This window comes from Nocardia sp. Root136 (assembly GCF_001427185.1).
GTDB lineage: Bacteria > Actinomycetota > Actinomycetes > Mycobacteriales > Mycobacteriaceae > Nocardia > Nocardia salmonicida.
The window spans coordinates 452671-565679 of the sequence record NZ_LMFE01000010.1; the positions used below are offsets into that span (position 1 = coordinate 452671).

At 67.4% G+C, this 113009-nt stretch carries 112 protein-coding genes and 1 tRNA gene (1 of these 113 running past the window's edge); 56 read left to right on the forward strand and 57 right to left on the reverse strand.

What is annotated here, in order from left to right:
• Positions 1-160: 160 nt before the first annotated feature.
• Positions 161-793, forward strand: coding sequence for a transglycosylase SLT domain-containing protein (locus tag ASD42_RS27065; RefSeq protein WP_056821602.1), 633 nt, complete (start codon positions 161-163; stop codon positions 791-793).
• A gap of 117 nt (positions 794-910) precedes the next feature.
• Complete coding sequence (locus tag ASD42_RS27070) at positions 911-1249, forward strand: hypothetical protein (RefSeq protein WP_056821605.1); 339 nt, start codon at positions 911-913, stop codon at positions 1247-1249.
• Positions 1250-1259: 10 nt separating this feature from the next.
• Here the strand turns inward: ASD42_RS27070 and ASD42_RS27075 are convergent, their stop codons facing one another.
• Complete coding sequence (locus ASD42_RS27075) at positions 1260-1880, reverse strand: LysE/ArgO family amino acid transporter (RefSeq protein ID WP_235569839.1); 621 nt, start codon at positions 1878-1880, stop codon at positions 1260-1262.
• Positions 1881-1951: 71 nt separating this feature from the next.
• On the opposite strand from ASD42_RS27075, the gene ASD42_RS27080 reads away from it, so the two are divergent.
• Positions 1952-2848: a LysR family transcriptional regulator ArgP gene (locus ASD42_RS27080; RefSeq protein WP_056821607.1), complete on the forward strand. Its 897-nt coding sequence runs from the start codon at positions 1952-1954 to the stop codon at positions 2846-2848.
• A 33-nt stretch (positions 2849-2881) separates the two neighbouring features.
• Here the strand turns inward: ASD42_RS27080 and ASD42_RS27085 are convergent, their stop codons facing one another.
• Complete coding sequence (locus tag ASD42_RS27085; protein WP_056821609.1) at positions 2882-3688, reverse strand: alpha/beta fold hydrolase; 807 nt, start codon at positions 3686-3688, stop codon at positions 2882-2884.
• A 100-nt stretch (positions 3689-3788) separates the two neighbouring features.
• Here ASD42_RS27085 and ASD42_RS27090 point away from each other — a divergent pair, with 100 nt between their 5' ends.
• The 3 genes from ASD42_RS27090 to ASD42_RS27100 all read left to right on the forward strand — a co-directional run bounded on the left by ASD42_RS27090 (position 3789) and on the right by ASD42_RS27100 (position 7639).
• On the forward strand, positions 3789-4085 hold the full coding sequence (locus ASD42_RS27090) for an ArsR/SmtB family transcription factor (protein ID WP_056821611.1): 297 nt from the start codon (positions 3789-3791) through the stop codon (positions 4083-4085).
• An 87-nt stretch (positions 4086-4172) separates the two neighbouring features.
• Positions 4173-5996, forward strand: a complete 1824-nt coding sequence (locus ASD42_RS27095) for a phosphoenolpyruvate carboxykinase (GTP) (protein WP_056821613.1) — start codon at positions 4173-4175, stop codon at positions 5994-5996.
• A gap of 2 nt (positions 5997-5998) precedes the next feature.
• Entirely contained in the window at positions 5999-7639 is a 1641-nt protein-coding gene (locus ASD42_RS27100) for a SulP family inorganic anion transporter (protein WP_056821616.1), read from the forward strand.
• A 38-nt stretch (positions 7640-7677) separates the two neighbouring features.
• On the opposite strand, the gene ASD42_RS27105 is transcribed toward ASD42_RS27100, so the two are convergent.
• Both ASD42_RS27105 and ASD42_RS27110 read right to left on the reverse strand, forming a co-directional pair.
• Positions 7678-8526, reverse strand: coding sequence for a hypothetical protein (locus tag ASD42_RS27105; protein WP_056821618.1), 849 nt, complete (start codon positions 8524-8526; stop codon positions 7678-7680).
• A gap of 64 nt (positions 8527-8590) precedes the next feature.
• Positions 8591-9055: a MarR family winged helix-turn-helix transcriptional regulator gene (locus tag ASD42_RS27110; RefSeq protein ID WP_056821620.1), complete on the reverse strand. Its 465-nt coding sequence runs from the start codon at positions 9053-9055 to the stop codon at positions 8591-8593.
• A 71-nt stretch (positions 9056-9126) separates the two neighbouring features.
• On the opposite strand from ASD42_RS27110, the gene ASD42_RS27115 reads away from it, so the two are divergent.
• Positions 9127-10104, forward strand: a complete 978-nt coding sequence (locus tag ASD42_RS27115; protein WP_056821622.1) for a pirin family protein — start codon at positions 9127-9129, stop codon at positions 10102-10104.
• A gap of 134 nt (positions 10105-10238) precedes the next feature.
• Positions 10239-10535: an excalibur calcium-binding domain-containing protein gene (locus ASD42_RS27120; protein WP_056821625.1), complete on the forward strand. Its 297-nt coding sequence runs from the start codon at positions 10239-10241 to the stop codon at positions 10533-10535.
• A gap of 66 nt (positions 10536-10601) precedes the next feature.
• On the opposite strand, the gene ASD42_RS27125 is transcribed toward ASD42_RS27120, so the two are convergent.
• Complete coding sequence (locus ASD42_RS27125; protein ID WP_082844000.1) at positions 10602-10835, reverse strand: DUF3618 domain-containing protein; 234 nt, start codon at positions 10833-10835, stop codon at positions 10602-10604.
• Positions 10836-10910: 75 nt separating this feature from the next.
• Between ASD42_RS27125 and bcp the strand changes: the two genes are divergently transcribed.
• Entirely contained in the window at positions 10911-11384 is a 474-nt protein-coding gene (bcp, locus tag ASD42_RS27130; protein ID WP_056821877.1) for a thioredoxin-dependent thiol peroxidase, read from the forward strand.
• Here the strand turns inward: bcp and ASD42_RS27135 are convergent, their stop codons facing one another.
• Positions 11385-12110, reverse strand: coding sequence for a TetR/AcrR family transcriptional regulator (locus ASD42_RS27135; RefSeq protein WP_056821628.1), 726 nt, complete (start codon positions 12108-12110; stop codon positions 11385-11387). It lies immediately after the preceding gene.
• Between the two features lie 109 nt (positions 12111-12219).
• Here ASD42_RS27135 and ASD42_RS27140 point away from each other — a divergent pair, with 109 nt between their 5' ends.
• Both ASD42_RS27140 and ASD42_RS27145 read left to right on the forward strand, forming a co-directional pair.
• Positions 12220-13173 carry an ABC transporter ATP-binding protein gene (locus ASD42_RS27140; RefSeq protein WP_056821629.1) on the forward strand — a complete coding sequence of 318 codons (954 nt, stop codon included), beginning with the start codon at positions 12220-12222 and terminating at the stop codon, positions 13171-13173.
• Entirely contained in the window at positions 13170-13937 is a 768-nt protein-coding gene (locus ASD42_RS27145; RefSeq protein WP_056821631.1) for an ABC transporter permease, read from the forward strand. The genes ASD42_RS27140 and ASD42_RS27145 overlap by 4 nt, the downstream gene beginning before the upstream one ends.
• Before the next feature lie 48 nt (positions 13938-13985).
• Here the strand turns inward: ASD42_RS27145 and ASD42_RS27150 are convergent, their stop codons facing one another.
• Positions 13986-15167: a hypothetical protein gene (locus ASD42_RS27150; RefSeq protein WP_131817155.1), complete on the reverse strand. Its 1182-nt coding sequence runs from the start codon at positions 15165-15167 to the stop codon at positions 13986-13988.
• Between the two features lie 319 nt (positions 15168-15486).
• Here ASD42_RS27150 and ASD42_RS27155 point away from each other — a divergent pair, with 319 nt between their 5' ends.
• On the forward strand, positions 15487-16107 hold the full coding sequence (locus ASD42_RS27155; RefSeq protein WP_082844012.1) for a TetR/AcrR family transcriptional regulator: 621 nt from the start codon (positions 15487-15489) through the stop codon (positions 16105-16107).
• Positions 16108-16120: 13 nt separating this feature from the next.
• On the opposite strand, the gene acpS is transcribed toward ASD42_RS27155, so the two are convergent.
• On the reverse strand, positions 16121-16549 hold the full coding sequence (gene acpS / locus ASD42_RS27160; RefSeq protein ID WP_056821637.1) for a holo-ACP synthase AcpS: 429 nt from the start codon (positions 16547-16549) through the stop codon (positions 16121-16123).
• A gap of 11 nt (positions 16550-16560) precedes the next feature.
• A complete protein-coding gene (locus tag ASD42_RS27165; protein WP_056821639.1) occupies positions 16561-25887 on the reverse strand; it encodes a type I polyketide synthase in 9327 nt (3108 codons plus the stop codon).
• A gap of 373 nt (positions 25888-26260) precedes the next feature.
• Here ASD42_RS27165 and ASD42_RS27170 point away from each other — a divergent pair.
• Positions 26261-26342 (forward strand) — tRNA-Leu (locus ASD42_RS27170).
• Between the two features lie 321 nt (positions 26343-26663).
• Here the strand turns inward: ASD42_RS27170 and ASD42_RS27175 are convergent.
• The 4 genes from ASD42_RS27175 to ASD42_RS27185 all read right to left on the reverse strand — a co-directional run bounded on the left by ASD42_RS27175 (position 26664) and on the right by ASD42_RS27185 (position 29815).
• Positions 26664-27860, reverse strand: coding sequence for a PucR family transcriptional regulator (locus ASD42_RS27175; RefSeq protein WP_131817154.1), 1197 nt, complete (start codon positions 27858-27860; stop codon positions 26664-26666).
• A gap of 103 nt (positions 27861-27963) precedes the next feature.
• Positions 27964-28833, reverse strand: coding sequence for an SGNH/GDSL hydrolase family protein (locus tag ASD42_RS27180; RefSeq protein WP_056821642.1), 870 nt, complete (start codon positions 28831-28833; stop codon positions 27964-27966).
• Positions 28834-28926: 93 nt separating this feature from the next.
• Positions 28927-29097, reverse strand: coding sequence for a hypothetical protein (locus ASD42_RS34595; RefSeq protein ID WP_156677600.1), 171 nt, complete (start codon positions 29095-29097; stop codon positions 28927-28929).
• A 208-nt stretch (positions 29098-29305) separates the two neighbouring features.
• On the reverse strand, positions 29306-29815 hold the full coding sequence (locus tag ASD42_RS27185) for a DUF1269 domain-containing protein (RefSeq protein ID WP_056821643.1): 510 nt from the start codon (positions 29813-29815) through the stop codon (positions 29306-29308).
• Positions 29816-30023: 208 nt separating this feature from the next.
• On the opposite strand from ASD42_RS27185, the gene ASD42_RS27190 reads away from it, so the two are divergent.
• Both ASD42_RS27190 and ASD42_RS27195 read left to right on the forward strand, forming a co-directional pair.
• Positions 30024-30434, forward strand: coding sequence for a DUF7144 family membrane protein (locus ASD42_RS27190; protein WP_131817153.1), 411 nt, complete (start codon positions 30024-30026; stop codon positions 30432-30434).
• A 197-nt stretch (positions 30435-30631) separates the two neighbouring features.
• Positions 30632-31078 (forward strand): DUF7144 family membrane protein, encoded by a 447-nt coding sequence (locus ASD42_RS27195; RefSeq protein ID WP_056821646.1) that lies wholly within the window; start codon positions 30632-30634, stop codon positions 31076-31078.
• 21 nt (positions 31079-31099) lie between these two features.
• Here ASD42_RS27195 and ASD42_RS27200 read toward each other — a convergent pair whose 3' ends face one another.
• The 3 genes from ASD42_RS27200 to ASD42_RS27210 form a co-directional block, all read right to left on the reverse strand.
• Positions 31100-32680, reverse strand: a complete 1581-nt coding sequence (locus ASD42_RS27200) for an MFS transporter (protein ID WP_056821647.1) — start codon at positions 32678-32680, stop codon at positions 31100-31102.
• Positions 32681-32810: 130 nt separating this feature from the next.
• Positions 32811-33347 (reverse strand): hypothetical protein, encoded by a 537-nt coding sequence (locus ASD42_RS27205; protein ID WP_235569840.1) that lies wholly within the window; start codon positions 33345-33347, stop codon positions 32811-32813.
• A gap of 415 nt (positions 33348-33762) precedes the next feature.
• On the reverse strand, positions 33763-35208 hold the full coding sequence (locus ASD42_RS27210) for a serine hydrolase domain-containing protein (protein ID WP_084787325.1): 1446 nt from the start codon (positions 35206-35208) through the stop codon (positions 33763-33765).
• 35 nt (positions 35209-35243) lie between these two features.
• On the opposite strand from ASD42_RS27210, the gene ASD42_RS27215 reads away from it, so the two are divergent.
• A complete protein-coding gene (locus ASD42_RS27215) occupies positions 35244-35870 on the forward strand; it encodes a TetR/AcrR family transcriptional regulator (protein ID WP_056821651.1) in 627 nt (208 codons plus the stop codon).
• A 50-nt stretch (positions 35871-35920) separates the two neighbouring features.
• On the opposite strand, the gene ASD42_RS27220 is transcribed toward ASD42_RS27215, so the two are convergent.
• Together ASD42_RS27220 and ASD42_RS27225 are read right to left on the reverse strand one after the other, a co-directional pair.
• A complete protein-coding gene (locus ASD42_RS27220; protein ID WP_084787343.1) occupies positions 35921-37444 on the reverse strand; it encodes a cellulase family glycosylhydrolase in 1524 nt (507 codons plus the stop codon).
• 169 nt (positions 37445-37613) lie between these two features.
• The gene (locus ASD42_RS27225) at positions 37614-38231 is read right to left on the reverse strand and encodes a TetR/AcrR family transcriptional regulator (RefSeq protein ID WP_162256240.1); all 618 of its coding nucleotides are present in this window, start codon (positions 38229-38231) and stop codon (positions 37614-37616) included.
• 203 nt (positions 38232-38434) lie between these two features.
• Between ASD42_RS27225 and ASD42_RS27230 the strand changes: the two genes are divergently transcribed.
• Complete coding sequence (locus ASD42_RS27230) at positions 38435-38920, forward strand: NUDIX hydrolase (protein WP_056821654.1); 486 nt, start codon at positions 38435-38437, stop codon at positions 38918-38920.
• On the opposite strand, the gene ASD42_RS27235 is transcribed toward ASD42_RS27230, so the two are convergent.
• The 3 genes from ASD42_RS27235 to ASD42_RS27245 all read right to left on the reverse strand — a co-directional run bounded on the left by ASD42_RS27235 (position 38917) and on the right by ASD42_RS27245 (position 40262).
• Positions 38917-39438, reverse strand: a complete 522-nt coding sequence (locus ASD42_RS27235) for an OsmC family protein (protein ID WP_056821655.1) — start codon at positions 39436-39438, stop codon at positions 38917-38919. The genes ASD42_RS27230 and ASD42_RS27235 overlap by 4 nt on opposite strands.
• Before the next feature lie 96 nt (positions 39439-39534).
• Positions 39535-39996, reverse strand: coding sequence for a hypothetical protein (locus ASD42_RS27240; RefSeq protein WP_056821657.1), 462 nt, complete (start codon positions 39994-39996; stop codon positions 39535-39537).
• 86 nt (positions 39997-40082) lie between these two features.
• Positions 40083-40262 (reverse strand): hypothetical protein, encoded by a 180-nt coding sequence (locus ASD42_RS27245; protein ID WP_056821658.1) that lies wholly within the window; start codon positions 40260-40262, stop codon positions 40083-40085.
• Between the two features lie 164 nt (positions 40263-40426).
• Here ASD42_RS27245 and ASD42_RS27250 point away from each other — a divergent pair, with 164 nt between their 5' ends.
• From ASD42_RS27250 to ASD42_RS27260, 3 genes are all read left to right on the forward strand, one after another.
• Positions 40427-40921: a GtrA family protein gene (locus ASD42_RS27250; protein WP_084787326.1), complete on the forward strand. Its 495-nt coding sequence runs from the start codon at positions 40427-40429 to the stop codon at positions 40919-40921.
• A 137-nt stretch (positions 40922-41058) separates the two neighbouring features.
• The gene (gene cysC, locus ASD42_RS27255; protein ID WP_056821659.1) at positions 41059-41637 is read left to right on the forward strand and encodes an adenylyl-sulfate kinase; all 579 of its coding nucleotides are present in this window, start codon (positions 41059-41061) and stop codon (positions 41635-41637) included.
• Positions 41634-42398 (forward strand): sulfotransferase family protein, encoded by a 765-nt coding sequence (locus ASD42_RS27260; RefSeq protein ID WP_056821660.1) that lies wholly within the window; start codon positions 41634-41636, stop codon positions 42396-42398. Before cysC ends, ASD42_RS27260 begins: the two co-directional genes overlap by 4 nt.
• A gap of 40 nt (positions 42399-42438) precedes the next feature.
• Here the strand turns inward: ASD42_RS27260 and ASD42_RS27265 are convergent, their stop codons facing one another.
• On the reverse strand, positions 42439-43380 hold the full coding sequence (locus ASD42_RS27265; RefSeq protein ID WP_056821661.1) for an SDR family oxidoreductase: 942 nt from the start codon (positions 43378-43380) through the stop codon (positions 42439-42441).
• 142 nt (positions 43381-43522) lie between these two features.
• Here ASD42_RS27265 and ASD42_RS27270 point away from each other — a divergent pair, with 142 nt between their 5' ends.
• Positions 43523-44362: a helix-turn-helix transcriptional regulator gene (locus ASD42_RS27270; RefSeq protein WP_056821664.1), complete on the forward strand. Its 840-nt coding sequence runs from the start codon at positions 43523-43525 to the stop codon at positions 44360-44362.
• 167 nt (positions 44363-44529) lie between these two features.
• On the opposite strand, the gene ASD42_RS27275 is transcribed toward ASD42_RS27270, so the two are convergent.
• The 5 genes from ASD42_RS27275 to ASD42_RS27295 form a co-directional block, all read right to left on the reverse strand.
• A complete protein-coding gene (locus ASD42_RS27275) occupies positions 44530-45174 on the reverse strand; it encodes an RBBP9/YdeN family alpha/beta hydrolase (RefSeq protein WP_084787327.1) in 645 nt (214 codons plus the stop codon).
• 27 nt (positions 45175-45201) lie between these two features.
• Positions 45202-46497, reverse strand: coding sequence for an MFS transporter (locus ASD42_RS27280; RefSeq protein WP_056821880.1), 1296 nt, complete (start codon positions 46495-46497; stop codon positions 45202-45204).
• Between the two features lie 81 nt (positions 46498-46578).
• Positions 46579-47631: a 3-keto-5-aminohexanoate cleavage protein gene (locus ASD42_RS27285; protein ID WP_056821666.1), complete on the reverse strand. Its 1053-nt coding sequence runs from the start codon at positions 47629-47631 to the stop codon at positions 46579-46581.
• Between the two features lie 45 nt (positions 47632-47676).
• Entirely contained in the window at positions 47677-48543 is an 867-nt protein-coding gene (locus ASD42_RS27290) for a TauD/TfdA dioxygenase family protein (RefSeq protein ID WP_056821668.1), read from the reverse strand.
• Between the two features lie 27 nt (positions 48544-48570).
• Positions 48571-49542, reverse strand: coding sequence for a quinone oxidoreductase family protein (locus tag ASD42_RS27295; protein WP_056821671.1), 972 nt, complete (start codon positions 49540-49542; stop codon positions 48571-48573).
• A gap of 106 nt (positions 49543-49648) precedes the next feature.
• On the opposite strand from ASD42_RS27295, the gene ASD42_RS27300 reads away from it, so the two are divergent.
• Positions 49649-50653 carry an AraC family transcriptional regulator gene (locus ASD42_RS27300; protein WP_056821673.1) on the forward strand — a complete coding sequence of 335 codons (1005 nt, stop codon included), beginning with the start codon at positions 49649-49651 and terminating at the stop codon, positions 50651-50653.
• A gap of 15 nt (positions 50654-50668) precedes the next feature.
• Here ASD42_RS27300 and ASD42_RS27305 read toward each other — a convergent pair whose 3' ends face one another.
• The 4 genes from ASD42_RS27305 to ASD42_RS27320 all read right to left on the reverse strand — a co-directional run bounded on the left by ASD42_RS27305 (position 50669) and on the right by ASD42_RS27320 (position 55458).
• The gene (locus ASD42_RS27305) at positions 50669-52918 is read right to left on the reverse strand and encodes an acyl-CoA dehydrogenase (protein WP_056821674.1); all 2250 of its coding nucleotides are present in this window, start codon (positions 52916-52918) and stop codon (positions 50669-50671) included.
• Between the two features lie 43 nt (positions 52919-52961).
• Positions 52962-53771 carry an enoyl-CoA hydratase/isomerase family protein gene (locus tag ASD42_RS27310; RefSeq protein ID WP_056821676.1) on the reverse strand — a complete coding sequence of 270 codons (810 nt, stop codon included), beginning with the start codon at positions 53769-53771 and terminating at the stop codon, positions 52962-52964.
• Complete coding sequence (locus ASD42_RS27315; RefSeq protein ID WP_056821677.1) at positions 53768-54781, reverse strand: TIGR03617 family F420-dependent LLM class oxidoreductase; 1014 nt, start codon at positions 54779-54781, stop codon at positions 53768-53770. The genes ASD42_RS27310 and ASD42_RS27315 overlap by 4 nt, the downstream gene beginning before the upstream one ends.
• Before the next feature lie 89 nt (positions 54782-54870).
• A complete protein-coding gene (locus ASD42_RS27320) occupies positions 54871-55458 on the reverse strand; it encodes a TetR/AcrR family transcriptional regulator (protein ID WP_056821883.1) in 588 nt (195 codons plus the stop codon).
• Between the two features lie 161 nt (positions 55459-55619).
• Here ASD42_RS27320 and ASD42_RS27325 point away from each other — a divergent pair, with 161 nt between their 5' ends.
• The gene (locus ASD42_RS27325; protein WP_442938676.1) at positions 55620-56678 is read left to right on the forward strand and encodes an oxidoreductase; all 1059 of its coding nucleotides are present in this window, start codon (positions 55620-55622) and stop codon (positions 56676-56678) included.
• Positions 56679-56730: 52 nt separating this feature from the next.
• Here ASD42_RS27325 and ASD42_RS27330 read toward each other — a convergent pair whose 3' ends face one another.
• Together ASD42_RS27330 and ASD42_RS27335 are read right to left on the reverse strand one after the other, a co-directional pair.
• Positions 56731-57759, reverse strand: a complete 1029-nt coding sequence (locus tag ASD42_RS27330; protein ID WP_056821679.1) for a phosphotransferase family protein — start codon at positions 57757-57759, stop codon at positions 56731-56733.
• On the reverse strand, positions 57759-58874 hold the full coding sequence (locus tag ASD42_RS27335) for a hypothetical protein (RefSeq protein WP_056821681.1): 1116 nt from the start codon (positions 58872-58874) through the stop codon (positions 57759-57761). The genes ASD42_RS27330 and ASD42_RS27335 overlap by 1 nt, the downstream gene beginning before the upstream one ends.
• A gap of 126 nt (positions 58875-59000) precedes the next feature.
• On the opposite strand from ASD42_RS27335, the gene ASD42_RS27340 reads away from it, so the two are divergent.
• Genes ASD42_RS27340 through ASD42_RS27350 form a run of 3 tightly spaced genes read left to right on the forward strand, consistent with a single transcriptional unit; the run spans position 59001 to position 61770 of the window.
• Positions 59001-59609 carry a TetR/AcrR family transcriptional regulator gene (locus ASD42_RS27340; RefSeq protein ID WP_056821683.1) on the forward strand — a complete coding sequence of 203 codons (609 nt, stop codon included), beginning with the start codon at positions 59001-59003 and terminating at the stop codon, positions 59607-59609.
• A complete protein-coding gene (locus ASD42_RS27345; protein ID WP_056821685.1) occupies positions 59606-61156 on the forward strand; it encodes an LVIVD repeat-containing protein in 1551 nt (516 codons plus the stop codon). Before ASD42_RS27340 ends, ASD42_RS27345 begins: the two co-directional genes overlap by 4 nt.
• Positions 61153-61770, forward strand: coding sequence for a DUF305 domain-containing protein (locus ASD42_RS27350; RefSeq protein WP_056821687.1), 618 nt, complete (start codon positions 61153-61155; stop codon positions 61768-61770). Before ASD42_RS27345 ends, ASD42_RS27350 begins: the two co-directional genes overlap by 4 nt.
• On the opposite strand, the gene ASD42_RS27355 is transcribed toward ASD42_RS27350, so the two are convergent.
• Positions 61760-63043, reverse strand: coding sequence for a helix-turn-helix domain-containing protein (locus ASD42_RS27355; protein WP_056821690.1), 1284 nt, complete (start codon positions 63041-63043; stop codon positions 61760-61762). The genes ASD42_RS27350 and ASD42_RS27355 overlap by 11 nt on opposite strands.
• Positions 63044-63187: 144 nt before the next feature.
• Here ASD42_RS27355 and ASD42_RS27360 point away from each other — a divergent pair, with 144 nt between their 5' ends.
• From ASD42_RS27360 to ASD42_RS27370, 3 genes are read left to right on the forward strand one after another with little or no spacing between them, the layout of a single operon-like run.
• Positions 63188-64198 carry a poly(ethylene terephthalate) hydrolase family protein gene (locus ASD42_RS27360; protein WP_162256241.1) on the forward strand — a complete coding sequence of 337 codons (1011 nt, stop codon included), beginning with the start codon at positions 63188-63190 and terminating at the stop codon, positions 64196-64198.
• 22 nt (positions 64199-64220) lie between these two features.
• Entirely contained in the window at positions 64221-66605 is a 2385-nt protein-coding gene (locus ASD42_RS27365) for a beta-glucosidase family protein (RefSeq protein WP_056821693.1), read from the forward strand.
• A 51-nt stretch (positions 66606-66656) separates the two neighbouring features.
• Entirely contained in the window at positions 66657-68276 is a 1620-nt protein-coding gene (locus tag ASD42_RS27370) for an MFS transporter (RefSeq protein ID WP_056821694.1), read from the forward strand.
• A gap of 39 nt (positions 68277-68315) precedes the next feature.
• Here the strand turns inward: ASD42_RS27370 and ASD42_RS27375 are convergent, their stop codons facing one another.
• From ASD42_RS27375 to ASD42_RS27385, 3 genes are read right to left on the reverse strand one after another with little or no spacing between them, the layout of a single operon-like run.
• Positions 68316-68939, reverse strand: a complete 624-nt coding sequence (locus ASD42_RS27375; RefSeq protein WP_056821696.1) for a DUF4203 domain-containing protein — start codon at positions 68937-68939, stop codon at positions 68316-68318.
• 28 nt (positions 68940-68967) lie between these two features.
• Positions 68968-70650: a SulP family inorganic anion transporter gene (locus ASD42_RS27380; protein WP_056821698.1), complete on the reverse strand. Its 1683-nt coding sequence runs from the start codon at positions 70648-70650 to the stop codon at positions 68968-68970.
• A 12-nt stretch (positions 70651-70662) separates the two neighbouring features.
• Positions 70663-71319, reverse strand: a complete 657-nt coding sequence (locus tag ASD42_RS27385) for a GAP family protein (RefSeq protein WP_056821700.1) — start codon at positions 71317-71319, stop codon at positions 70663-70665.
• Positions 71320-71440: 121 nt separating this feature from the next.
• Here ASD42_RS27385 and ASD42_RS27390 point away from each other — a divergent pair, with 121 nt between their 5' ends.
• Both ASD42_RS27390 and ASD42_RS27395 read left to right on the forward strand, forming a co-directional pair.
• Positions 71441-71863, forward strand: a complete 423-nt coding sequence (locus ASD42_RS27390) for a DUF6325 family protein (RefSeq protein ID WP_056821702.1) — start codon at positions 71441-71443, stop codon at positions 71861-71863.
• A gap of 12 nt (positions 71864-71875) precedes the next feature.
• Positions 71876-72169 (forward strand): SHOCT domain-containing protein, encoded by a 294-nt coding sequence (locus ASD42_RS27395; RefSeq protein ID WP_056821705.1) that lies wholly within the window; start codon positions 71876-71878, stop codon positions 72167-72169.
• A gap of 56 nt (positions 72170-72225) precedes the next feature.
• On the opposite strand, the gene ASD42_RS27400 is transcribed toward ASD42_RS27395, so the two are convergent.
• Both ASD42_RS27400 and ASD42_RS27405 read right to left on the reverse strand, forming a co-directional pair.
• Positions 72226-73191, reverse strand: coding sequence for a DUF389 domain-containing protein (locus ASD42_RS27400; RefSeq protein WP_056821706.1), 966 nt, complete (start codon positions 73189-73191; stop codon positions 72226-72228).
• 217 nt (positions 73192-73408) lie between these two features.
• A complete protein-coding gene (locus ASD42_RS27405; protein WP_056821708.1) occupies positions 73409-73786 on the reverse strand; it encodes an SHOCT domain-containing protein in 378 nt (125 codons plus the stop codon).
• 186 nt (positions 73787-73972) lie between these two features.
• On the opposite strand from ASD42_RS27405, the gene ASD42_RS27410 reads away from it, so the two are divergent.
• The gene (locus ASD42_RS27410; RefSeq protein WP_056821710.1) at positions 73973-74425 is read left to right on the forward strand and encodes a DUF7144 family membrane protein; all 453 of its coding nucleotides are present in this window, start codon (positions 73973-73975) and stop codon (positions 74423-74425) included.
• On the opposite strand, the gene ASD42_RS27415 is transcribed toward ASD42_RS27410, so the two are convergent.
• From ASD42_RS27415 to ASD42_RS27435, 5 genes are all read right to left on the reverse strand, one after another.
• Complete coding sequence (locus ASD42_RS27415) at positions 74406-74795, reverse strand: nuclear transport factor 2 family protein (RefSeq protein WP_056821712.1); 390 nt, start codon at positions 74793-74795, stop codon at positions 74406-74408. The two genes, ASD42_RS27410 and ASD42_RS27415, sit on opposite strands and share 20 nt — an antisense overlap.
• A gap of 109 nt (positions 74796-74904) precedes the next feature.
• Positions 74905-76710, reverse strand: coding sequence for an alkyl/aryl-sulfatase (locus ASD42_RS27420; protein ID WP_056821886.1), 1806 nt, complete (start codon positions 76708-76710; stop codon positions 74905-74907).
• A 223-nt stretch (positions 76711-76933) separates the two neighbouring features.
• Entirely contained in the window at positions 76934-77509 is a 576-nt protein-coding gene (locus tag ASD42_RS27425; RefSeq protein ID WP_056821714.1) for a TerD family protein, read from the reverse strand.
• Between the two features lie 82 nt (positions 77510-77591).
• Positions 77592-79547: a hypothetical protein gene (locus ASD42_RS27430; RefSeq protein WP_200950525.1), complete on the reverse strand. Its 1956-nt coding sequence runs from the start codon at positions 79545-79547 to the stop codon at positions 77592-77594.
• A gap of 90 nt (positions 79548-79637) precedes the next feature.
• Positions 79638-80678 (reverse strand): ATP-grasp domain-containing protein, encoded by a 1041-nt coding sequence (locus ASD42_RS27435; protein WP_235569841.1) that lies wholly within the window; start codon positions 80676-80678, stop codon positions 79638-79640.
• 346 nt (positions 80679-81024) lie between these two features.
• Here ASD42_RS27435 and ASD42_RS27440 point away from each other — a divergent pair, with 346 nt between their 5' ends.
• The 4 genes from ASD42_RS27440 (at position 81025) to ASD42_RS27455 (ending at position 82959) form a co-directional block, all read left to right on the forward strand.
• Positions 81025-81303, forward strand: a complete 279-nt coding sequence (locus ASD42_RS27440) for a hypothetical protein (RefSeq protein ID WP_056821891.1) — start codon at positions 81025-81027, stop codon at positions 81301-81303.
• 50 nt (positions 81304-81353) lie between these two features.
• The gene (locus ASD42_RS27445) at positions 81354-81935 is read left to right on the forward strand and encodes a TerD family protein (protein WP_056821894.1); all 582 of its coding nucleotides are present in this window, start codon (positions 81354-81356) and stop codon (positions 81933-81935) included.
• A gap of 154 nt (positions 81936-82089) precedes the next feature.
• The gene (locus ASD42_RS27450) at positions 82090-82419 is read left to right on the forward strand and encodes a hypothetical protein (RefSeq protein ID WP_056821718.1); all 330 of its coding nucleotides are present in this window, start codon (positions 82090-82092) and stop codon (positions 82417-82419) included.
• 27 nt (positions 82420-82446) lie between these two features.
• On the forward strand, positions 82447-82959 hold the full coding sequence (locus ASD42_RS27455) for a DUF1990 family protein (RefSeq protein WP_056821720.1): 513 nt from the start codon (positions 82447-82449) through the stop codon (positions 82957-82959).
• On the opposite strand, the gene ASD42_RS27460 is transcribed toward ASD42_RS27455, so the two are convergent.
• On the reverse strand, positions 82956-83993 hold the full coding sequence (locus tag ASD42_RS27460; RefSeq protein WP_056821722.1) for a beta-ketoacyl-ACP synthase 3: 1038 nt from the start codon (positions 83991-83993) through the stop codon (positions 82956-82958). The genes ASD42_RS27455 and ASD42_RS27460 overlap by 4 nt on opposite strands.
• An 89-nt stretch (positions 83994-84082) precedes the next feature.
• Between ASD42_RS27460 and ASD42_RS27465 the strand changes: the two genes are divergently transcribed.
• Positions 84083-84664 carry a TetR/AcrR family transcriptional regulator gene (locus ASD42_RS27465; protein ID WP_056821725.1) on the forward strand — a complete coding sequence of 194 codons (582 nt, stop codon included), beginning with the start codon at positions 84083-84085 and terminating at the stop codon, positions 84662-84664.
• 4 nt (positions 84665-84668) lie between these two features.
• On the opposite strand, the gene ASD42_RS27470 is transcribed toward ASD42_RS27465, so the two are convergent.
• Both ASD42_RS27470 and ASD42_RS27475 read right to left on the reverse strand, forming a co-directional pair.
• Positions 84669-85571, reverse strand: a complete 903-nt coding sequence (locus tag ASD42_RS27470; RefSeq protein ID WP_056821897.1) for an alpha/beta hydrolase fold domain-containing protein — start codon at positions 85569-85571, stop codon at positions 84669-84671.
• A 100-nt stretch (positions 85572-85671) separates the two neighbouring features.
• The gene (locus ASD42_RS27475) at positions 85672-86214 is read right to left on the reverse strand and encodes a YaeQ family protein (RefSeq protein WP_056821726.1); all 543 of its coding nucleotides are present in this window, start codon (positions 86212-86214) and stop codon (positions 85672-85674) included.
• Between the two features lie 86 nt (positions 86215-86300).
• On the opposite strand from ASD42_RS27475, the gene ASD42_RS27480 reads away from it, so the two are divergent.
• Complete coding sequence (locus ASD42_RS27480; RefSeq protein WP_056821727.1) at positions 86301-86732, forward strand: hypothetical protein; 432 nt, start codon at positions 86301-86303, stop codon at positions 86730-86732.
• A gap of 32 nt (positions 86733-86764) precedes the next feature.
• Here ASD42_RS27480 and ASD42_RS27485 read toward each other — a convergent pair whose 3' ends face one another.
• The 5 genes from ASD42_RS27485 to ASD42_RS27505 all read right to left on the reverse strand — a co-directional run bounded on the left by ASD42_RS27485 (position 86765) and on the right by ASD42_RS27505 (position 90147).
• On the reverse strand, positions 86765-87103 hold the full coding sequence (locus tag ASD42_RS27485) for an MmcQ/YjbR family DNA-binding protein (RefSeq protein ID WP_056821729.1): 339 nt from the start codon (positions 87101-87103) through the stop codon (positions 86765-86767).
• 51 nt (positions 87104-87154) lie between these two features.
• Positions 87155-88039 (reverse strand): metal ABC transporter permease, encoded by an 885-nt coding sequence (locus tag ASD42_RS27490; RefSeq protein ID WP_056821730.1) that lies wholly within the window; start codon positions 88037-88039, stop codon positions 87155-87157.
• Positions 88036-88770 (reverse strand): metal ABC transporter ATP-binding protein, encoded by a 735-nt coding sequence (locus tag ASD42_RS27495; protein WP_056821731.1) that lies wholly within the window; start codon positions 88768-88770, stop codon positions 88036-88038. The genes ASD42_RS27490 and ASD42_RS27495 overlap by 4 nt, the downstream gene beginning before the upstream one ends.
• Positions 88767-89705 carry a metal ABC transporter substrate-binding protein gene (locus ASD42_RS27500; RefSeq protein ID WP_056821732.1) on the reverse strand — a complete coding sequence of 313 codons (939 nt, stop codon included), beginning with the start codon at positions 89703-89705 and terminating at the stop codon, positions 88767-88769. The genes ASD42_RS27495 and ASD42_RS27500 overlap by 4 nt, the downstream gene beginning before the upstream one ends.
• A 67-nt stretch (positions 89706-89772) precedes the next feature.
• On the reverse strand, positions 89773-90147 hold the full coding sequence (locus ASD42_RS27505) for a cupin domain-containing protein (RefSeq protein ID WP_056821900.1): 375 nt from the start codon (positions 90145-90147) through the stop codon (positions 89773-89775).
• A gap of 79 nt (positions 90148-90226) precedes the next feature.
• On the opposite strand from ASD42_RS27505, the gene ASD42_RS27510 reads away from it, so the two are divergent.
• Both ASD42_RS27510 and ASD42_RS27515 read left to right on the forward strand, forming a co-directional pair.
• Positions 90227-90667: a MarR family winged helix-turn-helix transcriptional regulator gene (locus ASD42_RS27510; protein WP_235569842.1), complete on the forward strand. Its 441-nt coding sequence runs from the start codon at positions 90227-90229 to the stop codon at positions 90665-90667.
• Between the two features lie 212 nt (positions 90668-90879).
• Positions 90880-91113 (forward strand): hypothetical protein, encoded by a 234-nt coding sequence (locus ASD42_RS27515; protein ID WP_056821736.1) that lies wholly within the window; start codon positions 90880-90882, stop codon positions 91111-91113.
• Here ASD42_RS27515 and ASD42_RS27520 read toward each other — a convergent pair whose 3' ends face one another.
• Positions 91114-92538 carry an amidase gene (locus tag ASD42_RS27520; RefSeq protein ID WP_056821738.1) on the reverse strand — a complete coding sequence of 475 codons (1425 nt, stop codon included), beginning with the start codon at positions 92536-92538 and terminating at the stop codon, positions 91114-91116. It abuts the gene before it with no gap.
• A gap of 107 nt (positions 92539-92645) precedes the next feature.
• On the opposite strand from ASD42_RS27520, the gene ASD42_RS27525 reads away from it, so the two are divergent.
• From ASD42_RS27525 to ASD42_RS27565, 9 genes are all read left to right on the forward strand, one after another.
• Entirely contained in the window at positions 92646-93923 is a 1278-nt protein-coding gene (locus ASD42_RS27525; RefSeq protein ID WP_235569843.1) for an ATP-grasp domain-containing protein, read from the forward strand.
• The gene (locus tag ASD42_RS27530; protein ID WP_056821741.1) at positions 93920-94747 is read left to right on the forward strand and encodes a hypothetical protein; all 828 of its coding nucleotides are present in this window, start codon (positions 93920-93922) and stop codon (positions 94745-94747) included. Before ASD42_RS27525 ends, ASD42_RS27530 begins: the two co-directional genes overlap by 4 nt.
• Positions 94744-95784 carry a PLP-dependent cysteine synthase family protein gene (locus ASD42_RS27535; RefSeq protein ID WP_056821743.1) on the forward strand — a complete coding sequence of 347 codons (1041 nt, stop codon included), beginning with the start codon at positions 94744-94746 and terminating at the stop codon, positions 95782-95784. Before ASD42_RS27530 ends, ASD42_RS27535 begins: the two co-directional genes overlap by 4 nt.
• Entirely contained in the window at positions 95781-97082 is a 1302-nt protein-coding gene (locus ASD42_RS27540; protein WP_056821745.1) for an MFS transporter, read from the forward strand. Before ASD42_RS27535 ends, ASD42_RS27540 begins: the two co-directional genes overlap by 4 nt.
• Positions 97072-98019 (forward strand): GHMP family kinase ATP-binding protein, encoded by a 948-nt coding sequence (locus tag ASD42_RS27545; protein ID WP_063893745.1) that lies wholly within the window; start codon positions 97072-97074, stop codon positions 98017-98019. Before ASD42_RS27540 ends, ASD42_RS27545 begins: the two co-directional genes overlap by 11 nt.
• Positions 98016-98870, forward strand: coding sequence for an ABC transporter ATP-binding protein (locus tag ASD42_RS27550; RefSeq protein ID WP_084787328.1), 855 nt, complete (start codon positions 98016-98018; stop codon positions 98868-98870). Before ASD42_RS27545 ends, ASD42_RS27550 begins: the two co-directional genes overlap by 4 nt.
• On the forward strand, positions 98867-99958 hold the full coding sequence (locus tag ASD42_RS27555) for a FecCD family ABC transporter permease (RefSeq protein WP_056821749.1): 1092 nt from the start codon (positions 98867-98869) through the stop codon (positions 99956-99958). The genes ASD42_RS27550 and ASD42_RS27555 overlap by 4 nt, the downstream gene beginning before the upstream one ends.
• An 80-nt stretch (positions 99959-100038) precedes the next feature.
• On the forward strand, positions 100039-101016 hold the full coding sequence (locus ASD42_RS27560; protein WP_056821751.1) for an ABC transporter substrate-binding protein: 978 nt from the start codon (positions 100039-100041) through the stop codon (positions 101014-101016).
• A 141-nt stretch (positions 101017-101157) separates the two neighbouring features.
• Complete coding sequence (locus tag ASD42_RS27565) at positions 101158-102612, forward strand: AIM24 family protein (protein WP_056821752.1); 1455 nt, start codon at positions 101158-101160, stop codon at positions 102610-102612.
• Positions 102613-102673: 61 nt separating this feature from the next.
• On the opposite strand, the gene ASD42_RS27570 is transcribed toward ASD42_RS27565, so the two are convergent.
• The gene (locus ASD42_RS27570; protein ID WP_056821755.1) at positions 102674-103966 is read right to left on the reverse strand and encodes a hypothetical protein; all 1293 of its coding nucleotides are present in this window, start codon (positions 103964-103966) and stop codon (positions 102674-102676) included.
• Positions 103967-104396: 430 nt separating this feature from the next.
• Between ASD42_RS27570 and ASD42_RS27575 the strand changes: the two genes are divergently transcribed.
• The 3 genes from ASD42_RS27575 (at position 104397) to ASD42_RS27585 (ending at position 106899) form a co-directional block, all read left to right on the forward strand.
• On the forward strand, positions 104397-104957 hold the full coding sequence (locus ASD42_RS27575; protein WP_056821757.1) for a hypothetical protein: 561 nt from the start codon (positions 104397-104399) through the stop codon (positions 104955-104957).
• 112 nt (positions 104958-105069) lie between these two features.
• A complete protein-coding gene (locus ASD42_RS27580) occupies positions 105070-106215 on the forward strand; it encodes an acyl-CoA dehydrogenase family protein (protein WP_056821759.1) in 1146 nt (381 codons plus the stop codon).
• 228 nt (positions 106216-106443) lie between these two features.
• Positions 106444-106899, forward strand: a complete 456-nt coding sequence (locus tag ASD42_RS27585) for a DUF4254 domain-containing protein (protein ID WP_162256242.1) — start codon at positions 106444-106446, stop codon at positions 106897-106899.
• A gap of 5 nt (positions 106900-106904) precedes the next feature.
• On the opposite strand, the gene ASD42_RS27590 is transcribed toward ASD42_RS27585, so the two are convergent.
• Both ASD42_RS27590 and ASD42_RS27595 read right to left on the reverse strand, forming a co-directional pair.
• Positions 106905-107270, reverse strand: a complete 366-nt coding sequence (locus tag ASD42_RS27590; RefSeq protein WP_056821762.1) for an Rv3235 family protein — start codon at positions 107268-107270, stop codon at positions 106905-106907.
• 288 nt (positions 107271-107558) lie between these two features.
• On the reverse strand, positions 107559-108401 hold the full coding sequence (locus ASD42_RS27595) for a DUF72 domain-containing protein (RefSeq protein WP_235569844.1): 843 nt from the start codon (positions 108399-108401) through the stop codon (positions 107559-107561).
• A gap of 98 nt (positions 108402-108499) precedes the next feature.
• On the opposite strand from ASD42_RS27595, the gene ASD42_RS27600 reads away from it, so the two are divergent.
• From ASD42_RS27600 to ASD42_RS27615, 4 genes are all read left to right on the forward strand, one after another.
• The gene (locus ASD42_RS27600; protein WP_056821904.1) at positions 108500-109720 is read left to right on the forward strand and encodes an MFS transporter; all 1221 of its coding nucleotides are present in this window, start codon (positions 108500-108502) and stop codon (positions 109718-109720) included.
• 42 nt (positions 109721-109762) lie between these two features.
• On the forward strand, positions 109763-109957 hold the full coding sequence (locus tag ASD42_RS27605; RefSeq protein ID WP_200950522.1) for a hypothetical protein: 195 nt from the start codon (positions 109763-109765) through the stop codon (positions 109955-109957).
• 141 nt (positions 109958-110098) lie between these two features.
• Positions 110099-111307, forward strand: a complete 1209-nt coding sequence (locus tag ASD42_RS27610; RefSeq protein ID WP_056821765.1) for a L,D-transpeptidase — start codon at positions 110099-110101, stop codon at positions 111305-111307.
• Positions 111308-111381: 74 nt separating this feature from the next.
• Entirely contained in the window at positions 111382-112893 is a 1512-nt protein-coding gene (locus ASD42_RS27615) for an LCP family protein (RefSeq protein ID WP_056821906.1), read from the forward strand.
• A 51-nt stretch (positions 112894-112944) separates the two neighbouring features.
• On the opposite strand, the gene fadD32 is transcribed toward ASD42_RS27615, so the two are convergent.
• Positions 112945-113009, reverse strand: partial view of a long-chain-fatty-acid--AMP ligase FadD32 gene (fadD32, locus tag ASD42_RS27620; RefSeq protein WP_156677608.1) — the 3' end only. The gene runs 1816 nt beyond the window's last position; 65 of the gene's 1881 nt are visible here — the last part of the coding sequence; the start codon falls outside the window, past its right edge; its stop codon occupies positions 112945-112947.

Sequence of the window (113009 nt, forward strand, 5' to 3'; positions counted from 1 at the left end):
CTGCCATCGAGCGTTCGTCCCCCGACAGTGTCGCACCTTCCCATACAGACAGAAACAACGCATCGCCTGACCGGCGTGTACTCCCGTGCGCGCTGCGCGATCCATCGCGCCCTACATCAGGGCCTGCGTCGCCAGACAGAGATGAAGGAACAGAGAAGCAATGCTCAACAAAGACAAGCTCAGCACCGTTATCGGCCGTCGCTCGCGCCGTGAGGCGTTCACCGTGGCAGTCGCCGCGGTCGGTCTGGTCGCCGTAGCCGCGTCCTCCGCCGTCTCGTTCGCCGACGACAGCGTTCCCGAGCGTGCCGCCATGGTCGTCGAGCAGGCGGAGAACATCCCCGCTGCCGCCGCACCCGCCATCCAGGCCATCCCTGCCCCGGCGCCCGCGCCGCAAGCCGCCCCCGTACCGGCACCGGCCCCCGAGGCCGCTCCGGCCCCGATGCCCGAGCCCGCACCGGCCCCCCGCGCCTACGAGAACAACCTCGACGGCTGGATCCGTGAGGCGCTCGACATCATGGCGGCGAAGGGCATCCCCGGCACCTACGAGGGCATCCACCGCAACATCATGCGTGAGTCGACCGGTAACCCCCAGGCGATCAACCTGTGGGACATCAACGCGATCAACGGCATCCCCTCCAAGGGCCTGCTCCAGGTGATCGACCCCACCTTCGCCTCCTTCCACGTCGAGGGCACCCCCTTCGACGTCTGGAACCCGGTGTCCAACATCGTCGCGGCCTGCAACTACGCGGCCAACCGCTACGGCTCGATGGACAACGTCAACAGCGCGTACTGATCCACCGTCACCAGGCAGTCGACGTCGACAGCGCCTACTGAACTACCTGACGGGTGAACGCCCGCGCCCCGGTCATCGCCGACCGGAGCGCGGGCGTTTCGTCGTAGAATCACCGTCGTGCCAGACAGCGCCGATCAGGCACCCGATCACGCGCATTCCGACGCGGCTACCGCCAGCCGCGTCGCCAAGGCCCGCCGCATGGCGGCCTACGCCTGGTCACGCGATATCCGCAGCGCCGAACTGCTCGCCCTGCCCACGGCCACCCTGCGCAAGCTGGCCCGTGCCGCCGACACCAACCCGCCGAGTACCGGCGAGACCTGGCAGGTGGTCGCCGACCTGCTCGACCAGAAGGACGCCTGGGCGGCTCGCAACCCCGAGCACGCCGCCGCGGTGCGCACCCACGCCGACGAGAAACTGCTGTGGGTCAAGCCCCCGGTGAAGCCGTGGGAGTCCTAGCTCTCGCCCCTCAGGCGAGCAGCAGCCCGATGGCCAGCGCGAGCATGACCAGGGCGATCAGCGAATCCAGGACCCGCCACGCGATCGGGCGCGCGAAGAGCGGACCGAGCCGGCGAGCACCGTAGCCGAGGGCGGCGAACCAGACGACGCTGGCGAGCATGGCGCCCGCGGCCAGGAACCAGCGGTCGGGCGTCGCGTAGGTGCTGGCGAAGGAGCCGAGCAGGACCAGTGTGTCCAGGTACACGTGCGGATTGAGCCAGGTGAGCGCCAGGCAGGTGAGCACGGAGGCGCCGACGGCCACCGAGGCGCCCGCCGCTTCGGCGATCAGGGTCGACGAACCGAGGGCGCGCCGAGCCGCCAGCAGCGCGTAGCCGACCAGAAAGGCCGCCCCCGCGTACTTGGCAACGGTCACAACCGCTGGAAACGACTCGACGACCGTGCCGAACCCGGCCACTCCCGCGCCGATCAACACGATGTCGGACACCGCGCACACCGCGATCACCGGCAGCACGTGCTGCCCACGCACCCCTTGGCGCAGCACGAACGCGTTCTGCGCGCCGATCGCCACGATGAGCGAGAGCCCGAAGCCCAATCCGGAGAGGGCGGCCAGCGCCGCCGATGATGCCGTCACCCCATCGACGCTAAGAGGCTGTCGATATTCAGTCCAGCTAATGATTCTTAACAACCATTAGAGTTGCTTAGGTGGATCTCCAGTTGGACCAGTTGCGCGCGCTCAACGCCGTCCTCACCGAGGGCACCTTCGACGCGGCCGCGCGCCGACTCGACCTCACCCCGTCGGCGATCAGTCAGCGGATCAAGGCACTGGAGGAATCAGCGGGGCGCGTCCTCGTGCAACGCTCGAAACCGGTGCGTCCCACCGAATCCGGGCTCGCGGTGCTGCGTCTGGCCAGGCAGGTGGAGTTGCTCGCCGGCGACACCGCACGCGAACTCGGCGATGCCGACCGCCCCGCCGACCGGCCGATCCGCATCCCGATCGCCGTCAACGCCGACTCCCTCGAATCGTGGGTGATGCCCGCGCTCGCGCGCGTGCCCGCCGGGATCACCTTCGACCTGCACCGCGAAGACGAGGAACACACCACCCGATTGCTGCGCGACGGCACGGTGACGGCCGCGATCACCGCGACCGCGACGCCGGTGCAGGGCTGCACCGTCACCCCGCTGGGCGCGATGCGCTACCGCCCGACCGCGACACCGCAGTTCGTTCGCACCTGGTTCCCCGACGGCCCGACCCCAGCCGCCTACACCCACGCGCCGGTCGTGCACTTCGACCGCAAGGACGACCTCCAGCTGCGCCAACTGCGCCGCCGCACCCGTCGCCGGGTCGACCCGCCCGGTCATTACGTGCCGTCGTCGAGCGCGTTCGTCGATGCGGTGCGGCTCGGACTCGGTTGGGGCATGCTGCCTGATCTGCAAACCGAGCAAGACCGCACCGCAGGCACTTTGGTGAACATCGACGGCGACTCCCACATCGATGTCCCGCTGTATTGGCAGCAGTGGAAACTGCACTCCCCCGCGCTCACCGCGGTCGCGGCCGCGATCGGCGCGGCCGCGGCATCAGCACTGACGATGCCGGGCTAGATACCCGTCACGTCGCCAGCTGGGCGTCGTGAGTTATCGAGCGGCGGAGAGGAATTCGATGAGGACCCGATTGACCTCATCGGGCCGCTCCAGATACCCGTAGTGCCCGCACCGCTCGATCTCGGTATAGGCGGCCGTCGGGATCGCCTCGGCGACCTCCCGGCAGAACCGCGGCGGCACCATCTGGTCATCGGCGAACCCGACAACCAAGCTGGGCACCGAGATCCCCCGATAGGCCGCCCGCCGATCCTGCGACCGATCCATCCCCGCTTGCGCCCGAGTGCCGGGAGTTCCCTTCCCCGAGGTGAATTCGAAGATGTCGAGCCACTCCTGCGCCTTGGCCGGATCGGCCAGGGTGTGCGGCGACAGATTCACCATCGCCTTGACCGCCGCCGCGTACTCCGGCGGCAACTGAATTCCCTTGTCGAACAACGCCTGCTCGCCCTTGCTGAGCGTGCTCGTCACCGGATGCGGACGCGCGGTAGCGGCGAACATCACTGCCGTGCGCAGCAGCTCGGGTCGAACCAGCGCGAGTTCGGCGACGATCCGCGATCCCATCGAGGTCCCGACCACATGCGCCGGGGCACCGAGGTGCTCGATCAGCGCGGCGGTATCGCCGACCAGTTGCGCCATGGTGATCCCGGAAGCCGACTCCGACGACGGCGCGATCCCCCGGTTGTCGACAGTGGCGACGGTGAACCCCGCCTTGACGAGCGCGGGCACCTGATAGGTACGCCAGACCCGACCGGGGCTGCCACTACCCATCACGAGCAGGACCAACGGCCCCGATCCGGTGACGTCGTAGTTGAGCTGGATGCCGTTGAGCGAGGCGAGGGGCATATTTCTCCTGTTAGCCTGTTTGCTAAAGTAAGCAACACGATACCGCCACAGCAGGACGGGGTTCGCGACGGTGCCAGGATTGAGCAGACCGCTGTACCAGATGAAGGCCGACTTCTTCAAAACGCTCGGCCACCCGATTCGTATCCGGGTTCTGGAGCTGCTCAGCGAACGCGAATACGCGGTATCGGAGATGCTCCCCGAAGTCGGCGTCGAGGCGGCGAACCTGTCTCAGCAGTTGGCTATCCTGCGTCGAGCGGGGCTGGTGACGGCCCGGCGAGAGGGCCTCTCGGTGACCTACGAACTCACCTCGCCACGAGTGAAAGAGCTGCTGATCGTGGCTCGCGCGATCCTGACCGGCGTCGTCGCCGGACAAGCCGAGCTACTAGACCCCGCCTGATCCAACCGAACAGCATCACGCTTCCCACGCCGTTTGATTGCATAATTTCTAAATTGGATACCTAGCAAGTCAAGAAGGAGAACACCCGTGACCGCGAACTCCGCGCCGACGACGCTTTCCACCGACCACCCGGCCATCCTGGCCTGGGTCGACGAGATCGCGGAACTCACCGCCCCCGACCGCGTCGTCTGGTGCGACGGGTCACCCGCGGAATGGGATCGCCTCACCGACGAGCTCGTCGAGAAGGGCACTTTCGTCCGGCTCACCGGCAAACCGAACTCCTTCTGGTGTGTCTCCGACCCCGACGACGTCGCCAGGGTCGAAGACCGCACGTTCATCTGCTCCGAGGACCCCACGGACGCGGGCCCGACCAACAACTGGGTCGACCCGGTCGATATGCGCACCGTGCTCACCGAGCACTACCGCGGCGCGATGGCGGGCCGCACGATGTACGTGATCGCCTTCTGCATGGGCCCGCTCGATTCCGCTGAGCCCAGCTTCGGTGTACAGATCACCGATTCGCCGTATGTGGCGGTGTCGATGCAGATCATGACCCGTTCCGGTGCACCCGTATGGGAAAAACTCACCGGCGACACCGAATTCGTGCGCTGCCTGCATTCGGTCGGCGCACCGCTGAGCGTCGGCCAGACCGACGTTGCGTGGCCGTGCGACCACACCAAGTACATCGCGCACTTCCCCGAGTCACGCACGATCTGGAGCTACGGCTCGGGCTACGGCGGCAATGCCTTGCTCGGCAAGAAGTGCTTCGCGCTGCGGATCGCCTCGGTCGTCGGGCGCGACGAGGGCTGGCTGGCCGAGCACATGCTCATCCTCAAACTCACCTCGCCGAAGGGCAAGACGCACTACGTGGCGGCCGCGTTCCCGTCCTCGTGCGGCAAGACCAACCTGGCGATGCTCGAGCCCGCACTACCCGGCTGGCAGGCCGAGACCATCGGTGACGACATCGCCTGGATGCGTTTCGGCGCCGACGGCAGGCTCTACGCGGTGAACCCGGAGGCCGGGTTCTTCGGTGTCGCGCCCGGAACCGGCGAGCGCACCAACCCCAACGCGATCGCCACCATCGACCGAGGCAACTCGATCTTCACCAACACCGCTTTCACCGACAACGGTGATGTGTGGTGGGAGGGCCTCACGCAAGAGCCACCCGCCCACCTCACCGACTGGCGCGGCAACGACTGGACGCCGACGTCAGGAACCCCTGCCGCACACCCGAATTCGCGGTACTGCACACCGATCGAGCAGTGCCCCTCGGTCGCGCCGGAGTGGAACGATCCAACCGGCGTACCGATCTCGGCGATCTTCTTCGGTGGCCGACGGGCGAGCACGGTGCCACTGGTGACCGAGACTTTCGACTGGGCGCACGGCGTGTTCACCGCCTCGGTGCTGTCCTCGGAGACCACCGCCGCGGCCGCGGGTGCGGTCGGCGTGGTGCGTCGCGATCCGATGGCGATGCTGCCGTTCCTCGGCTACCACGTCGGCGACTACTTCGCGCACTGGTTGAAGCTGGGCGAACAGGCCGATGCCACGAAGCTGCCGAAGATCTTCCAGGTCAACTGGTTCCGCCGCGGTGCCGATGGCACGTTCCTGTGGCCCGGCTTCGGCGATAACGTACGCGTGCTGAAGTGGGCGCTGCAACGCCTCGATGGCACCGCCGACGCCGAGTGGACGCCGGTCGGCTACGTCCCTACTGCCGACGCCATCGACCTGACCGGCCTCGACGATGCCGACCGCGCACTGGTCGAACAGGCGCTGGCCGTCGACACCGCGGAGTGGGTCACCGAAATCCGGTCCATCGACGAATGGTTCGCCCGCATCGGCGGCAACCGGCTACCGGAGGAGCTGCGCGAGCAGCTCGCCGCGCTGAAGTTGCGCCTGCTCGGTAACCGCTGACCATGCGGTCGCTGCTGCCGGCGTGGTCGGAGTGGACGCCCGCTTTCCGGGCGCCGGGCACGGATCTGATGTCGGGGCTGGTCGTGGCGCTGGTGGCGTTGCCCTTGGCGCTGGGATTCGGCATCAGTTCCGGGCTCGGTGCCGCCGCAGGCCTGGCGACGGCGATCGTGGCGGGCGCGCTGGCCGCGGTGTTCGGTGGCTCGCGTTTCCAGGTGTCGGGACCGACCGGCGCAATGACGGTGGTGCTCGTGCCGATCGTGGCCGAACACGGCGCGTCCGGGGTGCTGACCGTCGGGTTGATGGCCGGAATCATGCTGGTCGGGCTGGCGTTTGCCGGCGTCGGCCGAGCGGTGCGGTTCATGCCCGCCCCGGTGATCGAAGGGTTCACCGCAGGGATCGCGGTAGTGATTGCCCTGCAACAATTTCCGGGCGCGCTGGGGGTGTCCGGAGCCGAAGGCGAGAAGGTCTGGCAGTCGGCGTTCGACGCGGTGTGCCGATTCGTCGACGAGCCGCACTGGACCGCGCTCGTGACAGCGCTCGTGGTGGCCGCGGTGATCCTGGTCGGCGGACGTTTCCTGCCGAAGCTGCCGTTCGCGCTCGTCACCGTGGTGCTGGCGACGGTAGTCGCGAGCGTTGCCGGGCTCGATCTGGCGCGAGTCGGCGCGATTCCGGCCGGGCTACCCGCGCCGTCGCTGTCGTTTCTCCACCTCGACGAAGTGACTACTCTGCTGTTGCCCGCCCTCGCCGTCGCCGCGCTGGCTGCCCTCGAATCCCTGCTGTCGGCCACCGCCGCGGACGCGATGGCGGTCGGTACCCGCAACGACCCCGACCGCGAATTGTTGGGGCAGGGATTGGCCAATATCGCGGCGCCGATGTTCGGTGGTGTGCCGGCGACCGGCGCGATCGCCAGAACCGCGGTGAACGTCCGCTCGGGCGCGCGCACTCGACTCGCCGCCCTCACCCACGCCGTGGTCCTGGCCGGCATCGTCTATTTCGCGTCCGGGCTGGTCTCCGATATTCCGATCGCGGCACTGGCCGGTGTACTCCTCGCGACCACGGTGCGCATGGTCGAGGCCGCGTCATTGGCCGCGATCGCACGTGCCTCGCGCGGCGACGCCGTCGTCATGGCACTGACCTTTGTCGTCACCATCGCCTTCGACCTGGTGACCGCCGTGGTGATCGGCATCGGCTTCGCCCTCGTCCTCGCGGTCCGCGCCATCGCCCGCGAAGCCACTCTCGACCAGGTCCCCCTCGACGAGAGCGACCACCTAGGCGAAGAACACGATCTGCTGCGCGACCACATAGTCGCCTACCGCATCGACGGCCCACTGTTCTTCGCCGCCGCCCACCGCTTTCTCCTCGAACTGACCGACGTCGCCGACGTCAAGGTCGTGATCCTGCGCATGTCCCGCATCACCGCCCTCGACACCACCGGCGCGCTGGTGCTCAAAGACGCCATTCGCAAACTGGAACACCGCCACATCACCGTTCTGCTGTCCGGTCTACGCGCCGACCATCTCCATCACCTGTCCACCATCGGCGCCCTCCCGGCCGGCGGCAAGGACACCATATTCACCGACACCGGCGCCGCTATCGCGTACTCCCGCCAGTTCATCCCGACCACCCGACGACCGATCAGCTAGGCGATGGGCGCCCATCTGCAACTGACCCGGTCGGCAACTCAGCCCGCTGCAGCGAAGTAAGCGATGCGAACAGCGACAGTCGCGGGGGCCGGGAAGTCGGGTGCGCCGGAGCCCAGCGGACCGACCTCGACCAACCAGGTACTGGTCGAGGTGTCGATGGCCGTGCGGGCGGTGGACGGCTGCAGGACCACGTCGTTCCCGCCGTCGCAGGAGTAGGCACCGACCAGACCGTCGGAGCGGCCACCCCAGGCGCCGCCGACGCGGATGCGGCAGTGGCGGCCGTCGGCGAGTTCGAGCGCCCACGGCTCGGGCGACGCGGTTTTGCCGATGTCGGCGACCGGCGGATTGACGGTATACAGGCGCAGCCCGCGCTGCCACGGGTCATTCGCGCACAGCAGCGAGGCCCTGTCGGGAGCCGCCCAGCACACATTGGCCGAGTCGGCGGAAGCACCGCATTCGTAGATCCCCGCGGTGGTCGCCGAACGACTCGGCGACTTGTAGGAGCAGTCGAGAGTGCCGACCGGGGTCGGACTGGTCAGGGCGAAGCCGTTGGCCGGTTGACCTGCGGCATCGACGGCGACCAGCGAGACGACATCGGTCGCGACCGGCGGTCGGGGCACGGTGGAGGCAGGCGCGCTGCTCGGTGCGCCCGAACCGGTCGGGCGAGGGCCCGGCGTCGTCGGGGCGACGATGACCGGTGGCGGCTGATCCGGCGCGATCGTCGGACCGCCGGCGCCGGGCAGTTCGGTGACGGGTGTGCCGGAACCCCACGAGCCACCGCGAGCGGTGGTCGTCGCCGGTTGCGCGGTGCCGCTGTCCGTCGAGCATCCCGCGACCGACACTGCGCACAGCATGCCCACTGAAACGATGAACCCGGCTGCCTTCATGCCACCCACCCCTGTGCGAAGTTCGAGCCCTGTCTACAACGCATCGGGGTGTGGGCACGAATCGTTAACCGGCTGAATCGTTTCGGGCCTCGCCGGCCGCTATCACCTTCTCGGCCAGCGAGCGGACCGCCGTGCTTTCCGCGTCGGTCATCCGGTCGATGAACAACTCCCGCACCAGTTCGACGTGCTCGGGCGCGGCCTCGCGCAAGATCTTGTGTCCGGCCTCGGTCAGCGACACCACGATTCCGCGCGCGTCGTCCTCGGCGGGTACTCGATCGACGAGTCCACGGGTGGCCATCCGGGCCAGTTGCTTGGACAACCTGGACTTGTCCCAGCAGACCTCGGCGGCCAGGTCCTTGGCTCGCAGGCATCCGCCGGGCGCCGCCGACAGCGGCACCAACAGCTCGTAGTCGGCCATCGATAGTCCGTGTTCGCCCAGGCCCGCGGCTAGGACGGCGTCGAGACGCTGACGCATGAGGATGTAGGACCGCCAGGTCTTCTGCTCTTCTTCGGACAACCATCGGGGCACGGGAATGATTCTAGGGCCATGTTGGTTGACACGGAAACCAACTGACTCGAGAAGCTCCCAGGAGGCACCCCATGCCAGCTATCACCGTCGACGACATCATGGTGCTGCCCCGGCTGCCCCGCCCCGATGTCACCGAGACCCAGCGTCCGGTTCGCCAGATCGTCACCGCCGCGCGCCAGCAGGAAGGCGCCGGGTTCGAGGTGACCCGGCCGTTCCCCAGCGTTGATCTGCGCTCGGCCGACCCGTTCATCCTGCTCGACCAGATGGGCCCGGTGGCCTATGAGCCGTACGCCGCCAAGGGCGCGCCATGGCATCCGCACCGCGGCTTCGAGACCGTTACGTACATGCTCGACGGCACCATGGTCCACCACGATTCCCAAGGTGGTGGCGGTGTCATCGGCGAAGGCGACACACAGTGGATGACCGCGGGCTCCGGCATGCTGCACGACGAACTGCCCGAGGAGAAGCTCGTGATCTCCGGCGGCACTTTCCACGGAATCCAGCTGTGGGTGAACCTGCCGCGGGCGAACAAGTTCGCCACCCCGCGCTACCAGGATCTGCGCGCGAGCGAACTGACCCTGGTGAGCTCGCACGACGGCGGTGCGCTCGTGCGCGTCATCGCCGGTGAGGTCGCCGGTTTCGCCGGCCCCGGGTCCACCTACACCCCGATCGCCTACGCCCACGCCTCGCTCGTGCCCGGCGCCCAGCTGGAAACGCCGTGGCCCAAGGACTTCACCGCGATGGCCTACGTGCTGTCGGGCAGCGGCACGGTCGGCGTCGATCGCAGGCCGATCAGCGCCGGGCAACTGGTGGTCTTCGGCAAGGGCGACACCCTCACCCTGACCGCCGATCTCACGCAGCACAGCACCACCGGCGATCTCGAGGTCCTGCTACTCGGCGGAACTCCCTTGCGCGAACCGGTGATTCAATACGGGCCGTTCGTGATGAACACTCGCCAGGAAATCATCGAGGCGATGGAGGATTTCAACGCGGGTCGCATGGGCACTATCCCGGCCGAACACCTGACCGGGCGCAGACTGGGTGAATAACCGACCGCTACTCGCGGCGAATCCTCGGGTCGCGTGCGGTTGACAATCGGTCGCCCCGTCACAAAGGTGGACGGGGCTACCGGCCACATCGTGGCCGTCACCACTCCCGAACCGCAGCAGACATAGAGGAATTCATGAACGTTAGTCGGCTCACCGTCAGCCTTGCCGCCGCAGGGCTCGCCCTGATCGCCGCACCGGTCGCCCATGCCAACCCGTTCGCGGGCTCAGCGGGCACCGGTTCGTCCAGCTTCGACTCCATTCTCGGAGCGACCGGCTCGGCCAACCTGGTCCAGTCCGGCTCGGCCGGTGGCGCGTTCCGCAGCTGCGACGATGCGATGGCCGCCGGCCGCGCGCCGTTGTTCCGCGGCGAGGCGGGCTACTCCCCGCACCTCGACCCGGACGGCGACGGCCTGGCCTGCCCCACGCAGTAGAAACACAAAAACACCCGATGTGACTCGTTGGCACATCGGGTGTTTTTTGTTGTCCGGCCAGCTGATTCAGCTGCGGAAGATCTTGATCAGGACCAGGCCGGCCACGAGGGCGCCCGCTCCGATCAGCGTGTATTTGACCTTCGGCTCGTTCAACTTGGCGACCACCATATTCTTGGTGTCGTCCGCGATCCGTTGCGGATCCGCGCGCACCGCCAGTTCGTCGAGCGTGGTCGCCAACCGGGTACGCGCGATCTCGATCTCGCGTTCTATCCGGTCGGTGTCGTCCTTGGCCACCGTCACCTCCAGGTAAATGTCTGCTGCTCGTCACCGAGTCTATCCATGCGCCTCGCCGACCCGGTCGGTTACCGTGCGGTGGTGACCGACAACCATCGCCTCTCCCCCGGAGACACCGCCCCCGAGTTCACGCTGCCCGACGCCGACGGCAACGACGTATCGCTGTCGGACTACCGCGGCCGCAAGGTGATCGTCTATTTCTACCCGGCCGCCAGCACCCCCGGCTGCACCAAGCAGGCGTGCGACTTCCGCGACAACCTGGCCGACCTCGGTGGCGCGGGCCTCGAGGTCATCGGGATCTCGCCCGACAAGCCCGCCAAGCTGGCGAAATTCCGCGACAACGAGGGCCTGACCTTCCCGCTGCTGTCGGATCCCGAGCGCGAGGTGCTCAAAGAATGGGGCGCTTTCGGTGAGAAGATGATGTACGGCAAGACCGTGACGGGCGTGATCCGCTCGACCTTCCTGGTCGACGAGAAGGGCACGATCGAACTCGCCCAGTACAACGTCCGCGCCACCGGCCACGTCGCTAAGTTGCGCCGCGATCTGTCGGTGTAGTCAGTCGCCGAAAGTGGCGATGAACACCTCGTAACCGTCGAGCAACCGGGCCAGGCCGAATTCGAAATCGGCCTGCTCCCACTCGATATCGCCATCATCGAACGCGGCGGCGGACAGGGCGGCCGACACCCAAGGGAAGCGCTGCGGGTCGAGGACCCGGGTCATCACCGAGGGAAAGTCTCCGCCCTCTTCCTCCTCCAGGTCCCGCAGGAACCGCCGTTTTCCCACCACGAACATCGACACGTTCATCACCAGTTGCAGCTTGACCGGATCCGGCACCGCCGCTTCGGCGAGCACCCCCAACGCCGTTTCGAGCCACGCCATATTGTTCGGGCCCATCGGCGGGCGACTCAGTGGAATGTCCATCCACCAGGGATGACGACCCAGCCGCGCGAACTCGGCCCGCGCCCACTGCTCGAGCCCTGACCGCCACGGCGTCTGCGGCGCGATCACGGGCGGCACCCCGACGACCCGGTCCATCAGCAGGTCGACCAGCGTGTTCTTGCTGTCGACATACCGGTACAGCGACATCGCGGTGTAGCCGAGCTGCTTGGCGACCCGGTTCATCGACAACGCCGTGAACCCCTCCGCATCAGCCACTTCGGTGGCGGCGTCGAGGATCTGATCGAGGGTCAGTGCCCGTTTGGGGCCGCGGCCGCCGGGTTGCCCGAGGCCCCACATCAGCTCGACCGATCTCGGGAGCGCCGTGTCGCCGGACGTCGTCATCTGCCTCCTTTGCTCGCCTCGACTCTAGCTCGCCTCCTCTTGCGCTCAAGAACTGTTTAGCCTATAAACTGAGTATACCGCATAAACAGTTTTCGATCGGAGAGAACTCATGGCACCCGAACGACCGCCCGCCCTCTCGATCCGGCACCTACGCAAAGCCTTCGGCGCCCACGTAGTCCTGGACGACCTCGACCTCGACATCAGCGCGGGCACCGTCTTCGCCCTTCTCGGCCCCAACGGCGCGGGCAAGACCACGCTGGTCCGCATCCTGGCGACCCTGAGCCTGCCCGATCGCGGCGATGTCGAGGTCTTCGAGCACGATCTGCGACAAGCCCCCGATACGATCCGGCGACTGATCGGCGTCACCGGCCAGAACGCCTCCGTCGACGGGGTACTCACCGGCACCGAGAACCTGCGGCTCACCGGCCGGTTGCTGCACCTGGGCAAGGCCGAGACGCTGCGTCGCGGTACCGAACTCCTCGAGCGTTTCGACCTGGTCGACGCCGCCGACAAGCCGGTCGCCTCCTACTCCGGCGGCATGCGTCGCAGGCTCGACCTCGCGATGAGCTTGATGGGCAAGCCGCGCATCGTCTTCCTGGACGAGCCGACCACCGGCCTCGACCCACGCAGCCGACGCGACCTGTGGACTGCCATCAAGGAATTGGCCGCCGAGGGGACGACCATCCTGCTCACCACGCAGTACCTGGAGGAAGCCGATCAGCTCGCCGACCGGATCGCCGTGCTCGACGGCGGCCGCATCGTCGCCGACGGCACTCCCGAGGAACTCAAACGCCTGGTGCCGGGCGGACACATCCGATTCCGCTTCGCCGATCGCGCACTACTCGACGCCGCCGCCCGCGCGCTCGACAGCGACTCCGGTGGACATGCCGATCCCGAACAGCTGACCCTGCAGGTGCCCTCGGACGGCAGCGCCACCGAGATCAAACAGCTTCTCGACCGATTCGCCGAACTCGACATCGCGATCGACCAGCTCACCGTGCACACCCCCGACCTCGATGATGTCTTCTTCGCACTGACCGGACGAACCGAGGTAGCCGCATGAGCACCACCCGCACGCTCCAGGATTCGGCCACCATGCTGGATCGCAATATCCGCCACACCCTGCGCAGCCCTGACACGATGATCATGACGATCGCCCTGCCGGTGATGATCCTGCTGATGTTCGTCTACGTGTTCGGCGGCGCGATGGACGTGGGAGCGGGCGACTACATCGACTACGTGGTGCCCGGAATCATCCTGCTGTGCGCGGGTTTCGGCGCGTCGACCACCGCGGTCGCGCTGTCGACGGACGTGGCCGAGGGCATCATCGACCGGTTCCGCACCATGGCCATCGCCCGCTCGGCGGTACTCACCGGGCACGTCGCCGAGAGCGTGATCCGCAACCTGATCACCTCGGCGATCGTCGTCGGGGTGGCGGTGGCGCTCGGCTTCCGGCCGACCACCGATCCGCTGCGCTGGCTCGGCGTCTTCGGAGTGCTCGCGATGTTCGTGTTCGCACTGTCGTGGTTGGCCGCCGCGCTGGGCCTGCTCGCGCGAAACCCGGAGGCGGCCAACGGTTTCACCTTCGTGTTCATGTTCCTGCCGTACGTGAGCTCTGCTTTCGTACCGACCTCGTCGATGCCGGTATGGCTGCACCGGTTCGCGGAGAATCAGCCGGTGACGCCGGTGATCGAGACGACGCGCGGGTTGCTGATGGGCACGCCGATCGGCAACAGCGGGCTGCTCGCGGTGCTGTGGTGCGCGGGAATCGCGCTGGTCGGGTACCTCGCGGCGGGAATCCTGTTCCGGCGTCGTACCAGCGTCTGAAACCACTGAAGGGGCAGCGCGTGCGCTGCCCCTTCAGTGTGGAGACGGTCAGTCGGCGGATGCCGTGCGCGGACCTTCCGGCGTGACAGCCTGCGCAGGCTGCATGCTGAGCGGAATGCCCGTTCCCGGCAGGGTCGGGGCCGCGGCGGGAATCTGCGGCACCACCGGCGCGACAGGCTCGAGTGGCAGCGGATCCTCCTGTGGCGCGTCTCCGTACAGCTGGGTCGGGTAGTCGAGGGGGAATTCGCCCGGGTTCACCAGTTGCGGATTCGGCGACACCGTCTCGTACGGCGAGGTGGTCGACTCTTCCGTCACACCCCCGGTCTCGACCGAGGCGGCCTCGTGTGTCTGGGGGGCTTGCGGAATAACCGGCGCCGACGCGGCGCCGGGCTCCGACGACACGGCGGTGTTGTCGACCACCGGCCGACCGCTGTTGATCACCGCATACGAACCACCCGCGACGAGCCCGCCGGCCAGCACACTCGCCGCCGCCGCGACCATCGCCGTCCCCCGCTTGGAGCGCGAGCCGGTGGATATCGGCACCACGACCGTGTCACCGAGCGCGACCAGCGCGGCACCGGCGGCGGGCGCGAACGGCGCCAACCGACAGGGCAGCACCGGCACACCGAACCCGGCGACCGCGTCGCGCACCGCGGGCGCGTCCGACGACGAACCGACCAGCACCACCGCGCCGGGCTTCACCGACGCCGCCTCGAACTGATCCCACGCTGCCGATACGCCCGCGCGCAGGGCGTCGGGCGTCGGCGCGCCGGTCTGCGAGTACGCGGCGAGCACGCGATGGCGACCCGGGTCGACCAGTGTCATCGCCTGGTACCCGGGCACGGCCTCGACGATGAGCAGATTGTCGAACTCGTCCAGCCAGGTCATCGCGCCCGCGACGAACAGATGCGCCGACTTCGCCGAAACCAGCGAGGCGGTGCGCCATTCGGTCTCCGCCAGACGGGTGACGATCGCGCGCCGCTCGTTCGCGTCGCGGTAACTCACTGCCACCCCGGCGATCTCGTGCTCGTCGTCGAGTTCGGCCGCGATCGCGTCGAGTGCGGTGTGCACCGCCGCCGCTACTTCGGCCTTACCATCACCACCGGCACGGACGGTGCGCCGCAGCAGCATCCGATCCGTGAGAGTGACGCCCGATTCGGCGAACGCGACCGCGTGCACGGCTCCACGCTCGGTGCTGACGCCGAGGGTTACCACAGATCCTGTTGCCACAAGTCTTGCCTTCCCCTGTGCGAAACGGTGCGGGACGAGACCACGCGGGGTCCGTCACTTCGCGGTAGGTCTGGTGCGGCGTGAGCTGGCTAGCCGCGAACAAGCGTGCAGATAGACGCACACTTATCTGATGATTCGTCACCGGTCAGGGCATGGATGGGTCAGGGTTTCTGCCAGTTGTTGACACGCTGTCGGTAGAGGCGTGTCGCGGATGTGCGGATACCGCTAGCCTGGATGGGTGGAAGTACACGCGCAGGCCCGGTCACCGCAGAGCCGTCCGGACCCTGCGCTGGAATTGCAGGACGACCCGCAAGAGTTGATGCCGCGCAAGCGGCCGACGCAGGAGCGCAGCAAGCGCAAATTCGACGCGCTGCTGGCGTCTTCGCGCGAGCTGCTGGTCGAGGTGGGGTTCGAATCGTTCACCTGTGAAGAGGTCGCGCAGCGCGCCGAGGTGCCGATCGGCACCCTGTATCAGTTCTTCGCCAACAAGTACGTGATCGTCTGCGAACTCAATCGACAAGACCTGGTTGCGGTTTCTCGCGAGCTGGCCGACTTCCACGGTGAAGTGCCCTCGCTGGACTGGCTGCGGCACATGAACCAGTTCGTCGACCACATGGCGAACCTGTGGACCACCGACCCGTCGCGGCGCGAGGTGTGGTTGGCGATGCAGTCGACCCCCTCCACCCGGGCTACGGGCGCGCTGCACGAGAAGGAATTCGCCGCGGTCGTCTCGCAGATGCTGCGGCCGCTGACGCCGCGCACACCGCGCGCCCGGCGCACGATGATGGCCGAAGTGCTGGTGCACGTCGTGTATTCGATGCTGAATTTCTCGGTGCAGGAAGATCAATCGAACACCGATGCCGTCGCCGAACTCAAGCGCCTGATGGTGGCGTATCTGCTTGTCGCGGAAAAAGAATCGCGAACCGCCGAAGAGAAATGACGGTTCGCGACTTCTAGTTTCGGCCTTCGATCAAATCGGCCAACTCGCCCGGGTCCTCCAGCACCACCATTGCCGCGGCGGTGTCGCCGTCGTGGGTCAGGGACAGGTGTACCCGCACCCGGGGCAGGAATTCCGCGGCCAGGCCGTGGAGTTTGATGCTGGGCCTGCCCCAGGCGTCGTTGACGACTTCGATGAGCGGGTACGGATTGTCGCCGATCTGTGGGCTGCGGGCGAAGCGAGACGATGCCCAGGCTTTGAGCACCGCCTCCTTCGCGGCCCAGCGTGCGGCAAAGCTGCGGGCCGGGTCGGTTTGCTTGCTCTGGCAGTAGCGACGTTCACCAGCGGTGAATGTCTCCCTGAGCATGGTCGACCCGGGCCGTTGCAGCTGTTCGGAGAACTCGGAGATGGTCACCAAGTCCAAGCCGATACCGAGAATCGTCACGAAGCGGCAGCCTACGGCGCTTCGGTCGACTGCGGGGTGATTTGCCCGGTGCCGCAGCCCCATCCGTTCGCGCTGTAGACGCCGTCGCTGTCGAGACGGGCCTGCGGCGAGAGCAGCATGTCGGCCTCGAGCTGACGGATCTGCTTGGCCGGCGTGCCGTCGGCGCCGAGGCGACGATCGGCGGGCTTCTCGTACAGTGCCGACCCGCCGCACATGGCCTCGGCGAAGCGCTGCCTACCCGCGAGCTGACGCGTCTGCGCCCGCTCCTGGTACTCCGCCCGCGCGGCCGGGTCGATCGCGGCCAGGAACGCCTGCGGATGGACCACCGCGAGCAGACCGGACACGTGACCGAAGCCGAGTGAGGTCACCAGACCCGCCTTGAGCGCGAACTTCTCGCCGAACCGCAGTGGCTCGCGCGCCCACACCAGGTGCGGGTAGCCGGCCATCTTCTCGTCGACGCAATCCAGGCTGCGGTTCGGCGGCACCACACCGTTCTCCAGCACCTGGCACAGGCCGATGAGCTGGAATGCCGCCGCGCCGCCCTTGGCATGGCCGGTGAGGCTCTTCTGCGAGACCACGAACAGCGGTGCGCCGCTGGTACGACCCAGCGCGCCGGCGAGCCGCTCGTGCAGCTCCGACTCGTTGGGGTCGTTGGCCGCGGTGGAGGTGTCGTGCTTGGAGATCACCGCGATGTCGTCGGGGGTCACGCCGAGCTTGCGCAGTTCGGCCGCCAGTCGCGACTCGCTGCCGCCACGCCCCGCACCCAGCGCACCGAGACCCGGCGCCGGGATGGAGGTGTGCACGCCGTCGGCGAAGGACTGGGCGAAGGCGACGACGCCGAGCACCGGCAGACCCATCTCCACGGCCACGTCACCGCGGGCCAGCAGCACGGTGCCGCCGCCCTGCGATTCCACGAACCCGCCGCGACGGCGATCGTTGGCACGGGAGAAGTAGCGGTCGCTGATTCCCTTGGCGCGCATACTCGCCGAGTCGGCGGTGGCCGACATGTCACCGAAGCCGACGATGCCTTCGATACCCAGGTCGTCGAAACCACCGGCGACCACGACCTCGGCCTTGCCGAGCCGGATCTTGTCGACACCTTCCTCGACCGAGACCGCCGCCGTGGCGCACGCCGCGACCGGGTGCACCATGGCGCCGTAGCTGCCCACGTAGGACTGCACCACGTGCGCCAGGGCGACGTTGGGCAGTGCTTCTTGCAGGATGTCGTTCGGGCGCGGTTCGCCGAGCAGGTTGTCGACGTAGAGCGAGCGCATCGAGGACATGCCGCCCATGCCGGTGCCCTGGGTGTTGGCCACCAGGCTCGGGTGCACCCAGCTCATCAGCTCGTCGGGGCTGAAGCCCGCGCCGACGAACGCGTCGACGGTGCAGACGATGTTCCACAGCGCGACCCGGTCGATCGAGGCGGCCATGTCGGCCGAGACGCCCCAGATGGTGGGGTCCCAACCGGTCGGGATCTGGCCGCCGACCACGCGGGAGAGCTTGGCCTTGCGCGGCACGCGGATCTCGGTGCCCGCCTGACGGGTGACGGTCCAGTCGCCCGAGCCCTCGACCGGGCTGATCACCGTGTGCTCGGGATCGGCGGTGGCGAACGCCCGTGCCTCGGCTTCGCCTGCGACCGTGAACGTCAGGTCCTGATCGAGGAACACCGAGGTGAGCAGCGGGGCCGCGTTGTCGAGCATGGCGCCGTCGTCTTCGTAGCGGCGCACACCGCAGCGTTCGACGACGGTGTCGTGGTAGCGCTCCGCGACTTCGGCCTCGGGTACGAAGTCACCGGATTCGGTGTCGTACCAGCCGGGCTTCGGCTCGTTCTCCCAGCGGATCAGACCGGTGGTCCAGGCCAGTTCGAGCACGCCGGCGGCCGAGAGCTGGTCTTCGACCTCCATCTCGAAGCGGGTGCGCGAGGAGCCGTACGGGCCGAGTTCACCGGCGCCGACGATGACGACCATGTCGCTCAGTTCCGCGGTGACCGGAGCCCAATCAGGCACGGGCAGCGCCGAACTCAGGGTGGGCGGTGCGGGCAGCGCGGCGATGGTCGCGGTGGTGGCGGCTTCCTCGATCTGCTCGGCCGCGGCCTCCTGCGCCTGCTTGGCGAGCGCGGGCAGGTCGAGCTTGGCACGCGCCAGACCACCGGTGAGGTCGATCTGCTGCGGGCCGGTGAGCGTCACCTGACGAGCACGCGAGGTGCACCACTTGAGCAGTTCGTCGGCCATCTCGGTGGTCGACCAGGTCTGCACGCCCGCCTTCTCCACGGCCTCGACCATGGGGTCGTTGTGACCCATCAGCCCGGTGCCGCGCACCCAGCCGATCAGCGCGTGCACCAGCGTCACCCGCGTGGCCCAGGACTTCTCGGCCTTCCACTTGGTGACGACCGCGTCGAGCGCGGCCTTGGCTTCGCCGTAGGCGCCGTCGCCGCCGAAGAGGCCACGGTTGGGCGAACCCGGCAGCACCACATGCAGTTTCGCGTCGACGTCGTGGTCGGCGTTGAGGGCGGACAGGCCGCCGATCAGCCGTTCCACCGACCAGAGCAGGACCCGCATCTCCATTTCGGCGCGGGCGCCCGCGTCGGCGAGGTCACCGGCGACGCGGGGTGCCGCGAACGGCAGCAGCATCGTCGGGGTCATGGCGTCCTTGACCTTGATCTTGGCGCCACCCGCGTTGTCGACCTGCTCGGTGCCGACCCATTCGATCAGCGCGTCGAGGTCCTGGTAGGAGGCCATATTGGCCGGGACCACCCACAGCGCCGCACCGTGGCGGGCGTTGTCGCGGTAGAGCGAGCGGTAGAACCGCAGCCGTTCGTCGTTGAGGCCGGAAGTGGTGACCACCACGGTCGCGCCGCCGGAGAGGAGCTTGCCGGTGACGGCTGCCGCGATGGAACCCTTACTGGCGCCGGTGATCACGGCGAGGTCGTCGGACCACAGACCCGGCTCGGTGGTGTCGAGCGCGGCCTTCGCGATCTGCGCGTACACCCCGGCCAGCACCGAACGGGCCTCGTGCATGGCCCGCTGACGCCACCAGCTCGCCTGGGCGGCAACAGCTTCACCGGCTCCGACGAAACCGTCGATCGACTGCTCCGCGGTGGCGGCATCGTCGCCGAGCCACATCTTCGCGAGGTCTTCCCGAGCAGTGGCCCAGCGGTCGTCGATGAGCACGGCCTTGCGAGCGTCGAACGCGGGAGCGACCAGACGCGGCCAGTCCGAACCCAATTCGGCCGAGACGAGGTCGGCGAGCGTATCGGGAGTCGCCTCGGGTGCGCTGATCTTCTCGCTGAGGCCGAGCTGTTCGAGCACGACCCTGGCCGCGGTGGCGAGCACGCCGTCGCGTCCGATGATCTGCTCGGTGAACTCGCCGAGCGCGGCAGCGTCGACGGTGCCGCCGGTAGCGCCACCCGCCGAGGGCATCGAGACCGCGACACCGCGCCGTGCGGCCACAGCCTGCACTGCGGCGTCGATGGCGGCGTCGACCGAAGCCGCATCGCTGAGCGCACCGCCGGCGAGACCGCCGAGGTCACCGCCGCGCACGCTCGCGCCTTCGCGGGTGCCGAGGGAGACCTCGGCGGTGACGTGGCTGGCCCAGCCGTCGCCGAGTTCCCAGACCTTCTTGACCCGGTCGGCGATGGCGGCGGGCCGCTTGCCGGAGGGGCCGAAGACCTTGCGCAAGTGGTCGCCGATGGCATCGGTGAGCACGGTGCCGAAGGGCTTGTAGGTGCGGGCAAGACGTTCGACGGTGGCGGCCAGTGCGCCCATATCGGCGTCGGCGGCGCCGTCGATGGCACCGAGGGAGAGTTCGGCGCCGAGGTCGACGAGCAGCTGGTTACGCCGCGAGGAGACACCGTCGCAGAGGCCCTCGATGGTGTCGACCGGGCCGATCTGGTCCATCCGCAGCTTGGTCCACAGCGCGATGAGCACGCGGGTGGCGTCGGCGGCGCTGAAGGTGATGTCGTCGGGGCGCGGGCCGCCGGTCGCTACCGGAGCAGCGGCGACGGGAGCCGCGGCAGCGGTCGGCGCGGCCGCGGTTTCGACCGGGGCGTCGTCGATGTCGTCGACCGGGGCCGGATCGGTGTCGGTGGAGTAGACGACCGTCGCGTCACGTTCGGCGTTGACGACCTCCACGGTCACCCCACCGAACGCGGGCAGCTTCAGCGTCTGCGAGGCCAGGTTCGCCACGGTCGGGGTGGCACCGAGGCCGATCTCGACGAACCGTTCCACGCCGAGACCACCGTGGGCGGTGTCAGTGAACAGCAGGTCCTGGGTCTCGATCCAGCGCACCGGGCTGGCGAACTGCCAGGCCAGCAGCTCGATCAGCACTACGCGGCACAGCTCTGCATCGCGCGTGGCCCAGCTGTCGAAGTCGGCCAGGACGGCCACGAGGGGCTCCGACGGCACGAGTTCGGCGATCTCGGTGAGGAAGGCGCGGTCCAGGGAGAACGGACGGGGCACCAGGTTCGGAATGTAGCGTCCGACCAGAACCTCCGGGTGCACCTCGGCGGGCAGCAGCTGCTCGAGCTTGTGCCGGAACTCCGGCACACCGTCGCGCAGCACCGAGGAGTGGAACGGCACGTCGATGCCGGGCACCAGGATGAAGGCCCGCTTGCCGCCGAATTCGGCACGGCGGCGGTCGATCTCGGTTTCGAGGGCCTCGAGCCCGGCGACCGTGCCCGCGATGGCGTACTGGGAGCCGCGCAGGTTGAGGTTCACCACCTCGAGGAACTCGCCGGTCTCGGCGCCGATCCCGTTGACGAAGTCGATCACCTCGGGGTCGGGCAGTCCGATCTGCGACGGGCGGATGGCGGCCATCCGGTAGTCGCTGCGGCCCTGCGCGTCACGCGGCACCAGTTCGTGCATGGCCGAGCCACGCTGGAACACGACCTCGAGCACGGCTTCCAGCGGCAGCACACCGGCGACGGCGGCGAGAGCGTTGTACTCACCGACCGAGTGACCGGCCAGCATCGCGCCTTCGACGAACGCGCCCGATTCCCGCAGCTCGGCGACCTGGGCGACGCCGAGGGTGGCCATCGCGACCTGGGTGAACTGGGTCAGGTGCAGCACGCCGTCCGGGTGCCGGTGTTCGACACCGCGCGCCTTGAGGTAGGTCGGGTTGTCGCGCACCACCGCCAGGATCGAGAAACCGAGGGCGTCGCGGGTGTGCGCGTCGGCACGCTCCCATACCCGCTTGGCCGCCTTCGAGCGGGTCAGCGCGTCCAGGCCCATCCCCTTGCGCTGGATGCCCTGGCCCGGGAAGGCGTACACGGTCTTCGGGGCGGCGGTGCGCCCGGTCGCGGTCATGACCAGGTCACCGTCGACGCGGCAGGAGACCTCGACGATCTCGGCGCCCGCGTCCACCGCGATCCGCTCCACCCGCACGTCCACGGTCGCGCCGGGGCGCACCATGCCGAGGAACCGGGTGGTCCATGCCGTGAGAGTGCGTGCGGGAACGGAGCTTTCGGGATCCACCGCGACCACCGCGTGCTGGGCGGCGGCCGAGAGCCACATGCCGTGCACGATCGGGCTGCCGAGGCCGGCCAGCTTGGCGGCGGCGTCGGAGGTGTGGATCGGGTTGTGGTCGCCGGAGACCGCGGCGAACGCGTGCATGGCGCGCGGGGCGGCCATGCTCACGTCGCGGCGACGGCGACGCGGGGTATCGGTGGCGTCGTCGGAGACCGCACCGGCCGCGCGCGGCGGATCGGTGAGCTCGCCCGCGCCGTTGCGGCCACGGATGGCGAAGCGTTCGACGAGCCGGGCCAGCGGGGTGGCGTCGAGTCCCTGATCCAGGATCAGGCCGATGTTCACCTCGACCTCGACCACCCGGCCCATGTCGGTATCGACCACCGCGCCGCCTTCGGCACGGACGACAAGAATGCTCGTCTCCGAGGGCAATTCGCTCAGCAGGTCGATCTGGTGATCCAGGTGGACCAGGTCGAGCATGCCCTCGATGACGGAGCCGCCGGCCGGGGTACGGGCCCCGCCGAGCACCGCGAAGACCGCGGGCCAGCAGGCGCCGACGAGCACATCGGGGGCGGTACGGCCGAGAGTGCTGAGGGTGTCGGGCAGGCCCGAGCCCGTGACACCGGCGTGGTCGGCGATCAGATCCGGCATCCACGCCAGGTTGAGGTGCGCCACACCGGCTTTCACCTCGGGCAGCGACTTCCCGGCTGCGACGCCGAGCAGGGCCGACATCGCGGTCTCGGCATCGGCGTCGGTGATCACCGGCGCGCCACCGGAATACACGCTCGCGGGCACGGTGATGCGGATCCGCACGGAATCACGGACCAGCGGCACCGTCAGCTCCACGTAGCCGAATTCGGCTTCGGGACCGGCGGTTTCGGTCAGGGTGGCGCCGGTGGCGCGATGCACCGCACTCCCCTGCTCGACGATCCACTCCGAGACGTCACCGAGGCGATGCACCGGGTTGACGGTGGTGCGACCGGCCCACTGCACGTCGGGGGCGGCGAGCACGGTGTCGATCGGTCCCGCCACCACACCGGCGACGCGGCGCGCGTCCACCGGCTCGGGGACGACACCGGCCCTGACCAGGCTGTACGCGGTGTCCTGTTCGAAGCGGTCGAGCAGCTCACCGACGGGCTCGTCCACGCGGGTGATACCGGCGACGGCGACGGTGCCGGGGATGACGCACACCTGATCGGCCGAATAACGCGGATCGTGGGCCTGCCACAGCGAATCCGAACGCCACCAGCGACGCACATCGGCGTCGACGACGGGCACGAAGTTCACCGGCTTGCCCGGCGTCTTGCACAGCGAGACGAAGAACGGCACGTCGGCCGGGTGCAGCACGGTGTCGGCGATCGTCGGGTACTGCTTCTGCAGCGCGCACAACGCCTGCACCGGGTGCTCGAAGGCTTCGTCGTCGGCGAACAGCGTTTCGATCTCACCGCTGTCGGCCGGGTTGAGCCGGGACTCGGTGCGGCGCATCATCTCCGCGAACCGGTCGCGCCAGCTGATGTCGAGCCAGTCCGAGCGGGTGGCGTCGCGGATCGCTTCACCGATATCGCTGCCGCAATCGAACGAGATCGGCACCTCGCTCGTCACGGCCAGGGAGACATAGCGTTCCAGCCACTGCTGGTAGGTCATGGTGGCGACGTCGCCGAAGTAGGGCTTGGCGGTGGCGTCGAGCGCCGCGATGATCTCGGCGCGACGGCTCGCCACGGCGTCGGCATCGCCCGCGACCTCGTCGAGCAGGCGGCCGGTCCGCGAGGCGGCATTGTCGATCTCATGGATATCGGCGCCCAATTGGCTGCGCCCGGAGGCCATTCCACCGCTGGCGGTGCCCGCACCGACCCAGTCGGGGGTGCCGGGGGTATCGACGAGCAGCTGCTTCACCGCGGGGGCGGTGGTCGCCTCGAGGGTAGCCATGGCCGCGGTGCCGACCAGCACGCCGTCCAGGGGCATGAGCGGGTAGCCGTGGCCGGTGGACCAGGCGCCGGTGAGGTAGTCGGTGGCGCGTTCGGGAGTGCCGATGCCGCCGCCGACGCAGATCACCACGTTGGCGTGGCCGCGCAGCTCGGCGTAGGTGGCCAGCAGCAGGTCGTCGAGGTCTTCCCAGGAGTGGTGCCCGCCGGCCTTGCCGCCTTCGATGTGCATGATCACCGGGTAGTCCGGAACGGCGTCGGCGATGCGCAGGACGGCCTTGATCTGGGCGACGGTGCCCGGCTTGAACGCGACGTGGCTGATGCCCGCCTCGGACAGCTCACCGATCAGCGCCACGGCCTCGTCGAGTTCGGGGATGCCCGCGGTGACGATCACGCCGTCGATCGGCGCACCCGCCGCCCGCGCCTTCTGCACCAGGCGCTTACCGCCCAGCTGCAGCTTCCACAGGTAAGGGTCGAGGAACAGCGAGTTGAACTGCACGGCGCGACCCGGCTGCAGCAGCTGACGCAACTCGGTGACCCGGTCGGCGAAGATCTGCTCGGTGACCTGTCCGCCACCGGCCAGCTCGGCCCAGTGGCCCGCGTTGGCCGCGGCCGCGACGATTTTCGCGTCGACGGTCGTCGGGGTCATGCCCGCGAGGAGGATCGGCGAACGGCCGGTGAGCTTGGTGAACGCGGTCTCGACAACGATGCGCCCGTTGGGCAGACGCACCGGCTTCGGCGCGAACGCCGACCACGGCGTCGACGGCTCCGGCGCGGCGCCCGGGGTGAGCAGGCTGCGCTGACCGGCGCGGGTGGCGGCGGCGATCACGCCGACACCGGTGCCCTTGAGCGAACCGCCGGTCACCCGCGAGAGCAGGTCGCCGGGGCCGAGGTCGAGGATCCACTGCGCGCCCGCTTCGACCACGGCATCGACGGTGGCGACCCAGTCGATCGGGTCGACGAGCACCTGCTGGGTCAGCGCGGCGGCGAGGTCGGCGTCGATCTCGCACTGGCGGGCCCAACCGGCGACCAGTTCGACGGTCTCGGCCAGCGCCGGGTGGTGGAAGGCGACGTCGACGGAGATGTCTTCGAACACGGGCGCGAATACCGCGCCACCGCGGGCCTTGCTCTCGCGCTCGCGGGTCTGCTCGTCGTGCAGCTGCGCGCAACGAATGCGCACCCGATCGATCTGCGCGGGCGCACCCGAGATCACGACGCGCCTGCGTCCGTTGCGGATCGACACCACCGCGGCGATCGCGGGATCGACTCCCTCGGCGACCTCGGCGACGATCGCCCGCAGCTGCTCCGGATCCACATTCGACACGGCCACCATCGGCGAGCGCTCGCCCACCGGCATCAGTCCACGCCTGCGTGCGACGAGCCCGGCGGCCGCACCCACGAGCTGCGAGATGGCCAGCAGCTCCGCGTCACGCGTGCCGCCCGCTTCGACCGCGGTGGCGGCGAACAGCCCCTGCGAGTGTCCGACGATCGCGACCGGCGCGTGCTCGGCCGGGTCGAGACCCTGCAACCGCAACGCCCTGGTCGCGGCGAGCTGGGTCAGCAGCACACCCGGCATGGAAACGGGCACCGACCGCAGCACCGAGTCCGCGGGCGCCGAGGAGGGCTCCTCCGGCTCGTCGAGCTCGCTCTCGAGCACCCAGCCCATCGGGTCGAATCCACCGGGGCGCACCACCAGCAACTGCGTCGCAACCGGCTCGATCAGCGCGGCAGCGTCATTCACCAGCGCGGCCAGCTCGGGCTCCAGCGCGCTGTCGCGCCCGATCTCCTCGAGCTCGCGCAGCCACTGTGCACCCTGTCCGCCGAACGCCAACGCGTATCCCGCTCCGGTGCGCAGCTGCTCCAGCAGCGCCGCGCGGACACCCCTGGCCTGGCCGCGACCATTCGCTTTCGTGGTCGCTTCCGTGCCGATTTCGGTGCTCTCGTTGATCGTCAAGACGCTCGACTTCCTTCTCCTGGCGTGTCGCCCACCGACGGCACGCACACGTATCCGGCAGCCCCTTGGGCCTGTTGAGAGCCACGATCGCACAAAATCATGAGGAAAGCCTCACGTTTCTGGCCCGGTAGCGAGCTACTGCCCAGTATTTCCGTACGTCCGTACCAGAATCTTGCGAAACATGACGCGGCCTCATGTTTGAACGCGCAGGTCCGGCCTGTTACTCGGGTTCTCAAACATGAGTGCCCCTCACATTGAGGTTTACCGAATCGTTATAACCCCAGGTCGTGTTACCCACGAGTACGCCACGCCGCCCCTACGCTTCGCACAGCCGGATTCGCCCGGTAGAGTTTGGACGGTCGTACACATCCAAGCGCGAGTGGCGAAATTGGCAGACGCGCCAGATTTAGGTTCTGGTGTCCACGGACGTAGGGGTTCAAGTCCCCTCTCGCGCACAGATTCCTGGCTTTCGGGCCAGATCAGGGCTTCTGCGTGTTCGAGTGCGCTCGCACCCTCAGAAGAGCACCCGGGTATGACGGTGACCTGCGCAAAACATGTTTCCGCGATGGCAGCTCTGCCACATTTCGGCGATGATCGCCGTTCCCCGATCCGCTGACAAAAAACCTTGTCCACGGGATAGCTGTAGTCGGAGAGTCCGGACGTGTCGCCGACCGCGTTCGCCGAGCGGCTTCTCCTCGATCCGGTCGATATCGGCCGGGGTGGCGTAGGTCGACCACCCAGACCGAGGCCATGTCGGCGCCAACACCGCTAGCGCGTCAGTGGCATGCCGAACCCATCGGTGACGAGCGTCGAAGGCGTCGATGGGCCAGCACCCACCACACCGTCACCAGGTCGTGGGTGTGTGCGAGATCGAGGTGCGTCAGTTCCTGGAACCGCGAAAGCCGATAGCGCACCGTGTTGCGATGGACGATCAGCGCGGCGGCGGTCGCATCGGTGTTCCTGTCGTGTTCGAGGAAAGCCCAGACGGTGTCTTCCATGTCGCGGCGCCCGGCCCGTCCGTCGTCGAGCACTGTGCAGTGTCGGCGCTCCAGTCTTTCGACATCGCCGGTCCCCAGCATCGCCAGCGGATACGGCCCGAGATCGGCGGGTGTCACCACTCCCCTGCGACCGAATACCTGGGCCAGTCGCAGAGTCGTGGTGGCCTCGTCGAAGGAGCTAGCCATGGCGGTGAGCGGTGCGGGTTCGGCAAGGGCGACCAACCACCGATCGTCGACCACCGGCGGCCGCGGCACCACGCCGAACAACTCCCCCTCGGCGACCGCGAGGACCGGTCGCTGCTCGCGGGTAGCGCTCGTGCGGGCCACTACGGCCATCAGCGCAGGCAGGTCATCGACCTCATCCGGTCGCGCGCGCAACGGTTGATAGTGCGCGGCCAGGTCGATCCCGAACACACCGGCATCGGTGGCCAGACGACGGGCGGACAGATGTCCACCCAACAGTGCGCGGAGGAACTGCACGCGCTGTCCGGCGTTCCGGCGCGGACCCTCCGCGATCATGTCGTGCTGGATTTCGGCGATGACTCCGGCGGCGTCGTTGGCGAACTCCCACGCCAGGTCGTGAGCCCGGAGCACCACCCTCGGCGGCAGCCCGCGTCGGGAGGCTTCCTCGTCGAGGGCCGCGAGCACGAACCGGGCGACGAGTTGGATGCTGCGAGTAAGGGTTTCCAGCGGGAAGCCCTGCCGCATCCGTCGACGGGCCAGCTCGCCCACCGCGCTGATGCTGCAGGCGGCGGGCGCGGTAAAAGTCGCCGACACGTGCTCCAAGACCGACCGGACGATAGGCGCGGTGAAGAAGGCGATGTCGGACGATGCCAAGACCGTGTACTCCGGCACTTGCACGCGCAGCTGGGCGACCAGCCGATCAACCCGCTCGTCGATACCGGTCACATAGTCGGTCAACAACACACGCAGCTCGTCGAAATCACCCGACTGCTCGAGGCTCGATCCACTCACGAAAGCAGCGATCCGGTTCGGACTGTGCACTGCTCGAATCCTGTCGTTGCTCGCCCGTGCCTACCGAAACCACCGCAGCACCGCTTCCGTGGCGGGCAGGTTGTCAGCGGGGGACGGCGTCGGAGGACCGGATGGTGGCCACGATCAGTTCGGCAACTTCCCGGTGCCCGACGAGGGTCGGGTGGTAGGGCAGCATCGTGTCTCCGCCGACCACTGGATCGAACCAGCGGGCATCGGCTGCCGAGCACATACCGTGACCTGTCGAAGCCTGGCGTGTGTCGATGTAGATCGCGCCGTGGGCGGTGGCCTCGCGACTGACCACGGCGTTGAGGCGGTCGAACTTCGACTGGATGTAGGCCGCGTCGTCGGCGAGCAGCCCCACCATCGCCGGGCAAGTTCCCGGGTCGAAGTAGGTGGGCCAGCCGTCGACGAAGATCTTGGCCTTCGGCGCGCGGCGGCTGATCTCGTCCAGCGCGGAAGTGTAGGTGGGGGCGATGGCATCGATGGCGGCGTCCCAGGCAGGATCGGCCGCCGTCGCGCAACCTCCGGTGACCGCGGCGGCGTGGCAGCTGCCGATGAACCTGGTCATCTCGGCGTCGTTGGCGCCGATATGCAGTGTGACGATTTCGGTAGCGGGGCCGAGTGCCTCGAACTGCGGCGGAACGACCCCCGACTGGCGCCCGGTCAGGTCGCGGATCTTCGCCGAGCTGCAGGTGCGATCCTCGTAGCTGATCCCCAGTGCGTCGGCGATCAGGGCCGGGGCGTTCGCTGTCGAGCGCGCGCAGAGCAGCGGTGCCGTCGGGTCGATGTTCAGCACACCCGTAGTCGCCGCGCCCGAATCACCCAAGGCGACGTAGCGGGCCCCACTCGCCGGTGACGGCTGGGCACCGGCGGTGGGCACGGCGATCAGCGCGAGTACGGCCGCGCCGACGGCGGCGCGACAGAGCGGACGAGTGATCAGCTTTCTCATCATCGAGAATCGACTTCCTTTACATTTTCCTGAGACTGCGCGGGCATGCGCTCGACAGAATCTCTGGGGCCACAATCGTGAAATCGCATGGCGGCCCTAGCGGACGGGCAATGGCTCTGGGGTGCTGGTTCGCTTGGGCCACTTGGTGATCCGGAAGAGGTGGCTGAACAGAGTCGCTGTGTTCCCCCCTGGCGAGGCGGCCAGCAACATCATGATGATCGCCAGCGCGATCGGCAGACCGGTGGTGATCAATGGTGAATTGCTCATGTGATTTCTTTCGATCTACGTCCGGCGCGTTGAGACGACTTCGTCTCAATGCTGGCAACTATGACACGAGTGTGGCGTAGATCGCAATCACAGCTCGCGCACGACGATGCCGTCGGTCGACTCCGCGTTATCCAGGGGCAGGGTCGACCGCGACATCGACGCCCGAGTGAACGCCGCCTTGGCGGTCGCGCGGCGACCGACCCGGTAGCTACAGCCCCTTCACAGCCTCCTGCAGCACCCGATCGATATCCGCGGGCGCGACACCGAGCTCTTCGGCGACTTCCTTCTCTGCCCTGGTCACAGCTTTCTCGATAGCTTCTTTGACCTTGAGCTCCCCGATGACGACGAGGCCCGCCTGGCCGGGATCGATGAAGTCGCCGAGTTCTTTGACCTTCGACCGCGATATGCCCTTGGCAAGGTGCCCGCCGACGGCCCCGATGACACCGCCGACAGCTGCCGATGCGAGGATCGCGGGCGGGAAGATCACACCGAGCACCGCGCCTGCCGCGATACCGCCCCAGGCACCGTGGCGGGTGGCTGTCTCGTCCTTGTTCTCGTGCACCTTGCCGTTGGCGTCTTTGGTGACCACGGCCGCGTCGTAGGAGCCGACCAAGCCTTCGCTGTGCAGATCCTTGACGACCTGGTAGTCCGCGCGAGCGGCGGCCTCGTTCGGATAGGTCGCGAGATAGATGAATGTTTCGTCGTCTGTCTTTGCCATAGGATCCTCCGTTTCCGGCGTACGCGGTCGGTCGACCACAAAGCAAGGCTTCCCCGCCGACGTCGGCCGGTCGTCACCCGCAAGGGATGAGATCGCGAAATCAGTCGTCGGACCGGTCGATGGCGATCCGGTTCATCCGTTTCGGGTGAGGCCGTCGCGGCTCCCGGTGAGAAACGTTGGACGTCGGTCCTCTACGGAAGGATTCATGATGGCTCACGTATCGGAAACCGAGCATCCGGTTCGGCAGGGTTTCGCCACGGGCACTTCCATCGGCGCCGCGGTCCTGCTCCTGGTCGTCGGTGTGTTGTCCGTTCTACAGGGCATCGCAGCGGTGGCCGAGGACGACCTGTTCGTCGTCGGCATCGACTACGTCTACGAATTCGACACCACGACATGGGGCTGGATCCACCTCGTCGGCGGAATCGTCCTCGTGCTGAGCGGGGTGGGTCTGCTGAGCGGCGCGACCTGGGCGCGGATTGTCGCGGTCGTCATCGCGTCGCTGTCGATCATCGCGAATTTTCTGTGGCTGCCCTACTACCCGGCGTGGTCGATCCTGATCATCGTGCTCGATGTGGTGGTCATCTGGGCCGTCACGACGTGGAATCCGCGCGCGGTCTGATCGGCCGCCCGGGACGGTTGCGAACCTGAAACATCGCGGCATCGACGGGAATGTGTCCGATAAACTCGCGGCGTGTCGAGATCGACGGATAGTGGGCGATCGACTCCGATCGCGAGCTCCACCCTTTAGTCAGGCGCCGCCCTTACCAGAGTGCGCGATTGCCCATGTCCGAAGTTCGCTGCAGCAAGGGGATTGCTATGACCGAGCGCAATTCTTCCGTAAATCGTCCCGTTCCCGAGGAAGAGCCTTTCGAGCGGCAAGCCGCCGCCGCGGGGATCGCCATCCTGGCCGCGATTATGCTGTTCCTCACCGCGGCCGCCTCCATCCTCGAGGGAATCGCCGCGATCGCCGAAGACGAGTTCTATGTCGCCGGTATCAGCTACGTCTACGAATTCGACGCGACCACGTGGGGATGGATCCATGTCGTCCTCGGCGTGATCGCGATCATTTGCTCGATCGGTTTGATGACGGGCGCCGCCTGGGCCCGATACTCGGCAGTGGGTATCGCGGCGCTGGTGATGATCGCCAACTTCTTGTCCCTGCCCTACTATCCCGCGTGGTCCCTCTTGATCATCGGGCTGAGCGTAGTGGTCATCTGGGCGGTCACCGCCTGGCAGCCAGTTCGGGATCATCGGCGGCCGTGACGGCCGATATCGCGACCTGAATCAGGATGGCGTCGGCAGTCCTTCCGGAATGCGCCGCATACGGAACGAATTGAACAACCCGATGAGACCGGCCAGGAGCGGAACCAGCAGTGCCACTTGCAGAGCGAAGGGCCGAGCGTCGGTGTTGATGCGAATGACCTCGGCACGGATCTCCGGAGGTTCGTCGACGAGCAGCTGATCGAGTTGGGTATTGCTCATGACCTCGGCGTCGTCCTCCAGTGCCTGCGCCACCTGTTGTTGCTGTGCCTGCGGGAGCACCGTGCTCGATTCCGCCATGCTCGTGAAGGTGATCGACAAGGTCGCCAGCATGATGGCACCGGCGAACGCCAGCCCGAAGGACAACCCGAACGACCCGGCCGCCGAATTGACGCCGGCGGCTTCGCTGATCCGCTCCTCCTCGATGGGGGCCAGTGTGTAGTTGTTGAGCTGAGACACCAGCAGACCCAACCCCGAGCCCGCGATGATGAGCGGGATTATTAGCCCCCAGCCGAATTCCGCTCGTGGAACGATCGGGATGAGCACCACAATCCCGACCGTGAGGAGCACGAATCCCCATCGGATGATGTTGCGCGCCGGCCGATCGCCCGCGTATCTGCCAGTGAGCACCGCAACGGCGAACATGCTCAACGACAGGGGGGCGATGGACAGGCCGGCTTGCATCGCGTTGTACTCGAGCACCATCTGTAAATAGATCGGCAGGGCGATCATCGTGCCGCCCAGGGCGATCTGCTGGAGCATCTGCCCCGAGATGCCCAGCCGGAAGATCTTGGATCGGAACAAGTCCGGGTCGAGCAATGTCGGCTTTCCCGCGCGCTTACGCCGGACCAGCCAATAGGCGAGGCCGGCCAGCGCCAGCGCGCCGACAGCCAGGAGCACACCGACTGATTCGCCGCCCTCCTGCCACACCAGGATTCCCAGCACGATCCCGCCCATGCCGAGAACCGACAGCACCGCCCCGACCTTGTCGACGCCGCGGGGGCCGGTGTAGGACACATCGCGGACGATTCCCATCCCGGACAGCACGATCGCGATCACGACGACCTCCAACACGAACCCGACCCGCCACGACAGGTAGGTGGTGATGAAACCTCCGAGCAGTGGGCCGATCGCGGCCGCGATCGCAGCCGCCGCGCCGACGAGGGCATAGACCTTCTTCTGCGCCGCGCCTTGGAAGTTGCCGTGGATCAACGATTGCATGGCGGGCAACAGCAGCGACGCGCCGATCCCGCCGAGCACGGCCCAGAAGATGACGATCGCGACCAGGCTCTGCGCGAACGCCATCGCCGACGCCCCCACCGCGTAGCCGATCAGACCCAGCGCATAGGCCCGCTTGCGTCCGATCAAATCGCCTACTTTGCCGCCGATCAGGATGAACGCGGCCGAAACCAGCGCTTCCAATGCGATCGCCGCTTGGACCCCGCTGACAGTGGTGTCGAGATCGTGAACCACCGCCGAGATCGACACGTTCATCAGCGATGTATCGACGACGAGCACGAACATCGCCATCGCCAGCAGCGCCGCCAGTAGACGTTGAGTGTGCGCCTGCCCAGCCGAATCGTTGTTCATCGATTCATCGCTCATCGAAGCCCGCCGTCCCGGCAGTCGTGACGTACTCCTGAAAATCGACCACGGCCGCCGAGTCGATCGGATTCGGATCCAGTGCCCGAAGGCCGGCCGGGAGTTGCCGCTGCCCGGCCGGATGTCTGGCGGTCTACACCAGCTCGGGAACTCGCAGGTGCGCGAAGCCGAGTCTGAACTCGGCCACCTCGAGAACTTCGGCTCTCATCACGCGGGTCGCCGCGTCCCGCAGTCGATCCACGTGGGGGCGACTGTTGTCCAATTCCTCTCGGCTCGACCAGACGGTCGATCCCACTCCTCGCCCGGTTGCCCGGTCGACGAACAGGCTGGCGCTGCGGAATCCTTCGATCTTCTCCAGCTCCGGCAGCAGACCGGACTTGAACGTCTGGATCGCCAAGTCGACTCCGGCCGGATCGACCTGGATCCAGGTGCAGCGGGTGCAGGCACTCGCGCCGGCCAGGTGATCGCGGTGCATGACCGCGACTTCCCATTCCTCGATACTGTCGACCGAGCCGTTCAATGCCTCGGCCAGACCATCACGCAGTGATCGGATGCGCATACTGCTGTCGTGCATCGCGGTCTCGGATTCCCACGCGGTGGTGGCGATGCATCGGCCTGTCGCCCTGTCCACCATCAGCGACATACCCACCCACCCGTGGAGGTCGGGCATATTCGGCATCATCGTGTTATGGAGGTATGCGATTCCGCGGTCGATCGACGACCGCTGGGCCGCAAATGTGCTGGAACGTGCGTACACGGGGCCACCTCCTACTTTCAGGAAGGGTGGCGCCCCGGTGGGCGCCACCGGACACATCTACTGTCCTCCGAAGCGACGATCCGCACAATGCGATGGACGGTCTCCTTTGCGCCGATAATTTCGGCCGTATTCAGTAGTGCCGAGGTATTGACATCGAGCGAATCAGGAGAAGACTGGAGGGATACCGGAACACCGGAAATGAGCCACACTGCCGACGGAGACGTTTGCCGACCGTAGTGACGTCGTTTTCAGGATCTGGCTAAGCCCCCGGCAAGCCAATCGAATACCGGAGTATCAGCGACGACTGAGCTCATGGTTTCGATGGAGACTACCGGGGACTGTTCTGTGTGGGGCCGATCAGCCCGGCAGACGACAATGCGACAGCAAGTCTCAGCGGCAGCACCAGTGCGCCGATCGCAAGGATCGTGAACACCAAGCCTGCGATATCCGGAGCCCACAGAACGAGTTGGGTCAGTTCGACCCCCGCGGCGGTCGGCAGTGCGATGCCGAGACCCGCCAGGGCCCCACCGATCACGAGCAGCCAGAGGGCGAAGTTCGCGGCCGCCCGCTGTCGCGACACCGCTTTCGGGTGGACGAGCAGCTGGATACCGCGAACCACCGCGGCGATGCCGATGGCCACCGATGCGCCGAGGCCGATGAGAATCGCCTGGTAGGAGCGTTCGACCGGGGCCACCGCAGACTCATGCCCGAGCGTGCGCGCCGCGATCCCGAACCCGATATCGAGCAGTGCGGCCTCCTGGAACTTTCCATAGGCGTTCGCGGTGACGACGACGGCGTGGTCCGGCAGCAGGATGACGTGGGCCGCATAGCCGGGCGCGGCACCGCCATGCCAGACCATCGGGATGTCGGTGCCGTCGACGGTCCAGTGACGCCAGCCGAGGCCATAGCTCCTCCCGTCACCGGTGGGCACCACCTCGTCCAGCACGGTGCCGTCACCCAGACTCGCCCGTGCGAAAGCGGCGAGATCGTCGAGTGTGCCGCCGAGATAGCCATAGGCCACCCCGGCCGGGTCGAACGGCGTGGCGAACGGCACCGGCCTGCCGAAGACGAAGCGATGCCCGTCGGGAACCACGGCGGTCGCCTGTTCCGCGGACGTGACAGCGGTGCGCATACCGAGTGGTTCGAGCACGCGCTCGGCGAGCACCTCCGTGAAAGGTCGACCGGTGACCGACTCGACCACGGCACCGAGCAACAGATAATTCGTACTCGAATAGCGATGTGCGACACCGGGTTCAGCGGTCAGCGCCTCGTGGGCGAGCTCGGTGACCACGTCACCCGGTCTGCGGTGCGCGTCGGTTCGATCGGTATAGGTTGTCGACGTCGGCAAGCCGCTTGTCTGGTTCAGCAAGTGCCGCACGGTGATTCGCGCCGATAGCGCAGCATCGCCGGTTCGGAACGACGGCAGATAGGTGGTCACCGGTTCGTCGAGGCGCAACTCCCGGGCCGCCACCATCGTCGAAATCAATCGCGCTGTCACCGGTTTGGCCACAGAACCCCACAGGAACGCGGTCCCCCGGGTAACCTGCGCGCCCGAGCGATCGGTGCCGAAAGTTCCGGCATGCCGTATCCCCGCTCGGTCGACCACCGCGTACGCGGCCCCGGGAATTCGCAGCGCGGCCATCCGCTCGCGCACGAACTCGTCCGAATCAGCGCTCGGACCGGAACCGCCCACGACCGCATCCGGAGCGGGCGCGCAACCGATGAGCACCAGCATCGAGAGCAGCAGCACCGGCCATCGTTCCAATATAGCCATATTGGAACAATAACCATATGAGTATATTGTTGTCCATGCCTCGAGTTGCCGATCACGACCAACGACGCACGCTGATGACGCACGCCTTCCAGCGGCTGCTGGCCGAGGAGGGGCTGTCTCGGGTGACGTTCAGCAAAGTGGCGGCCGACGCGGGGATCTCGGTCGGGTTGATCCAGCACTACTTCGCCAACAAGGACGAGCTGCTGCGATTCTCGTACGAGGACTGCCTGCGTCGCAGCGCCGACCGGGTCGCGCAACACATCAGCGCCGGCGAAGCGGCCGGGCAGCCGATTTCGGCGATGCTGCTGGCAGGCTTGGCCGAACTACTGCCACTCGACGCCGAACGAAAGGTGGAGTTCCGGGTCGATCGCAGCCTGTGGACCCTTTCACTGAACAACCCGGAGCTGGCCCGGATCGCGCAGCGAGCCCATCACGAACTGCACGGCAGGATCGCCACCGCCATCCGGAACGGCAAGGAATGCGGCGAGGTGAACGCCGAGGTCGACAGCGTCGCCGCCGCGACGATGATCACCTCCGCCACCCGCGGACTGGGCGACATTCTGTCGATCGACTCAGCCCCCGCCGACCCCGCTGTGCTGGATGTCGTTCTGCGACCGGTTATTTCGACCGTCTTCACCGGCCGATGCGGCCACTTCGACTAGGGCCGCCGAGAACGGCCGCCCGCATACGTCCCAGGAGACGGCTGGTCCGCTCAGCGCGGGCCTTGGCCCCGATCGCGGATCGTCACCGAGATCGGCGTCGTGGTGTCGGACTCGATGCGCACCAGATGGTCTGGGCCGACGGTGCTCGCGCGCCCGCCCTCGACGGTGATCTCAGGTCCGTTCGGGTAGTGCAGGGGGCTGATGAAGATCTCGGTCGGGGCTCGCGTCGGGGCGGGGTCGTAGGTGTAGTGGAATTCTCCGGTTGCCGCGTCGAAGGACAACGAGCGCGGAATGCCCGCGGTGGCTTGGGGATAGGTGCGGACCAGGGTGCGTAGCTTGTCGGGCTTGGTCGAGGAGAGCTCACCGTCCGCGGTGAACAGGCCCTGGGCGGTGTCGGCGGTGGTGGGGTCGCTCCAGTGTTTGTAGGCCCAGTGCATCCAGCCGGTCAGGGCCTGGTCGGCGGCGGCGGTATCGATGGCGAGTGCCCGGATATTGTCTGTCGCACCGAATTCGGTCATCAGTCCTACCGCGCCCATGCGGTCGGCCTGATGCAGGGCGCGTTCTTGCGCCTGACCGCTGTAGGCGAGGCAGCCTTCGGCGTCGGTGCCGGGCAGACCTTGCGATTGCAGGAAGATCTGGGGGCAATAGTTGTGCCAGGAGTAGCCGATCTGTGGATCGTCGGCGATCGACTCGAAGAAGGTCGCGACATCACGTCCGCCCGCGAGCTGCTGGGGTTCGTACCAGACGATGCCGGACGGATCGACCTGCCTGATCGCGGCGCGGACGCGGTCCATCGCCGGTTGTAGTTCGGTGCGGTAGTGCTGGGCGCATCCGGTGATCGCGCACTCGGCGAACTCGGATCCGGCCCACGGCTCGTTCAGCAGGTCATATCCCATGGAGTAGGGCTGATCTCGCCAGCGTTGGGCCACCGCCTGCCACGCCTGAGCCCAGCCGTCGAGCAGTCCGTTGCGGTTGGCCCAGAAGTCGTCCCAGAGCGCGGATTGCTCGGGCAACCAGTAACCCCAGGGGAATTCGGCTGTCGTCACCGGAAAGGGCCCGAACGCAGCCGGCCGTCGCACCGCCCACTGCGGTACGCCTTCACCACCGTAGATTTCGTGCCACTGGTCCTGGTGGAAGTCGAACTGTGTCCAGATTCGGTTCGCGGCCAGTTGTCCGACGACGCGGTCCCAGCTGTCCAGGTAGTCGTTGTCGACCACTCCTGGCGCAGTGGGAGTGACTCCCGCCCACAGGGTTCCGATCCGCGCGCCGTTGAAACCGTGCTCGGCCAGCCAGGCGGCGTCGGCCGCGGTGAAGCCTTCGGCGGTGTCGGGCGGCACATACGGCGCCTGCTTCCAGACCAGGTTGACCCCGTGCACGATGACGACCCGACCGTAGTGATCGACCAGCCACCGTCCGTCGCGACGGAGTTGGGGCACGGCGCCCATGGGAGCCGCGGTGACAACGCGCGCCTCGGTCGAGAGCAACAGAAACACGAACAAGACGAGCCCGAGCCGACGCAGCAACCGAGCGCTACGGGACCTGCCGCGATCGATGGTTGCCGGGTCTGTGCGCATCTGCACGACTCCTCATGGTCGATGAGTGCGAGACATGCATATATGCACCAAGGCATCCGAATACACTCGCGTATCGCTGATGAGTTTGGGGAGGTCGGTCCGAGTTGTCAAGACCCGACGATGACCCGAGCCGCAGGCCGAGGCGGGCTCGATATGCCGGTGGGCGACGTCAGCTTTCGGCGGCGGCCATCGCGGTGAGAGAGCGGTTGAGCAGGGTCAACGCATCGAGGAACGAGTCGTGCGGGATCCGCTCGGGGTCGGTGTGGGCGAGGGTGGCGATGCCGTGTTCCAAGGCGAGCACGAGGAGCGCGATCTGTTCGGTGGGCGCGGGCAGCCGAATTCCGGACGCCTCGGCGACCCGTTCCACGGTGGAGCCGAACCAGTCCATCGTGGCTCGGTCGTAGTCGCGCAGGCGATCGGCCACCTCGGGATGACGCAGAGCGTAGAGCCGGAACTCGATCAGCAGAAGGAACCGCTTCCGGTCGGCGAACCGGTTTCCGCCCTGCCCGTCGAGTGCATCGATATCCTGCTGCGGGGTGTTGTCGGAGTCGGTCAGCCTTGTGCCGTTGTCGATTTCGCGTTGTAGCCAGTTGTCGAGCAGCGCCAGGAACAGATCGGTCTTGTTCGCGAAGTTCGCGTACACCGCCCCGCGGGAGAATCCGGCGCGTTCGGCGATGTCGTCCAGCGCGGCATCGGCGAATCCCCTGTCCGCGAACACATCCTCGGCCGCACTCAGTAGCGCGGCACGGGTCCGTTGCACGCTTTCGGCGCGAGTGAGTCTCGGCAACGTTGATCTCTCCATCGGACTCGACAGGGCAGGACGCGATCAACACACTACGTCCACCTCCCACCGGCCTGCGATCTCGGTTGATGAGCAAGGAGCCACAGATCGCCCCGTAGCCACGGCCTCCGAGAAGTCCGCTGCCGCCGCATGATTCGCCGTCGCCGGATTCGCGACCTCCGCGAACCAGGACGAAGTAGCCTCTCGGAGTGAGCAGAGAGTTGCGGGTCGCCGCCTACGCCATCTGCGTGCGAGAAGTCGCCGGTGTCGTCGAGTTGCTGCTCGCCAGGTGGGTGTCGCCCGACGGCGCCAAACAGTGGACGTTGCCGGGCGGTGGAATGCACCACGGTGAGGATCCGATCGCCACCGCTGTTCGTGAGGTCGACGAGGAGACCGGATACCTCGTCGAGGTCGTCGAGCTTCTCGGCATCGACTCGGTCAACCATCGATATCCGCGCGCCGGAGGTGAATTCGCGGACTTCCACGGCCTACGGATCGTGTACGAAGGTCGGATCACCGCCGGGGAACTCCGCCACGAAACCAATGGCTCGACCGACCTCGCCGCCTGGCACGCGCTCGACGATGTCGCCCACCTCGACCGAGTCGATCTGGTGGACATCGGGATCGAGCTGTGGCGAACCAAGCCGGCCGACGGAAATGTGACTCGGCCGAGCAACCCGCGTCAGTACACCTAGGCGAGGGTCACGTCGAGCGGCACCGCGTTGCGCAACGTGTGCCCCACCGGAGAGCTGGACTGCACCTTCGCGTGCAGTTCCTCGAGCTGCTCCCGAGAGGCGTCCGTTTCGATCGACACTGACGCGGTGATCGACTCGAAGCCTGCGTGCCCCTGGGCGAGTCCGAGGAATACGTGCAGGTCGAGGTCGCCCTTCACATCGACGCGCAAGTTGTCGATGCGAATACCGGCGACGGTGGCGTTGGCCGCGTAGCCGACCGCGAGGCAGTTGCCGAGAGCGGCGAGGAGTTGTTCGACCGGGTTGGGGGCGGTGTCGCCGCCGCCGAGGGCCGCCGGTTCGTCGGAAGGGATGGCCGCGAACTTGCGGATACGCGCCTCGGAGGAGAACCCGCCGTCCCACGCGATATGCGCCGCCCAGGTGGTCTGAGCCTTGGTCGGGTCGGCTCGAACTGCCGCCACGAGACCACCTACGGCCTCGATGTTCACGTCGTTGAGGCGGGTGCTGGCGTCGACGGTCATGGGAGTCTCCTTGCGACAACGGCGGGAATACGCGGACCACCACAGGGTCTCGTCGCAGCCGCCTTCCCAACAGGGTTTGCCGCAGGGTGAGTTCAGTCAGTACTCGTGCTTGATGACGAAGTAGGAGCCGCGAATGGTGCCCGCCAGCTTCGACTTCTGCCGCGCGAACTTGAACGAGTCGAGCTCGGCGGGCACTTCCATGCCCTCGCTCAGCTTGAACCCGACCGCTCGCTTCTTCACGTCGTCGATCGAGTACATGACATTGATCGACAGACCGCTCTCGTAGAAGACGTAGGCGATCCGAAGGTTCTCGACCTGGAAAGCCGTGGCCTCGAGCGGGCGAGAAGAGATCACGATGTCGCGTTCGTCCGCGAGTATCCGGCTCACCCAGTCGACGGCCGATGTCGCCTCGCTCGCGGGCTCCACCGTGAAGACGTGATCGTATTTGTTCTTGAAGTATCGAGCCTCGTTCGCCCGCAATCCGGCGAGCGCGTCCACGACCGGCGACGACTCCAGTCCCTGGGTCGACACGGTTGCGAAATCCACGATATAGGCCACAGCGAACTCCTCAGCGGGTCCATCACGTCACCGGCATCATCGAACCTCGCGCCCCGCCGAACCGGGGCGCGCATCGCATCGCAGCGTCAGTGCGAGTAGTCCCGGAATGTCATGACGCCGCCGACCAGGATACCCATCACCGCCAGGATGTAGACGGTGACACGGACCCAGGTCGGCCCGTAATAACTGACCGCCATCGCCGCTCCCAGCGCTACCAGAATCAGCACCACTCCGTAGAAGGGCGTGCGTTGCTCCCTGTCAACCATCACTCCAGTGTCCGCCGACCGCGCTGCGGGTGCCATCCCGATTACGACGCGGTCTGGAAACGCACTCACCGGTCGCCGCCTCTTGTATATACGTATACATCTACGTATAGTCACAAGCGTTGCCAGGCACACCGCCGACATCCGCACGCTTGATCGGAACGAACATGACCGCACCGCAGATCACCCGTCCGGGAATGCTCCCCACCAGCGTCTACACCGGTTGGACAGGTCCTCGGCCACGCATCGATCTCGTCCTGCGATACCTGCGCGGCGATCACACCTTCGCCCAGCTGATCCGCTTCGCCCTGGTCGGCGGGGCCAGCAACATCGCCTATGTGCTGCTGTTCCTGACTATGCACGGCAGCGGCCCACTGGTCGCCAATGTCGCCGGATCGATGGTGAGCACGGTGATCGCCAACGAATTGCACCGGCAACTCACCTTCCGGGCAGGGAGCAGGGTCGGCGGGTTCACCGCGCAGTGGGAGGGCGGCGGGTTGGCGCTAATCGGCCTAGGAATCAGCACGGCGGCGTTGGCCGGACTGGATTTCCTGGCGCCGGGCCTCGGCGAGACCGCGCAGGCGGGCGCCGTGCTCGCTGTCATGGCCGTGGTGGGCGGGCTGCGATTCCTGGTCCTGCGCAATTTCGTCTTCGGAAATTAGCTCGAGCTGCGCTGATTCATTATCAGTGGCACCGTATCCGTTATCGTCCCAGGACGAATTCCTTTGGGCAGCAGCCGTTTACGCGTCGATCCCGCAATCGATACCCCCGCATAATTTCGCCCTGTCAGAAATGTCTGATGAATGACGGGCCCTGCGGACCGGGCGGGACAGTTCTCCTGACCGGGCTGCCCAGTTCGGGAAAGACCACCCTCGCCACCGCCGCCCGGCACCGCGTGGCGGACGCCGGGTATCCGGTCGAGGTACTCGATGGCGACGACGTGCGCGGGCGGCTGTGGCCCGAACTCGGCCTGACCCCCGACGACCGCAAGCGCAACCTCGGCCGGATCACCACCCTCGCGGTGATGCTGGCCGGCCACGGCGTGCTCGTTCTCGTGGCGGCCATCGCGCCGTACGCCGCCGATCGTGCGCTGATGCGGGCCCGCCACGATGACGCCGGCCTCGAATTCGCCGAGGTCCACGTCGCCACCGCGCTCTCGGCCTGCGAACAGCGCGACGTCAAAGGGCTGTACGCGCGCCGGGCACGGGGCGAGCTGACCCAGCTCACCGGGGTCGATGCGGCCTACGAGGAACCGCTGCTCCCCCATCTGCGGATAGACACCGCGGCCGAGACGGTCGCCGAGTCCACCGATCGCGTGCTCGAACTCCTGATCCGACGAGGTCTGTTCGCCGCCCCCGTACCGAGCCGACAACCGTGAAGCAGGCAACCCGCCTCGTGCCGGCGCCGATCTTCATCCTGTCCGCGCCCCGATCCGGTTCCACCCTGCTGCGTTCGGTGTTGAACAGCCATTCACGCATCCACGCCCCGCACGAACTGCACCTGAATCTGCTGACCGTCCAGGAACTCGAGTGGACCGCCGACGACATCACCGAGCGCTACGCGAGTATCTCGCTGGACGCGCTCGGCCTGACGATCCGTGAGCTGGAACATCTGCTCTGGGACCGCCTCCTGCACCACGAACTGGAACGCAGCGGTAAGGACCGGATGGTCAACAAGACCACGAGCAGCGTGCTGACCTGGCGACGGATCGCCGCGTGCTGGCCCGATGCCCGCTACGTGTTCCTCCTGCGCCACCCGACGCAGATCGCCGACTCCTTGGGCCGTGCCTGGGCGGATCGCCGTGAAATCGACCCGGTACGAAGAACTTTGGAATTCGTCGCGGCGATGAACGAGGCCCGTGCGGCGCTCGACGGCCACGAGGTCCGCTACGAGGACCTGACCCACCGCCCCGAGGAAACCGTGCGCGGGTTGTGCCGCTTCCTCGACGTGGAGTGGCAGCCCTCGATGCTGGACTACGGCCGATTCGACCACGGAAGCTATGTCCGAGGTATCGGCGACTGGAGCGAGACCATCCGCTCCGGCGTCATCCAGCCGGCGCGCCCGCTGCCCGCCGACCCGGCCGTCCCGGACGCGCTGAAGTCGGCGTGCCGAGAATGGGGCTATCCAGCTCGTTCGTAGACGCGCCCGGTCAGCGACGTGCGGGGCGACCTCGGCCTGGTCAGACCGAGATTCGGACGCCGGTGAGTTCTTCGGAGATCTGCCAGATGCGCTGAGCGTCGTCGAGGCCGCGCAGGCGACCGTAGATTTTCTGCTCGGCGGGAGGGCCGCCGAGGTGTGCGGGTCCGCTGGGTCCGTAGAAGCGCTCGGTCTCGGCGTCGGGCGATGTGGCGGCGTAGAGGGCGGGCAGCGTCGCCGACTCGACGGTGCCGAGGAGGATGCCTCGCGCCGAGAGCCACCGGATGACCTTGACCCCCGTGGTGTCCTGCGCGCGCCCGACCTCGGGCCGGGCGGCGAGCAGATTCGTCGGTGCGACGCCCGGGTGGGAGAGATTGCTGGTGATGCCCCAGCCGTTCGCTCGGCTGCGTCGGCCGAGTTCGAGCCCGAACAGACCGAAGGCGATCTTGGACTGGCTGTAGGCGTGCCTGCCGTTATAGGAGCGCTCCCAGTTCAGGTCGTCCCAGTTGATCCCGTACTGGTTGGCCGCGACGCTGACCTGCGAGGTAACGCGCGCACCCCCTGCGCGGAGCAGGGGCAAGAGGTGCCCGACCAGGGCGAAGTGACCGAGGTGGTTGGTGCCGAACTGCAATTCGAATCCGTCGGCGGTGACCTGTCGATCCGGTGGGGTCATCACGCCCGCGTTGTTGATCAGCAGATGGATGGGGCGATCCTCCGCGCGCAGGGTCTTGCCGAGCGCCGCGACGGAATCCAAGGAGGACAGGTCGAGTTCGCGCAGCGAGACCTGCGCCTCGGGGCTCGCTTGCCGAATGGTGTCGAGCGCCGCCTCGCCCTTGCGCTGATTGCGTACCGGGAGAACGACTTCGGCCCCGGCGGCCGCCAGGCGCGCGGCGATCCCGACGCCCATACCATCGCTGGCTCCGGTGACCACTGCGCGTTGTCCGGTGAGGTCGGGAACAGTGATGTCGGGTTGCCGACGTGGCATGTCGCTTCTCCTGTGCTCGGTGTGCTGGGCTGGTGGTATCCACGATCGTCCGGCCGAGAGGCGACATCCAGGGACTGTCGATCAGTGGATACCCGCGAGCCCCGACGGTAGAACCGAACCAGTCACACAAAGGAGGCCTCTGGTGATCGATCGCGCGGAGCTCGCGGAGTTCCTCAGACTACGTCGGGAGTCGTTGCAACCCGAGGACGTCGGGTTGCCCAGGGGTCGGCGGCGCAGGACGAGCGGGTTGCGGCGGGAGGAGGTCGCCGTCCTGTGTCACATGTCGACCGATTACTACGCGCGATTGGAGCAGGAACGCGGGCCGCACCCGTCGGAGCAGATGATCGCCTCCATCGCCCAGGGCCTGCACCTGTCGCTCGACGAACGCGACCACCTGTTCCGCCTCGCCGGCCACAGCCCGCCCGCACGCGGCTCCGCCAGTGAGCACATCAACCCCGGCCTGCTCCGAATCCTCGATCGCCTCTACGACACGCCTGCCGAGATCGTCACCGAGCTCGGGGAGACGCTGCGCCAGACTCCGCTCGGCACCGCGCTGACCGGCGACACCGCCCACTACACCGGCCTCGCTCGCAGCATCGGCTACCGCTGGTTCACCGATCCCACCGAACGCGACCGCTACGCACCCGAGGACCATCCGTTCCTGTCGCGGATGTTCGTCTCCGGACTCCGCGAAGTCGCCACCCGGCGCGGTCCCGATTCCCGCGCCGCGCGGTATGCGGCCCTCCTGCTCGCCGAGTGCGAGGAATTCCGAACCCTGTGGCACACCCACGAGATCGGGGTCCGACCCCGGGACGTGAAGCGTTTCCGCCACCCCGAGGTCGGCGCCATGGATCTGAACTGCCAAACACTGCTCGACCCCGAACAGTCACACCTATTGCTGGTCTACACCGCCACACCCGGTACCGAGAGTTACGAGAAATTGCAGTTGCTCTCCGTGGTCAGCACCGAGATGCTCCACTGACCAGCGGCTTAGATCACTACGGCCGCCAGGAACCAGGCTGCCCCGTCGTCGTCCTTGAAGTCGCGGACGAGGGCGACCCTTCGTCGGCATCCTCGCTCAGCACGAGCCGAACCGTTCGGTACCGGACCACACCCCGACGACCTCCGCTGAGCGCAGCGGCAAGAAGGTCATCGGCCCCGCGTGAGTGGTGCCGCGGTGACGGGTTCCTCGGTGCTGCTCGGCGCACATGTTCGCCGGACAGATAGCGGCGCGTCCAGCAGTTCGTCGAGCAGCTCCTGGGCACGCGGCCACGGTCCGTAGCCTGACGCCGGATTCAGATGGCCGACGTCGCCGAGGTCGACCAGTCTGCTCCCCCACACCTCGGCCATGCCTGCGACGCGGCGAGCCGTGGCCAAGGGGTCGGTGCTGCTCGAGGCCACGATGCTGGGGAAGGGCAACCGCCTGCGTGGAATCGGCGTCCAGCCGTTGGCCGTGAGTGCCTCGGCGGTCGGATAGCCCTGCGGCAGTGGAGTTTCGAAATCGGGCGGCGTGGCGAGCAGCGCGCCGCGCACCGGCCGGTCGGACTGTTGCGCCCAGTGGACCGTGATCATCACGCCCGCGCTGTGCGCGACCAGGACGACGGGTCCGTCGATGTCGGCGAGCACCGCGTCGAGTGCGGCGACCCGTGCGGCCAGGCTCAGCCCGTCACGTTCCAGCGGCGGCACGATCGCCACCTTCCAGAGCGTGTCGGCGAGCAAGCTCTGCCAGTGCTCGGCGACGTGATCGCGCAGGCCGGGAACGATGACGACGGTGGGTTCGGTAAGAGCATTCATGAGGTGCGGCAGTCCTTTTCGACGGAATCAGTGCGAGGCGTGCACGGTGGCGAGCTTGCGCAGCCCGAGCGGGTAGACCCGGCGGCCGAGCAGCAGGGCGGCGATCGCGAGGACCGACACCACCGGCGTCACCCGCAGCGCGTTCTGCAGACCGAGATGGTCGGCGAGGACACCGACGACGAACGGGCCAAGTGCCAACCCCAGCAGGCTGTTGGCGAGAGTGAGGGTGCCGAACGCCGACGCGCGGACCGAGGGGTGGGTGAGATTGGCGACCATCGCCACGGTCGGACCGGCCGAACCGCCGGAGAAGAACGCGCCGATACCGAGCAGAACCAGTTGCGGCGCACCGGTACTCATGCTGAAACCGAGACCGAGGGTGACGAGTGAGATCAGGCAGAACACGATCGCGGTCGTCCACTTGCGCGCCATGTCGGCGCGACCGACCCGGTCGGTGATCACACCGCACACCACCATGCCGGTGCCGACGAGGGTCACGATCACCGCCGCAAGACCCGCGGCCCGGTCGGGCGCCAGCCCGTAGTAGCGGTTGAAGAAACTCGGCATCCACGACAGCAGCACCGCGGCGGTGAACATCTGCAATCCGCTGCCCACATAGGCGCACAGCACGGCCGGATTGGTGAACAGCGTCGAAATCGGTGCGCGGAAGGCGATTTCGGGTGTGGGCTCGGTGGCATGGGCGGCATTGCGCTCCTCGGTGACCACCGCACGGAACGCGATGGCCAGCACCAGGCCGAAGACCGCCATGGTGGCGAACGACCACCGCCACCCCAGGTGTACGGCGATCACACCGCCCGCGGCGACACCGAGCACCGACCCGAACGAACCACCGGCCATGAACGCACCGCTCAGTGCCGCGTGCCGACGGGCCGCGAACACGCTGAGCACCAGCGCGACCCCGACGCTGCCGTAGGCGGCCTCGCCGACGCCGACGAAGAAGCGGGCGACGAGCATCTGCGGGTAGTTGTCGGCCAGGGCGCACACCAGAGTCGCGATGCTCCACACCACCGCCATCAGCACCAGGCTCCTGACCCGACCCCACCGGTCGGCCAGCACCGACAGCGGCAACGTGAGCAGACCCACCATCAGCGCCACCACGCTGCTGAGCGAGGCCAGTTGCGAATCCGACAGTGTCCATTCGGTTTTCAGGAACGGGAATACTGCGCTCAGCACTTGGCGGGACATGTAGTCGGCCAGTAGCAGACCGAAGGCGAGGGCGAATACCAGCCACGGATAGTTGCGGGTGACAGACGAGGAACGGCGCGGCGCCGACGCGACGGGCGCGACGGTCGTGATGTGGTCCATGGGTGCTCCTGCGAACCGGTGGACGTCGTCGCTGACGTCCACCGGGTTGTCGAGACAGGGGAAGGTGATCCCCGCCGAGGGTCAGGCGTGGTGGGTGAACCCGACCTGGCCCGGCTGACGGTTCGGGGCGAACCCGATCTTGGCGAGCGTCTCGTCGGCGTCGGCGTAGCGCTCGTCGAGCTTGTAGATCTCGCGCGCTTCCTTACCGGTGGCGACCTCGCGGCCGAGTTCGCCCGCGATCCGGACCAACTGCTGGATCTGCTGGACCGAGGTCATCTTCTCGCCCTTGCGACCCCACAGGGTGTCCTCGTTGCCGCAGCGCGCGTGCAGACCCATCGCGATGGCCATCGTGTTCACCGGCAGCACGCTGCGCATCAGCGTCTCCAGGGTGAGCACCGCGCCGTCGGGAGTGCGGCGGATGAACTCCATCATGTTGTACGGGTTCGGGCCGTCGAAGCCGCCGCCGATGCCGACCCAGGTCAGCATGAGCGGGCCGGTGTAGACGCCGCGGCGGATCAACCGCTCGACGGTCTCGAGCTGCGGGATGCTCGACAGCTGGAAGTGCGGCTGAATGCCGTTGGCCTGCAAGCGCTTCAAGTGCTCGGCAACCCAGGTCGGGCCCGCCGGGACATACATCTCCCGATACGCCTCGTACACCTCGGGCCGTTCGAAGGAGGTGCCCGCGATGTCGTCTTCGGTCATCAACTCGACGATGTTCATCTGGCTGGTGTTGATCGCGATGGTGACCTGGTCGGGTTTGGGATCGAGTTCGGCGAGCATGTGCCGCGCGTCGTCGGTGAGCCACTTCGCGTCGGCGCCTTCACCTTCGGGCGAGAAGGAGATCGAGCCGCCGACCTGCAGGATCATGTCCGGCACCGCCTCGCGCAGGCGGGCGAGCAGTTCGTTGAACTTCGACAGGCGCTTGGAGCCCTTGCCGTCGAGTTCACGCACGTGGATGTGCAGCACGGTGGCGCCGGCTTCGTAGCAGTCGACGGCGGCCTGGACATGCTCGTCCATGGTGAGCGGGAGGTCGTCGCGGAAATCGTCGAGTTCCCATTCCGGGCCGTACGGCGCGGCGGTAATGACCAGCTTTTCCTGGTTCTCGGGGAACAGCGCGTCGTCGTGAAAATGCATGGGGGTACTCCGATCGGAATTGCGGGGCTAATCGAAAAATGGAATTCAGAAGGGACGGTCGCCGACGATCCCGGCGCGCTCCATCTTGCGGACGGCGGGCCAGTAGTCCTGCACCGCGTAGTGCTGGGTGCACCGGTTGTCCCAGATCGCGAAGCTGTTCTCGGTCCAGCGCCAGCGCACCTGGTATTCGGGGATACTCGCCTGGCGCATCAGGTAATTGAGGAGTTCACTCGCACCCGGCGCGTAGTCGGCGCCGAATCGAACATTCTCCGGCGTGTGGTAATTGACCAGATGCGTGGTGAAGGAATTGACGAACAGAATGTCCTCGCCGGTGTCCGGGTGGATACGCACCACCGGATGTTCGGCATCGGGGAAACGCTCGTGTAGGGCGAGTCGTTTCTCCTCCGAGAGCGCGGCGCCGAAACTCGCCTCGATACTGTGCCGCGCCCGCAGATGCGCGATCCGCGATTTCACCGACTGCGGCAGCCGCTTGTACGCCTCCACCATGTTCACCCAGATGGTGTCGCCACCGACGGGCGGCGATTCCACGCAGCGCAGGACAGCACCCATCGGCGGATTGACCCGCCAGGTGGCGTCACAGTGATAGGCGTTCTCGTAATGCTCGGGCGCGCTGTCGAGGTCCTTGTAGATGCGGACCAGACCGGGATGATCGGGATCGCTGCTGAGCGCCGGATGGTCCTCGAGCGGGCCGAAACGTTCGGCGAGCGCGACATGTTCGGCACGGGTGATGTCCTGATCGCGGACGAAGAGCACCTTGTGGCGCAGCAGCAAGGTGCGCAGTTCGGCGAACAGGGCGTCGTCGGCGGCGATCTCGGCGAGGTTCACCCCGTGTAGTTCGGCGCCGATGGTCGCGGTCAGCGGCGCCGCGCGCATCGCGGTTCGAACGGTCATTGGCTTGTTTCCTTTCCGGTGGACGCGTCAGATCGCGAAGACCGACGCGCCGACGCTGCGGCCGGCTTCGAGGTCGCGATGGGCTTGCACGGCGTCGGCGAGTTCGTATCGCTGGTTGATCTCGACCCGCAGACGGCCCGCGGTGAGGTGGTCGTGCAGTTCGCCGGCGAGTTCGGCGCGTTCGGCCGGGTCGGCGATGTAGTCGGCGAGCGCGGGCCGGGTGACGAACAGCGAGCCCTTCACCGCCAGCTGCATCGCCTCGATCGGCGGCACGGGTCCCGAGGCGGTGCCGAAGCACACGAGCAGGCCGCGCCGGGCGAGAGAATCCAGCGAGGACTGGTAGGTGGTTTTGCCGATGCTGTCGTAGACCACGGGAACGCCCGCGCCATCGGTGATGTCACGAACCCGGGTCGCGACGTCCTCCCTGGTGTAGATCACCACGTGGTCGCAACCGTTGGCCCGGGCGACCGCGGCCTTCTCCTCGCTGGAGACGGTGCCGATCACGCTGACGCCGAGCAGCTTCGCCCACTGGGTGAACAGCTGCCCGACCCCACCCGCCGCCGCGTGCAGCAGCACCGTATCGCCCGCGCGCAGCGGGTGGATGCGGCGCAGCAGGTAGGCGGTGGTCAGTCCGCGCATGGTGGTCGCGGCCGCGGTGTCGAACGCGATGCCGTCGGGCAGCGCGATCAGGTGCTCGGCGGGCATGATCCGTTCGGTGCTGTACGCGCCGAGCGGGCTGCCGGTGTAGGTGACGCGGTCACCGGCCGCGAAGTCGACGCCGGGGCCGACGGCCTCGATGACGCCGGCCCCCTCCACGCCGAGTCCGGCCGGCAACGCTGCCGGGTATAGACCGGTGCGGAAATAGGTGTCGGCGAAGTTGAGCCCGACCGCCTCGTGCCGGATACGGACCTCGCCGGGCCCCGGCGCGCCGACCTCGGTGGACTCCCACCGCATCACGTCGGGACCACCGGTTTCAGCGAATCGAATTGCGTGTGCCACAGCTTCTCCTCCTATGTGATGGACATAACAGTAGGCTCGATCACGCATCAACGCTTATCCTGTCGGGACAGAAAACTATTCCCCTCGGGACAATTGGAGGCACTGAGTGAAGCCGCTGTCCCGGTACGCGTCGTTGAACGACTACGTCGAACTGGCCGGGTCACTAGGCCTGGAACCGGCGCGGTTGATCCGTGACTGCGGACTCGATCCGGCCGGTTTCGGCACGCAGGACCGGTGGATTCCCGCCGAGGCCGTCGCCGACCTGCTGGAACGCTCGGCCGTCGAATCAGGCAGGGAGGACTTCGGCCTGCGGTTGGCGCAGCTGCGGCGGTTCTCCAATCTCGGCCCGCTGAGCCTGGTCATCCGCGAGGAGCCGGACGTGCGCAGCGCGCTGCGGCTGCTGTCGCGCCACGAGCACATGTACAACGAGGCGCTGCACACCGAGGTCATCGAGGCGAACGGTATGGCGACCATTCGGGTGAACGTGGACGTCGGTCGAGCGGTCCCGGTCCGGCAGGCCGTCGAGCTCACCACCGGAGTGCTGTACGGGCTGCTTCGCGGATTCGCCGGACCGACCTGGCGCCCGACGCAGGTGTGCTTCTCCTACCCCGCCCCGCGTGACCGGACCACCTATCACAAGATGTTCGGCCCGCACGTCGAGTTCGATCAGGATTTCAACGGAATCCTCACCTACAGCGGCGATCTCGACGCCGAGAACGCGATGGCCGACCCGCTCCTACGCGCCTACGCGCAGCAGTTGCTCGCCATGGCACCGTCGCGGGAGGCCACGGTCACCGACCGAGTCCGCGAACTCGTCGAATTGCTGTTGCCGACGGGCCGCTGCACCGTCGAGCAGGTGGCTCGCAGCCTCGGGGTCGACCGGCGCACGGTGCACCGCAAGCTCGCGCAGGACGGCACGACATTCACCGCGTTGGTCGACGACATCCGCGGCGCTTTGGCCGAACGCATGGTGGCCAACCGCCGTCACTCCCTCACCGAGGTCGGCGATCTGCTCGGCTTCTCCTCGGTGAGCAACTTCTCGCGATGGTTCAGCGCGAGGTATGGGATGAGCCCCCGGCAGTGGCGGCAGCAGGAGGCCGCACGCCACTGACCGATGTGGTAGCCCCTATTGCGGCAGACGCAACACGCGTCGAGCGATGATGTTGAGCTGGATTTCGATGGTGCCACCGCCGAAGAGGATGGCGGGCAGGCCGAGGAAGTCGAAGGTGTAGGGCTGCTCGGGGTGTCCGATGGCGGCGCGTGGGCCGAGGATCGAGGCGAGCGCGCGGGTGGCGTCGCGTTGGGCGATGGCGTTCCAGACTTTGCGAATGCTGTTGCTGGACCCGTTGCCGTCGGTCCTGTCGTTCATCCTGGCCACGACGTCGCGCAGGTTCAGCGCGGCGACGGACAGCTCGAGCGCGGTGTTGCGGCCGAGGACACGGACCGCGTCGTCGCGGGTGCCGGTGTGGTCGCCGGATTCGAGCAGGCGGCGGACCAGGGTGCTCGAGCCGTGACCGAAGGTGGCCGAGCCCATGGCGACCCGCTCGTTCGACAACGTGGTGACGGCGATCCGCCAGCCGTCACCGGGCTCGGCGACGACCTGGCTGTCGGGCACGAAGACCTCGTCGAGGAAGACTTCGTTGAACTCCCAGATGCCGGTGACCTGGCGCAGCGGACGGACCTCGACCCCCTCGGCGTTCATCGGGATCAGGAAGTAGGTCAGGCCGGCGTGTCGAGGGACTTCGGTGTCGGTGCGCGCCAGGCACACGGCCCAATCCGCTTCCTGCGCTTGGGAATTCCACACCTTCTGGCCGTTGATGATCCAGCCGCCGTCGACTTTGCGCGCGGCGGTGGACAATCCGGCGAGATCGGAGCCGGCGCCGGGTTCGGAGAACAGCTGGCACCAGATGATGTCGCCGAGCATGGTGGCGGTGACGAACTGTTCGCGCTGCTCGTCGTCGCCGTGTTCGATCAGCGTCGGCAGTACCCAGGCGCCGATTCCGAGTTCGGTTCGCTCCAGCCCACGGCGGGCGAATTCCTCGGCGATCACCGCTTGTTCGGCGGGTCCGGCGCCGAGTCCGTACGGGCGTGGCCAATGCGGAGCGACCAGCCCGGCATCGGCGAGCACCGCCCGGCGGGCACCTCCGCGCGCGGGTGACCAACCCTCGGAAGGGATTTCGTCATCCGCGAGAGCGGCGACCGTATCGAGCACGCCGCCGACCGTCGCACGCAGTTCGGGCAGTGTGTCAGCGTCGACGAACGAGAAGTCGCGTTCGGCGAGCAGCGCACGCTCCCCCAGCGCCCTGGCCGCCGCGTCCTCGCCGCCGACGACAGCGGCCAGCGCGATCGCGCGACGCCAGTACAGGTGGGCGTCGTGCTCCCAGGTGAATCCGATGCCGCCGAGCAGGCTGACACAGTCCACCGCCTGATCGATCGCGGCGGGCAGCACGGTCAGCGCCGCATTCGCGGCGGCGAGCAGTCGCTGCCCGGTCGGCTGGGTCTCGGCGCGGGCTGCGTCCCAGGTCACCGCGCTCGCCACTTCGGCGCGGACCAGCATGAGCGCCGCTTTGTGCTGCACGGCCTGGAAACTACCGATCGGGCGGCCGAATTGGTGTCGCACCCGGATGTATTCGACGGTGGTGTCCAGGCACCAGCGACAGATCCCGGTCGCCTCCGCCGCCGCCAGGGTGGTCGTCCACAGCTCCGCGACGGCGGGGTCGATGCCATCGAGCACCCGCCCCGCGTCGACCGGGTAGGCATCGAATTCGGCGCGAGCCAGTGATCGAGTCAGGTCGACAGCCTCCGCGGGCGTCATTCGGATCGAAGACACTGCGCCCGCCTGGGTAGCCAGATCGGCGGGGCCGAGCCAGAACCACAGGCTCGCTTCGGGATCCCCGGCGACGGCGGCGCGCACCACAACTCGTTCGGCGCCGGTCAGCCCGAGCGCCGGATCGGACACGCCCGACACGACCCAGCCCTCGCCATCGCGCATCGCCCGCAGGTCGGGCCCGGTGACGACCGCGCCCGTCACGCCGGCCCCGAAGTCCGCGAGCAGCGCACCGGCGTCGGTAGCAGCCATCACGAGCGCGCTCGCCGTCACTGTCGACAGGTAGGGGCCGGGAAACAGGGCAGCACTCAACTGCTCGACCACCACCGCGAGCGTATCGAGCCCGCAGTCGTCGCCGCCGTACTCAGCGGGGAGGTGAAGTGCGTGTAACCCCGGCTCGCACAACGCAGTCCACACTCCGGTCGGCATGACCCCGGCGGCGTAGTCGGACAGGTGTTCGCGCGTCTGCGACAGTGGAGCGATCTTGCGGGCGAACGCGGCAACCGATTGCGCCAGCGCGTGCTGGTCGGCGTCTACGGCTAGAGACATCTGTGTACTCCTGAATGGTGAATCAACATGTGGGGCCGGGTTCTCAGAACTCCGGCAGGTCGTGCCAATCGCGCGACAACCGCGCCGACCAGACCGGAGCGCGCCGGTCGACGCGAGCCCGCATGCCTTCGCGAGCATCGGGACCGCCCATGAGCCGCAGGTGCAGTTCGGTTTCCAACTCGGCCACCCGGGCGGGTTCGTAGCCGTGGATCGCGGTGTCCCACAACAGTCTTTTGCTGAGAGCCGCCGACATCGGCGCGACGTTGGCCGCCATGTCGCGCGCTATCGCGAGGGCCGCGGGCAGCACGTCGGTGGCGGGGAGACAGCAGCAGGCGAGCCCGAGACGGACCGCTTCGTGGCCGTCGAAAGTACGACCCGACAGCAGAATGTCGGCCGCGACCGACATTCCGGCGACCTTGGCCACCGTCCAATGCGCCATCGCGTCGGGCAGAACACCCAGCCGCACTTGCGGAATGGCGTAGCGCGCGTCCTCGGCGACGATGCGGATGTCCGCCTGCATGGCGATGGTCAGGCCGATGCCGATCGCGTGCCCGTTCACCGCGGCGATCACCGGTTTACGCAGAGCGAAGGCGGGCGGTTCGACGGGGGACGCGGAAAACGTTGCGCTGTCGGGCTTGTCGAAAGTTTTGTCACCGCCACCGATGTCCGCGCCCGCGCAGAAGGCCGGCGGCGCGCCGGTGAGGACAAGGACCCGTACAGCGTCGTCGGCATCCAATTCGCGGTACGCCGTGCCGATCGCCCGACCCATCGCGCCCGTGAAGGCATTTCGGCGATCGGGCCGATCCAATGTCACCACCGCGACGCCGTCGGCGATTTCGACGCGCACGCTCATGGCGCCTGCAATGCGGTGACCAGGTCTTTGATGTACTCATCGGACACGTCGTAACCCGGGAAATAGCAGCAGATCCGATCGGCGTAGGCGCCGAAGCGCTCGATGATCGCCGCCGCGCACTGCTCCGGTGTCCCGTGCACAGCCAAGGTGTCGAGCATCGTCTGATCGATGAGGTCGGTCATCGCCGCGACCTCGCCGCGCTTGGACAGCGCGTTCAATTCCGGTTGCAGCTCACCCCAGCCCTCGGCGTCGAGGACCGGGCGGTACGCGGGCGTCGACCCGTAGAAGCCGAGCAGTCGGCGCGCGCCGACGGCCGCGGCCGCCAGCTCGCACGGCGTGCGGCCCATCGCGACGATCACCTGGGGATAGATATCCAGGTCGGCGGCCTCGCGCGCGGCGCGGTCGAGACCCTCCTCGATGGCGGGCAGGGTGTGTTCGGTGAAGTGCCGGGCGCTGTTGAACGGCATGACCAGCAGCCCGTCGGCCACTTCGGCCGCCGCCCTGGTCATGATCGGACCCAGTGCGCCGAGACAGATCTGCGGCAGCCCATAGGGATTCGGGCCCGGATCGAACGTCGGCGGCATCAGGGTGTGCCGGGTGAACTCGCCTTCGAAGCGCAGCGGGGTGCCCTCCTGCCAGGAGCCGAGCACGGCTTTGATCGCGAGCACCATGTCCCGCATGCGCGCGGCCGGGCGCGACCACTCACCGCCGTAACGCTTTTCGATGTGCGCGCGGGTCTGCGAACCGAGCCCGAGACGGAACCGGCCGCCGCTGAGCAGGTGCAGGTCGTAGGCGGTGTGCGCCAGGTGGACCGGGCTGCGTGGGAGGGCGATGGCGACATTGGTCATCAGGTCGACCGGTTCGGGACCGGCGGCAGCCAGGGTCAACGGGAGGAAGACGTCGTGGGCGCCTTCGAAGGTGAACAGGCCGTCCACCCCGCAGGCGATCAGCTCGGCGGACCGCGAGATCACCTCGTCGGGCCGTGCGCCCAATTGCAGGTCGACCTTCATTCGCACGCTCCCTGGGACTCTCGACTCACAATTACATACTAACATGTAACGTTATTGGAATGTGGTCCGAGTCACGACGATCGGCCGTCTCAGCGCCCTGTGGACGCCAAGACGTACAGCGCGTCGGCCAGTCGGGCAACGAAGGCGTCACCCTCCTCGCCGCCACGGAGCAGGGCGTGGAATGTCGTGGCGCCCGAGAGGATCTCGAAGATCAGGTCCGCATCGGCGCCGGGTGCGATCCGACCGTCATCGACCGCACTACCGAGCAACTCGGCGAAGGCCTTGCGCACGGGAGCGCCGATCGCGAGCAACCGGCCGCGCGCTTCCTCGGTCTGCGAATCGGCGAGCAGGCCGGGCACTCCCGCGCGGGCGGCCGGGCTTTCGGCGCGAGCGAGGAAGATGCGCACCCAGGTCGCCAGATCGGCCCTGAGGTCGCCGGTCGGCTCGGGCAGCGCGTGCCCGCCGGGGCCGTGAATGGCCTCTTCGAGCAGCGCTTGACGCGTCGGCCACCGGCGATAGATGGCGGGGGTGTTGACCCCGGCACGCTTGGCGATCGCGACGACCGTCGCCGCCGGGTAACCGACTTCGGCGAGCAACTGCCTGGCGGCGATGAGTACCGCGAGGTCCTTGTCGGCGTCGCGGGGCCTGCCGGGGCGGGGCGAAGTTTCCGAGGGCATCATTACATAATAACCTGTTACATAATTCACCGAGATGCCGCTCAACGGGCCTGCCGGTTGCCCGTGGCCGACAACGCTGGGAGCGTGGGCGCATGACCACCGCCGACGTCCTGTTCGATCCCTTGCTCATCGGGCCGTTGGCATTGCCGAACCGCATCGTCATGTCGCCGATGACCCGCCAGCACTCCCCCGGCGGCACACCGGGCGAGGAGGTCGCCGCGTACTACCGCAGGCGTGCCGAAGGCGGGACGGGCCTGATCATCACCGAAGGCGTCGCGATCGATCATCCGATGGCGGTCGACAGCACGAAAGTGCCTCGGCTACACGGCGAATCAGCCCTGTCCGGGTGGCGCCGCGTGGTCGATGGCGTGCACGAAGCGGGCGGCAGGATCGTGCCGCAGCTGTGGCACGTCGGCCCGCTGTGGGGCGCGATGGCCCGCGTGGACCCGGCGCTCACACCCCTGCGCCCGTCGGGTCTGTGGGGTCGGGTCGGGCGCACGACGTACTCGCAGCGCTACCTGTCGACGGTGACCACACCGACCGCTCCCATGACCGAAGACGACATCGAGGACGTGATCGCCGCCTACGTGCGCTCGGCCCGCAACGCGATCGCGGTCGGTTTCGACGGCATCGCCATCCACGCGGGCCACGGCTATCTGCTCGACGCGTTCGTCTGGGAGGCCACCAACCAACGCACCGACCACTGGGGCGGCGACCTGGGCAGACGCGTCAACTTCCCGGTCGAGGTCGTGCGCGCGATCCGCCGGGAAATAGGCCCGCGACTGCCGATCTTCTACCGCTTCTCCCAACACAAACAGCAGGATTACAGCGCACGCATCGCCGAGAACCCCGACGAACTCGGCGTGATCCTCACCGCGCTGCGGGACGCCGGCGTCGATGTATTCGACGCCAGCAGCAGGTATTTCGACCGACCGGCCTTCGCCGGGAGCGAACTGACCCTGGCTGGCTGGGCGAAGAAGCTGACCGGCGCGCACAGCATGGCCGTCGGCAGCGTCGGACTGAGCACGTCTTTGCACGAGCGAGACATTTCCGAACCGGCCGCACTCGACGGTCTCTACCGACGGCTGGCCGACGCCGAATTCGACCTGGTCGCGATCGGTCGTCTGCATCTCGCCGAGCCCGCGATCGCCCGCATCCTGCGCACCGGCGCTCCCCTGCCCACCTTCGACCCAGATCGTCACCAACGCGTGCTCACCTGACCAGCCGCTCGAATACGGATCGCACCGATCCGTATTCGAGTCGGCACCTGTCCTATTCGTCGCCGAGCAACTGCTCGACCCGCTGTGTGCAGAATGCGGTGATGTCGATCTCCGACGGCAGGTTCAAACGATGGGCCATGCGCAGCAACGGAATACTGAGCAGCACCGCGGCCAGGACCTCGTTGTAGCGCAGGTTGCGGATCTTCATGCCGCTGCGTTCCTCGTACCGGGCGATCGACTCCTCGCGGGTGGGAGTACCCGCGAGTCGTTCGGTTCCCTGGAATTCCGAGCACGCCCAGTCCAGGAACAACATCCAGGCGAGGTCCGCCTCGTGGTCGCCGATGTAGGCGATCTCCCAGTCGAGCACGCCTGATACGCGGAACTCTGTGTCGTAGAGGATGTTCGACATCCGGGCGTCGCCCCAGCAGAGGGTGACGTGTTCGGGTTCGTAGAGGTTGGCGCGCAACCATTCGACAGCCCGACGCAGCGCGGGCGGCTGCGTGGTGGTGGCCCAGGCCAACGCCGAATCGACGTAACCGATCATCTGCTCCAGCGGTGCCGCGCCGAACTTCGGGAAGGACAGGAAGTCCAAGTTCAGGTTGCGCCAGTCGAGTTGGTGGATCTCGGCGATCGTGTCGACGCAGCCCCACCACATCTTGGCGCGATCGGCGGGATCGGCGTCGAAGTACAGACCGGCCGAGTGATAAGAGGGCAGGTCACCGGGCGCCGAGCCGTCGATGCGGTCCATCACGAAATACGGACTACCGAGCTTCGCGTCGTCGCGGTCGAGCCAGCGCACCGAGGGAACGGCGATCGGGGTCTCGGCCAGGCGGCGCATGACCAGGACCTGTCGCAGCAGGTCGTAGTCGGGGAACAGCGCCACCTCGGGCGGGCGACGCAGCACCAGCGAGACCGGCTCGGCGTCGGCGCGTTCGAGGTCGAACAGGAAGGTCTCGGTGGCGAGACCGCGCGGGCTGGCCGACCAGTTCGTCACCCGCGCGGACTCGGCGTCGGGAAAACCACTGCGCAGCACGGGGACGACAGCGTTCGGCAGATCTTCCGAGGAGGGGCGAGTGGTCATCAGTACCCCTCGTACCCGTAGCGGGCATTGCGGCCCATGAACACCATCTCGACCAGGCCATAGCCGACCTTGCCGTCGCTGGACTCGACCTTGACGAAGGTCTCGGTGAGCATGCTCACCGGGCGCAGTTCGGCGGTGTCGGAGAGATCCACGGTGAAGCCGTCGCTGAAGGACTCGCCCTTCCAGATCCCCGACGCGTAGCCGCGATACATGTCGTATCCGGCCAGGCCGGGCCAGAAATCGTGCAGTGCGGTGACCGAGTAAGTGCGCTCACTGCCGTCGGCGGCGTCGACGGTGAACGAGCCCTCCGACACGATCCGGAAGTCGTCGCGGAACTTCAGATCGTGGGTCACGCTGACGATCGGCACGGTCGGCACGTCCGCCTCGATCGGCCGCTGGATCGACCCCTCGAAGTGCCAGCGCTGCCCGTCGGCGGTCTCACGCTGGGCGAAGTGGACCAACTCGTCGTCGAACTGGAAGATGCCCATGAAGTACAGCACGCCGTCGGGGATCTCCGAGGGCTGCAGGCCGCCGCCCTCGCCGAGGCTGCCGCCACCGCCACCGTGGCGCGTGCCCCACGAGTGGTCGCGTCCGAACCACCACGTGCTCGGGTCGATCTCGATGCGTTCGCCGTCGACCTCGAGCCAACCGGAGATCTTGCCGTTCTGGTAGTAGCGGCGGGCGTCCTCACGGACCCGGCCACGGGTGCGAAAGAAGGCGGGTTCCTGCTCGTAGGCGGGGAACTGGCCGGCGAAGTTCAGTTCGAGGCGCAGGCCGTGATCGTTGTCGCCGAGGGTCGCGCGCACGCCGCGCAGCGGCTCGGTGATCTCGTAGCGGTAGGGGCCGATCTGCCAGGCGCCCAGGTCGTCGTACTTGCCGCTGATCTCGCGCGAGAGCCGCGCCACGTGCGCGGTGCCGTCGATGGTGACCATCGCGTAGGCATCCATCACATTGCGGTTGGGGTAGCGCGCCATGCCGGTCATGACGCTGACCCGGCCGGTGGTGTCGAAGCCGTAGAGCACGATGCGCTCGGTCCAGCGCAGATCGCTCTGGACGACGTGGTCGAACGTCGTCGGCAATTGGTGGCAGAGCAGCTCGTCCTGGGGAGTCAACATGGGCCATTCCTTCGAGAGTGGGGGTAGAACACGTTTCAAGTTAGCTAATTCGAATACACCATGAAGCGTTTTTAATAAGATCCGATTCTCGGCTACGCTCTGCCGACGCCTACAGAGGAGTGAACGGTGAGTGAACGTCGCGAGACCCGACCGGGACCGGGCCGCCCTCGTGACCCGAACCTGGATGATCAGGTGCTGCGCGCCACCCAGGAATTGCTGGTGGAGCAAGGTTTCCAGGCCACGACCATCCAGGGAGTCGCGCGGCGGGCCGGGGTGGTCGCCACCTCGATCTACCGCCGGTGGCCCAACAAGATCCACCTCGTCGAGGACGCGATCTTCGCCCTCGAGACCGGCGTCGTCCCGCAGCCGACGGGCGATATCGGCGCGGATCTGCTCGGGTGGACCAAGCTCTTCTTCGCCGCGGCCACCCATCCAGCGGCTCGGTCGGGCATCCCCGGCCTGCTCTCGGCCTACCACGACGACGAGGCGAGCTACCGCAGGCTGCGCGAACGCGGTGAGGGCTTGGCCCGGGTCGGGCTGCGCGCCACCATCGACGCGGCGATCGAGTCCGGCCAGGCCTCCCCCGACTGCGATCCCGACCTGATCTTCGAATTTCTGCGCGGCACAACGCTGCTGCGCGCCCTCACGCGCGGCGACGAGGACGGCGAGCAGTTCTGCCGCCAGACCGCCGCGGCCCTGGTCACCCTGGCCACTCACCACGAAAGTGCGAAATGAGAACTCCGTTCCGCCACCTGTTGATCGCTACCGCGGCGGTGCTGCTGGTGCCCTCCGCGATCGGCCTCGCCCAGTCCGACTCCGTAGGAGTCGTCCTGGAAGACCGCGCCCTCGCCGATACCGCCGTCGCCCGCGCGAGCTGCGCGGACGGCTCCCTGCCCGAACCCGGCCTCCAGGGCGATGTGCCCGCCGCCGACCGTGACAGCGGCCGCAGCACCCAGGGTTACCGCTGCAACATCAACCGCATCGGCGGCTACGCGGGCCGCGGCGCGGGAATCACCTCGACGCAGTTCGATCACTGCGTCTACCTCGGCAGCTTCTTCCCCGGCAACCTGCTCGGTCCGGCGCAGGGCGTGCAGGTGATCGACGTCGCCGATCCGGCGAACCCGGTGCTCACCGCCACCCTCACCGAACCGGCGATGCTGGCGGGTACCTGGGAGAGCCTCAAGGTCAACGCCGCGCGAAAGCTGCTGGTCGGCACCGGAGCTCCCGCGTTCACCGGCGCCGGACTGATCTCGATCTATGACATCTCCGACTGCGCGCACCCACGCCTGCTCAACCCGGGACCCGGCACCGACGTGAGCCTGCCGGTCCCGATCACCGCCCACGAAGGCGGCTTCTCCCCCGACGGCCGCACCTACTGGGCATCGGGCGTCATCCCCGGCATCGTCAGCGCCGTCGACCTGACCGACCCGGCCGACCCCCGCGTGATCTGGCAGGGCATGCCCGGCCAGTCCATGCACGGGATGGGTTTGCGCGCCGACGGCAACCGGATGTATCTGGCCAACAATATGGGCGGGTTGACCATCCTCGACACCTCCGCGGTGCAGCGCCGCGACCTTGATCCGCAGGTGCCGATCATCTCCCAGCTGACCTGGACCGACGGCTGGGCGACCCAGCAGAACGTCCCCGTCACCTACAACGGCGTGCCCCATCTGTTCACCACCGACGAGGCAGGTTCGGGCGGCGTCAAACTGATCGACATCTCCGACGACACGCATCCGCGCGTGGTGAACTCGATCAAGCTGGAGATCAACCTGCAGCAGCACCGCGACACCGCGCTCGCCTCCGGGATGGGCGGGTCGCTGTTCGCCTACGACGCCCACTACTGCTCCGCCGACCGCGCGGTGAACCCCACCGCGCTGGCGTGCGGCTGGATCTCCTCCGGCGTCCGGATCTTCGACGTGCGCGACCCGTTGAAGGTGCGCGAGATCGCCTACTACAACCCACCGGCGCGCACCGGCCAGAACGCCGACCTGTGGAACTCCCCGCACGCGCTCGCCTCGATCATCGGCCTGCCGCTGCTCAGCGCGCCGTCGGTGATGCAGGCCGTCGAGGCGGGCGTCCTCGATCCCGAGCAGGCACTGAGTTCGCGCACCGGCGACGTGGCCTTCGGCGACCTCTCCACCGACTGGTGCTTCTCCGCACCCGAGTGGCGCGGCAATCAGCTGTGGACCACCTGCGCCGACAACGGGTTGCTGACCTTGGAGTTGTCCCCCGAGGTGTACACCCCGCCCGCCGATCAGCGGTCGACGGTCGGCTCATGAGCCGGCGGGTGCTGCTCGGCGTCGCGGGTGCGGCGACGGTATTGCTGCTGCTGGTGGTCGGGGCGGCCATCCGACCGCTCTTCTTCTCCGAAACTGCCACTGTCACAACAGTTTTGACGCCCACCGAGATCGGCTTCGTGCAGGACATGACCGGTCACCATCAGCAGGCGCTCGTCCTGGTCGAGCGCCTTGCCGCCGATGTCGATCCCACCGTGCGGCGGCTGGCCGACCAGATCGCCGATGCCCAGCGCCTCGAGATCGGCATGATGCTCGGCTGGCTCCGGTTGGCCGCGGCGACCCCGACCAACCCGCACCCGATGTCGTGGATGCCCACCGGTCACCACGGCGCCGCAGCCACGACCATGCCCGGTATGGCCACTCGCGCCGACCTCGACGCCCTGGCTGTGGCTCACGGCGCAGAGGCCGAAGCGATGTTTCTGCGCTTGATGTATCGCCACCACCAGGGCGGCGTCGCCATGGCCCAGTCGTTCGACGAGCTGTCCACCGGTGGGCCGGTCGAACAGGCGGCCCGCGACATGATCAGCACACAGAGCCAGGAATCCGGGATCATCGGGATGCTGATCTCCCAGCGCGGCGTGACCGCTACGGGCTGAGCGTCTGCCGACTGTCGTGGGCGAACTCGGGATGCGCGACCAGCTCACGAATGGCGGTGCGGACCTCGCCGACCGCCGAGACCGCGGCGAATTCGGTCGACTCGTGCCGAAAATCCAACAGCCGTGCGGCCGTGCGGCCCACCGGTCGTCGACCGCACAGCGACAAGGCGAGACCGACCTGGTCGACAGCGAGTTCGGGCTCGCCGAGCATCAGCTGTAGGCGTGCCGAGGAGATCGCGGCCGTCGCCGGTGTCACGAAATCCTGCGACAGTGGCGTGTGCATCTCGCCGAAGGCGAGACGAGCCAGGTCGGGGCGGGTAGCGATGAGGTGACGGTAGCTGTTGCCGAGCAGCCGCCACTGCTGCCCTGGCCCTGGCCAGTCCCGGCGCGGTCCGAGGATCATGCCGACGGTGGCCGCGGTGAGGCTCCGGTCGGCGACGCTGTCACCGGCGACAGTCTCCGCCGCTTCACAACGGCATTCCACCGCGACGACGATCGCGCGCTGGAACGCGGCATGTTCGCCCAGGATGCCGTGCGCGTAGGCCTCCAACTCGGCGAGGGCGACCCGCAGCAGTGGCGTCGCCGTCCGGCGCGCCACGTACTGCGCGAGCTGGGCCACTTCCAGTGCTTCCGCGGGCCTCCCGCTGTCGAGCAACTGCCAGGTCGACTCGGTGAGGATCGCAGCGGTCAGCACCGTGTCGCGCGCCGCGTGGGCCAGTCGCGCGGCGGCGACCGAGTACCGACGCGCTGCGGTGATGTCCTCCACGTCCCAACTCATGGCGGCCGCGATATCGGCCAGCTCCGCACCGACTCGCAGGGCACGTCCGTGCCTGCTCGGGTCCGAAAGCTGCTGCAACCTGGGTAGATTCGCGGCCAACCAGGCCGTGACGACCTGGCGCGGCGCCTGCCCGTCGGCCCATTGCCTGCCACGCGCCCAGATCGCCAACTGCTCGGCGTCGGCCAGCTCTGTCGCCGCGAAGGTCGGGTGATCGGTCCTCGGGTGCGCGACCGGCGGCAGCAGCAGCGAGGACAGTTGTCTGGGCAGATCGTCGAGTTCGTTGACCGATTCGACGGTGAGCCGGTCGAGCAGGTGATCGAGCGGAGTGGCCAGCGCCGATTCGTAGGCGACCACGTGCTCGGCGCGCACGACCCGGGCCCCGGTCTCCAGCTGGCCCAGATACGGCTTCGAATAATTCGTGCGCGCGGCCATGCCCTGCAGGCTGATCCCCGCAGCCGTTCGTGCGACACGCAGCGCCGAGCCGACCTCGCTCATGCGAGGTCCGCGACAATGCGGATCGACTCGTTCATCATTTCGAGAATACGTTGCCGTTATTCCCCGCGTGGGGTGTCTGCAAACAGTCTGCAAGACGGCGCGGCATGCCGTGCACCGCGGCCGGTCTCCCTATCGTCCGAGATCGTGAGCAATAAAACCGTCTTGTCCGGTCGGCGCCCGCGCGATGGCGCCCGGGCCGCGCTGATCTCCATCGCACTGCTCGTCCTCGCGGCGACGGCGGTGACACCAGCGCAGGGGGCGCCGTCCTATCAACCCGCCGCGCAGGTCGAAGCCACCTATTACGCGCCGGGCCCCTGGGCGGTGGCCGAGCGGACCGGTATCGACTGCTGCACGTCGACCGGCGACAGCTACGACATCTGGTACCCGGCCGACCTCCGCCCTGGCGTCACCCACCCGGTCATCACCTGGGGCAACGGCACCATGGCTCACCCCCGTGAGTACGCCTATCTGCTGTCACACCTCGCGTCGTGGGGCTTCATCGTCATCGCCGCCGACCGCACCGACACCGGAACCGGCGTGCAGATGCTCGACGCCGTGCGCTACCTCGCCGCGCAGAACAGTGACCCGAGCAGCATCTTCCACGGCAAGGTCGACACCGACTCGGTCGGTGCGATGGGTCATTCGCAAGGTGGGCTCGGCGCGCTGAACGCGCTCGCCCGCGGCGCGGGAGTGGTCGACACCGCCGTGACCCTCGAGATGCCGCTGGCCGCGGTCTGTTCGTCGCTGCCGCCGGTCGACGGCCAGAGCACCTGTGTCGACACCAGCGCGATCACCTCGGGCTCGGTGCTGCTGGTCAACGGTTCGGCCGACGGCATCTCGCCGGGGACCCAACCACTGCCAGCCGAGCTGATCGGCCTGCAATCGATGCAGGCGTACTACGACGCCCTGCCCGCGAACGTGCCCAAGGCCCGCGCCGCATTGGTCGGCGCCCAGCACAACGACATCCAGGGCCAGCCCGACTGCACCAATTACAGCTGCACCGAAGGCGTCTACCGCTACCTCGGCTATTCGGCAGCGTGGTTCCGTGGCCAATTGCGCGACGATCCGGCCGCCCATGACGCATTCGTCGCAGGTACCGGCGAATTCCTGCACAACCCGCACTGGTCAGAGCAAGCCAGCACCCTCACTCACTGATCGACGAAAGGCTGCGTATTTCATGGAAGACCGCATCAAGGAACTACTCGCCGAGCTGGACCTGGAGGGCAAGCTGCGCCTGATCTCAGGCGCAGGGCTGTTCCGGATGGCCGGTGATCCGGCGATCGGACTTGCCGAGATGCCGGTGTCCGACGGCCCCTCCGGGGTGCGTGGCGAGAACTGGGACGAGCGAGATCCCTCGGTCAGTCTCCCTTCCGGCACCGCGGTCGCCGCGACCTGGGATCCCGAACTCCTCACCGAGATCGGCGCGCTCATCGCCGCCGAAGCGCGTCGCAAAGATGTCTACGCGGTCCTCGGCCCGACAATGAACCTGCATCGTTCGCCGTTGGGCGGCAGGCATTTCGAATGCTTCTCCGAGGATCCGCTGCTCACCGCCGAGATGGCCGCGGCCTACGTGCGATCGGTGCAGGCGCACGGGGTCAGCGCGTGTCCGAAGCACTACGTGGCCAACGACTCCGAGACCGACCGCTTCACCGTCGACGTGCGGGTCAGCGACCGCGCACTGCGCGAGCTGTACCTCTACCCGTTCGAGCGCACCGTCGAAGCGGGCGCGTGGATGCTCATGGACGCCTACAACTCGGTCAACGGCACCACCATGACCGAGAACCCCCTGCTCGACGAACCACTCAAAGGCACATGGGGATTCGACGGTGTCGTCGTCTCGGACTGGACCGCCATCCGCAGCACCGAGAGCGCGGCCAACGGCACCGACCTGTGTATGCCGGGACCGTGGCACCTGTGGGGCGACCCGCTGGCCGAGAAGGTCCGGTCCGGCGAGATCGCCGAATCCGTGATCGACGACAAGGTCCGTCGCATCCTGCGTTTCGCGCACCGCGTCGGCGCGCTCGACGGAACACCTGAGCCCACACCGGCTTTCAGTGACGCAGCAGCACAGGAGCTGGTTCGCCGGGTCGCCGCCGAGGCGATGGTCCTGGTGCGCAACGACGGAATCCTGCCGCTCGCGCCGGAGACCACCGTCGCCCTGCTCGGCCCGTCGGCGGGCGAACCCCGGTTCCTCGGTGGCGGCAGTGTCACCGTCATTCCAGGCCACACCACGACGCCGGTCGAAGGTCTCACCGGCCGACTTCCGCTGACGCACACCGCGGGCGTGCACCTGTCCGAAGCACTGATCCCCGCCCCGCTCGCCATCATGACCGACCCCGTAACCGGCGAGTCCGGCTTGTCTGCCCGCTATTTCAAGGACGAGACCGAGCTCGGCACCCAGCACCGCACCACGAGCCGACTGGTACTGCTCGGCGATGAGCTCGCGGCGCAGTCGAACACGATCGAACTGCACACGCGCCTGCGCGCCGACATGGCCGGGGAATGGCAGATCGGTTTCGGCGGGGTCGGCCACATCCGGCTCGACCTCGACGGCGAAACCGTGCTCGACGAGAACATGGTGCTCGACGGTGGCGACCCGGCCGCCGCACTGCTCAACCCGCCGCAGCGCCACGTCACGCGCACATTCGCCGTCGGCGACGAGGTCGATGTCCGCGTGGTGACCAGCATCGAGGAAGCGATGCCGGGCCTCGGCATCATTCTCGGCGCGACGCTCGGTATCCGCCGTCCCCAGCGTGCCGACGACGAGGAGTTCGCGGCCGCGGTCGCCCAGGCCGCGGCGGCCGACGTGGCCGTTGTCGTGGTCGGCACCACCGAGCAGATCGAGAGCGAGGGCGTCGACCGCACCTCCCTGCGGTTGCCCGGCCGCCAGGACGAGTTGGTCTCGGCGATCGCCGCCGCGAACCCTCGCACGGTGGTCGTGGTGAATTCCGGTGCGCCGGTGGAGATGCCGTGGCGCGACGATGTGGCCGCCGTGCTGCTCGCCTGGTTCCCCGGCCAGGAGTTCGGCGCCGCGTTGGCCGATGTCCTCACCGGCACAGTCGAACCCGGTGGCCGTCTGCCGACCACCTGGCCCAAGACCATGGCCGAGGTCCCCGTGCTCGACACCACCCCCGTCGACGGCGTGCTCGACTACACCGAGGGCATCCACATCGGCTACCGCGCCTGGTTGAAAGCGGGCATCGAGCCGGCCTACCCGTTCGGGCACGGCCTCGGCTACACCACCTGGGAGACCAGCGACCTCACGGTCGAAGGCCGAAACGTCACACTGACGGTGACCAACACCGGCGACCGACCAGGCAAACATGTTGTGCAGGTGTATCTCTCGCGTCCCGACAGCAGCATCGATCGTCCCGTCCGATGGCTCGCCGGCTTCACCGCCGTCAGCCTCGCGCCCGGCGAAACCCGCACGGTCGCTGTCACAGTGCCCGCTCGCGCCTTCCAGCACTGGGGCGAGCACGGCTGGGCGAGCGAACCGGGCGAATTCATCGTCCGGGCAGGCACTTCCGTCACCGACCTTGCCCACACCGCCTACATCTACTAACCGTCCTGATCCACCATCTCGAACGCAGTTCCCGAACAACGGAGCGTGGCCATGTCCACCAGTACCATCAAACCGGATAGCAATGACACCCCGGAGAACAACGACACCGGAAGACTCGAAGGCGCTTCGCGCGCGAGGATCTTCACGGTCCTAGCCGTGATCGTGCTCTTCTCCGAGATCGCCCCGATGCAGTACACGATCGTCGCGGCGGCACTACAGAAGATCGCGCCGAGCTTCCCCGGCGTCGGGGCCAACATCAACTGGGCCATCATCGTTTTCGGTTTGATCGGCGCGGCCGCGTCTCCGTTGATCGGCAAGATGAGTGATGTCTGGGGCAAGAAGCGGATGTTCCTCATCTGCGGCGCCCTGTTCGTCATCGGCTGTGTTCTCGACGCGACCACCTCCAACTGGGGTGTGTTCCTGTTCGGTCGCTGTCTGCAGGCCACCGCCATCGCGACCGCGGTGATCGCCTACGGTCTCATCCGAGATCTGATGCCGCGCAAGATGGTTCCGCTCGCTCTCGGACTCACCGCGACCGGCTTCGGCGTCGCCTCCATCGCGGGCCCGCTGCTCGGCGGCTACCTGGTCGACAACCACAGCTGGCGTGCCATCTTCTGGGTACTGGGGGCGTTCACTGTGGTGATGTTGCCGCTGGTGTGGTTCATCGTGCCCGAGTCCAAGCTGCGGGTCACCGAGCGCATCGACATCGTCGGCGCCGCACTGCTCGCCGGTGGCGCCGCACTCACCTTGATCTACGTCGACAAGGGCCACGACTGGGGTTGGTCGAAGCCGACCACGCTGGCCTGGCTGATCGCGGGTCTCGTGCTGCTCGTGTTGTTCGTCGTCGTCGAGAAGCGGGCCACCACACCGATCATGGACATGAAGCTGCTGTTCCATCCCCGCGTGGCGCTGGTGCTGGCCGGTGCGCTCTTCGCGTCTCTGCAGATCGGCATCGTGTCCTACGCCATCGCCTACATGTCCCAGACGCCGCCCGAGTCCACGGTCGTCGCCGGTGTCCAGCAGGGCACCCTCGCCCAGATCCAGCAGCTGACGGGTCAGGCGCTACCGATCGAGGCCGTGCAGGTGACCCTCGATCCCGGCTACACCTACGGCAGCGGATACACCCTGCTCGAGTTCGCCGTCCGGATCGCACTGCTCGGTTCGGTGATCACGATGCTGTTCGGCGCGGTAGCGGGCCTGCTGGCCAGGCGAATCGGTGCCCGGTTGCCGCTCGTCGCGGCACTGGTCATCTTCGCCGCCGCGGCCGTCGCGTTCGCGGTCCTGCCGCTGACCGCCACCAACTTCCTGATCGTGAACTCGATCTTCAGCATCGGCTTCGGCATGTACTACGCCTGTATGCCGATCCTGTTGGTGGAGGCGGTTCCGCAGGAACAGCAGGGCGTCAGCATGGGCATGCTCGGCGTGATGCAGTCCATGGGTGTCGCGATCGGTCTCGCGATCGTCACCGCGTTCCTGCACAGCAACGGCATGACCGCTCTGGTGAGCGTCGGTGGCCAGGCCCAACCGCCCACTCCGCTGCCCGACCTGTTCGGTGACCGCGGCTACCAACTGGGCTTCTGGGTCTGCGCGGCGGCCTCGGCCGTCGCCCTCACCTTCGCCCTGGTGATGAAGCACGGCCGCACCCCGGCCACGGGCGGCACCGCCCACTGACCCGGAACCGACCAGCCGGTGGTGTCGACCGCCGGCTGGTCACTTCGTTGGCCAGCCGCCGTTGCGGTCACTCATGTCCGGCTCGTCGTCGTCACCGACCAGGTGCTGGATGCCGAGCTGCTCGGCGAACAGATGGCGCTGGGTGATCCAGCCGAGGATCGACAGACCCACCCAGGCCAGGGTGGCGGTGACCTGCTGCCAGCCCGGCTCGGGGTCGCGCAGGAACGACAGCGACTCGCTGAACTGCGCGACACCGGTGCACACCATGCTCGCGCCGCCGATCGAGGTCAACCACAGCAGTGCGCGAGCCCGGAACTTCTGCGCCAGGAACGCGCCCGACACGCCCACCGCGAGCGCGACGATCATGCTCAAGGCGACGTTCTTGTCGCCGGGCTGCAACACCGTCGCCAGCTTGGTACCGATCATCACGCCGGTGAGACCGCCGATGAAATAGGCGGCGAAATGGAACACCAACGAGGTGACCGCCCAGACCGACACCGCGCCGATCAGTCCGGCCAGCAACAGCCACCAGAAGTTCGCGTTGAACAGGTCGGCGATCAGCCAGCCGAGACCGAACCCGATCGCGAGCAGGCCCAGGTGGACCGAGCGAATCCCGTAGAAGCACAACAGCGCTCCGACGAGGGCGACCAGAATGCCGTTCATCTGCGTTCCTTTCGACGGGCGAGCACGATCACGACCCGGCCAGTGCGGCGGTCGCGGCGGCGACGGTGGGATAGATCGGGACCGGAACGTCACCGTGCTCGGCCGAGCCGAGCGCGTCACCGAACTGGGCGATCGGTCGCGCGATGGCGAACCTGATGCGCCGGGAGGCCAGCGTGTCCCGCAAGGCGAGCAGCATCGTCGCGGCGGTCACGTCGACCGACGGCGAGGTCTCGGCATCGAGGACGACCATGCGCGTACGGTCGGTGCACAGCCCTTCGATCCGGTCCTTCACATAGTCGGAGTTGGCGAAGAACAAGCCGGACTCGACCCGAACGACCAGCACATCGGGGCGCGTCGCCGCGTCCGGGTGCCGGTCGGCGGCGACCCACAATGACCCTTCCTTGCCGAGCTCGACCACATGCGGTTGCGAGGCCCGATACACCAGCAGCACGATCGCCGCGCCGATGCCGATGAGTAGGCCCGGCAGCGTATCGAAGACCAGCACACCCAGCATCGCGGCCATCGCGGCGAGGAAGTCGGCGCGCGCCGCTGTGCCGTAGATGCTGGCGAGCATGTGGGTCCAGACCCGATAGAGGCGGCGCAGGGCGGCGATGTCGACCAGCTCGATGACGGCCGCGATCACGACCGCCGCCAACGTGGCCTCCGGCAGGTTCTCGAAGAGCCCGGTCAGAAACAGCAGGGTCACAACGGTGAGCCCGGCCACGACGAGCCCGCTGAGCTGAGTCTTCGCCCCGGCGCCACCGTTGACCGCCGTCTTGGACAAGCTGCCGTTGACGACCATCCCGGAACTGAACCCCGAACCGAGATTGGCGAGACCCAGCCCGAGCAGCTCCCGATTCGCGTCGATGGGGTAACCGGCTTTGGCCGCATAGGTTTTCGCGGCGCCGAGGCCCTCGGCGAAGCCGATCAACAACACCCCGACGGCTGGTCCGAGCAGGTCGAGGCAGTCGCCGAAGGACACCCCGGACGGCATGCCGAGCGTGGGCAGTCCCGCATCGATATGGCCGACGATCGCGACACCCTTGTCTTCGAGTCCGAACACCGCCACGGCAGCGATGCCGACCAGCACCGCCACCAGCGCACCGGGGACGAACGGCAGCCACCGGCGCAGCGCGAAAACCAGCGCGAGGCTGATCAGGCCGACCGTCACCGTGCGCCACTGGAGGTGACCCAGCTCGGTGAGGACGCCCCACGCCTGCGTGAAGAAGTTGCCGTCGTGTTTGGGGACGCCGAGCAACTTCGGCACCTGCCCGATGATGATGACAAGGGCGAGCCCGACGATGAAGCCCTTGAGCACCGGTTCGGAGATGAACGCGGCGATGAAGCCGAGCCGGACGAGACCGGCGAGCAGACCGACGATGCCGGTCGCGATGGCCAGCGCGGCCGTCAGCGCGATGTAGCGGCCGCTGTCGGCGCCCGCGAGCGGCGTGATGACGGCGGCCGACAGTGCCGCGGTCGCCGACATCGGGCCGACGACCAGGTGCCGCGAACTGCCTGCCAGCGCGTAGAGCACCAGCGACGGCACCGCCGCGTACAAGCCGACCACAGGCGGCACCCCGGCGATCGAGGCGTAGGCCAAAGCCTCGGGAACAAGAACCGCCCACACGGTGAGACCGGCGATCACATCGGGACGCAGCCAAGCCCGCCGGTAGCCGTGCAGTGACTCGAACGCCGGTATCGACAGCGCCACGGTTCCTCCTCGCTACAGCCCGCCGATGCCCTTACCGAGGACCACCGCGCCCATGATCAGCAGCACGATCGCCATCACCGCATGGTTGTTGAGCTGCAACCACTCCCGCAGACTGTCGAGCATCGGACCGAGTTTGTCGGCCGCGAGCATGTACCCGAGGACCACCGCCAAGACGGTGACCGAGGCGAGCAGGGTGAACACCACGATCGCGACCAGGTCGCCCCCCGCGCTCAGCCCGCCTGCCCCGATCGCGACGCCCGCCGATACACACAGCAGCAGATTCTTCGGGTTGACGCCCGACAGCAGCGCTCCCAGCCCCAGCGCCTTCACCGGCGTGAGCGTGTCGATCGCCTTCATCCAGCCGGGCACCTCGGTCTGCGACCGTTCCTGCCACTGGATCACCGCCAGGACCACCAGCGCGACGCCGAGAATGATCTTCACGATCGAGGCCCCCCTCGACGGTTCGCTGTCCGAGCCGCCCAACGTCCCGGCGAGCAAGGTCATCACGCCGGTCACGACGAGGATTCCGGCCACCCACCCCACGGCGAAGCCCTTCGCCGCACCGCCCGCGTTCTTCGACAGGATCATCAGGATGGCCGCGATGATCGGGATCGGCGAGACCGCGACACCCACCGCCAGTGGCAACAGACCGCCGATTACTGAGCCCATGCCACGACGCTAAGCCCGCCGTTCCCGACACGCCTCACACCTTCCGGGTGAACTGCGCACCCCTGTTTTCATCCGAATCGGGTGAAGCAGCCACAGACCCGCCGACGGCATGATTCGGCCCATGGGATCACCAGCAACGCTCGGACCGGTCGAATTCCTTGTGCTCACCTTTCCCGGCACCGCGATCGACGAATCCGTCTCGGCGGCACTGGCCGAGGTCGTCACGAAGGGCACGGTCACCCTGCTCGACCTGGTCGTGCTGTCCATGGACGCCGCGGGCACCGTCACCGAACGCGAGATCGACGACGACATCTCCGAGGTGGGTCTGACGGGTCTGACCGCGGCCGACATCGACCTCGTCAGCGACGACGACCTCGACGTCGTCCGCGCGTCGATGGAACCGGGAACGACCGCTGTCATCGTGGTTTTCGAGGAGACGTGGGCTCGGCGCCTGGCTGGCGCGGTCCGCGCGGCCGACGGCGAGGTCGCGCTGCATGTACAGGTACCGCGCGATGCCGTCGACGCCGTGCTCGCCCTCACCTAGGAAGGAACCGCTATGCCACTTCGGAGGGGTCGCGTCGGGCGACCAGGACTACTCGGCACCGTCGCGAGGACGGCCGTCGTCGCGGGTACCGCCACCGCGACCTCGAACGCGGTGAATCGCCGGGGTGCGCGGCGCGCCGCCGAACAGCAGGCACCGCCACCACCACAACAGGCTCCCCCACCGCCCGCTGCTGCGAGCGCGGGCCAGGACACCGTCGCCCAGCTCGGACAATTGGCCGAACTGCACTCCTCCGGGGCGCTGTCGGATGCCGAATTCGCCGCCGCGAAGGCCAAACTGCTCAGCTGAGCGCCCAACCGACGATGCCCCCACCGACCGGTGGGGGCATCGTTGTGTGCACTCGGTTACTGCACCCGACCACCGACCGTGTGGATGATGACAACCCTCGGATCCCACGGAACGAGGTTGTTCACCGCCTGCTGCAACTCCGCGCGCGGCGGCAACTGCTGAGGTCCGAGTATCGAGACCGTCGCGGTGCCACCTTGCAGGGTGACGTCGGTGACCTGCGCGTCCGGTGCGTCGCCCAGCCAGAGGACGGCCGCGTCGGCGATCTGACCGGCCCACAACGAGGACAGCGAATTGAGCACCATCGGAATCGCCACCACCACAAGGGCCACGCCGAGCGCCAGATACGCCTTGCCGCGGCGCACAGTCGCCGGATCCGCGTCATCGGCGTACCCGGCGATGAGAAGCACGATCGTCGAGGTGATGATCATCGCGACCACGTTGGACGCGAACAGCACGAACGCACCACCGGCGAGTGCGGGCGCGTGCGAACCCAGACACACCCCGACCACCCCGAGGGGCGGGACCAGCGAAATCGCGATCGCCACGCCGGGCAGCACGTCGCCCACGTCACGACGAGCGATCGCGATAGCCGCGACGAGGCCGGTCGCTATCGCGGCGGTCAGATCCATCAGCGCCGGCGAGGTCCGGCCGACCACCTGCGGGTTGGACAGAACATTGACGGGATTGGGCAGAAACTGCGCGAAGAGGAACCCGAGCGCGACCACAACGACGATCCCCGACACGACCAGCAACAGGCTCCGGCCGAGCAACGGCGCACGACCGGTCACCACCCCCAACGCGACACCGAGGATCGGTATCGACAGCGGCGCGACGATCATCGCGCCGATCACCGTCGCGGTGGAATTGCCGATCACGCCCGAGATCGCGATCACCGCCGACATCACCAGCATGATCCAGAACGCCGACCGCTTCGAGTCGACCTGGCCCACCGACAGATCCAGCTTGTCGGTCAGCTCATCCAACGATCGGCGTTGCTCCTGGGGGACCAGAAAACTCAGCATGACGGTCCTTTCCGGCTAGGCGGCCGGTACCGACTCGCCGAGAACGCTTGTCGCCGGGGAGAATTCGATGTGAGGGCCGCCGATCGCGCCCGGAATCCCGGCGACCACATCGGCTTTCGTCATGTGCTCCGTCGTGAGCAAGTGGGTTCGGGATCGTCGGCCGCGATGCTGGTCGAGGCATCCCGCTGGCTGGTCATCAGCTGCGGCGCTGCGGATTTCAGCCGAGGGCTTTGGCCTTGAGTTGCTGGAATTCCGCATCGGTGATGGCGCCGGCGTCGAGCAACTTCTTCCCGTCGGCGATCTGAGCGGCGGAATTGGTGCCCGCGGTCTGCCTGATGTATTCGTCGGCCTCCGTGCGGGCCTGCTTGTGCGCTTCGGCGGTCCGTTCCGCCATACCGGCGCCGCGGAAGATCAGATACAACAGTCCGGTGATCAGCGGGAGCAGGATCAAACACACCACCCACACCGCCTTCAGCCAGCCCGAGGTCGACCGATCACGGAAAAGATCGGTGAGGATGTAAAAGAACAACATCAGGTAGGCGACAAAGCAGAAGCTGACAATGATGACCCAGAGAACGTCCCACACCGACGACATATTCGACCCTCACTTCTGTGAGCGTGACCACCGGCCGGTGGTCACGGTTCCATCCATGCCGCCATCGTCGCGAAGAACCCCGGTCGCACACATCATCCGATTCGGGTGAATCCGTCCTGGCCGCCGCGCGGGTTCACCCGGAACGGGGGATTCGGATCGTCGTCGTCGGCCCCTAACGTCGACACCATGACCATCACCTCGTATCCCGTCCGCCAAGTTTTCGCGGCCGGCATCACCATGCTCGCGGTGATCTTGCTCCTGGTGGCGGGCATTCTGAGCATCGTGCGTGGCATCGCCGGCGTCACCAAGGACGAAATATTTCTGATACCGAGCGAGTACAGCTACCAGCTCGACGTCAGCAACTGGGGCTGGATCCACCTGTCGCTCGGCATACTCCTCGTGGCCGTCGCCATCGGGATGATGCTGACCGCGACCTGGGCCCGAATCTTCGCCTACTGCCTGGCCGCCCTCTCGATCATCGCCAATTTCTTGTCCCTGCCGTACTACCCGTGGTGGTCGGTGATCATCATCGCCATCGACCTCACCGTCATCTGGGCCGTCGCAACCTGGAACCCCGACCGAAGTCTGAGTGTCGAGTCGACGCCGGCAGCCGACCTCGCTACTTCTTCGTGGCGGTGATCTGGGTCAGCAGGCAGCGCCATCGGCCATCGGTGTGCAGGAAGGCATCGGTGGTCCATTCGTCGGCGTCGAATCGAATGCCTTGGTAGTGAGCGGTATTGGTGATTCGGGTCGTCAGCAGGACGAGTTCGCCGTGATAGCGGATCCTCGGCTCGCCGACGCGCTGCATCGCCGAATGCGTGAGATCGCCCGATCGGACGAACGCCAGGAACTGTTCGGCGGTGGTGATGCCGTTCTCGGAGACCATGATCCACTCGTCGGCCATATACGAACCGATCCGGTCCGCGTCGTTGGCGACGATCGCCACCTGCCACTCGTCGAGCACGGCCAGGAGTTCGTCGTCTACCGCGTACCCAGGGGAAGTTGTCATATGGCAACGCTATGACCGAGTGCCGTCGCCGGTCTTGGACGAATGGAACGAACTACCGGCCCGGGCGATGCGGCAGCGCCCAGTTTCGGCGCGGCCGCATCGCCGCAGGTCACGGTGTGACGACCGCGAAGTTCGGGTCGGGGGTATCGAGCAGACCGAACAGTCGCTGCAGGACGCCGGGGTCGCCGCTGTGGTCGATCCCGTCCAGGCCCTTACCCGCGAGGATCCCGAGCAGTTGCGCCTTGGTGAGCGTCAGCGTGAGATCGATGTCGGCCTTCGACCGCGGATCGGGAGTCTGGATCAGGACGCCATTGGACAGGGTGAGGCGCACGACGGAGTCCTGGTCGGTGAAGTGCCATTCGATCCGGAACGAATCCTTCGCCGCGCGCGGACCGTTCACCCGGATGGCGATCGAGTCGAACAGCTGCTCCACCGACAGTGCCGCCGCCATCCCGCCGCCGAGGTCGAGCTCGGTCCGCTGGACTCCGTCGCGCAATTCGTTGTGGCCGGTGAGGTAGAAGCAGCGCCAGGTGGCATTCTCCGCACCGAATCCGAGCTGTTGATAGGTCTGGGCGAGTGCGTCTTTCGCGGCCTTGTTGTTCGGTTCGGCGAAAACGGCGTGGGTGAGAAGTTCGGCGGCGAAGCGCAGGTCGCCGGCGTCGGCGTAGGCCCTGCCCTTCTCGATCACCGCATCGATGCCGCCGATGGTCTCGACATAGCGGACCGCCTTGGCCGTGCGCGGGTGCTCCCAGAGCGAGGTCGGGTTCCCGTCGAACCAGCCGAGATAGCGCTGGTAGACCGCCTTGACGTTGTGGCTCACCGACCCGTAATAACCACGGGCGCTCCACGCATCGGCCAGGGCAGGCGACAATTCGAACTCTTCGGCGATCTCCGGGCCGTTGAGTCCCACGTTCATCATCCGCAAGGTCTGGTCGTGCAGGTACATGTACAGATCGCGCTGCAGCGACAGGAATCCCATGATGTTGTCGGCGCCCCAGGTAGGCCAGTGGTGCGAGGCGAACGCGACATCGGCGTCGACGGCGAACATCTCCATCGCCTCGTCGATGTAGCGCGACCAGATCCGCGGATCACGCACCTGGGCGCCGCGCAGGGTCAGCAGGTTGTGCAGGTTGTGGGTCGCGTTCTCCGCGAGGCACAGCGCGCGGTGGCGGGGGAAATAGAAGTTCATCTCCGCGGGTGCCTCGGTGCCCGGCGTCATCTGGAAGACGATCGGGACGCCGTCGACGGTCTCCTGCTGTCCGGTATGGGTGATGTCGACGGTGGGCGGGATCAGACCGACGGTGCCGTGGGAGGTTTGGATACCCAGCCCGGTGCCGCACTGGCCCTCGGGTCCGGACGTCATCCCGAGGCCGTACATGTAGGTGCCGCGCCGTGTCATCGCGACGCCCGCGTAGACGTTCTCCGAGACGGCCTCCGCCATGAAACCGGCGGGAGCGAGAACCGGGACCTCGCCACGACCGTCGGGCAGCACGCCGTCGACGCCACCGAAGTGGTCGGCGTGGGAGTGGGTGTAGATGACGCCGGTCACCGGCCGGTCACCGCGCTCCTGGCGATACAACGCCAGCCCGGCTGCCGCGCACTCGGCCGAGATGAGCGGATCGATCACGATCACGCCGGTATCGCCCTCGACGAGGGTCATGTTGGAGATGTCGAAGCCGCGGATCTGGTAGATGCCCTCCACGACCTCGAACAGCCCGTTCTTCACGCAGAGCTGGGCCTGCCGGAACAAACTCGGGTCGACCGTCTCCGGACACGGCCCGTCGAGGAAACCGTACCCACTGGTATCGAAGACGACCGTGCCGTCGGCCTTGCTGATCCGCATGGGCGTCAGGGTCTTGATGAACCCGCGATCGGCATTCTCGAAATCGGTGCGATCGTCATAATCCAATGCCATCGTGCATCCGCTCCTCAGCTCGGTCGACGCGTCCACTCGATGCTCGGCACCCACGGCGCCCTCCGCATCACCCCACACGGGTGAACTCGGCGCCGGTGAGGTCGACCGATGGGGATGCCCGCTGAGGAGGGCATCGCAGCCAGACGTCGACCGACATGCTGGTCAGCTGCGTGATCGCCCCGGCCATCCGGGGTTTACGCAGCTGACCGGCAGTGCTGACGCGTCAGAGGTTGACGCCGAAATCGCGGGCGATGCCTTCCAGACCGGAGGCGTAGCCCTGGCCGGTGGCGCGGAACTTCCACTCGGCGCCGTTGCGGTACAGCTCGCCGAAGACCATGGCGGTTTCGGTGGACGCGTCCTCGGAGAGGTCGTAGCGCGCCAGTTCCTCGCCATTGCTGCGGTCGAGGACGCGGATGTAGGCGTTGCGCACCTGGCCGAAGGACTGGCTGCGAGCGGCCGCGTCGTAGATCGAGACCGGGAACACGATGGAGTCGATCGTGGCCGGAGTGTTGGCCAGGTCGACGTTGATCGTCTCGTCGTCACCGTCGCCGGCACCGGTGGTGTTGTCGCCCGCGTGCTCGATCGCGCCCTCGGGCGACTTCAAGTTGTTGAAGAAGACGAAGTGCCCACTCGACACCACCTTCTTGTCGGCGCCGAGGCCGATGGCGCTGGCATCGAGGTCGAAGTCCGTGCCGGTGGTGGTCCGCAGATCCCAGCCCAGGCCGACCGCGACGGCGGTGAGATTCGGCGCCGCCTTGGTCAGTGAGACATTGCCACCCTTGGACAAGCTGACACCCATATCGAAATCTCCCCTTGCTCATCGCGGCACGAAGCGCGCCGACGCCCACACCCTAGCGTTCGACTCTGAACATTTGCTGTGATCAATCCTCTTCGGCCGCACCCGATTCCACGGGCATGCGGTCGGCGCCCCAACTGCGGTGGATGTAGCCGATCACCCGGTCCAGTTCGGCACGCTCGACGGCGGCCAGTTCACCTGGCTCGAGCGGATCGAAATGGAAGATGTAGAGGCGCGAGGCGAATTGCTCGAAGGGCAGCGACGCTTCGCCGAAACGCTCACCGTGCCCGGCTGTTCCGACGACCACCCCGTCGCCCCAGTCCTGGCCGCTGTCGTTGTTCGGGTTGTAGAAATACACCCGCATAGTGTCCTGCGGATCGAGACTGACCCGGAGCACGGTGATCGCGTGCCACCCGACGAAGCGGGCCGCGCTGTCGGTCACGGCGATACCGGCGGGCTGCGGATGGATCACCGGCTGGTTGCCGTTGTAGAAGGGGTGGTAGCCGGCGTAGAAGTGGCGCAGGAATTCGTCGAGGTCGGTGAGGTGGCCGGTGGCCACGTCGACATTGATCCGGAAGCCGCGCCCGGACCACCAGCCGTGGAACTCCGGATTGATCCAGCGATGCGGATCGCCTTCGCGACCGATACAGCGCTGTCCCATCTCCGCGTAGATCCGGTCCAGGTGCGGAACCACCAGCAGCGATACCGGGTCCAGATCCAGTTGCAGCGCACTCGATTCCGCGTCGACGGCCGGGCGCGAGGAAATCGGCTGCCCCTCGAAGTGCATGACGATCTCGTCGTCGCGCGCGGCCCACACCAGCGTCTGCAACAGATAGTCCGGATCGTTGTAGGCCCACATCGACAGTGCCCGCGCCGATTGACAGGTGGGGTTGTCGCCCTGCCCGATCCCCAGCGGCAGACCCAGCACCGACAGCATCCCCGACAACAACCACGCCCGCGGATCAGGTGTCGGCCCGAACACCGCGGTCAGCCGTGCGCACGAGTGCGGTGAAAGCCGTAGCGCCAGTTGGCGCCACAGCGCGGGCGCGACCGGCGGCTGATAGAGGATGCCGCGTTCGAGCATCAAGGTGAGTCCGTAGATGCACTGCGCGGTTTCGGCGTGCACCGCCTGCTCGATGAGGCTGTGCACCAGTTCGTGATAGCAGAGCAGGCTGTCGCGGCCGGTGCTGGACAGGCCCATTGCCTCACCGAGCAGGTACGCACCCTTGGTGAGCAGAAACCGCAGCAGCACAGCGTGATACGGCGAGACCAGTCCGGTGTCGTGCATGGACCGCGCGAATCCCGTTGCCTCGTACTGCAACGCGCTGTCGTCCATCGATTCCAGACGCGTGCGGTAGATCTCGACGCCCGGGTCTTCCCTGCACCCCTCGGTGGTTCCGTAGAGGCTGCTGATCAGCCGATCGGCACCGAGACCACTGGCGCCGAGGTCGACATCGGGATTCGCACGGGCGACAGCGATCTGGGTGATCATCCGCTTCACCCCGTCGACCTGGATGGGCCGCTGCCGCAGGATGCGCCAGATCTCGTCGACCAGATTCTCGAGCACCTTCTCGTACCCGACCTCGGCGACGAGGTAGTGCAGCAGCTCGCGCGAGACCTGCGCCATCCGCCCCTGCTGTTCCCGCTCGGCCTCGCTGGGCGGGGAGAACAGCAGCGACAGATTCACCGCGAGCACCTGCGACAGATGATCATTGGCCTGTTCGGCCGAAACCAGCGCATGCTGGTAATCACCCTTGGCGACCGCGAGCAGCCGCAGATCACTCACCGCCTCCAACACCATGGTGTCGGTATTGGCGCTGCGCAGCGAGCCGGTGCTCAGCGCCGGGATGAGGATCTGCGGCTGTGCCCAATCCGTACCGAGGAACAGGCCCGCGGTCTCCAATTTCTCGGCACGTTCGCGCACCGCGGCGCAACCGCCGGGCAGCAGCAACACCCGCCGCAGGGAGTCCATCACCCTGGGCAGTTTGACCTGCTTACCGAAATCGCCTGCGTCCGCGAGGGACTGTGTGGCGTGGTCCATCGTGGCGAGGCGCCGGTCCAGGCTCGTCCCGTCGTGGCCATCCGGACTCAATCGCCGATCCCTTCGCACACCGTTGCCCCTGGCAACGGATCAAATGTAGAAGTCGAGCTCTTCTTGTCGCTTCAACAGATCCCGCAGAGTGTACGGGTCCTCGCCGAAGAAATAGAGCAGACCCCAGTGATTACCGAATGCGGTCCGTTTGGTTACCTTTTCGGCTTGTGGCGCCGTGAGCTCGTGCGTCTCGAAGTAATCGTGATCCTCGGTCTCGGGCGGCACCGACAGTCGGCTGACCACGCGCCGACGCGGATACACGCCGAAACATCCCGCGTGGCCCGTGGCATCCACCACTTCCTTCGGGAAGAACGCTTCGATCTCCTCGTCGGTGGATTTCGGGTCGAAAGCCAGCACCAGCGCATGGTAGGCGTTGAAACCGTATGTCCGTTCCAGCAGCTCGAACACCTTGAAACCCGGCGGCCGGTAGGCGACTTCGCCGAAGTACATCTCCCCGTCGCTGGTGACGAAGTACTCCGGATGGATGAAGCCGAACTCGATGTCGAAGGTCTTGATCAGCTTTTCGACCTGCCGAGTGATCTCGGGCCGGTATTTCTCGAGCTCCGGCGTCGCGGGCACGAACACCGAGTATCCGAGCGTCACGTACTCCGAGATGTTCAGGAAGCAGATACGGCCGTTGTGGACCCAGGCCTCGACCGCGAACTCCCAGCCGTCCAGGTGCGATTCCATCAGCATCGGGAACTCGTCGTCAGGGATGGTGTCGACCTCGTCGGGGGTCCGGATGATCCGATGGCCGAGGCAGCCCGCCTTGTCGAAGGCCTTGAGGTGAATCGGATCGTTGGGATCACCGTCGAGCTTCAGCAGGGTCTGATTGACCCGCTTCAGGAAGCGGATCACATCGTCGCGCTCGTGCGCCTCTTCGAAGATGCCGACCCGGATACCACCGAGCTGCGCGCGCCGTTTCATCAACGACTTGTCGCGCAGGAGCATGGACTGTCCGAGCAGCCGAGGGTTGTCGAGCAGTACGGAATTGATCGCACCCGCCCACTCCACCGTCTCCTCGAAGATCGGAATAGCGACGTCGACACCCTTTTTCTTCAGGGTATCCGCGATCTCCATCGAACGGTCGTTGAGCCGCTCGAAATCCCAGGGGATATATGGAATGTCGTGCTCGGTACAGTAACTTTCCGCCCATTCGGGCGCTACTACGATATAGCGTCGGTCGAACCGGTCGATCGCCTCGACCGCGTTCAAACTCCAACCCAATAGGGCTACATAACCTTTGTCCGGGTTTCGACTTTTCGATTCGTCACCTGAAATCGACAAACCTTATCCCCTTTCGAACTACACAGCCCGGAAACCCGGGACTCTGAGTGAATCCCCGCAGGGCTGCCATTTCCATGGAGTACCCGACCCCCGCGCGACCAACCATGACGAAGCTGTGACCGAGGGCTACGCTCATCCCATGCCCGGTCCCGAGACCCTGCCGCCGCCACGCAACGGCGCCGGCCTCGCGGCGTTGGTGCTCGGCATCATCGCCTGCACGGTCTCGTTCATTCCCGTGGTCAGCGAGTTCGTCGCCGCCCCCGCCGGCATCGGGGCCGTGGCCGCCGCCTTCGTCGGTTGGGACCGGATCGAGAGCGGGGTAGCCACCAACCGCGCCGACACGATCGCGGGCGGGATCCTCGGCGCGATAGCCCTGGCGGTGACCGCCCTCGTCTACCTCGCGACCCATTCCGGCTGACCGATTCCGCCGCCCTGCACGTGGCGGGCGAAGTCCGTAGCCTGAAAGTCGTGATTACTCTCAAGAAAGAAGACGGCGCAGCCGATCTCGCCGGTATCACCAAGATGAGCGTGGGGGTGAGCTGGGATCCGTCGGCGGGTTCCAGCGGTGGAATTCTCGGAATGGCCCGGCGCAAGCGCGGTGTCGATCTGGATCTGATCGCCGTGCTGTTCCAAGGCGGTGAACCGGTGCGGTTCGCCGGTCTGGATTCGCTCGACCCGCTCGCCAACGGATCGGTGCTGCACACCGGCGACGAGCAGACCGGTGCGGCCGCGGGCGACGACGAGACCGTGCACGTCACGTTCAGCAATGTTCCCCCCGCCATCGACTCCATCGTTTTCGTCGCCGTCGCGTTCAAGAAGGGCAGCTCCTTCGAGAAGGCCAACAACGTCTCGTTCAAGATCTACGACGCCACCGGCGGCGATTCCCAGCCCGTCGCCGACATCTGGCCGTCGCTGCTCGGCGCGGAAAACGCCAACGCGATCGCGCGGACCTTCCGCAACGGTCCGGTGTGGCAGCTGGAGGTCCTCGACCGCAAGGGCAAGATCAAGCAGGGCGATCGCCAGGCGTTGCTGCGCTTCGCCATCGGCTGACACCGCGGCGGCAGGGCCCGGCGCGCACCGCGCCGAGCTCCGCCGCGGTGCGGCGACGACCTCGCCCTTTCCCGTATTTGCGACATCAGCGAAGTTCGTCAAGACCACGCGATTTCGGTGTTCCCTGAATAGTTGCTGCGATACGGTTTTCCGCATGGACGACATCGAGTTGGATTTGCCGAGCGTCGCTACTTCCCGCAACGCCGGACGGATTCTGGAAATCGGCGCGGTCGGTCTGCGCAACCCATTGCCCGTCGACGGAGAGCAGACCCACGCCTACGTGTGCTGCGTCGACGGCACCACCCTGCAGCTCCCGGATTCGCTACAGAACTGGGCCATGCAAACCCTCGCCGCGAACTTCGACCTACGTGCGACCGGCCTACCCTCACTGTTCCCCTGCCGCTTCGAATTCGGCATCCGCGACGGCGCGGCCTACGCGGTCCCGGTGACCCAGCGGTCGCTGCGCGAGAAGGCGAACGCATGACGACCTGACGGCACCTATCGTCACCTCATGCACGAGGAACTCACTTACGCCCCGGCCGGCGCGACCAGCCCGGCCGACGAAATCTGGACCGGCGAATTCCCCGGATTCCGCCGGTTCGACGCCACGGTGGCGATCGGCTACGGCGAGCCGACGTGGGCCGCCTCGTCCGAGGCCGTCATGACGTGGGGCATCAAGCGCCGCAGCGGCTTTCGTATCGCTCCCGATGTTGCGGTGTCGACGGACGCGAAGTACCGGATCACCGCGGGCTGGGGACCTGTCTCCGTCCACGAGCCGGTTCGCGTAGTCGCGGTGGTCGATACCGAGAACCGGTGCGGCTTCGCCTACGGCACCTTGCCCGGCCATCCGGTCAGCGGCGAGGAGGCCTTTGTCGTGCATCGGGATTCGGCCGGCACCGTCTCGCTCACCCTTCGCTCGCTGACGAGACCGGCACCGACCGGACCATGGCGCTTCGCTTTTCCGATACTTCTTGTCGCGCAACGCTTCTACCGTCGCCGATATCTGCGTGCGCTGGTGAACTAGGCGATCGGGGGCAGATGAACGACCTGGCCCGCGTACGCCAGACCGGCGCCGAAGCCGAGCAGTAGCGCCGTGTCGCCGGGGTCGGCGGCGCCGGAGCGCACGAGTTGTTCCATGGCCATCGGAATGGACGCGGCGCTCGTATTACCGGTTTCGATGATGTCGCGAGCGACGGCGACCTTCTCGGGCAGGCCGAGGGTGCGAACCAGCGCGTCGGTGATGCGGATATTGGCCTGATGCGGGACGAAAGCGTCGAGGTCGGCGGCCGTGAGCCCCGCGTGATCGAGCGCGTCACGACAGGCTTTCTCCAAGAACGTGACAGCCCACCGGAACACCTCGGTGCCGTTCATCCGAATATAGGGACGTTGCGAAGTACCACCACTGGCCTCGGCCGCGGCGACTTCGGCGAAATACTCGAGAAAGTCCTTGTCCTGCTTGATCGCCGAGGTCCGCGAGCCATCCGAACCCCACGCGACCGGGCCGATCCCCTCCTGTTCGGCCGCGCCGACGACGACCGCACCGGCGCCGTCGGCGAAGATGAACGCGCACCCGCGATCGGTGGTGTCGAGCAGATCCGACAGCCGCTCCACCCCGATCACCAGCACCTGCCGCGCCTGACCGGAGCGCACCAGATTCGCCGCATCGGCCAACGCGTAACAGAAGCCCGCGCAGCCGGCGGAAATGTCGAAGGCGGCGGTGTCGTGCATGCCGAGTTCGGTCGCCACCACCGCGCCCGCCGACGGGCCGAGCACCATCTGCGACGACGTCGCGAGCACCACCGCATCGACCTGCTCAGCGCTCACCCCCGCCGCCGCGAGCGCGTCACGCGCGGCCGCGACGCTCATCGAGATGATCGTCTCGTCGGGCTCGGCCCAGTGCCGGGCGGCGATCCCGGAACGGGTCTTGATCCATTCGTCCGACGACTCGATCGCATCGACGATCTCGGCATTGGGCACGACACGGCGCGGGCGGTACACGCCGAGGCCGAGAATTCCCGCGTGGGTGACCGGAACCGCGGTGGCAATGGGGGTGGGCATGGCATCCTCTCCATATGAACCGATCGGTTCACGTATAAATAGGTCTAACATGAACCGATCGGTTCAATCAAGGGGTAGGAGAAGATCGGATGGCTGCCGGACCACGCGCCCGACTGATCGAGCACACGATCAGCACCGTCCAGGAACACGGTGTGCACGCGGCTGCGCTGAGTGAACTACTCAAGCGCAGTAGGACCTCGCGTAACTCGCTGTACCAGCACTTCCCTTCCGGCAAGGGCGAATTGGTGCAGACAGCGGCACGAATCGTGGCCCGTCTGGTGTACTCGCACGTGAGCTCGATGGCCGACGCCCTCCAGACCGCGCCCTCGGCCCAGCAGTGGCTCACCGACCTACTCGCCTTCTGGCGAATTCCGCTGGAAAAGTCCGATTACGCCGCGGGCTCGTTCATGATGGCGGCCGCTCTCGACGAGCTGGACCCCGCCGTCCAGTCCATCGCGGGCCAGGCCTTCGCCGAATGGACCGCCCGGTTGGCCGACGGGATCGTGGCCACCGGGATCGAACGCTCCACCGCGGTGTCGCTGGCCGGTTTCCTGCTCACCACCATCGAGGGCACGATCGTGCACAGCCGCGCGCTCAAGTCGTCACACCCGTTCGACCAAGCGGTCACTCAGCTGACGATCCTGTTCAAGGTGCACCTGTCCGAGCGTTGAGATCTCACGAGATGCTGTGCGCCGCATCCAGTTCGGCGCGCAGGATGGTGATGATCCGGCGGCGGGCCGTCGCGCCTTCGGCGCTGGGAGTAAGCGGGTAGACGTGCACGAGTCCGGGTTCTTCGTGGTAGTCCAGGTCGACACCCGCCGAGCGCGCCTTCGCCTCCAGCAGGCGGGCATCGGGGTTCAGGATGTCGTCGGTTCCGGTGAACAGCGTGATCGGCCCCAGCCCGCCGAGGTCGCCGAACAGCGGGCTGACCAGGGGATCTTTCATCGATAGTTCGCCGCTCCACATCCTGCCGAACACCAGCCCGCCGTCGCGACCGAGCCACGGATCACGTCGGAGCACCTCGTCGATCTCGGGATTTTCGAGGGTGAGGTCGAGGGCGGGCGAGATCAGAATCGTGCGGGGAACGGTATGGCCCGCGTCGCGCAGATGCAGCGCGGTGGACAGTGCGATCTGACCGCCCGCGGAGTCGCCGGCGAGGAAAGTCGGGCCGTAGCGCTTGTCGGCCGCCGTGACCAGTTCGGCGAAGCGGGGAATCACCTGCGCCGCGGTGCCGAAGGGGATCAGCGGATAGATCGGGACCGTCACGACGAGGTGTGTCTGCGCGGCGATGCGGGCCGCGAGTTGCCAATGTTGCGAAGCGATTTCGCCCACCCAGCCGCCGCCGTGCGCGTACACGAGGCCGCCGCGCGAGATGCCGTCCGACGGGGTCAAGGTGTAGATCGGCCAGCCGCCCTCCTGCGCCACCGAGATCTCCACACCACGAAGTTTGCGCGGCGGACCGTAGGCGACGGGCCGCAGCCCGCGCTCACGCACGTGTGCCGTGGCCATCTCGGCATCGATGTAGTTCCGGTTGCGCCGGGTGACCCGCAGGAATCCCGGAATCACGAACCGACTCATCACACCGGGCACCGCGACCTCCACTCGACGACGAGACCGGCACAGTCGAAGCGCTCGGGCCGAGCGTCGCCGGTGCACGCCAAGCTACCCCGTACCGGCGTCAGCCGAGGGGTTGCTCGGTGACATCGGTACGCAAGCTGGTGCCGTTGAGGTCCAGATAGAGCACACCCTCGGTGACCGAGAGGGTGGCGGTATTACGACGATCGACCAGCGCCGCCGCCTCGTCGATGAACGCGCGATCGAAACTGACAAGCGGAATCCGCGCGGCGTTGTGGATCTTCTTGCCCGCGTATTGCGCGAGTACCCTCGCCGGGTCACGATGGGTATAAACCACCGCACGACCTGCGAGTTTGCTTCCACGATGAATACGATCGGCGTCGGGCGCGCCCACTTCGATCCACGCGGTGGTCTGCCCGGTCATATCCCGAACCTGCACCGCGGGCTCATCGGTCGCCGAGATCCCGCCGTCGCTGAAGACGATCCCCTCCTCGTATTGCAGGCAGTACGCGAGGATCCGCGTGATCATGTATTCCAGCGTCTCCGACGGATGCCGAGCCACCCGCAATTCGAGATCCTCGTACACCCCCCGGTCCACATCGGCGAGCTGAACGGCGAAATTGTGCAGTGTTGCGCTGAGTGCCATAGGAGCTCCGACCCTACCGGGCCGCCACGTCGACTACTCGCGCACTCCCGGTTGCACTTACCGGTCCGGACCGCCAGCATCTGTACATGAGAATCACTCACGTTTCGGCTCTGGCCGCCGTTTTCCTCGCACTCGGCACGGCAACCGCTGCGGCAGAACCGAATGCGGCCGACTCACCCCGTCAGGCCATTGCCCGCGCCTACCTCGACGCCCTGGTTTCCCACGACGCGAGCGCGGTCCCCTTCGCCCCCGACGCCACCCGCGTCGAGGTCGGCTTCCAAACCGGCTACTCGGGCCCGCAGCTGAGCGCCGACTTGGAGAACGGCCTCCAGTACCGCGTGATCCGAGGCATTCGCGACCTCACCATGTCCGAATCCGGCGACACGGTCACCACCCACTACCTCCTCGACACCGGAGTGGGCGACATCCGCCTGACCACCGTGGAGATCACCGAGACCTTCGTCATCCCGGTGGACTCCATCCAGACGATCGAGGCCACGATCACGCCGGTGCTGTAGTCGATCTCGCGGACCGGTGGACTGTCACGCGCTCACTGGTCCGCCTCCAGCAAGGCCCGCGGGGCGGCCTGGCACCAGGAGTCGGTGACTATGGCTTCCAGTTCCTCGCGATCGTCGAGCGACGCCAGGCGGACGCGGACCCAGGGGTTACCGGACTCGTGCGAGGCGATCCAGAATTTGTCGGGTTCGGCGAGGACCAGTTCGTCGCGGTCGAGGATCGGGCAGCGGACCGCCATCGAGGTCTCGTCCTCAGGAAGGGTGAGGAACAGCTTGCCCGCGACCTTGAAAATCGGCATGCCCCAGGCGAATTGCTCTGTCGTCTGCGGTAGCGACAGGACGTAGGCGCGGACGTCGTCCCCGGTGACCTTCATGAGCTACATCCTGACAGCACACACCGACACCGATCGGATGCCGTCGGGGCCCTAGTCGACCACCCCGATGGTGGTCACCGACTTTCGGGCGCGCGAGGCGGTGATCCGGCGGCCGATCACGCCGTGGCGGGGTGCGAAGAGGTAGACGAAGGTGAACGCGACGCCCTGGGTCACCACGACCATGCCGCCCGCGGCGGTATCGAGGTGGTAGCTGATGTAGAGGCCGGTCACCGCGCACAGCACCGACACGGTGGGGGCGATGACGAGCATGCGGGAGAAACGGTCGGTGAGCAGGTAGGCGGTGGCGCCGGGGATGATCAGCATGGCCACCACCAGGACCACCCCGACAGCTTGCAGCGCGACCACCGAGGTCAGCGCCAGCAGGGCGAGTAGAGCGGTACCGAGGACGCGGGGGTTGAGGCCGATGGCGTGGGCGTGGGTGGCGTCGAAGGCGTAGAGGGTGAAGTCGCGCCGCTTGAGGACTAGGGCGACCAGGACGATGGCGGCCAGGATCATGATCTGGACCATCTCGCCGCGGCTCACCCCGAGCAGGTTGCCGAAAACGATGTGGTTCAAGTCGGTTTGGCTCGGCGTCACCGACACCAGCACCAAGCCGAACGCGAACAAGGTGGTGAACACGATGCCGATCGTGGCGTCTTCCTTCACGCGACTCGTATCGCGGACGACCCCGATCAACGCGACAGCGAGGAACCCGAAGATCACCGCGCCGACGGCGAACGGCCAGCCGACGATATAGGCCAGCACCACCCCGGGCAGCACCGCGTGCGACACCGCATCACCCATCAGCGACCAGCCGATCAGCACCAACCAGCACGACAGCACCGCGCACACCACCGCCGCCGTGACGGTGGTGGCCAGCGCGCGCACCATGAATTCGTAGCGCAGCGGGTCGATGAAGAATTCCTCGAGGCTCATCGGTCTCCGTCCACATCCAGGCCGAAGGCCTTGGCCAGGTTCTCCGGACGCAACACCACATCGGGGTCGCCGTGTTCGAGCACCCGGCGGTTCAACAGCACTGCCTCGTCGGCCAATTGGGGCAACGCGTGCAGATCGTGGGTGGAGACCAGAATCGTGGCCCCGTCCGCGGCCAGCTCACGCAACAGCGCGGTGATGGTCGCCTCGGAACGCTTGTCGACACCGGCGAACGGCTCGTCGAGCAGCAGGATCGTGGCCTCCTGGGCGATGCCGCGGGCGACGAACGTGCGCTTCTTCTGACCACCGGAGAGCTGACCGATCTGCCGGTCGGCCAGGTCGGTGAGCTCGACGCGGGCCAGCGCCGCGTCGACGGCGGCGCGGTCGGCCTTGCTCGCCCGGCGGGTGAACCCCATTTTCCCGTAGCGCCCGGTCATCACCACATCGCGCACCGACAGCGGAAAACTCCAGTCCACGTCCTCGGACTGCGGCACGTATCCGAGACTGCCCGCCTTACGCGCGGCCGCCGGGGCGCGACCGTTGATCAGCACCCGGCCTCGGTCGGGCGTCACCAGACCCATCACGGTCTTGAACAGCGTCGATTTACCCGAGCCGTTCATGCCGATCAGCCCGCAGACCCGGCCCGATTTCAAGGTGAGTTCGACATTGTCGAGCGCGAGCACATCACCGTAATGAACTGTCACGTCCTGGATTTCGACAACCGGTGCGGTCATTTGGACGCTCCGGCGAGTGCGGCCGCGATGGTGTCGGCATCGTGGCGGATCAGCTGCAGATAGGTCGGCACCGGGCCGTCGGCTTCGGAGAGCGAGTCGACGTAGAGGACGCCGCCGAACCGCGAGCCGGAGGCTTCGACCACGCGTTGCATCGGCGCGTCGGACACGGTCGATTCACAGAACACCGCGGGCACACGGCGCTGGCGGACGAAGTCGATGGTCGAGCCGATCTGCTGCGGGGTGGCCTGCTGTTCGGCGTTGACCGGCCAGATGTACTTCTCGGTCAGCCCCGCGTCACGAGCGAGGTAGGAGAACGCGCCCTCGCAGGTGACCAGGGCGCGCTGATCGGCGGGCAGGGTGTTCACCGCCGCGACGAGCTCGTCGCGCACCGCGCCGAGCTGCGTTTTGTAGGCGTCACCGTTGGCACGGTAGGCGTCGGCGTGTTCGGGGTCGAGATCGGTGAACGCGCGAACCATGTTGTCCACGTAGATCTGCGCGTTCACCGGCGACATCCAGGCGTGCGGATTGGGCTTGCCCCGGTAGGCGTCCTCGCTGATGTCCATCGGCGCCACCCCCTCGCTGACCACCGCGTGCGGCACATCGAGATCGGCGACGAACTGGTTGAACCAGGCCTCGAGGTTGAGCCCGTTGTCCAGGATCAGGTCGGCCTTGGCCGCCTTCTTGATGTCGCCCGGGGTCGGCTCGTAACCGTGGATCTCGGCCCCGACCTTGGTGATCGACTCCACCCGCAGGTGCTCGCCCGCCACATTCCGGGCCATATCGGCGAGCACGGTGAAGGTGGTGAGGACCACCTTCCGCTCGTCGCCATCGGAGGTGATCCCACCGCAGGCGGTGAGCGCGAACGCCATGACACTCAGAACACATGCCGCGAGCACCCGGCGTCGCACCGGCGAACGGTAGAACCCAACCTTCATTCCAGAATTATATTGTTCGGGTAGCCGAACTTTCAAGTTCTGGTCTCGAAACAGTCGCGAAGACGGCTCAGGATGCCCAGGGCGGGGTGAAGGTCGAGCCATCGGGGAGTTCCGCCGCGAAGCCGACGCGCACAGTCACCAACAGGGTGGCCGGCTCGCCGGTCGAGTTCGCGAGGGCGATCATCGAGCCCGCGGGCGCGACCGCCGCGTCACCCGGTTTCATCGGCGCGGATTCACCGTCGATGGCCATGGTCACCTCGCCCGACAGCAGCACGAAGGCCTCCTCCCCCAGGATGCGGTGCGGCACGCCGACCGAATCGGCGGCAACCTCCGTCTGCCAGACGCACAGCTCGGCACTGCCGGTGCCGGGACGGACCAGAGACGTGAACCGAGCGTTGTGCACCTCGTGCACCTGCGCGTCGGCGGAACGGATTACCGGCATTCGAACCTCCATAAGGTCAAGTAACTTGTCTATATAGTCAAGTAGATTGACCATTGTGTCAAGTGCCAGAATGACTGTCGTGCCCGCGAACGCAGACCTCCCCCTCCTGCTACTCGCGGCAGCGGCCGAGATAACCCAGGCGGTGCACGCCGGGGTCACCGCCGCGGGGTTCACCGATATCCGGCCGACGCACGGCTTCGCCTTCGTGCGCATGGCGCCCGAAGGCGCGACGGTCGGCGAGATTGCCGAGCACCTCGGCGTCACCAAACAGGCGGCCAGCCAGCTGGTCGACGAATTGGTCAGCAAGGGCTATGCCGACCGCAACCCACACCCACGCGACGCGCGCGCCCGCCTGATCACCCTCACCGACCGCGGCTGGGCGTGCACCCGGGCCGCCGACGCCGCGCTGGCCGAATTCACCCAGACCTGGTCGGACACCCTCGGCGCCGCGACTCTCACCCAGGTCGGCACTGCACTGCGCCGTGTCGTCGTCCCGGGACGGGTCCGCCCGAGCTGGTGAACAGTCACCACCCCCGTAACCAATCGACGCGTCCCGACGATTTCATATCGGGTACTCAATTAATCCGAAGAACTAGATTTTCAAAACCTGCGCGGTGTCACGGCGAGCGGCATACTCTCGGATCGAGCGGTGACGCGCCACCGCAGCACCCGGGCCGACGGCTCGGGTAGCGCACTCGTCACGTCATCGTTCGCCCCGATCCCGGAGGGTCAATGTCAGTCCTAGCCACCGCTTCATCCACCGTCGACACTGTCACCCGGCACAAATACGAGCGGCTGCAGTACACCGGCTCGGCCGGCGTCGTCGCCTCGCTGGAAGACGCGCGTCTCGTCGATCGTTGGCGTGCCGATTACCCCGGCTGGGACGGCGAGCACTGGGCATTCGACGCGGGCACCGACAGCCCGGGACGGCTGCGCCCGATCAATGTCGCGGTACGCAACAACTGATCAGGCGGCACCCGCGGCGGCGGCCCGATCGACGATCCGTGGGAACGGGCTCGCCGCCTCCAGTTGGTAAGCAAGGTCCAGCAGGGTCCGCTCGTCACCACGACGAGCGGCGAACTGGATCGAGCCGGGCAGACCGCTCGGCAGTAGCCCGTGCGGCAGCGAAATGCCAGGTCCCCCACCGACATTGTTGAGCGGGGTGAAACCCACGTAGTCGGCGAGTTTGGTGAACAGCGCGTCGAACGGCTGGCCGGGTGCGAGTTCGCCGATACGCGGCGCGGGATGGGACAGCACCGGGGTGAGCATTACGTCGATGTCGGCGAAATGCTTGTCGTAGGCCGCGACGCCCCCGCGCAACCGCCACGTCGACGCGACCACACCGAGCGGATTGCGCTTGGCCAGCCCGATCAGACCGGTGGTGAACGGGTCGAGCTTGCGCGGATCGAAGTGCCCGCGATGCCCGAGCCGGAACGACAGCGCCATCGCCGCGGCCATCACCGCCCAGTACTGCTTGAAGTCCTCGACGAAGCGCGGATCCACATCGAGGCGCATCTCGACGATCTCGTGGCCGAGACCTTCGAGCACCTTCGCCGCGGATGCCAGGACGACGCCGTTGTCGGCGTGCACCGGGCGGCCGAGGATATCGGCGGTGATCAGACCGATCCGCAACCGTCGCGTACTCGGCCCCTCGACCAGCCCGACCGGCGTCAAGTTCGACGTCGGGTCGAATCGTTCGACGGCGGCCAGGTAGTGCGCGGTGTCGCGGACCGAGCGGGTGAGCACGCCCTCGGCAACCAGGTGCACCGGCAGTTTGCGGGCGCCCGGCTGGTCGAGCAGGCGATTGCGGGTGGTCTTCAGGCCGACGAGACCGTTGGCCGCGGCGGGGATGCGGATAGAGCCGCCACCGTCGTTGGCATGCGCGATCGGCACCACCCCCGCCGCGACGAGCGCCGCCGAGCCGCCAGAGGACGCACCCGCCGAGTACTCCGGATTCCACGGATTGCGGGTCGGCGCGCGATGGGTGAACTCGGTACTCGCGGTGAGGCCGAACTCCGGCAACGTCGACTTACCGAGCACGATCACGCCCGAATGCAGGAACTGCGCTCCGGGACCGCTGGTCACCGTGGCCGGGTGCGGGGTGAACGCGGCCGAGCCGTGGCAACTCGGCAGGCCCGCGATATCGGTGTTGTCCTTGACGAACGCGGGCACGCCCGCGAACACGCCCGCGGTTTCCGGGGTCGACGCCGCACGCTCGAAACAGGTCATCTGCACGGCGTCCAGACTCGGATCGACCCGCCGGGTCCTGGCGATCGCGGCGTCGATCACCTCCGCCCGACTCACCTCCCCCTCCCGCAACGCCGCGGCGACACCGACCGCGTCCAGCGTCCCGAGGGCATCGTCGGTGAATCCGTGCACGGCAGAGCTCATACCCGCAGCGTAATCCGACCAGACGGCCCTTTGCAGCGGTAACGAGATTCCCCGGGGCACCTCGCTCGACTATCGAAAATCTAACGATAATGGTTATCATTAGCGTCTTGCTCGAGCTTGGAGGACATGTGGGACACCTGTTGATGGTGGAGAGCTGGGTGGGCTCGATGAGCACCCTGCTCCCGGCGGGAATCAAGAACAGCGGACACGAATTCAGCCTCCTGACCCGAGATCTCGGGCACTACCTGCGGGCCGGGACCCCGGTCCCCCACCCACTACTCGGTGCGGTCAACGTCTTCACCACCGAGACCAACGACGAGTCGACCCTGCTGCCGTACGTGCGAAAACTGCAGGAGGCCTTCGGTTTCGACGGGGTGCTCACCTCGTGCGACTACTACTTGCCGACCGTCGCCGCGATCGCCGCCGATCTGGAGTTGCCGGGTCCGGGCCGTACAGCGGTGGCCGATGCCTGCGACAAGTACCGGACCAGGCAGGTCTGCGGTGCCGCCGGTGTCGCGGGCCCCGCCTTCGCCGTCGCGCGGGAATGGGACGAGATCGTCGGCGCCGCAGCCGAACTCGGCTACCCGCTGGTGGTGAAGCCGGTCGACCTGTGCGGCGGGATGTTCGTCCGCCGGGTCGACGACGACATCGAACTGCGCGCCGCGGTGGACGCTGTCGCCGGATTCCCGGTCAACGCCAGAGGACAACTCCGCTCACCACAGATCCTGCTCGAAGAGTGCTTGGACGGACCGGAATTCAGCGTGGAGACGGTGACCGTCGCCGGGCATACGACCGTGATCGGGGTGACCGACAAACGGATCACCGGCGCCCCCGCCTTCATCGAGTCGGGTCACATGTTCCCCGCCGCTCTGTCCGACGCCGACACAACCGCCGTGGCCGACCTGGCCGTCGCGGCGATCACCGCACTCGGTCTCGACGCGACCGTCGCGCACACCGAGATCAAACTCGACGCGCGGGGACCCCGCCTGATCGAGGTGAACCCAAGGCCCGCGGGCAACCGCATCACCGAACTGGTGCGACGAGTGACCGGAGTCGACCTCACCGCGGTGCACGCCGACGCGGTCGCGGGCGGAAAGCCCGACCTCACACCACGAGACACCGGCATCGTCAGCGCCGCCGTCGCCTTCGCCGTACCCACGCGCAGCGGGCTGCTGACCAGGGTGGACGGCGCGCAGAACTGGGCGGCCGACACCAGAATCGTCGAGCAGAAGCTGGCGGAGCCCGGCACCGAGGTCCGCCCCGCCACCGACAACAACACCTACCTGGGTCACGTCATGGTCGTGGATGAAATACACAGCACCACTGGTGATCTGGCGCAGCGATTGATCGCAGACCTGCGCTTCGAACTCGAGGGCGCGCGATGATCGGGTCCACCCTTCGCCCCGAATCCGTCGCCGAGCTCACCACCTGGGCACGCATGGGCCGACTCGGGACCGAGCCGACCACCCTGCGCGCTTCGACGGCGTTCCGGACCACCTACGGCACCCGGCACCCGGGCCGCACCAGCGGATACCGCAACGAGGTGCTGAGCCTGCGGATCGGCGCGGCGGTGGGCTCGTGTGGGCTCGAACCCGGCACGGCCACCGACGATCTGGTCGACAGCTGTGTCGCGGCGACCATCGCGGAGTTGCTCGCGCATCCGGTGCCCGCGGTCCGGATCGCGGCGCTCGACGCCTATCTGATGCATGTCCGTCCGCACCCGTACGCGGGCGGGGTGGACGGCGCACCGGTGCTGATCGATGGGCCGACCTCGCTGACGAAGTCGCGTCGCCGGGCCGCCGCCGTCGTGGATCTGCTGCCGGCCGGGGTATCCCGGGTGTTGGTCGTCGGCGTGGTCGGTTCGCTGCTCGCCGAATTGCGGGCGCGCGCGATCGCGTACCTGCCGTGCGACCTCGCCGGTGGCGTCACCGAATGGGGTGAGCCGGTGTTCGAGTCGGTCGCCGATGCTCCGTCGGACTACGACGCGCTACTGGTCACCGGAATGTCCTTGGGCAACGAGACATTCGATGACTTCCGGGCCGTGGCGAAGCTGCGCGGCCTGCCGCTGGTGCTGTTCGCGCAGACCGGCAGCGCGGTGCTGCCCTGGTTCCTCGGCGCAGGGGTGCACGCGGTCTCGGCCGAGCCCTATCCGTTCTTCTCCCTCGACGGCGGGCCGAGCACCATCGTCACCTACCGAGAGCTGTCATGACCCCACCACAGCCCGCGCTCCTGCAGCTGATCGGCGGGACGCCCGCCGTGCCCATCGCATCCGGAAACAACTGGTACACCGCGAAACTCGAAGCGGCGAGCATCGCGGGCATGAAAGCCCGTGCGGCGGTCTCGATGTTGGGCGCCGCGACGGCGAGAGGCGACCTCGCACCGGGCGCGACGATCATCGAATCCACCAGCGGCACGCTGGGACTCGGGCTCGCACTGGCGTGTAAGGCGCTGGGCCATCCGGTGGTGCTGGTGGTCGACAACGAACTGGAACCCGATCTCCGCGCATTGTTCTCGGCCTTCGGAATCCCGCTCGACGTGGTCACCGAAGCACACCCGACCGGCGGCTGGCAGCAGGCCAGGCTGGATCGGCTGGCCGAACTCCTCGCCGCCACACCGGGCGCGTACTGGCCCGACCAGTACGACAACCCCGACAACGCGGGCGGCTATCAGGCGATGGGCGAGGAGATCCTCGCCCAGGTCGACGCCGTCGACGTGCTGGTCGCCTCGATCGGTTCCGGTGGGCACTGCGCCGGACTCACCCGCGTGCTGCGAAGCAGATGGCCTCAGCTGCGGGTGATCGGGGTCGACGCCGTCGGTTCCCGGATCTTCGGCCAACCCGACCGGCGCCGACTCATGCGCGGACTCGGCAGCAGCATCCTGCCTCGCAATGTCGCCTACGCCGACTTCGACGAGGTGCACTGGGTCGACGCCGCCGAAGCGGTCGCGTCGTGTCGTCGGCTCGCGGCGTCGACCGGCATCGCGGGCGGCTGGAGCACCGGCGCCGCCGCGCTGGTCGCGGGCTGGGTGGCCGAGCGCGAACCGAACGCGCGGGTGCTGACCGTGTTCCCCGACGGGCCACATCGCTATCTGCGCACCATCTACGACGACGACTGGTGTCGAACCAACGACCTCTTCCGCCCGACAACCACTGAACCCACCGCGATCACCACGCCCGACAGCGCCGAGGTGTTCGGCTGGGGCCGATGTTCGATCGTCAGTGACCCCGCCGCCGAGGTCAGCGCATGACGGCCACCACCGAGTCGGCTCGCGGCACCTTCCGCGCACTGCCCGGCGCCGTGCGGCTGCTGCTGGTGAATCACCTTGTGGGCCATATCGGTTTCTACCTCCTCGTGCCGTTTCTGGCCGACTACCTGCTCGACGACCTCGCGCTGTCGGCAGCTGTCGTCGGCATCGTGCTCGGGGTGCGCAACCTCAGTCAGCAGGGCTTGTTCCTGGTGGGCGGTTCGGCCGCCGACCGGCTCGGCGCACGCGGCGTCATCATGGTCGGCCTGGCGATCAGGGCGCTCGGCTTCGCGTTGTTCGCCGTCGGCGGTTCGCTGCCGGTGGTGCTGGCGGCCTCGGTGCTCACCGGTTTCGCCGGGGCGCTGTTCAATCCGGCGGTCCGCGCGTTCATCGCCAGAGACAGCGGTGCGCGCTCGGCGCAGGCGTTCGCGTTGTTCAACGTCTTCGGCAATGCGGGCTCCGCGATCGGACCGGTGCTCGGCACGGTGTTGATCGCCGCGGGGTTCCGGATATCCGCCCTGGTCGCCGCCGCGATCTTCGCGGTACTTGCCGTGGTGCAATGGCTGCTGCTGCCCGCGCGACCGGTGCCAGCGCACGAGGGCGGGGTCGGCGCCGACTTCGCGACGGTGTTCACCGATCGACGGTTCTGGGCGTTCACCCTCGCGCTGATGCCGATGTTCGCCTTGCAGAGCCAGATCTATTTCCTGTTCACCCTCCAGGCGCAGGACAGTGCCGGGCCAGGTCACGGTCCCGCCGCGGTGGCCGCGTTGTTCGTGATCGAGACGATCGCCGTGGTCGCCCTGCAGGTTCGGGTCACCTCGGTGTTGTCGCGCCGACCACAGCGCGGACCCGCGATGGCACTCGGGATGGCGATCATGGGCGCCGCGTTCCTGCTGCCGCCTGCCACGGCGGGCGCCGTCGCGTTCGAGGCAAACAGTGTGGCGGACACTGTGATCCGAGTTACGCCCGTGGTGATGGCCGCCGTGCTGCTCGCGATCGGTGTGACCGCGGTCCAGCCCTTCGTCAACGAGGCGATCGGCCGCTTCGCGGGAACTCGGCTGACCGGAACCTATTTCGGCGCGTTCTACCTCGCGTCCGGGCTGTTCACCGTCATCGCCACCTCGGCCACCGGCGCGGTGCTCGACCGCACCGGCGGTCCACTGAGCTGGCCGCCCGCGCTGTTGTGCGCCGCGGCCGGTCTGCTCTCGGCCGCCGCTCTGCTGCGACTACACCGGCGAAACCTGCTGCCCGGACCGCCGCTCCGCACTCCCGTGAAAGGCGCTGATATCGATGACGATTGATCCCGCCATGCCGGGGATCGGTGTCGGCCGCGCCTACGGCAGCTGCGGGGAGCTCCTGCAAGGCGTCACCGAACAGGACCGGCACTTCCTGGTCACGCTGCCCATTCGGCGCGGCACAGTGGCGGTGTTCGAACCCGGAGGCCACGGCATATCCGTAGTGCCAGAGGGTAAATCGAAGGCGCAGCGCCTCGCGGGCGCGATGGTGGCTCGGTCCAGGGTGCTGCGCGGAGGACAGCTCACCCTGCACAGCGAACTGCCCGAGGGCAAAGGACTGGCGAGCTCCACCGCCGATCTCGTCGCCACCGCCCGCGCGGTCGCCGACGCCGAGGGCCGCACCGTGCCCGTCGGCGAACTCGAAGCCGACCTACGCGCCATCGAGCCGTCCGACGGTGTCATGTACCAGGGCGCGGTCGCCTACTTCCATCGTGAGGTCCTTTTACTCGCCCGGCTCGGTCCCCTCCCGGCGCTGACGATCGTCACCGGTGACGAGGGCGGCTCGGTCGACACCGTCGAATTCAACCGGGGCGAACCCAGTTTCACCCCGGCCGACAAGCGGGAATTCGACAGGCTACTCACCGAACTCGGCACGGCGATCACACACGGTGACGTCGCCGCCATCGGCGCGGTGGCCACGCGCAGCGCCGCGCTGAGCACGATCTCACGTGCGCGGCCGCACCTGGACGCGACGATCCAGGCGGCGCGCGCGATCGGCGCGGCCGGGGTCGTCGTCGCCCACAGCGGCACGACCACCGGAATCCTGCTCGCCGACAACGATCTACGACTGCACGAGCAAGTCCTCGCGGCGCGACAGATCTGCGCCGAGTTCGCCTGTTCAATCGCGGTGCACCACTCGTGGCGACCCGGCGCGCAGCGCGTTCCCGCCGTCGACCATCCACACCTGCCGGCAATTCCCCGAACAGAGAGCACGCCGCGATGATCACCGTCGACCGGATCCAGTTCACCTACGACGGCCGAATCACCCTCGACGACATCAGCTTTCGAGTCGATCCCGGCAGCACGCTCGGATTGATCGGGCCCAACGGATCGGGCAAGTCCACGCTGTTGCGGCTGATGTATCGGGCACTTCGCCCAGCAGGCGGCTCCGTGGTCATCGACTCGACGCCGGTGCAGCAGTTGCGCGGGCGCGAACTCGCGAGTCGCCTCGCCGTCGTCGCGCAGGAAGCTCCGCCGGACACGCCGATCACCGTGGCCGAGACAGTGCTGCTCGGCAGATCACCGTGGGTCGGCGCGTTCCAGGGGTATTCGCGGGCCGATCGGATCGCCGCCGCAGCCGCGCTGGAGCACGTCGGAGCGCGGGCGCTGGCCGAGCGCCGTTTCGCGACACTGTCCGGCGGCGAACGTCAGCGCGTCCTGATCGCCAGAGCACTGGCCCAGCAGGCCGACCACCTGCTCCTCGACGAACCGACCAACCACCTCGACATCCGCTACCAGCACGAATTGCTCACCCTGGTCCGCGGTCTCACCACGACCACCACCGTCGTGGTGTTGCACGAATTGAACCTGGCCGCCCGCTACTGCGACCATCTCGTCCTGCTCGACCAGGGTCGTATCGCCGCCGCCGGAACCGTCGCCGAGGTCCTGACCCCGCAGATCCTCGAACCCGTCTACCAGATCCCGGTCCGCCGAACCTCCGCCTTCGGCGCCGTCCAATTGCTGTTCGGCCCGGCGACCGAAGAGGAAACGGACCGTGAGCCCGAGCACGACCTCCCCACCCTGAGCGCCGCCGGTTCCCTCACGGCCGATACGAGAGAGGCGGCCACGCGATGACCGCGACGACCCCGGTGGCCGACCCAGCCGTCGACGACCTCGACCACGCCCGTCACCGAGCCCGAACAGTGCTGCTGACCACGGGGCTGACCGTCGCGTTGGCCCTCACGCTGGTGGTCGCGGCCGGGCTCGGGCCGGTCGCGGTCCCGCCGGGCACGGTGGCGCGGATCATCGGCCACCACGTCTTCGGTCACCCGGTGACCGTCGATTGGAGCGCCGCACAGGACTCCATCGTCTGGCTGGTGCGGGTGCCGCGTGTACTGCTCGGCGCGCTCGTCGGCGCCGCGCTGGCGATCACCGGCGCGGTCCTGCAGACCATCGTGCGCAATGTGCTCGCCGACCCCCACATCCTCGGCGTCACCTCCGGTGCGTCCACCGGTGCCGCCGTGTACCTGCTGTTCGGGGTCGCCGCGGCGACCACAGCGACCGCACTGGCGGCGAGCGCGTTCGCCGGCGCGCTGATCGCCACCGCGCTGTTGTTCGTGATCTCGCGGATCAACGGGCAGCTCACCTCGCTGCGGCTGTTGCTCGGCGGGGTCACCATCGGCTACATCTTCTCGGCCGCCACCAGCTTCCTGATCTTCGCGTCCGACCGGCCCGAAGGCGCACGCACCGTGCTGTTCTGGCTGCTCGGGTCGCTCGCGCCCGCCGCTTGGTCCTCGGTCGCCACGACCGTGGCCGTGGTCGCGGTGTCGCTGCTCGCGGTGCTGCTGATGGCGCCTCGCCTGGACGCCTTGGCCGCGGGCGATGACACCGCGCGCACGCTCGGCATCGCACCGAACCGGATTCGGCTGTGGGCGCTGCTGATCGTGGCGCTCGCGGTCGGCGCGGTGGTGGCCGTCGCGGGGGCGATCGGTTTCGTCGGGCTGATCGTGCCGCATGTGGCCCGGCTGTGCACCGGCGGAACCCATCGGCACCTGCTGGTGGTCAGCGCGCTGATCGGGGCACTGTTCCTGGTCGTGGCCGACGTGGCGGCACGCACCGTCTTCGCGCCGCGCGAACTGCCCATCGGCATCGTCACCGCCGCCGTCGGGGCACCACTGCTGCTCGTCCTGATCCGCCGCTTCCAAGCGACCGGAGCGTCCTGAATTCCGCTCGTCACCAGGAAGTTCCGGTCATCGGAACCGACGAGACCCCTCCTCACCATTGATTAGGAATATCGATCACCGTGTTCACCCGTGTCATCTCCGCGCGCCGTTCCGCGATCCCCGTACTCGCCCTTCTCACCAGTGCGATCGTTACCGGTTGCGGCACAACGGTTCCCGCCACCACCTCAGCCGAAAGCGGTTTTCCCCTGACGATCTCGAGCTGCGGTCGCGACGTCACCTTCACCTCGCCACCACAGCGCGTCGTCACGGTCGGCTCCATCGCCGCACCGCTGATCGCGGCCGCGGGCGCCGCCGACCGCATCGTCACCCGCACCTTCGAAGCCGCGGCGTTTCCCGGCCAATACGGCGACGCGCTGAAGAACATCGAAATCACCGCGCCCACCGCCGAACTCGCCCGCGAGGAGATCATCAGCCGATCCCCCGACCTGGTCGTGAGCGTCGAAGGGCTCTCGGTGACCCCCGACGACCTCGCCCAGGTGAACATCCCGCTGATCGTCACCCGTGGCTACTGCCGCGACGCGGCAGGCACCTTCGAGGACGTCTTCGCCGACATCACCCTCTACGGAAAGCTCTTCGGCACCGCGAACGCCGCCGACGCCGAGGTCACCACGCTGAAGAAGCGGGTACAGGCTGTGACCGAACGGCACAGCGGCACAACGACTCCCCGTCCCGCCGCGGCACTGATCCTGTCGCGCGACGGCGCCCAGCTCAAGGCATACGGCGCCAAGAGCACCGTCCACGAACAGATGGAGATCCTCGGACTCGGCAATGTCTACGGCCAGATCGACAAGCGCAACTTCGAGGCCAACACCGAAACCCTCATCGCCGCGAACCCCGAGGTGATCATCCTGCTCACCCAGGGCGACCAGACACCCGACTCGGTGCGCACCGCCCTGCGCCAACGCCCCGAACTGGCCGGGCTGCGCGCGATCCGCGAGAACCGGATCATCGTTGCGCCCTTCGGCTACACCGGACCGAGTCCGGTCGCCGTCGAGGGTCTGGAAGTACTCGACCGCGAACTGGCGCAGGTGCGATGACCACCATCGTGCACGACGTGCCGGGCCCGCACGGCGGCGAACAGCCGCACTGACAGGTCGCTGCTGGCGCGGTGGCGCCATACACGGCACTATCGAACTCGTGGAACACCTACGAATCGCCCGACCTTCGGGTGCTGTGTCGTGACCGCGCTGGCTCCCGGCGAGAACCGGCCCGCGCCCGGTGATCAATTGACCATCACTGTGGCGAGTTCGGCGTCGGTCGATGTGTCGGCGCTGCTGGTGAACGGCGCGGGCAGAGTTCGTTCCGACGCCGACTTCGTCTTCTTCAATCAGCCCACCGGACCGGGCGTGGCGTACCGGCACGGCAATGGTGGGCCCGACGTGGTGGGCGTGCAGACCTCGGCATTGCCCGCCGATGTGGACAAGGTGGTGGTCACCGCGAGTCTCGACGGTCGTGGGCCCACGACCTTCGCCTCGGTCGGCGCCCTGACCGCCACCATCGAATCCGGCTCCACCGCACTGACTTTCCCGATTTCGGGGCTCACCACCGAGAGCGGTGTGGTGTGCGTGGAGATCTACCGGCGCAACGGGGCGTGGAAGGTTCGGGCGATCGGGCAGGGCTATGACGACGGATTGGCCGGTATCGCTTCGGCTTTCGGCGTGAATCTCGACGACGAGCCCGAGGTTCCCGCCGCGCAGAGTGCGCCGGTACCGCCGAGTCAGCCACCTGGCTACCCCTCCGCGCCTCCGCCGACCTACACCCAGGGCAACCCCGTTCAGCAGGGACAGTTCGCGCAGCCGGCCACTCCCCCACCTGCCTACCCCGGTCACGGCGCTCCGGGCCAGTTCGTCCCGCCGCCCGCGCACCAGCCGCAACCCTCGTTCTCTTCTCAGCAAGGAGCACAGCCCGTGCACAGCGATCTGTTCGACCCCTCGCACGCCGAGGTCAACGGCCTCGGTATCCAGAAGCAGGGCGGCAAGATGGTGAAGGTCGGCATGAACGGGGAGGTGATGGCGCGTTCCGGCTCGATGGTGGCCTACCAGGGTGACCTGAAATTCGAAGCGCTCGGCTCCGGCGGCATCGGCCGCGCCATCCGTCAGCACCTCACCGGCGAAGGCGTGCCGCTGATGAAGGTGAGCGGCCGAGGCGATCTGTTCCTGGCCAACAGCGCCGCCGACGTGCACATCATCGACCTCGACGGCACCGACGGCCTCACCATCAACGGCGCCAACGTGCTCGCCTTCGACTCCACGCTGCGCTACGACATCGGCCGGGTCCAGGGCGCGGCGGGCTACGCCTCCAACGCGGGCCTGTTCAACTGCGTCTTCACCGGGCGCGGCCGCATCGCCATCACCACCCACGGCAGCCCCGTCGTCCTCACCGTCGACCAGGCCACCTACGCCGACCCCAACGCCGCCGTGGCGTGGTCGTCCAGCCTGCAAACCGGCATCAAGCGCAACGACTCCTTCGGCCTCGGCCGTCTGATGGGCCGCAGCACCGGCGAGGCGAGCACCCTGGCCTTCTCCGGCCGCGGCTTCGTCATCGTCCAACCCTCCGAACTGCCTCCGGGCGGTCTCATCGGCGGCACCGGCGGCGGCCAGCAGGCAGGCACCGGCGGCAGCATCTTCGGCTGACCCCGAACACAGCACAGGCCGATACCCGCTCACTCGCGGGTATCGGCCTGTGTCTTGTCTGCTAGTTCGCGCGCTCCTTGCGGGCTTGGCGACGGGCTTCACGCATGTCGTTGAGTTCCTGTTCCAGGCTCTCCGCGATCCGGAACTGGCCGGTGTCGTAGATGCTGGTCGGCTCGATCGCCTCGTAGCCGAAATTGGCTTCGGCGAACGCCTTTTCGACGCGGGCCTCGATATCGGAGATCGCGCTCTTGCGGGCGGCGGGGACCGAGTCGGTGGCCGGCTCCGGCTTGACCGGTTCCTTGGGGGGCTCCGGTGCCACGACGGGCGCGGGGGCGGATTTCTTGGCGGTGGCCTTGTCGGCGGAGGACGGTTTGCCGATGCCGAAGCGCTTGCGCTTCTCCGGCGGGCGGCCGTTGCCGTTGGTGATCGGCTCGGTGGGCGTCCACGCGGGTTCGCGGGTGACGGGGGTGGTGGCGGCCGTTTCCGCGGCGGCGACCGCTTCCGCCCGAGCCATGCCCGTCATCGGCGGGGTGTAGGTGAGGCGGACGCCTTCGGTGGCCTGGCGGCCGAGGAGGTTGTCGGCCGGGTCGGGCAGGTCCCTGACCTGGCTGGTCGCCCGAGTGATGGCCAAGCCGTAGCGGGCGCTGACCGCGTCGTGGATCAGGAGCGCGACACCGATCATCACCGGCGCGACCGCGTGCACGGCCACGTCGTACCACCGCCCGTCACGCACGTAGGGATAGGTGTTGAGGGTGACGGTGAGGCCGAGCAGCGAAAGCTCGGCGAGGGCGACCTGGCGCCGGTTGTCGATCACGCCCCACTCGGCGACCTTGTTCGTGCCGACCATGATGATGATCAGACACACACTGATCATCGCCTCGAGCAGATAGCTGAACCAGAACAGCGGATCACTCGGCCCACCGGGCGCGATGTTCTGCTGCACGTTCACCGCCGACCACAGCATGCCCGCGCCCACCACGCCGGCCAATGCCTTCAGCGACCACGACCGGTGCCGATACAGCGAGGCGAGCTTCGCGTGTGGGCTCGATTCGCGACGCTGGGACGCCATCGCCTTCCTGGCGAGCAGCAGATCTCGCATGTCGGCCTTCTCGATCGCTTCGGTGGTCTGACGGCTGCGGTCCGATGCGGACGCCATCGCCTGGGTGTGCTTCCAGCGCTGCTCGCGATCCTGTTCACGGATGCGTTCGGCGAGTTCACGTTCGGCGCGCAGCTCGTCTTCGGAGAGCGCGTCGGTGAGGGCTGGATCGAATTGGTAGGCGAGGCGACCCCGGGCACGTTCGACTCGCTGGGCGAGCTGGCTGACGTCGTCCTCGAGACCGGACTCGATCGTCATGCCAGACCACCGCCCCGGGCGCGCGAAGGCAGGCAGGTGACCACAGGTGTGAACGGCACAGGCCATTCTTAGTCGATATACCCTCGAGCGCGAAACCGATGCTCCCACACGGCTGCCCGTACACGGCGCGCCGCGCGCGACACGCCCAACAATTTCGGGCGGCGACCGGATCTGCGAAGATAATCCCCCGCCGCCGCCGGAGCCGGAGTTTCCAGCGGTTCGGTGCCCGACCGTTGCCGAACACCGCGCGCCGACAACCCGACCCGGCCGGATCAGCGCCCCGGTGCCGTCGCGGCCACGCGCGCTCGGATCGTCGACCGCCCGGGTGAAACTTTGTTTCCTCGGACGTCCCGAACCACGGCCACCTAGGGTTGGGTGGGGGTGCCGGGGGGTTCGTGCACGCCCGTGAGATCGACTCCGGAGAAGCGAATTGACCCAGCACACAAGCGAACTCGACCGAGCGATCGCCGAACGGCTCGAACCGTGGACCGCACGGCTCGGTGCCGACCGCAAGGCCTACTTCCATCACGTGCTTCGGGTACTCCGCTCGGCCGACCTGTTGTTCGCCCGCAGCGGCGAGCCGGGGCCGCCGCCGAGTGCGCGCGAGGAGTTCCGCACCGCGGCGACCTTCCACGATCTCGGCATCTGGGCAGCCGCCACGTTCGACTATCTCGAACCGTCGTGCGCGCTGGCGGGCGACTGGCTGATCGCGCACAACCGCGAGGACATCGCCGAGCTGGTCACCGCGATGATCCGCGACCACCATCGCGTGCGCTCGGCGGGCAACGCCACCGACCCGGTCGAGCTGTTCCGGCGGGCCGATCTGATCGACGTGACGTTCGGCGCGCGCCGCTACGGCCTGCCCTACGCGGCCTACTCCGCGCTGATGCGGCGCTACCCCGACAGCGGGTTCCACTTCAAGCTGGTGGAGCTCACGGTGCGGCGCGCGCTCATCCATCCCCTCTCACCGCTGCCCATGATCCGCTGGTGAGAGGCCATTTCGGCGGTACTATTGTCACTACGCCAATACTGCGGCACACTGGTGTCCGTAACCACCGGTCACGCCTGGACCGGTGCTGTACCGAGCCGAACAAGGAGACTCGATGGCCGCCAATCGGTCCAGCTGGATGAACGAGGACCTGGACGCCCTGCGTGACATGACCCGTGCGTTCATGGCCAAGGAACTGGTCCCCAATATCGACAAGTACCGCGAGCAGCACCACGTCGACCGCGACCTGTGGAACAAGGCAGGCGAAGTGGGCCTGCTGTGCATCTCGATCCCCGAGGAGTACGGCGGCGGTGGCGGCACCTTCGCACACGAGGCCGTGCTCATGGAGGAGCAGGCCCGCGCGGTGGACACCTCCTGGGGCATCAGCCTGCACAACGGCATCGTGGCCCACTACGTCCTCGCCTACGGCACCGAGGAGCAGAAGAAGCACTGGCTGCCCAAGATGGCCAGCGGCGAGGTCGTCGGCGCCATCGCGATGACCGAACCCGGCACCGGATCCGACCTGCAGGCGGTCAAGGCCAAGGCGATCCGCGACGGCGACGAGTACGTCATCAACGGCTCCAAGACCTTCATCACCAACGGCGCGCAGGCCGACCTGATCATCCTGGTCGCCAAGACCGACCCCACCCAGGGCGCGGCAGGCGTCTCGCTGGTGCTGGTCGAGGCCGACCGCGAGGGTTTCCGTCGCGGTCGCGTGCTCGACAAGATCGGCCAGAAGGGCCAGGACACCTCCGAGCTGTTCTTCGAGGACGTGCGCGTCCCGGTCACCAACCTGCTCGGCACCCAGGAGGGTCAGGGCTTCATCCAGCTGATGCAGCAGCTGCCCCAGGAGCGCCTGATCGTGTCGATGGGCGCGGTCGCGGGCATGGAGGTGGCCCTCGATCACACGCTGCGCTACACCAAGGAGCGCGAGGCGTTCGGCCGTGCGGTGTTCGGATTCCAGAACACCAAGTTCAAGCTGGCCGAGGTCGCCACCGAGGCGCGGATCGCGCGCGTGTTCATCGACGACTGCGTCGAGAAGCACCTGCGCGGCGAGCTCGACATCCCGACCGTCGCCATGGCGAAGTGGTGGACCACCGACAAGGCGATGCAGATCGCCGACACCTGTCTGCAGCTGTTCGGTGGCTACGGCTACATGAACGAGTACCCGATCGCACGCATGTGGGTCGACAACCGCGTCCAGCTCATCTACGCGGGCACCAACGAGATCATGAAGGAAATCATCGCCCGGAGCCTGTGATACGCCAGCTCGGTAGCTGATCCCGGCCGGCCGCGAACAGTTGTTCGCGGCCGGTTTTCGCTGTTGGGGGGTCATTTCGTGACCTATCCGTCGTCCCCGCCGAGACGAATGTCCTTCGACAAGCGGTACAGATCCGACGGTGAGGACGGTGCGGCAGCAGTGGACACGGACGGCAGCGGTTCGACGGGACGACCCGGACCGGAACCGGTACTGCCGGACCGAACACAGATGATGCAGGCGGTCTGCGGGGTCACCGGTATCGGTGACCCAGTCCTAGCCGCCGCACACGAACTCGCCACCCTGCACGAACGCCGCGAACAACAGATACCCGGTGATACCAGCGACATCGATTGGGCGCGTGCGCGTCTGGTCTGCGAGATCGACCGCTGGGTCGTCCTGCGCTCCCCCACTCCGGCGACGTCGGCGCCGATGCACACCGAGAGCATCGGCGCCGTCGTCGACCGCATGGCCCATTTCGCCGCGCTCACCTACCGCGCGCTGGCCTACGGCGCCGAAGCCGAACTCCACGCCGCGCAGCTACGCCTGCACGAATTGTCCCGCGGCTACGACGATCTCATCGCCGAGGTGGCCAGCGGCGCTCGGCGGCTGCCAGACGGACTCGACGGCGACACCCCGGAAAGCGGTGGGGCACAACCGAGCCGGAACAACCCACGATCCGAGTAGCCCAGTCAGAACATTCGTACCGCAACCAATCGCCAACTGTCCTTGGAAGATTCGATGCGACCCGCGATGGCCAATGTCCGAGGGCCGCGTTGGTACGTGGCGAAGACTTCGGCGGCATCGCCCTCCACCGGGGTCAGGTGGAAGCGAGTCAAGGTGGCGGTCCCGAGATTTCGGTCGGGAGCCGAATCCTGCGCGAGCATCGTGTTGATGGCCGCCAGCGCCTTCGCGTCGGTGAACGCGCGCAGATGCGTGGACGATCTGCGCCGATCGACGACCTCGAGCAGGAGCCGCAAGACCTGCTCGGTGAATCGCTTCGCACTCGTGGACGGTCCGGCGGCGGTCGGCGCGGCATGCGGGCACGACGCCCGCACTGCCCTGCGGATACCGGCCGGTGTGCCACCGGTCGCCCTGCGCCGAACCGATCCCCTGACTGGTTGGGAACCGATAACATTCACAGCCGCTGACCGATGTACCACGGCCCCGCCCTCCAGCTGCGGCTCGCAGTGCGGCGCGGGCGACAACAACACTCCATCCGTCGACATACTCGTCCCCTTCGAGTTCGCCCACCCACTCCCCAGCGGTGGCGCACAGCATTACACGGGGGTACGACAAGTGTTCGCGAAATCGGTGCAGGTCACCTCACGTTGTCCGGCCCGTCCTCAGAAGAGGGTCATCGGTTCATCGGGCTCGGGGACGGGCTGCGCGGACAACTCGGGGACGATCGCGCGGACCTCGTCGTGGAAGCGGCGGGCCAATCCACGGGCGGCGGCGTTGTCGGGGGTGTGCACGAAGACCGTGGGCGAGCGACCTTCGCGCAGCCATCCGGCGACGGTCTCGATCCACGGCTGCCAGCCCGCTACGGTGCGTTCGGCGTCGGCGCGGCCGTGGTATCGCACGATCGGGTACTCGGTGAGCGCCCGCATCCGGCGCGGCACCCGCGGCTTCTTCGCCCTCGCCTCGTATTCGGATGGGTCGCCGGGTGGACCGTCGAACAGGACCGTCGTATCGAACGGCACCCATTCGGCCCCGATCCGTCCGAGCACCCGTTCCAGCTGCACCGCGGCCCGTTCGTCGTCGAAGAACGCCGGATGACGCACCTCCACAGCGCACCGCAGCCCACCGGGCAGCTCCCGCTGGAAGCGGGCGAGCGCGCCCAGATCGGTCGGCCCGAACGACGCGGGCAATTGGATCCACAGCGCGTGTACCCGCGGCCCGAGCGGCGCCATCACGTCGAGAAACGCGCCGAGTTCGGCACCGGCGTCGACGAGCCTGCGCTCGTGCGTCACCGCCCTCGGCGGTTTGAGCACGAACCGGAAATCGGGTGCGGTCTGCCGGACCCACGACTCGACGGTGGACGCGGACGGCGTCGCGTAGAACGTGGTGTTGCCCTCGACCGCACCGCAATGCCCGGCGTATGCGCGCAACCGCTCCCCCGACGCGGGCATCCGCTGCTGCCACTGGGGGTGGGTCCACATCGCACACCCCATCCGCAGCTCACGCACAGGCCGACGGTAATACAACGACCGACCGCCCTTAAAATGAGACCGGTTGCCACCATTTCGCCCATGCACGGGTGGCGGGAGTACGGAAAGGGCCTGTGATGGCGATTCTCACCACCGAGCGGCCCAGTGCTGTCTCCGTCAGCCGCGCCTGGCTCGGCGTGTCCGCGGCCATGGTGGCGATCGCGTGGGGCGGCAACGAGTTCACGCCGCTGCTGGTGATGTACAAGGCCCACGGGCTCGCGCTGACCGCGGTCGACCTGCTGCTGTTCTACTACGTCCTGGGCATCGTGCCCGCCCTGCTGATCGGCGGCCCGCTCTCGGACAGGTTCGGCCGCCGCCCGCTGATGCTGCCCGCACCGCTGATCGCCGCGGCCGGTTCGCTGCTGCTCGCGGCGGGCGCGGCCTCGGTGCCGATGCTGGCTGCCGGGCGGATGCTGTGCGGCGTCGCGCTCGGACTGGCGATGGCGGTCGGTGGCAGCTGGCTCAAGGAACTGTCGCAACCGCCGTTAGCCGCGGCCGCCACGGGCAAAGGGGCCCGCCGATCCGCGATGAGCCTCACCGCGGGCTTCGCCCTCGGCGCGGGTGTGGCGGGAACCCTCGCGCAGTGGGGTCCACTGCCGGATTCGACCGCCTATCTCGTCAACGCGGCGCTCTGCGTCGCGACCGCGTTCTGGGTGGCTCGAACACCGGAAACCGTGACCCGCCGAGCGAGTCCGGGCAGACTGCGCGACGACCTGAAGATCCCCGCCGCCGGGCACCGACGATTCCTGCGCGTGGCGGTGCCGATCGCGCTGTGGTTGTTCACCGCGAACGCCACGGCCTACGCCGTCCTGCCGACCCTGATGTTGCCGCGCGTGCAGCAGGCTCCGATCGCCTTCTCCGCCCTGGTCACCATGGTGACGCTCGGCTGCGGATTCACCATCCAATCGGCGGCGCGACGCATCGACCGCCCCGGCACCGCACGCGCCGGGGTGATCGCGCTGGTGCTGCTCACCACGGGCATGGTCCTGGCCGCGTGGACAGCGGCCACCCTGAGCATCTGGGTGACGCTACTGACCGCCGTCGTGCTCGGCAGCGGCTACGGCATCGGCCTCGTCGCCGGCCTCCAACAGATCGAACGCATCGCGGGCCCCGGCGATCTGGCCGGCCTGAACGCCGTCTTCTACTCGGTGAGCTACCTCGGCTTCGGCGTGCCCGCGGTCCTGTCGGCCCTGCACAGCAGCCTCGGTTTCGGCTACCCGGCCATGTACCTGGTCACCGCCGCGATCGCCGCGTGTTGTCTCGCGCTCGTGGCCTCGAATTACCGCGAACGAAGCTGAGCGACAACCCTTCCGCCTTCGCGGCGCATTACGGTGGATCGGGTGAGCGCCGACCCTGTCGAAACCCTCCTCCGCTGGCAGTATTCCGGCGCGATCTGGCGGGTCGTCGGGCGCCGACCGGACGCGGTGACCATCGCCCTCTACGAATGCACCGGCGGACAGGAAGTAGACCGCTTCACCTCCACCGATCCTGCCCTGCTCCGGTTTCTCGGCGAACGCGCCACCAGCGAGGACTGACCCGCCCGCGGTGAACGGAGCTACGCTGGTTGGCGCTATCGCTTCACGCCCGCCGGCCACACACGGCCGGGTCGCCCAGTGAGGAGAGACCGGGGTCGAGGTCAGCTGCGGAGCTGAGCGGCGCCGAGCACAGGAGAGCGCATGTCAGGACGACGTATTCGCGCAGGCCTCGCCGCCGCGCTCATGGTGCTGGTCGCGGCCTGCGGTAGCTCGCCCACCGACTCCGAGCCCGAATCCGCCGCCCCACCGGCACCGGCGATCTCGGTCGCACCGGCCGACGGCGCGACCGAGTTCGATCCGCTCGCTCCGGTCCGGGTCAGCACCAGCGACGGGCAACTCACCGCGGTCACGATGACCAACGAGCAGGGCGGCACGGTCGAGGGCATCCTCACCCCCGACCAGTCGGCATGGAAGCCGTCGGAACCGCTCGGCTACGGCCACACCTACACGGTCACGGCCGAGGCGGTCACCGTCACCGGCCGGGTCGGGCCGATCACCTCGTCGTTCACCACCCTGGCACCCAACAACCAGACCAAGGTCTATTTCCGAACCACCGGCGGTACGGAACTCTCCCCGTCGAGCACCTTCGGCGTCGGCACCGTCGTCGTCGCGCACTTCGACGAAGACATGCCGGATCGAGCGACGGCCGAGAAGCACCTGTCGGTCACCACCGACCCGCCCGTCGCAGGCTCCTGGTACTGGCTCGACAATCGCAACGCCCATTGGCGCCCCGCGAACTACTACGCGCCGGGGACGAAAGTCACGCTCGCCGCCGACATCTACGGCAAAGACCTCGGCGGCGGCCTCTACGGCCAGGAAGACACCAGGACCAGCTTCACCATCGGCCCCTCGCACGTCTCGATCGTCGACGACAACGACAAGCAGGTGCAGGTGTACGAGAACGGCACACTGATCAAGACGATGCCGACCTCACTGGGCATGGGCGGCAGCCAGACCGTCGCGGGCAAGACCATCACCTTCTGGACCCAGCCGGGGGTGTACACCGTGATGGACAAGGCGAACCCGGTGATCATGGATTCCTCCACCTACGGCCTGCCGGTGAACTCGCGGCTCGGCTACAAGGAATCCATCGGCTGGGCGACCAGGATCAGCACCGACGGCATCTATCTGCACCAACTCGACGACACAATCTGGGCGCAGGGCAACACCAACGTCTCACATGGCTGTCTCAATCTCAGCGGCGAGAACGCGCGCTGGTTCTACGATTTCTCCCAACCCGGCGACGTGGTCGACATCAGGAATACCGGCGGCGCCCCGCTCGAGGTGTGGCAGAACGGCGACTGGAGTGTGCCGTGGGAACAGTGGCAGGCAGGTAGCGCACTGCGGTGAACGGGGACAACGAATTTCCGGTGGGGGCGCCCCGGGAGACGACACGGCGGGGGCCACAGCGCGTCGGCAGTCACATCGTCGACCACCGCGCGCCCCGGCGTGGACGCGCCCGCCGCGCCGGATTGATCATGGCCAGGATGCTCGTGGCGACGACGGCGCTGGCGGTACTCGCGGGCACCGGCCTCGCCTGGTCGGCCAAGCAAGACTTCGATTCCGGCTTCACTCATTCCACCGCGATCGGTGAGGACGCGCCGCGTTCGGGCGGCGGCGCCGTCAACATCCTGCTGATCGGCTTGGACACCCGCAAAGACCTCAACGGCAACGACCTGCCGAAGGAGATTCTCGACCAGTTGCACGCCGGTGACGGCACCGAGGGCGGCTACAACGCGAATTCGCTGATTCTGCTCCACATTCCGGCCGACGTGAGCAAGGTCGTTGCCTTCTCCATCCCGCGTGACGACTACGTTCCGGTAACCGGCATCCCCGGGTACCAGCAGATCAAGATCAAAGAGGCGTACGGCCTGAAGAAGGCCGCGGTGCAAGCGAAGTTGATCGAGCAGGGCGAGAAGGATCCGGTGGTGCTGGAGCGCCGCGGCCGTGAGGCCGGACGCGCGTCCATCGTCACCACCGTCCGCAATCTCGTCGGCGTGCCGATCGACCGCTTCGCCGAGATCTCCCTGGCGGGCTTCTACGACCTGGCCACCGCGCTGAACGGCGTCGACGTCTGCCTCAACCACGCCGTCGACGACAGCGAGTTCTCCGGTGCGGTCTTCCCCGCGGGCAGGCAGCATCTCAACGGTTCGCAGGCCCTCGCGTTCGTTCGCCAACGCCACGGCCTGCTCAACGGCGACCTCGATCGCACCCACCGCCAGCAGGCGTTTCTCACCTCGGTCGCCAAGTCGCTCAAAGACTCAGGAACGCTCACCAACCTGAGCAAGCTGTCGGCGCTGATGGATGTGGCGCACCGCGATGTGGTGCTCTCCGACGGCTGGAATCTGTTCGACTTCGCCCGCGACCTCGGCGCCGCCGGGTCGGTGCCGGTGGAGTTCCACACGCTGCCGGTGCTGCGCTACGACGTGATCGACGGTCAGGACGTGAACATCGTCGACCCGGCCGCGATCAAACGGGAGGTCCGGGCAGCTTTCGGCCAGGAAGTACCGAAAACCTCTACCACGGCCCCGATTCCGACGAGCGTGGTGGATGTGCACAATGTGGGCTCGGCGAGCGGTCAGGCCGCGGCGCTCTCGGCCGCGCTGACAACCCGCGGCTACGGTGCGGGCGTGATCGGCAACGGTGACTCGAGCGACGGTCAGTATTCGACCATCACCTACGGCCTCGGCGCCGAAGACGACGCGCGCGCAGTGGCGGAACTCCTCGGTGGACTACCGGTGGCCGCGTCGCCGTCGGTGGAGGACGGACGGGTCCGGATCGCCCTCGGCGCCGACTTCACCCTGCCCACCGAGCTGAGCACGACCACGTCGACGACCACACCCCCGACCACCACGACGTCCGGATCGACGCCACTGCCCGACGCGGGGAAACCGCTGTCCACCACTATCGACAGCACCATCCCCTGCGTCAACTGAGCTGCCCGGTGACACGTTCGGCCACCGGAATATCCAGTGGCCGAACGGTCCTCACTCCTCCGGAGCGTCCGGATACGCCTGCTGCCGGTATCCACCGCGCAGCGTGCCGTCCAGAT

What these genes read in the sequence shown, in the direction of transcription:
- ASD42_RS27065 (WP_056821602.1), top strand. Translation starts at nt 161, where the DNA reads ATGCTCAACAAAGACAAGCTCAGCACCGTTATCGGCCGTCGCTCGCGC.
- ASD42_RS27085 (WP_056821609.1), bottom strand. Translation starts at nt 3,688, where the DNA reads ATGCCCCTCGCCTCGCTCAACGGCATCCAGCTCAACTACGACGTCACC.
- ASD42_RS27090 (WP_056821611.1), top strand. Translation starts at nt 3,789, where the DNA reads ATGAAGGCCGACTTCTTCAAAACGCTCGGCCACCCGATTCGTATCCGG.
- ASD42_RS27100 (WP_056821616.1), top strand. Translation starts at nt 5,999, where the DNA reads ATGCGGTCGCTGCTGCCGGCGTGGTCGGAGTGGACGCCCGCTTTCCGG.
- ASD42_RS27105 (WP_056821618.1), bottom strand. Translation starts at nt 8,526, where the DNA reads ATGAAGGCAGCCGGGTTCATCGTTTCAGTGGGCATGCTGTGCGCAGTG.
- ASD42_RS27115 (WP_056821622.1), top strand. Translation starts at nt 9,127, where the DNA reads ATGCCAGCTATCACCGTCGACGACATCATGGTGCTGCCCCGGCTGCCC.
- ASD42_RS27120 (WP_056821625.1), top strand. Translation starts at nt 10,239, where the DNA reads ATGAACGTTAGTCGGCTCACCGTCAGCCTTGCCGCCGCAGGGCTCGCC.
- ASD42_RS27135 (WP_056821628.1), bottom strand. Translation starts at nt 12,110, where the DNA reads ATGACGACGTCCGGCGACACGGCGCTCCCGAGATCGGTCGAGCTGATG.
- ASD42_RS27140 (WP_056821629.1), top strand. Translation starts at nt 12,220, where the DNA reads ATGGCACCCGAACGACCGCCCGCCCTCTCGATCCGGCACCTACGCAAA.
- ASD42_RS27145 (WP_056821631.1), top strand. Translation starts at nt 13,170, where the DNA reads ATGAGCACCACCCGCACGCTCCAGGATTCGGCCACCATGCTGGATCGC.
- ASD42_RS27155 (WP_082844012.1), top strand. Translation starts at nt 15,487, where the DNA reads ATGCCGCGCAAGCGGCCGACGCAGGAGCGCAGCAAGCGCAAATTCGAC.
- ASD42_RS27180 (WP_056821642.1), bottom strand. Translation starts at nt 28,833, where the DNA reads ATGATGAGAAAGCTGATCACTCGTCCGCTCTGTCGCGCCGCCGTCGGC.
- ASD42_RS34595 (WP_156677600.1), bottom strand. Translation starts at nt 29,097, where the DNA reads ATGAGCAATTCACCATTGATCACCACCGGTCTGCCGATCGCGCTGGCG.
- ASD42_RS27185 (WP_056821643.1), bottom strand. Translation starts at nt 29,815, where the DNA reads ATGGCAAAGACAGACGACGAAACATTCATCTATCTCGCGACCTATCCG.
- ASD42_RS27190 (WP_131817153.1), top strand. Translation starts at nt 30,024, where the DNA reads ATGGCTCACGTATCGGAAACCGAGCATCCGGTTCGGCAGGGTTTCGCC.
- ASD42_RS27195 (WP_056821646.1), top strand. Translation starts at nt 30,632, where the DNA reads ATGACCGAGCGCAATTCTTCCGTAAATCGTCCCGTTCCCGAGGAAGAG.
- ASD42_RS27200 (WP_056821647.1), bottom strand. Translation starts at nt 32,680, where the DNA reads ATGAGCGATGAATCGATGAACAACGATTCGGCTGGGCAGGCGCACACT.
- ASD42_RS27205 (WP_235569840.1), bottom strand. Translation starts at nt 33,347, where the DNA reads ATGCCCGACCTCCACGGGTGGGTGGGTATGTCGCTGATGGTGGACAGG.
- ASD42_RS27210 (WP_084787325.1), bottom strand. Translation starts at nt 35,208, where the DNA reads ATGGCTATATTGGAACGATGGCCGGTGCTGCTGCTCTCGATGCTGGTG.
- ASD42_RS27215 (WP_056821651.1), top strand. Translation starts at nt 35,244, where the DNA reads ATGCCTCGAGTTGCCGATCACGACCAACGACGCACGCTGATGACGCAC.
- ASD42_RS27220 (WP_084787343.1), bottom strand. Translation starts at nt 37,444, where the DNA reads ATGCGCACAGACCCGGCAACCATCGATCGCGGCAGGTCCCGTAGCGCT.
- ASD42_RS27235 (WP_056821655.1), bottom strand. Translation starts at nt 39,438, where the DNA reads ATGACCGTCGACGCCAGCACCCGCCTCAACGACGTGAACATCGAGGCC.
- ASD42_RS27245 (WP_056821658.1), bottom strand. Translation starts at nt 40,262, where the DNA reads ATGGTTGACAGGGAGCAACGCACGCCCTTCTACGGAGTGGTGCTGATT.
- ASD42_RS27250 (WP_084787326.1), top strand. Translation starts at nt 40,427, where the DNA reads ATGACCGCACCGCAGATCACCCGTCCGGGAATGCTCCCCACCAGCGTC.
- cysC (WP_056821659.1), top strand. Translation starts at nt 41,059, where the DNA reads ATGAATGACGGGCCCTGCGGACCGGGCGGGACAGTTCTCCTGACCGGG.
- ASD42_RS27265 (WP_056821661.1), bottom strand. Translation starts at nt 43,380, where the DNA reads ATGCCACGTCGGCAACCCGACATCACTGTTCCCGACCTCACCGGACAA.
- ASD42_RS27275 (WP_084787327.1), bottom strand. Translation starts at nt 45,174, where the DNA reads ATGAATGCTCTTACCGAACCCACCGTCGTCATCGTTCCCGGCCTGCGC.
- ASD42_RS27280 (WP_056821880.1), bottom strand. Translation starts at nt 46,497, where the DNA reads ATGGACCACATCACGACCGTCGCGCCCGTCGCGTCGGCGCCGCGCCGT.
- ASD42_RS27285 (WP_056821666.1), bottom strand. Translation starts at nt 47,631, where the DNA reads ATGCATTTTCACGACGACGCGCTGTTCCCCGAGAACCAGGAAAAGCTG.
- ASD42_RS27290 (WP_056821668.1), bottom strand. Translation starts at nt 48,543, where the DNA reads ATGACCGTTCGAACCGCGATGCGCGCGGCGCCGCTGACCGCGACCATC.
- ASD42_RS27305 (WP_056821674.1), bottom strand. Translation starts at nt 52,918, where the DNA reads ATGTCTCTAGCCGTAGACGCCGACCAGCACGCGCTGGCGCAATCGGTT.
- ASD42_RS27310 (WP_056821676.1), bottom strand. Translation starts at nt 53,771, where the DNA reads ATGAGCGTGCGCGTCGAAATCGCCGACGGCGTCGCGGTGGTGACATTG.
- ASD42_RS27315 (WP_056821677.1), bottom strand. Translation starts at nt 54,781, where the DNA reads ATGAAGGTCGACCTGCAATTGGGCGCACGGCCCGACGAGGTGATCTCG.
- ASD42_RS27320 (WP_056821883.1), bottom strand. Translation starts at nt 55,458, where the DNA reads ATGCCCTCGGAAACTTCGCCCCGCCCCGGCAGGCCCCGCGACGCCGAC.
- ASD42_RS27325 (WP_442938676.1), top strand. Translation starts at nt 55,620, where the DNA reads ATGTCGCCGATGACCCGCCAGCACTCCCCCGGCGGCACACCGGGCGAG.
- ASD42_RS27330 (WP_056821679.1), bottom strand. Translation starts at nt 57,759, where the DNA reads ATGACCACTCGCCCCTCCTCGGAAGATCTGCCGAACGCTGTCGTCCCC.
- ASD42_RS27335 (WP_056821681.1), bottom strand. Translation starts at nt 58,874, where the DNA reads ATGTTGACTCCCCAGGACGAGCTGCTCTGCCACCAATTGCCGACGACG.
- ASD42_RS27345 (WP_056821685.1), top strand. Translation starts at nt 59,606, where the DNA reads ATGAGAACTCCGTTCCGCCACCTGTTGATCGCTACCGCGGCGGTGCTG.
- ASD42_RS27350 (WP_056821687.1), top strand. Translation starts at nt 61,153, where the DNA reads ATGAGCCGGCGGGTGCTGCTCGGCGTCGCGGGTGCGGCGACGGTATTG.
- ASD42_RS27355 (WP_056821690.1), bottom strand. Translation starts at nt 63,043, where the DNA reads ATGAGCGAGGTCGGCTCGGCGCTGCGTGTCGCACGAACGGCTGCGGGG.
- ASD42_RS27365 (WP_056821693.1), top strand. Translation starts at nt 64,221, where the DNA reads ATGGAAGACCGCATCAAGGAACTACTCGCCGAGCTGGACCTGGAGGGC.
- ASD42_RS27370 (WP_056821694.1), top strand. Translation starts at nt 66,657, where the DNA reads ATGTCCACCAGTACCATCAAACCGGATAGCAATGACACCCCGGAGAAC.
- ASD42_RS27375 (WP_056821696.1), bottom strand. Translation starts at nt 68,939, where the DNA reads ATGAACGGCATTCTGGTCGCCCTCGTCGGAGCGCTGTTGTGCTTCTAC.
- ASD42_RS27385 (WP_056821700.1), bottom strand. Translation starts at nt 71,319, where the DNA reads ATGGGCTCAGTAATCGGCGGTCTGTTGCCACTGGCGGTGGGTGTCGCG.
- ASD42_RS27390 (WP_056821702.1), top strand. Translation starts at nt 71,441, where the DNA reads ATGGGATCACCAGCAACGCTCGGACCGGTCGAATTCCTTGTGCTCACC.
- ASD42_RS27395 (WP_056821705.1), top strand. Translation starts at nt 71,876, where the DNA reads ATGCCACTTCGGAGGGGTCGCGTCGGGCGACCAGGACTACTCGGCACC.
- ASD42_RS27400 (WP_056821706.1), bottom strand. Translation starts at nt 73,191, where the DNA reads ATGCTGAGTTTTCTGGTCCCCCAGGAGCAACGCCGATCGTTGGATGAG.
- ASD42_RS27405 (WP_056821708.1), bottom strand. Translation starts at nt 73,786, where the DNA reads ATGTCGTCGGTGTGGGACGTTCTCTGGGTCATCATTGTCAGCTTCTGC.
- ASD42_RS27410 (WP_056821710.1), top strand. Translation starts at nt 73,973, where the DNA reads ATGACCATCACCTCGTATCCCGTCCGCCAAGTTTTCGCGGCCGGCATC.
- ASD42_RS27415 (WP_056821712.1), bottom strand. Translation starts at nt 74,795, where the DNA reads ATGACAACTTCCCCTGGGTACGCGGTAGACGACGAACTCCTGGCCGTG.
- ASD42_RS27420 (WP_056821886.1), bottom strand. Translation starts at nt 76,710, where the DNA reads ATGGCATTGGATTATGACGATCGCACCGATTTCGAGAATGCCGATCGC.
- ASD42_RS27425 (WP_056821714.1), bottom strand. Translation starts at nt 77,509, where the DNA reads ATGGGTGTCAGCTTGTCCAAGGGTGGCAATGTCTCACTGACCAAGGCG.
- ASD42_RS27430 (WP_200950525.1), bottom strand. Translation starts at nt 79,547, where the DNA reads ATGGACCACGCCACACAGTCCCTCGCGGACGCAGGCGATTTCGGTAAG.
- ASD42_RS27435 (WP_235569841.1), bottom strand. Translation starts at nt 80,678, where the DNA reads ATGGAGATCGCGGATACCCTGAAGAAAAAGGGTGTCGACGTCGCTATT.
- ASD42_RS27440 (WP_056821891.1), top strand. Translation starts at nt 81,025, where the DNA reads ATGCCCGGTCCCGAGACCCTGCCGCCGCCACGCAACGGCGCCGGCCTC.
- ASD42_RS27450 (WP_056821718.1), top strand. Translation starts at nt 82,090, where the DNA reads ATGGACGACATCGAGTTGGATTTGCCGAGCGTCGCTACTTCCCGCAAC.
- ASD42_RS27455 (WP_056821720.1), top strand. Translation starts at nt 82,447, where the DNA reads ATGCACGAGGAACTCACTTACGCCCCGGCCGGCGCGACCAGCCCGGCC.
- ASD42_RS27460 (WP_056821722.1), bottom strand. Translation starts at nt 83,993, where the DNA reads ATGCCCACCCCCATTGCCACCGCGGTTCCGGTCACCCACGCGGGAATT.
- ASD42_RS27465 (WP_056821725.1), top strand. Translation starts at nt 84,083, where the DNA reads ATGGCTGCCGGACCACGCGCCCGACTGATCGAGCACACGATCAGCACC.
- ASD42_RS27470 (WP_056821897.1), bottom strand. Translation starts at nt 85,571, where the DNA reads ATGAGTCGGTTCGTGATTCCGGGATTCCTGCGGGTCACCCGGCGCAAC.
- ASD42_RS27475 (WP_056821726.1), bottom strand. Translation starts at nt 86,214, where the DNA reads ATGGCACTCAGCGCAACACTGCACAATTTCGCCGTTCAGCTCGCCGAT.
- ASD42_RS27480 (WP_056821727.1), top strand. Translation starts at nt 86,301, where the DNA reads ATGAGAATCACTCACGTTTCGGCTCTGGCCGCCGTTTTCCTCGCACTC.
- ASD42_RS27485 (WP_056821729.1), bottom strand. Translation starts at nt 87,103, where the DNA reads ATGAAGGTCACCGGGGACGACGTCCGCGCCTACGTCCTGTCGCTACCG.
- ASD42_RS27490 (WP_056821730.1), bottom strand. Translation starts at nt 88,039, where the DNA reads ATGAGCCTCGAGGAATTCTTCATCGACCCGCTGCGCTACGAATTCATG.
- ASD42_RS27495 (WP_056821731.1), bottom strand. Translation starts at nt 88,770, where the DNA reads ATGACCGCACCGGTTGTCGAAATCCAGGACGTGACAGTTCATTACGGT.
- ASD42_RS27500 (WP_056821732.1), bottom strand. Translation starts at nt 89,705, where the DNA reads ATGAAGGTTGGGTTCTACCGTTCGCCGGTGCGACGCCGGGTGCTCGCG.
- ASD42_RS27505 (WP_056821900.1), bottom strand. Translation starts at nt 90,147, where the DNA reads ATGCCGGTAATCCGTTCCGCCGACGCGCAGGTGCACGAGGTGCACAAC.
- ASD42_RS27515 (WP_056821736.1), top strand. Translation starts at nt 90,880, where the DNA reads ATGTCAGTCCTAGCCACCGCTTCATCCACCGTCGACACTGTCACCCGG.
- ASD42_RS27520 (WP_056821738.1), bottom strand. Translation starts at nt 92,538, where the DNA reads ATGAGCTCTGCCGTGCACGGATTCACCGACGATGCCCTCGGGACGCTG.
- ASD42_RS27530 (WP_056821741.1), top strand. Translation starts at nt 93,920, where the DNA reads ATGATCGGGTCCACCCTTCGCCCCGAATCCGTCGCCGAGCTCACCACC.
- ASD42_RS27535 (WP_056821743.1), top strand. Translation starts at nt 94,744, where the DNA reads ATGACCCCACCACAGCCCGCGCTCCTGCAGCTGATCGGCGGGACGCCC.
- ASD42_RS27540 (WP_056821745.1), top strand. Translation starts at nt 95,781, where the DNA reads ATGACGGCCACCACCGAGTCGGCTCGCGGCACCTTCCGCGCACTGCCC.
- ASD42_RS27545 (WP_063893745.1), top strand. Translation starts at nt 97,072, where the DNA reads ATGACGATTGATCCCGCCATGCCGGGGATCGGTGTCGGCCGCGCCTAC.
- ASD42_RS27550 (WP_084787328.1), top strand. Translation starts at nt 98,016, where the DNA reads ATGATCACCGTCGACCGGATCCAGTTCACCTACGACGGCCGAATCACC.
- ASD42_RS27555 (WP_056821749.1), top strand. Translation starts at nt 98,867, where the DNA reads ATGACCGCGACGACCCCGGTGGCCGACCCAGCCGTCGACGACCTCGAC.
- ASD42_RS27570 (WP_056821755.1), bottom strand. Translation starts at nt 103,966, where the DNA reads ATGACGATCGAGTCCGGTCTCGAGGACGACGTCAGCCAGCTCGCCCAG.
- ASD42_RS27580 (WP_056821759.1), top strand. Translation starts at nt 105,070, where the DNA reads ATGGCCGCCAATCGGTCCAGCTGGATGAACGAGGACCTGGACGCCCTG.
- ASD42_RS27585 (WP_162256242.1), top strand. Translation starts at nt 106,444, where the DNA reads ATGATGCAGGCGGTCTGCGGGGTCACCGGTATCGGTGACCCAGTCCTA.
- ASD42_RS27600 (WP_056821904.1), top strand. Translation starts at nt 108,500, where the DNA reads ATGGCGATTCTCACCACCGAGCGGCCCAGTGCTGTCTCCGTCAGCCGC.
- ASD42_RS27610 (WP_056821765.1), top strand. Translation starts at nt 110,099, where the DNA reads ATGTCAGGACGACGTATTCGCGCAGGCCTCGCCGCCGCGCTCATGGTG.